85 protein-coding genes, 1 tRNA gene, 6 pseudogenes and 1 riboswitch (1 of these 93 running past the window's edge) are annotated in these 115,343 nt (G+C 59.7%); of the genes and pseudogenes, 65 read left to right on the top strand and 27 right to left on the bottom strand.

Annotated features, from left to right (window positions below; all coding sequences use genetic code 11):
* On the bottom strand, positions 1-1,015 hold the 5' portion of the coding sequence (locus tag AKN83_RS27860; RefSeq protein WP_050404880.1) for an acyl-CoA dehydrogenase family protein. Its footprint begins 152 nt before the window's first position; the window shows 1,015 of its 1,167 coding nt (coding positions 1-1,015); its start codon is at positions 1,013-1,015; the stop codon falls past the left edge of the window.
* A 2,182-nt stretch (positions 1,016-3,197) separates the two neighbouring features.
* Between AKN83_RS27860 and AKN83_RS27855 the strand changes: the two genes are divergently transcribed.
* Positions 3,198-4,349, top strand: a complete 1,152-nt coding sequence (locus tag AKN83_RS27855) for an 8-amino-7-oxononanoate synthase (protein ID WP_050404879.1) — start codon at positions 3,198-3,200, stop codon at positions 4,347-4,349.
* 551 nt (positions 4,350-4,900) lie between these two features.
* Positions 4,901-5,149, top strand: a complete 249-nt coding sequence (locus AKN83_RS27850) for a hypothetical protein (RefSeq protein WP_050404878.1) — start codon at positions 4,901-4,903, stop codon at positions 5,147-5,149.
* 690 nt (positions 5,150-5,839) lie between these two features.
* On the opposite strand, the gene AKN83_RS27845 is transcribed toward AKN83_RS27850, so the two are convergent.
* Both AKN83_RS27845 and AKN83_RS27840 read right to left on the bottom strand, forming a co-directional pair.
* Positions 5,840-6,583, bottom strand: coding sequence for a carbonic anhydrase (locus AKN83_RS27845; RefSeq protein ID WP_050404877.1), 744 nt, complete (start codon positions 6,581-6,583; stop codon positions 5,840-5,842).
* Positions 6,584-6,594: 11 nt separating this feature from the next.
* Positions 6,595-7,320 carry a thermonuclease family protein gene (locus tag AKN83_RS27840; RefSeq protein WP_050404925.1) on the bottom strand — a complete coding sequence of 242 codons (726 nt, stop codon included), beginning with the start codon at positions 7,318-7,320 and terminating at the stop codon, positions 6,595-6,597.
* Here AKN83_RS27840 and AKN83_RS39960 point away from each other — a divergent pair.
* The gene (locus AKN83_RS39960; RefSeq protein ID WP_128089446.1) at positions 7,283-7,702 is read left to right on the top strand and encodes a hypothetical protein; all 420 of its coding nucleotides are present in this window, start codon (positions 7,283-7,285) and stop codon (positions 7,700-7,702) included. The genes AKN83_RS27840 and AKN83_RS39960 overlap by 38 nt on opposite strands.
* Positions 7,703-8,173: 471 nt before the next feature.
* The gene (locus AKN83_RS27830; RefSeq protein ID WP_244485953.1) at positions 8,174-8,350 is read left to right on the top strand and encodes a hypothetical protein; all 177 of its coding nucleotides are present in this window, start codon (positions 8,174-8,176) and stop codon (positions 8,348-8,350) included.
* Between the two features lie 452 nt (positions 8,351-8,802).
* On the opposite strand, the gene AKN83_RS27825 is transcribed toward AKN83_RS27830, so the two are convergent.
* Positions 8,803-9,627, bottom strand: a complete 825-nt coding sequence (locus AKN83_RS27825; RefSeq protein WP_244522124.1) for a nodulate formation efficiency C protein — start codon at positions 9,625-9,627, stop codon at positions 8,803-8,805.
* A 228-nt stretch (positions 9,628-9,855) separates the two neighbouring features.
* Here AKN83_RS27825 and AKN83_RS39955 point away from each other — a divergent pair, with 228 nt between their 5' ends.
* The gene (locus AKN83_RS39955) at positions 9,856-10,011 is read left to right on the top strand and encodes a hypothetical protein (RefSeq protein WP_157113598.1); all 156 of its coding nucleotides are present in this window, start codon (positions 9,856-9,858) and stop codon (positions 10,009-10,011) included.
* 782 nt (positions 10,012-10,793) lie between these two features.
* A riboswitch (cobalamin riboswitch) is annotated at positions 10,794-10,995 on the top strand.
* Positions 10,996-11,093: 98 nt separating this feature from the next.
* Positions 11,094-13,439, top strand: coding sequence for a 5-methyltetrahydropteroyltriglutamate--homocysteine S-methyltransferase (gene metE / locus AKN83_RS27820; protein WP_050404924.1), 2,346 nt, complete (start codon positions 11,094-11,096; stop codon positions 13,437-13,439).
* 713 nt (positions 13,440-14,152) lie between these two features.
* Here metE and hemN read toward each other — a convergent pair.
* From hemN to AKN83_RS27780, 7 genes are all read right to left on the bottom strand, one after another.
* Positions 14,153-15,505: an oxygen-independent coproporphyrinogen III oxidase gene (gene hemN / locus AKN83_RS27815; protein ID WP_050404873.1), complete on the bottom strand. Its 1,353-nt coding sequence runs from the start codon at positions 15,503-15,505 to the stop codon at positions 14,153-14,155.
* A 67-nt stretch (positions 15,506-15,572) separates the two neighbouring features.
* Positions 15,573-15,866, bottom strand: coding sequence for a hypothetical protein (locus AKN83_RS27810; protein ID WP_050404872.1), 294 nt, complete (start codon positions 15,864-15,866; stop codon positions 15,573-15,575).
* Between the two features lie 137 nt (positions 15,867-16,003).
* Positions 16,004-16,633, bottom strand: a complete 630-nt coding sequence (locus AKN83_RS38705) for a hemerythrin domain-containing protein (protein WP_050404871.1) — start codon at positions 16,631-16,633, stop codon at positions 16,004-16,006.
* 146 nt (positions 16,634-16,779) lie between these two features.
* Positions 16,780-17,460 carry a helix-turn-helix domain-containing protein gene (locus AKN83_RS27795; RefSeq protein ID WP_244522123.1) on the bottom strand — a complete coding sequence of 227 codons (681 nt, stop codon included), beginning with the start codon at positions 17,458-17,460 and terminating at the stop codon, positions 16,780-16,782.
* Between the two features lie 627 nt (positions 17,461-18,087).
* The gene (locus AKN83_RS27790) at positions 18,088-18,918 is read right to left on the bottom strand and encodes a universal stress protein (protein ID WP_050404869.1); all 831 of its coding nucleotides are present in this window, start codon (positions 18,916-18,918) and stop codon (positions 18,088-18,090) included.
* A gap of 280 nt (positions 18,919-19,198) precedes the next feature.
* Positions 19,199-19,804 (bottom strand): response regulator FixJ, encoded by a 606-nt coding sequence (gene fixJ / locus AKN83_RS27785; protein ID WP_050404868.1) that lies wholly within the window; start codon positions 19,802-19,804, stop codon positions 19,199-19,201.
* The gene (locus tag AKN83_RS27780; protein WP_050404867.1) at positions 19,801-21,231 is read right to left on the bottom strand and encodes a PAS domain S-box protein; all 1,431 of its coding nucleotides are present in this window, start codon (positions 21,229-21,231) and stop codon (positions 19,801-19,803) included. The genes fixJ and AKN83_RS27780 overlap by 4 nt, the downstream gene beginning before the upstream one ends.
* Positions 21,232-21,360: 129 nt before the next feature.
* Here AKN83_RS27780 and AKN83_RS41915 point away from each other — a divergent pair, with 129 nt between their 5' ends.
* The 12 genes and pseudogenes from AKN83_RS41915 (at position 21,361) to AKN83_RS38690 (ending at position 33,570) form a co-directional block, all read left to right on the top strand.
* Positions 21,361-21,564: a hypothetical protein gene (locus AKN83_RS41915; RefSeq protein WP_050626557.1), complete on the top strand. Its 204-nt coding sequence runs from the start codon at positions 21,361-21,363 to the stop codon at positions 21,562-21,564.
* Positions 21,565-22,558: 994 nt separating this feature from the next.
* The gene (locus tag AKN83_RS27770; protein WP_050404866.1) at positions 22,559-22,777 is read left to right on the top strand and encodes a hypothetical protein; all 219 of its coding nucleotides are present in this window, start codon (positions 22,559-22,561) and stop codon (positions 22,775-22,777) included.
* 465 nt (positions 22,778-23,242) lie between these two features.
* Positions 23,243-23,470 carry an LYR motif-containing protein gene (locus AKN83_RS38700; RefSeq protein ID WP_083992269.1) on the top strand — a complete coding sequence of 76 codons (228 nt, stop codon included), beginning with the start codon at positions 23,243-23,245 and terminating at the stop codon, positions 23,468-23,470.
* A gap of 257 nt (positions 23,471-23,727) precedes the next feature.
* Positions 23,728-24,156 carry a hypothetical protein gene (locus AKN83_RS39950; protein WP_128089444.1) on the top strand — a complete coding sequence of 143 codons (429 nt, stop codon included), beginning with the start codon at positions 23,728-23,730 and terminating at the stop codon, positions 24,154-24,156.
* Positions 24,157-24,254: 98 nt separating this feature from the next.
* A pseudogene (gene ccoN, locus AKN83_RS27760) lies at positions 24,255-25,877 on the top strand (cytochrome-c oxidase, cbb3-type subunit I).
* Positions 25,878-25,885: 8 nt separating this feature from the next.
* Positions 25,886-26,619 (top strand): annotated as a pseudogene (ccoO, locus tag AKN83_RS27755) (cytochrome-c oxidase, cbb3-type subunit II).
* 11 nt (positions 26,620-26,630) lie between these two features.
* Positions 26,631-26,786, top strand: a complete 156-nt coding sequence (locus AKN83_RS27750) for a cbb3-type cytochrome c oxidase subunit 3 (RefSeq protein ID WP_050404864.1) — start codon at positions 26,631-26,633, stop codon at positions 26,784-26,786.
* Positions 26,787-26,792: 6 nt separating this feature from the next.
* A complete protein-coding gene (gene ccoP, locus AKN83_RS27745) occupies positions 26,793-27,662 on the top strand; it encodes a cytochrome-c oxidase, cbb3-type subunit III (RefSeq protein ID WP_050404863.1) in 870 nt (289 codons plus the stop codon).
* A gap of 76 nt (positions 27,663-27,738) precedes the next feature.
* A pseudogene (ccoG, locus tag AKN83_RS27740) lies at positions 27,739-29,203 on the top strand (cytochrome c oxidase accessory protein CcoG); the annotation flags it as partial.
* A gap of 25 nt (positions 29,204-29,228) precedes the next feature.
* A complete protein-coding gene (locus tag AKN83_RS27735) occupies positions 29,229-29,435 on the top strand; it encodes a FixH family protein (RefSeq protein WP_083992268.1) in 207 nt (68 codons plus the stop codon).
* Between the two features lie 216 nt (positions 29,436-29,651).
* The gene (locus AKN83_RS27725; RefSeq protein ID WP_244522122.1) at positions 29,652-32,345 is read left to right on the top strand and encodes a Ulp1 family isopeptidase; all 2,694 of its coding nucleotides are present in this window, start codon (positions 29,652-29,654) and stop codon (positions 32,343-32,345) included.
* Positions 32,346-33,384: 1,039 nt separating this feature from the next.
* Positions 33,385-33,570 (top strand): hypothetical protein, encoded by a 186-nt coding sequence (locus tag AKN83_RS38690; RefSeq protein WP_083992266.1) that lies wholly within the window; start codon positions 33,385-33,387, stop codon positions 33,568-33,570.
* A 666-nt stretch (positions 33,571-34,236) separates the two neighbouring features.
* Here AKN83_RS38690 and AKN83_RS27720 read toward each other — a convergent pair.
* Positions 34,237-34,788 (bottom strand): MarR family winged helix-turn-helix transcriptional regulator, encoded by a 552-nt coding sequence (locus AKN83_RS27720; RefSeq protein ID WP_244522121.1) that lies wholly within the window; start codon positions 34,786-34,788, stop codon positions 34,237-34,239.
* Between the two features lie 681 nt (positions 34,789-35,469).
* On the opposite strand from AKN83_RS27720, the gene noeE reads away from it, so the two are divergent.
* The 11 genes and pseudogenes from noeE (at position 35,470) to AKN83_RS27660 (ending at position 58,093) form a co-directional block, all read left to right on the top strand.
* Positions 35,470-36,729, top strand: a complete 1,260-nt coding sequence (gene noeE / locus AKN83_RS27715; protein ID WP_050404861.1) for a nodulation protein NoeE — start codon at positions 35,470-35,472, stop codon at positions 36,727-36,729.
* Between the two features lie 231 nt (positions 36,730-36,960).
* On the top strand, positions 36,961-37,896 hold the full coding sequence (gene cysD / locus AKN83_RS27710; RefSeq protein WP_283807415.1) for a sulfate adenylyltransferase subunit CysD: 936 nt from the start codon (positions 36,961-36,963) through the stop codon (positions 37,894-37,896).
* Positions 37,896-39,782 carry a sulfate adenylyltransferase subunit CysN gene (gene cysN, locus AKN83_RS27705; RefSeq protein ID WP_050404859.1) on the top strand — a complete coding sequence of 629 codons (1,887 nt, stop codon included), beginning with the start codon at positions 37,896-37,898 and terminating at the stop codon, positions 39,780-39,782. The genes cysD and cysN overlap by 1 nt, the downstream gene beginning before the upstream one ends.
* A gap of 1,100 nt (positions 39,783-40,882) precedes the next feature.
* Positions 40,883-41,938: a HoxN/HupN/NixA family nickel/cobalt transporter gene (locus AKN83_RS27695; RefSeq protein ID WP_050404858.1), complete on the top strand. Its 1,056-nt coding sequence runs from the start codon at positions 40,883-40,885 to the stop codon at positions 41,936-41,938.
* A gap of 1,328 nt (positions 41,939-43,266) precedes the next feature.
* Positions 43,267-44,856 carry an NAD(P)/FAD-dependent oxidoreductase gene (locus tag AKN83_RS27690; protein WP_083992265.1) on the top strand — a complete coding sequence of 530 codons (1,590 nt, stop codon included), beginning with the start codon at positions 43,267-43,269 and terminating at the stop codon, positions 44,854-44,856.
* On the top strand, positions 44,856-45,179 hold the full coding sequence (locus AKN83_RS27685; protein WP_050404857.1) for a hypothetical protein: 324 nt from the start codon (positions 44,856-44,858) through the stop codon (positions 45,177-45,179). The genes AKN83_RS27690 and AKN83_RS27685 overlap by 1 nt, the downstream gene beginning before the upstream one ends.
* Before the next feature lie 153 nt (positions 45,180-45,332).
* Positions 45,333-46,514, top strand: coding sequence for an MFS transporter (locus AKN83_RS27680; RefSeq protein ID WP_050404856.1), 1,182 nt, complete (start codon positions 45,333-45,335; stop codon positions 46,512-46,514).
* Positions 46,501-46,893, top strand: a complete 393-nt coding sequence (gene queD, locus AKN83_RS27675; protein WP_050404855.1) for a 6-carboxytetrahydropterin synthase QueD — start codon at positions 46,501-46,503, stop codon at positions 46,891-46,893. The genes AKN83_RS27680 and queD overlap by 14 nt, the downstream gene beginning before the upstream one ends.
* Before the next feature lie 777 nt (positions 46,894-47,670).
* A pseudogene (locus AKN83_RS27670) lies at positions 47,671-48,738 on the top strand (IS630 family transposase).
* Positions 48,641-49,051 (top strand): hypothetical protein, encoded by a 411-nt coding sequence (locus AKN83_RS27665; protein ID WP_206600819.1) that lies wholly within the window; start codon positions 48,641-48,643, stop codon positions 49,049-49,051. Before AKN83_RS27670 ends, AKN83_RS27665 begins: the two are co-directional and overlap by 98 nt.
* 2,688 nt (positions 49,052-51,739) lie before the next feature.
* On the top strand, positions 51,740-58,093 hold the full coding sequence (locus tag AKN83_RS27660) for a shikimate kinase (RefSeq protein WP_244522120.1): 6,354 nt from the start codon (positions 51,740-51,742) through the stop codon (positions 58,091-58,093).
* A gap of 212 nt (positions 58,094-58,305) precedes the next feature.
* Here the strand turns inward: AKN83_RS27660 and AKN83_RS27655 are convergent.
* Positions 58,306-59,372 (bottom strand): annotated as a pseudogene (locus tag AKN83_RS27655) (IS630 family transposase).
* Positions 59,373-60,561: 1,189 nt separating this feature from the next.
* On the opposite strand from AKN83_RS27655, the gene AKN83_RS41910 reads away from it, so the two are divergent.
* The 6 genes from AKN83_RS41910 to AKN83_RS27625 are packed head-to-tail and all read left to right on the top strand — an operon-like array spanning position 60,562 to position 68,526.
* Positions 60,562-62,973 (top strand): 2-aminoethylphosphonate--pyruvate transaminase, encoded by a 2,412-nt coding sequence (locus AKN83_RS41910; RefSeq protein WP_206600815.1) that lies wholly within the window; start codon positions 60,562-60,564, stop codon positions 62,971-62,973.
* A gap of 31 nt (positions 62,974-63,004) precedes the next feature.
* Positions 63,005-64,063: a dhydrorhizobitoxine desaturase gene (gene rtxC, locus AKN83_RS27645; RefSeq protein WP_050401218.1), complete on the top strand. Its 1,059-nt coding sequence runs from the start codon at positions 63,005-63,007 to the stop codon at positions 64,061-64,063.
* Positions 64,060-64,890 carry a gamma-glutamyl-gamma-aminobutyrate hydrolase family protein gene (locus tag AKN83_RS27640; protein WP_050401219.1) on the top strand — a complete coding sequence of 277 codons (831 nt, stop codon included), beginning with the start codon at positions 64,060-64,062 and terminating at the stop codon, positions 64,888-64,890. The genes rtxC and AKN83_RS27640 overlap by 4 nt, the downstream gene beginning before the upstream one ends.
* Positions 64,887-65,909 (top strand): DMT family transporter, encoded by a 1,023-nt coding sequence (locus AKN83_RS27635; RefSeq protein WP_244486411.1) that lies wholly within the window; start codon positions 64,887-64,889, stop codon positions 65,907-65,909. Before AKN83_RS27640 ends, AKN83_RS27635 begins: the two co-directional genes overlap by 4 nt.
* Complete coding sequence (locus AKN83_RS27630) at positions 65,906-67,195, top strand: ATP-grasp domain-containing protein (RefSeq protein ID WP_050401220.1); 1,290 nt, start codon at positions 65,906-65,908, stop codon at positions 67,193-67,195. Before AKN83_RS27635 ends, AKN83_RS27630 begins: the two co-directional genes overlap by 4 nt.
* Positions 67,192-68,526: a glutamine synthetase family protein gene (locus tag AKN83_RS27625; protein ID WP_050401221.1), complete on the top strand. Its 1,335-nt coding sequence runs from the start codon at positions 67,192-67,194 to the stop codon at positions 68,524-68,526. Before AKN83_RS27630 ends, AKN83_RS27625 begins: the two co-directional genes overlap by 4 nt.
* A gap of 217 nt (positions 68,527-68,743) precedes the next feature.
* On the opposite strand, the gene AKN83_RS27620 is transcribed toward AKN83_RS27625, so the two are convergent.
* Positions 68,744-69,040: a hypothetical protein gene (locus AKN83_RS27620; protein WP_050401222.1), complete on the bottom strand. Its 297-nt coding sequence runs from the start codon at positions 69,038-69,040 to the stop codon at positions 68,744-68,746.
* 384 nt (positions 69,041-69,424) lie between these two features.
* On the opposite strand from AKN83_RS27620, the gene AKN83_RS39945 reads away from it, so the two are divergent.
* From AKN83_RS39945 to AKN83_RS27600, 5 genes are all read left to right on the top strand, one after another.
* Positions 69,425-69,667, top strand: coding sequence for a hypothetical protein (locus AKN83_RS39945; RefSeq protein ID WP_128089675.1), 243 nt, complete (start codon positions 69,425-69,427; stop codon positions 69,665-69,667).
* A gap of 1,186 nt (positions 69,668-70,853) precedes the next feature.
* A complete protein-coding gene (locus AKN83_RS27615; RefSeq protein WP_050401260.1) occupies positions 70,854-72,047 on the top strand; it encodes a hypothetical protein in 1,194 nt (397 codons plus the stop codon).
* Positions 72,048-72,637: 590 nt separating this feature from the next.
* Positions 72,638-73,699, top strand: a complete 1,062-nt coding sequence (locus AKN83_RS27610) for a DUF7146 domain-containing protein (RefSeq protein WP_050401223.1) — start codon at positions 72,638-72,640, stop codon at positions 73,697-73,699.
* A 377-nt stretch (positions 73,700-74,076) separates the two neighbouring features.
* Positions 74,077-75,000, top strand: a complete 924-nt coding sequence (locus AKN83_RS27605; protein WP_050401224.1) for a DUF2493 domain-containing protein — start codon at positions 74,077-74,079, stop codon at positions 74,998-75,000.
* Between the two features lie 945 nt (positions 75,001-75,945).
* Complete coding sequence (locus AKN83_RS27600) at positions 75,946-76,269, top strand: DUF736 domain-containing protein (protein ID WP_050401225.1); 324 nt, start codon at positions 75,946-75,948, stop codon at positions 76,267-76,269.
* Between the two features lie 137 nt (positions 76,270-76,406).
* On the opposite strand, the gene AKN83_RS27595 is transcribed toward AKN83_RS27600, so the two are convergent.
* Together AKN83_RS27595 and AKN83_RS39940 are read right to left on the bottom strand one after the other, a co-directional pair.
* Entirely contained in the window at positions 76,407-77,732 is a 1,326-nt protein-coding gene (locus AKN83_RS27595; protein ID WP_050401226.1) for a DUF3422 family protein, read from the bottom strand.
* Positions 77,733-79,220: 1,488 nt separating this feature from the next.
* Positions 79,221-79,499: a hypothetical protein gene (locus AKN83_RS39940; RefSeq protein ID WP_488226122.1), complete on the bottom strand. Its 279-nt coding sequence runs from the start codon at positions 79,497-79,499 to the stop codon at positions 79,221-79,223.
* Positions 79,500-80,214: 715 nt separating this feature from the next.
* On the opposite strand from AKN83_RS39940, the pseudogene AKN83_RS27580 reads away from it, so the two are divergent.
* Positions 80,215-82,177, top strand: a pseudogene (locus AKN83_RS27580) (putative bifunctional diguanylate cyclase/phosphodiesterase).
* Between the two features lie 321 nt (positions 82,178-82,498).
* Here AKN83_RS27580 and AKN83_RS27570 read toward each other — a convergent pair.
* Together AKN83_RS27570 and AKN83_RS27565 are read right to left on the bottom strand one after the other, a co-directional pair.
* Positions 82,499-83,746 (bottom strand): type II toxin-antitoxin system HipA family toxin, encoded by a 1,248-nt coding sequence (locus tag AKN83_RS27570; protein WP_050401230.1) that lies wholly within the window; start codon positions 83,744-83,746, stop codon positions 82,499-82,501.
* Positions 83,739-84,074 carry a helix-turn-helix domain-containing protein gene (locus AKN83_RS27565; protein ID WP_050401231.1) on the bottom strand — a complete coding sequence of 112 codons (336 nt, stop codon included), beginning with the start codon at positions 84,072-84,074 and terminating at the stop codon, positions 83,739-83,741. The genes AKN83_RS27570 and AKN83_RS27565 overlap by 8 nt, the downstream gene beginning before the upstream one ends.
* An 897-nt stretch (positions 84,075-84,971) precedes the next feature.
* Here AKN83_RS27565 and AKN83_RS38675 point away from each other — a divergent pair.
* A complete protein-coding gene (locus AKN83_RS38675) occupies positions 84,972-85,250 on the top strand; it encodes a helix-turn-helix transcriptional regulator (RefSeq protein ID WP_083992262.1) in 279 nt (92 codons plus the stop codon).
* Positions 85,251-85,325: 75 nt separating this feature from the next.
* Here AKN83_RS38675 and AKN83_RS42110 read toward each other — a convergent pair whose 3' ends face one another.
* Entirely contained in the window at positions 85,326-85,562 is a 237-nt protein-coding gene (locus tag AKN83_RS42110) for a transposase (RefSeq protein ID WP_157348492.1), read from the bottom strand.
* Between the two features lie 278 nt (positions 85,563-85,840).
* Here AKN83_RS42110 and AKN83_RS27560 point away from each other — a divergent pair, with 278 nt between their 5' ends.
* From AKN83_RS27560 to AKN83_RS42105, 3 genes are all read left to right on the top strand, one after another.
* A complete protein-coding gene (locus tag AKN83_RS27560; protein WP_050401232.1) occupies positions 85,841-86,305 on the top strand; it encodes a DUF2840 domain-containing protein in 465 nt (154 codons plus the stop codon).
* Entirely contained in the window at positions 86,302-86,814 is a 513-nt protein-coding gene (locus AKN83_RS27555) for a S26 family signal peptidase (protein WP_083992260.1), read from the top strand. The genes AKN83_RS27560 and AKN83_RS27555 overlap by 4 nt, the downstream gene beginning before the upstream one ends.
* 359 nt (positions 86,815-87,173) lie before the next feature.
* A complete protein-coding gene (locus AKN83_RS42105) occupies positions 87,174-87,701 on the top strand; it encodes a lytic transglycosylase domain-containing protein (RefSeq protein ID WP_244522119.1) in 528 nt (175 codons plus the stop codon).
* A 145-nt stretch (positions 87,702-87,846) separates the two neighbouring features.
* On the opposite strand, the gene AKN83_RS27550 is transcribed toward AKN83_RS42105, so the two are convergent.
* Positions 87,847-88,122 carry a hypothetical protein gene (locus AKN83_RS27550; protein ID WP_050401233.1) on the bottom strand — a complete coding sequence of 92 codons (276 nt, stop codon included), beginning with the start codon at positions 88,120-88,122 and terminating at the stop codon, positions 87,847-87,849.
* A gap of 37 nt (positions 88,123-88,159) precedes the next feature.
* On the opposite strand from AKN83_RS27550, the gene AKN83_RS27545 reads away from it, so the two are divergent.
* The 16 genes from AKN83_RS27545 (at position 88,160) to AKN83_RS38655 (ending at position 104,999) form a co-directional block, all read left to right on the top strand.
* Entirely contained in the window at positions 88,160-89,047 is an 888-nt protein-coding gene (locus tag AKN83_RS27545) for a transposase (RefSeq protein WP_172803630.1), read from the top strand.
* Positions 89,048-89,573: 526 nt separating this feature from the next.
* Complete coding sequence (locus tag AKN83_RS27535; RefSeq protein ID WP_050401235.1) at positions 89,574-91,337, top strand: relaxase/mobilization nuclease domain-containing protein; 1,764 nt, start codon at positions 89,574-89,576, stop codon at positions 91,335-91,337.
* 37 nt (positions 91,338-91,374) lie between these two features.
* Positions 91,375-93,363 (top strand): conjugal transfer protein TraG, encoded by a 1,989-nt coding sequence (locus AKN83_RS27530; RefSeq protein ID WP_050401236.1) that lies wholly within the window; start codon positions 91,375-91,377, stop codon positions 93,361-93,363.
* A 6-nt stretch (positions 93,364-93,369) separates the two neighbouring features.
* Positions 93,370-93,795: a ribbon-helix-helix domain-containing protein gene (locus tag AKN83_RS27525; protein ID WP_050401237.1), complete on the top strand. Its 426-nt coding sequence runs from the start codon at positions 93,370-93,372 to the stop codon at positions 93,793-93,795.
* 132 nt (positions 93,796-93,927) lie between these two features.
* Positions 93,928-95,256, top strand: coding sequence for an MFS transporter (locus tag AKN83_RS27520; RefSeq protein WP_050401238.1), 1,329 nt, complete (start codon positions 93,928-93,930; stop codon positions 95,254-95,256).
* A 215-nt stretch (positions 95,257-95,471) separates the two neighbouring features.
* A complete protein-coding gene (trbB, locus tag AKN83_RS27515; RefSeq protein ID WP_050401239.1) occupies positions 95,472-96,386 on the top strand; it encodes a P-type conjugative transfer ATPase TrbB in 915 nt (304 codons plus the stop codon).
* 55 nt (positions 96,387-96,441) lie between these two features.
* Complete coding sequence (locus tag AKN83_RS27510) at positions 96,442-96,714, top strand: TrbC/VirB2 family type IV secretion system protein (protein ID WP_244486413.1); 273 nt, start codon at positions 96,442-96,444, stop codon at positions 96,712-96,714.
* Entirely contained in the window at positions 96,714-96,977 is a 264-nt protein-coding gene (locus tag AKN83_RS27505; RefSeq protein WP_050401241.1) for a VirB3 family type IV secretion system protein, read from the top strand. Before AKN83_RS27510 ends, AKN83_RS27505 begins: the two co-directional genes overlap by 1 nt.
* Positions 96,978-96,987: 10 nt before the next feature.
* A complete protein-coding gene (trbE, locus tag AKN83_RS27500) occupies positions 96,988-99,429 on the top strand; it encodes a conjugal transfer protein TrbE (protein WP_050401242.1) in 2,442 nt (813 codons plus the stop codon).
* Positions 99,426-100,154 carry a P-type conjugative transfer protein TrbJ gene (gene trbJ / locus AKN83_RS27495; protein WP_050401243.1) on the top strand — a complete coding sequence of 243 codons (729 nt, stop codon included), beginning with the start codon at positions 99,426-99,428 and terminating at the stop codon, positions 100,152-100,154. The genes trbE and trbJ overlap by 4 nt, the downstream gene beginning before the upstream one ends.
* Positions 100,154-100,522, top strand: coding sequence for a putative entry exclusion protein TrbK-alt (trbK-alt, locus tag AKN83_RS38660; RefSeq protein ID WP_083992258.1), 369 nt, complete (start codon positions 100,154-100,156; stop codon positions 100,520-100,522). The genes trbJ and trbK-alt overlap by 1 nt, the downstream gene beginning before the upstream one ends.
* Positions 100,519-101,748, top strand: a complete 1,230-nt coding sequence (trbL, locus tag AKN83_RS27490; RefSeq protein WP_050401244.1) for a P-type conjugative transfer protein TrbL — start codon at positions 100,519-100,521, stop codon at positions 101,746-101,748. Before trbK-alt ends, trbL begins: the two co-directional genes overlap by 4 nt.
* Positions 101,749-101,841: 93 nt before the next feature.
* The gene (gene trbF, locus AKN83_RS27485) at positions 101,842-102,525 is read left to right on the top strand and encodes a conjugal transfer protein TrbF (protein WP_050401245.1); all 684 of its coding nucleotides are present in this window, start codon (positions 101,842-101,844) and stop codon (positions 102,523-102,525) included.
* Positions 102,522-103,556 carry a P-type conjugative transfer protein TrbG gene (trbG, locus tag AKN83_RS27480; RefSeq protein WP_050401246.1) on the top strand — a complete coding sequence of 345 codons (1,035 nt, stop codon included), beginning with the start codon at positions 102,522-102,524 and terminating at the stop codon, positions 103,554-103,556. Before trbF ends, trbG begins: the two co-directional genes overlap by 4 nt.
* Positions 103,553-104,758: a TraB/TrbI/VirB10 family type IV secretion system protein gene (locus AKN83_RS27475; protein WP_050401247.1), complete on the top strand. Its 1,206-nt coding sequence runs from the start codon at positions 103,553-103,555 to the stop codon at positions 104,756-104,758. Before trbG ends, AKN83_RS27475 begins: the two co-directional genes overlap by 4 nt.
* Before the next feature lie 4 nt (positions 104,759-104,762).
* Positions 104,763-104,999, top strand: a complete 237-nt coding sequence (locus AKN83_RS38655) for a DUF2274 domain-containing protein (RefSeq protein WP_083992257.1) — start codon at positions 104,763-104,765, stop codon at positions 104,997-104,999.
* Between the two features lie 195 nt (positions 105,000-105,194).
* Here the strand turns inward: AKN83_RS38655 and AKN83_RS27465 are convergent, their stop codons facing one another.
* The 3 genes from AKN83_RS27465 to AKN83_RS27455 all read right to left on the bottom strand — a co-directional run bounded on the left by AKN83_RS27465 (position 105,195) and on the right by AKN83_RS27455 (position 108,320).
* Entirely contained in the window at positions 105,195-106,103 is a 909-nt protein-coding gene (locus AKN83_RS27465; RefSeq protein ID WP_050401249.1) for a TauD/TfdA dioxygenase family protein, read from the bottom strand.
* 255 nt (positions 106,104-106,358) lie between these two features.
* Positions 106,359-107,030 carry an HAD family hydrolase gene (locus tag AKN83_RS27460; RefSeq protein ID WP_050401250.1) on the bottom strand — a complete coding sequence of 224 codons (672 nt, stop codon included), beginning with the start codon at positions 107,028-107,030 and terminating at the stop codon, positions 106,359-106,361.
* Between the two features lie 660 nt (positions 107,031-107,690).
* Complete coding sequence (locus AKN83_RS27455) at positions 107,691-108,320, bottom strand: FMN-binding negative transcriptional regulator (RefSeq protein ID WP_050401251.1); 630 nt, start codon at positions 108,318-108,320, stop codon at positions 107,691-107,693.
* A gap of 996 nt (positions 108,321-109,316) precedes the next feature.
* Here AKN83_RS27455 and AKN83_RS27445 point away from each other — a divergent pair.
* Entirely contained in the window at positions 109,317-109,589 is a 273-nt protein-coding gene (locus tag AKN83_RS27445) for a hypothetical protein (protein ID WP_143278322.1), read from the top strand.
* A gap of 772 nt (positions 109,590-110,361) precedes the next feature.
* On the opposite strand, the gene AKN83_RS27440 is transcribed toward AKN83_RS27445, so the two are convergent.
* From AKN83_RS27440 to AKN83_RS27430, 3 genes are all read right to left on the bottom strand, one after another.
* Positions 110,362-110,436, bottom strand: a tRNA-Val gene (locus tag AKN83_RS27440).
* Positions 110,437-110,546: 110 nt separating this feature from the next.
* Entirely contained in the window at positions 110,547-111,842 is a 1,296-nt protein-coding gene (locus AKN83_RS27435; protein ID WP_050401254.1) for a coiled-coil domain-containing protein, read from the bottom strand.
* A gap of 145 nt (positions 111,843-111,987) precedes the next feature.
* On the bottom strand, positions 111,988-112,593 hold the full coding sequence (locus AKN83_RS27430; RefSeq protein ID WP_063695545.1) for a DUF1134 domain-containing protein: 606 nt from the start codon (positions 112,591-112,593) through the stop codon (positions 111,988-111,990).
* 153 nt (positions 112,594-112,746) lie between these two features.
* Between AKN83_RS27430 and AKN83_RS27425 the strand changes: the two genes are divergently transcribed.
* Positions 112,747-113,211 carry a YHS domain-containing (seleno)protein gene (locus AKN83_RS27425; RefSeq protein WP_050401255.1) on the top strand — a complete coding sequence of 155 codons (465 nt, stop codon included), beginning with the start codon at positions 112,747-112,749 and terminating at the stop codon, positions 113,209-113,211.
* Here the strand turns inward: AKN83_RS27425 and cysQ are convergent, their stop codons facing one another.
* Positions 113,212-114,042: a 3'(2'),5'-bisphosphate nucleotidase CysQ gene (cysQ, locus tag AKN83_RS27420; protein WP_050401256.1), complete on the bottom strand. Its 831-nt coding sequence runs from the start codon at positions 114,040-114,042 to the stop codon at positions 113,212-113,214.
* Between the two features lie 154 nt (positions 114,043-114,196).
* Here cysQ and chpT point away from each other — a divergent pair, with 154 nt between their 5' ends.
* Positions 114,197-114,844 (top strand): histidine phosphotransferase ChpT, encoded by a 648-nt coding sequence (gene chpT / locus AKN83_RS27415; RefSeq protein ID WP_050401257.1) that lies wholly within the window; start codon positions 114,197-114,199, stop codon positions 114,842-114,844.
* Between the two features lie 202 nt (positions 114,845-115,046).
* Positions 115,047-115,343: Hpt domain-containing protein (locus AKN83_RS27410; protein WP_172803629.1), on the top strand; the 297-nt coding region annotated here is incomplete at its 3' end.

Below are 115,343 nucleotides of genomic sequence, written 5' to 3'. Positions count from 1 at the left end.
CGAGACCGCTCGCGATCTTGCAGACCTCGGCGCTCTGTCGGGCGGCGTTGGTCGCGGCAAGGCGCATCAGGTTCGTCGTATTCGGCAGGACCGCATCCTGCAACGCTTCGTTCCATAGCTCCTCGGTGGCTTCATAGAAGAAGGAGCGTGCGGAGCGCAGCATGGCTTCGGCTCTGGCGGCCTCCAGCTGGACGTAACCGCGCTCTGCCATCACCGGCGCTCCAGTAATTGAAGCGCGGCTCCGGGCCATGCCGATCACCTCGTCTAGCGCGGAGCGCGCAATGCCGATGCCCACAATCGCATGCGCCTGCGCGGCGAAAGTCACGGAAGGATAACGATGGAGGGGCCCGTCGAAAGCCGGTGGACCGCCGCGGATCAGTGTCCATTCCTCTGGTACAATAACATTGTCGACAACGATGTCATGACTGCCGGTGCCTTGCAGGCCGATGACCTCCCAATTGGGACGGATAGTTACCTGGTCGGCTGGCATCACGGCTATACGCGCAAGTCCGCCTGTTGGATCATCGTCTAGAGTGATTCCAACGCCAATTAGCTCCGCGCCGGTTGATCCGCTGGCGAAGGGCCACACGCCGTTCACGACAAACCCGGCAGCACTTCGTTGAGCGGGCTGGAGCGGGAAAACTGCACCCGCGTACACCACGTCGGGTCCGTTGGCATATACGCGGCAAAGCGTGTCTTCGGGGAGAGCAGAGAGGTAGCGAGCCCCGTCGCCGAAGCTGGCGACCCAACCGGCCGATCCGTCCGCTTCGGAAATTCGCTCGATCAGGCGACAAAAATCTGCAGGCGTTCTCTCGTCGCCGCCAAAACGTTTGGCGGCCAAAGCCCGGTAGACGCCAACGCGTTTGAATGCCTGAATAACGTCGTCTGGAACCTGCTGCGCGCGGGCAAACTCGTTACGGCGCGCGCGGATATCGGCCAGCAGCGGCGACAGATCATCACTTGTTGCAGCTGAAACGTCCGTTTCTGCTGCGATCGTTTCTGGCGGAGCGTTCATGTTTGTCCTCGGTGATAAGACGACCAGCGGTGTAGCCGGTCATGGACGGAGATTGCGAGTGCATGGCAGAGCCGGCCGTATTGGGTGAAGCCCGAGAAGATCGCCGATTGCCGCAGTTGATATTGATCGTGACCAGCCCGCAGGCTCCTTCCTCTCCAAACCGCTTGCCGAGCGGATCGGGTCAACAACACGGTGTTGAGGGGCCCGAATGCTGAACAACACATGGCCATCGGCGCTGCCCTTGAATTTGGACCGGTAAGCAAACAACTGCGGCGGCAGCATCCGTCCTCACCCGTTTGACCAGGACTGCGAGAGCTGGCGATAGCGCTGGCTTCCCATCTCTTCTCAAACAGGGAGTTGTGAGGCCTCACGAACCTGTTGATCCGTTTATCGTCTCACCAGCAATCGATGTGCCATCAAACAGGGCCTGCTAGCTGTGTTTCCCTAAAAGTAAATCGCGTGATACGAGCCGGGTCAGCGGGGTGTTAGCGCCAACTCTGTCTGGTTCCAGCCACATCGTGTCATCAAGCGGACAGGGCGCGAGGTGAATGCAGCGATTCGCCAAGCAAATGACCGAGACGGGCGCGTCCTCGGTCGAGATTCATCAACAGGCAAAGGCACCCAAGATACAAACCGAGCCAAGAGACTGCGCGACTGCCCGGTGTCCGACACGGCAGCGTCTGCCGGTCCTTGCTGGTGAGATCAGTGCTATATGACAGCTCAGATAGCGATCGGTGTTGGTGCGTGCGGGTGTCCCTATATGTCGCCGCTGCCCGTTGTAAGGAAGCTCCGTGCAAAGCTAATATTACCGCCCAATGCCAGCACGCGCCCGCATTTGTCGCTGCTTACTCTCGGCGCCAGCCAGAAGAACGACCTAACTCCCGTGCCTCCTCACTGCACGTGCAACGGGCCCTGATTAGAGCTCGCGAGGTGCCCGATGGCAAATGCCAGGCGAGCAGACCTTCAGGCCTCACCATCGGTCAAACCTGTACCGTCGAAAGTCCGAACCCGCGTACCGTACCAACCATTGTACATGCGGCGAGCTCTTCCTTTTCGATTTCCGGAAGCGTTTTGAGTTCGGAAGGAGTGGACGCCTTCCGAATTAATGCGACACATCGGCAGTCAAGTCTGCCAAGTCAGATCATTCGATCTATCCCAGCGAAGCGGTGCGAGTTCCGGTCTGCCGTCGAAACTCGCTTGGATTGAACTCATTCGTGTCGATGAACAAATCACGTCACGAATCCTGAGACATCCGAACTCGCGGCCCAAACCGGTCAGAACGTGACTGTTGCATTGGCTGCACCGCGACGCTGCTCCGGTTGCCGCGATGCTCGCCGCAAGGTTATCAGAGCGGTTGGCGTTAAAATTGGCAGTGGCCTTGGGAACGGTTCGTACGCATCGAACGATTATGATGCAATTGGATCGCACTCACTGTCGTAGTGCGCGGCTGTCCGGTTCGTGCCGAGGTTGCGCGCGAATGGCAAACGATAATCTGCCAACTTGACTATCCAAGAGTAGAAGAGCGCGCAGCGCAAGGCGCGTCCTCTCATTGGGCCTCCTCGGTGAGGCGTTTTTGGGTGCAAGGGATTAAAGGCACAGGTGTCTTCCTGCGATGTCGCGGATTCAGCTGCGGCGGCAGCAGCGCCGGAGCGGGCGAGCGTACGGAGACCTGGTGGAATGCCGGTTCTACTTGACTGTCGGTGGATGTGGCTCACCTTGAGGGCGGTCATTTGGGAACGTCCTTGAGACATTCGAGCGCGCGCTAGTGGTCGTGATGGCCCATATCGAAAGGTGCCTCAGCAACGCTCCTGGTCATCGCGTCGACCGACCCGACGGAAGCTATCGCGGTGCTTTGCCGTTCTGGCCAGAATGCCGTAGAACGTCCCGCAAATGCGTCGCGCTCCAGTGATCGAGCCAGATTGTTGGACAAAGACTTGATCGATAGCGCGGCCGCGTGGCCAGTATAGCCGTTCAGCGGACAAGATGTAACTTATAGGAGCCGAGACGACGGTGGCTATGTACGTGATCGAAGCGCTCCGAAATCGGGACTGGCGGCTTCGATAGACGGGCTGCAGCCATGGGAAGGCGCAAAGGTCGCGCGTACTCTGCTTGAGGGCAGGCAACTGCGTTCTGCGCGGCGTACCCTCGTCTTCCCGTTCGATGGCATAGGCTGGATCAAGCAATGAACTTAACTCACCAGAGCAAGCTTCATCGGTATTCCGCGGCCGTGGAAGCTATGAGAGAAGAGGGCGGGCGGCCCGGCCTCACGGCACGTGCAGGTGTTGATTTTGCTTCGAGCGATTATCTAGCACTGGCTAGCGCGCCACGTATGAAGGAGGCTCTGTTCGCTGCGCTCAAGGCTGGTACTCCTATCGGAGCCGGCGGGTCACGGCTCCTGCGCCGCAATTGCGGGGAACACGAAGCCCTCGAAACGGAAGCGGCGCGGTTCTTTCGCGCGGAGACAGCGCTATTTTTCGGTAGCGGTTACATTGCAAACTTTGCCATTTTGACAACGCTGCCGCAGCGAGGCGATCTGCTGGTTCTCGATTCGCTCGTGCACGCCAGCATGCATGAGGGGGCGCGCGCGGGCCGAGCTGAGTTCCGGATAGCCGCCCATAATGATCCTCAATCTGTTGAAGACACGATTGGCGATTGGCACGCCAAAGGCGGCGTAGGGCGCGTCTGGATTGCGATCGAGAGCCTCTACAGTTTGGACGGTGACTTTGCGCCGCTTGCAGATCTGGTTGAAATCGCTGAACGGTACGAGGCTTTCCTGGTTGTGGATGAGGCCCATGCTACAGGCATTTACGGCGAGCAGGGGCGGGGGCTCACAGCGCCCTACCAGGGATGCGGATATATTCTGGTGGTCCACACCTGCGGGAAGGCTCTCGGGGCGGCCGGGGCTCTTGTCACTGCATCGAGCGTATTGCGCGATTTCATGGTCTATCGGTGTCGTCCATTTATTTCCGCCACCGCGCCATCGCCCCAGATGGCAGTCGCTGCTCGGCAGGCCCTTTTAATTGTACAGGAGGAGCCTGAGCGGCGGCGACGCCTGATCGATCTTATCGATTTTGCACACCGTCAGCTCGCCATCTGCGGCCGCCCGACCCGTTCGAGCTCACAGATCATTCCTTACAGGGTTGGTGACAACGCACGCACAATCCGGCTAGCCGCTGCGCTGCAGGCGCGCGGTTTTGATGTCCGAGCAATACGACCGCCAGCGCCCCCGGGCAGGGCAAGGTTGCGGATTTCGTTAACGCTTAATGTCGAGCAAGATGATGTATCCGAGATGATCGATGCGCTGGTCGAAGAGACCTGGGGTAAGATACGGTGAGGTCCCACAATCATGATGCTTGTCGGCATCCGGATCGGTCAACGATCTTCCGAGGAATGGGCCGGGGCGCTGCGAATCTTCCCGCCGGTCGGTGATCGCGACGTTCCGTGCGCGTTAGTTCCGCTTTATGCGGCGCAAGTATGAACTCGACATAATTTCGACGAGGTTGCTCTTTCCGACACTGGCGGCTTCGTTGGCTGCCGAAGGAGAAAAAGCATGATGTCGACGCGAGTAGCACTGTTCATATCATCGGTTGGCTGGACAGCCATCTTCGTCGCAATTCTTCTGTATGTAATCTTTAGTCCTGCTTGATAGCCAGGATCGGACGGTACGCATCGTACAGGTTCTGAACCTGTTCGATATTGAAGGCGTACTGAAATCAATATACCCGACCGATCGCCGGATCGTACCCATGTCGCGCGGTCAGCAATCACTTTCACGGCCGCCGATGGAGCAGCGTCGCTGGAATGATCCCTGTTAAGCACAAGTCATCATGCTGCGAAGACAGCCAAGCTCGACAGATGGTTATCATCTGACGATGGAGCAACATCGTGACCGACATCGAGTTCGAGGCCAGTCAGTACGGCGCACTGGAGCAGGTAGAAACGGGTGAGGTTTTGGGTCTCAGCTACGGCGATAGCCAGCAGATGAGCCGCTTCCCCATGTTCTACGAGGCCTTCCACAATCAGATGGTAGCCTTCGATTTGTCGTATCGCCTGTGCTGGTCTTACGAGCCAAATCCGCGCGAATACGATTTTCGGTCATCTCTACAGCGCCTGTCACTACTTGAAGAATCGTGACTTGACCGTAGATTCCCTTTCCATGCTGTTCCGCTCGCTGACGCACTGAAACGGCAGTTCCAAAGAAACGGCCCCAGCGAGGGGGCACACGCTGGGGCGGTGGGCGACGCCTTGGAGGTGGCGAGCGTCACCAGATGAAGAGACAGCTCACACTAGCGATCGGCGCGACGAGTGAATCAGCCAATCCGACGAAGCTGTACTCGACACCGTCCATGTGATGATCAAATCTGAGCATGTCGTCAGTTTGCGGTGGAGCAGGTGTTCCCGCATTCACTTAGGCACGGCAGCCTACGTGACCTAAAAGAAAACGGCCCCGTAATCGCACGGATAGGCCACCCCAAATCCCATCGGTTACCAAGGAGTGACCGGCGCAGTTTGTGGGGGACGCTCTATGCCGATCAACCGAGCCAAGCATTGGACGCCTGAGGATGACATTGCGCTGATCGCGCTCACCGGCGTACCGGGGCTTACGCTCCGAGAGATAGCCATTCACATGGGCCGCACCGAAGCGGCCGTTAGCTGCCGGCTGACGATTGTCAGGAAGGCGGCTCCATCAACACCGATCCCCCAAGTGTCCTAGTTTGTTCATCGAGCGTCCTAACTAGGACAGCACCGTATCCGCGAATGTTGTGTCAGTTGATTGAGGGGGCGAGGGCACACCGGCTGGACGATAGCGCGAAGGCATCAGCGTCAGCCCAATACGTCGACCCTGCCGGTTTCGAGCCGATATAGACCGCCGACGATCGCGAGTGTTTTTTGCTCAACAGCTGGGTTCAGGATCGGGCTGGCGGATTTGAGTTTATTGACGTTATCGATCACATTCTGCCGGATCACATCGGCGGAGCTATCACCTGGTTGGTGGCCGGTCCCTCTTACGGCAGGCGCAAGCGCGCTGACGAGGGAGCGGATATGTCCCGGTGCCGGCTTGCCTTCGTCAAGCGAGTTGATGGTGGCCTCTATCGCGCCGCAGTGATCGTGACCGAGTACCAGGATCAACGGCGTGTTCAGTACGGCGACTGCGTACTCCAGGCTCGCTAGCGTGTCATCGTTGACGAAGTTACCGGCGAGGCGGCATATGAACAAATCACCAAGTCCGCTGTCGAAGGCAAGCTCGGGCGCTACCCGCGAATCGGCGCAGCTCAGAACCGCCGCATATGGATTCTGGCCATCGACTAAAAGTCGGCGCTCGCGTTCCAGATCGCGCCCTCGCGACGCGCTCTGCACATAACGATCGTTACCCTCCATCAGCCGCTTCAGTGCAGCATCGGGCGAGAGCTGATTATCCGGCTTCGGCGGCGCTGTTGCTTGCTTCGCGTCGACAATGTTGCCGGCAAACGGCACGACAGATGCCGAAAGAGCGAACAGTAACAGCGAGCGGCGGGATGGAGGGACCTCGGTCGGATACGGAGTGCCCTGTGGATAGTTTGCACGCATGGATAGGACCTCTATCGCGCGGCTCTATGCCAACCCATGGCTTCGGCCTCGTTTTCGCTACAGAACCAGCGTTCAGCCGGCTTCTTCGTCATGTCGATTTGTCCGTAACTGATTTGTCCCGGAGAGTGATACGTGCGCTCGCCGTTACCGTCGACGGTGCCCTTTATCACGCAGTCGGGGGAGGGCGGGTCAGATAGCAGAGCAGATCCGAGCAGGAGTTCCTGGGCTTTGTTCGGCACCGAGCTCGCGCCGACAATGATCGTGCTCTTGTTGCGGCGGCGCCAGTCCCAAGGGGTGATGAATGCCCCCGACCACAGGCCGGCAAAGGCATTGCTCGCCACCACCTCATTGATGAGGTAAACATGCGCGGATGGACCGGATGACAGTGCCCAGCCGGAGCTTACCATCCAGGCGTTCACGTCCTGGCCCTCGACGAAGCAACTGCCGAGAAACCTGCCGTACTTGTCTACTCCTGCGGTCTGACAATCCCATATTCGTCCATTCGAGTAGTTGATAAGGGCATCACGAGCAGCTACCCCGCAGGCCCATTTCTGACCATGAGTATCCAGGCAAATCTGATCAGTCTCGGGGGCCTCGATACCGGAGAGCCGAATTCGCGTTTGCGCGATCTCTATCGTGTTGGCGTCGAGGATTTGGGGAGCACCGCTCAGTTTCGCCGCGCAAACGGGAGACGCGATGATGGCGAGCAATGCTGCCATCATTACGCGGTACTTCATCCTGATATCCTTTCGCTCTTGGTTCATCGGCTCACAACATCGCAGCGAACTGGTGTCGTCACAGCCGACTGCTGAGCGCACAGGTCGTCGTCTGGTCGGCATCTTTCGACAATGCTTTTGGAAGCGCTTTTGTGGAAGCTTGCTTATACTTTCAGCCTACGACCTGACGCTGGGTGAGATTCAAGAGATTTCTTCGGGGGTATTTTCCGATGCGGCTCTGGGATCCGAAGCTCGCTCCCTCTCTCCCGGACATATTCCCGCATGTTTTCAGCGCTGGACTCACGACCCGGGAAGGGCGCTTGGCACGCTATTTCTCCAAGGGCTCGGAAAAAGCGGTCGTGTGCTAGTCTTCACCGCCGAGCGGAAGAAGCCGCACTGCTAAGTCTCTATCGTTCGACAGGACTGCACGCGGTTAATGGTAAGGAAAGTGGAGGCTTGGCAAGGCACGATTAGAGTGATTGCTCAAAAGAGATCGGCCTCTCGATTGGTTCCACGGCACAGAGCAACCATGCTTCACTTACACGGTGGGCCGCATCCGCGACCGTCATTGCCCTGAAACGCTGCGCGCGAAATGACTTCCATAGGCCTGGCCGGCCGTCGATGCTCGTCGAACGGAAGAAAGCACGGTTCGGCGTAGCGTGCGGAATGATGTGGGACGGCTTTTACGGGCCGCGGTGCAAAGGCGTCCTCGCACTCTTGCGAGTTGCGATCTGGTCGCGATTTCAGAGCGATGAATTAATCCACAACACGTGTCTGCAGTCAGGCATTGCGGCATTCGCGCTGGCGGGACTTGGGCGACTCACGCTAGTCATCATGTTCAACCGCCTCGCCGCACAATGGGATTGAAATGGTTATGGCCACCCCCGAATTGCCGGTCTCTTGTTACGCGCTAGAAGTGGACGGCCGGCTCAAGGCCGAATTCGCAACCAGAGACGGCGCCCGGGCTGGTGGAGCAGAACTAAAGAAGCGTTTTCCCACGCTTCAAATCAAGATCTATGACGCGCAGACGAATGCGCGCGAGGAAATTTAGATTAAGCTCAGTTCGATCTTTCATCCTCGCAGCAAGGCTGCGGAGCTCCTCGCCGGGGGCACTCGGGAAAGGGTCCCGCCGCCATTGAGGATGCCGGCGTCGCTATCACTGCCCCGTTCCCGGGGTCCCTCTTAAACCGGTCTCGTCGCTGCACTCGCTCCCGCGGGTGCTTGTTGGTCGCGCGATGCGCTGCGCGCACGCCGGGTCGGGCTTGGCCTCAGCATCGCCTCGCTTGGTCCGTGAAGCATGACACGTCGCGCTGGCGAGAGCGGATGTGTCTTTTTGTGCTGGTTCCGCCGCCTACTCGTCCGAAGAGGCGAGCGCCATCCTGATGCCTGGCTTTCTCGATTGGGGGCTTGCAGGCCGGAGAAAGACTTGCCTGCTGCTGGCATAGCTGGACGCGTCACTATTTCAGCGTATCGGTCTTGCTGTTGGCCCGACCCGCTCGGTGCTCAAGGAGTAGCGCTGCCGTCCTGATTATTTGCCGAGGCCTTTCGCACCCCCTCCAACGCCTCCCGTTCGTTTGGCTCTATGTGACGGAACCAAGAGCCGGGAGGAGAGGTCGCAATCCTCTTGGCAAGGAAAGATTGCGGCTCCCAATCGTGCCCCTCGCGCTTCTCGAAGGTGATGACGCCATTCTCCGTAAAATAACGCGGGCCTGGTATGTTGCAGTTCACCAACAGCAGAACGCGCCAACGGTTCGCTTTCTCGGTCGGCTTATCATTCGCCGCCGTCACGTAATCCACGACAACAGGTTCGATGATATGACAGCGGCCGCGCCGCAGTAGATCTCCGAGCTTGCCCCGCGCGGTCGTCACAAAGTTGAAATTGACCGGATCATGCAGAAAACGAAGGTTTGCGTCTTTTTCTCCGTCGGTGACTTCACTGGCGATGAGTGAAAGCGCGAGGGCACGCCAGCCGAGTTCGATGGGCTTTGCATAGGGAGACGCAACTTCAATCTTTCCGTCGGTCCCCACCTTCCAGGTAATAACGTAATGTTCGTCTGATATGTTATCCTGGCGTCTGGTCCAGGAAAGATAAACATACTCGGTGTGGTCGATGCCTTCGGCGATTCCCCAGTTTCGAGGGACGAAGTGAGCCACTTTCGAGACTTTGGAAACAATGTGCTCGATTGTCTCACCGTCTCGTGCTCGCCAGGTTGACTTGACTCGCTCGACAAGCGCGTTTTCGCCGGCTCGCGCACTGTTGCCCGTCGCAACCAGGCCAGCAAGGAAAATCAGCAATTGACAGAGACAAAGCGTGGCTCTTGCAGACATTCTCTTCATAGCGGCAGGACCATCGGTTTTGCATCCACACGTCAAAGCGGCAGCCTTCAATGCTATCCTCGATTGGAAGAAGTTAGCGGCAACGTGACGCGGGCGCCTGCCGATGTCCCGCGCGAGCAGGCGCAGCCCACTCGACGTCACGCGCCGCTAACTTCAGTGGGCCAGCGACAACCTCAATTTGCTGTGCTGGACCTGCCCAGGGGGAGAAGCCCGGGCATCTTGAGCCTGCATCCTTCGTGCCAGGAAATACCCGGTAAATCGCGCCGGATTCGTGCAGCGTTTGTCGGCTTTCCGACCTCCGCTCGTTTCAATGTTTCCAATCCGCCGATCAGCGCGGGCTTGCTCAGCTTTGTCGCGCCGATCTTCGAGGCGTAAGCGAAGGGCGCTGCCGGTTTACGGATGAGAAATCGGGAAGCATTTTTAAAGATTGTCGGACCGTCCGGTCGGTGTGGTCACCCGAACGCCCGCGATCTCTACCGGCTCGCAAACGATAATAAGCAAAAAACGCTCATCATCGCCGGGCGTTGGAATCGTTCGGAAGCCTACGCACACGGTCAGTCGTCCAGCTGCCTCGATTACGCATTCATGGTTGGATGAGCCGCTGTTTCCAGTCGCGCCGGCCGGGTAAGCGAAAAGCGATCAAGTCGCGCTAGCTTCCTCTCAAGTTGCTCAACATTCTCGAGAGCGTCTGACTGACGGATTGATTCATGAACGCTGTCAGCAGCCTCCTGAACAGGCTGACCGCAAAGACGGTGACAGCAAATACGCCGACGGCGCTCCAAACAGCCATTTTCATTACGGGCCTCCCCAGTGTGCGTTGAGGCGAATCGATATGCGTGCCCGAGTATTATCGGCATCAGAGACCGCAAGTCGCCTATCAGGATTGGTGGGCTCATAAGTCAACATGCGCGCCGGGCATGCTGATGAATGGTTGCGCAGATGTTTTGCCCCCGGCGGCGATTCTCGACTGTCGAGAGACAGGATGCTGGCGCGTTGGAAGCGCCGCGAATTGCGCCTTCGACAATTCTCTCGACACATGTATCGGAGAGAGCTTCCAATCGTGGTCAACTTTCGGCGTTAAATGGCCATTGGAGTCACCGATGGCGGCATTGAAGTGAGAGTGCCATCTGAGAGGTTGACGGAAGCGGTCTGTAGCCGATAATCCAAGTCGTCGAGGTTCTCCGGTCGCGCTTGATCCGGAGCTAAGAGGGAAGCCGGTGAACAGGCCGGCGCTGCCCCCGCAACTGTAAGCGGCGAGCCGCTGTCCAACAAAGTCACTGAAGCCTGTGCGGCTTCGGGAAGGCCGGACAGCAGCGATGACCCGCGAGCCAGGAGACCTGCCTCGACCACATATACGTCCACGGGCGGGGTGTCCCGGTGGTGCGCCAAGCAACCGCCCTCGGGCGATTGTGCTAGCGTCCGCCATGGCCTTTGCCCCCAACTACGGGGTTAGCGCTATGTCTCTTCTCTCCCTTCCGGTTGCCACGCTTGGAACGCCACGGATCGGTCCAAGGCGCGAGCTCAAACGCGCGCTTGAAAGTTACTGGGCCGGCGCAGTCAGCGAACAGCGATTGCTCGAGGACGCAGCTGGCCTGCGCGCTGCCAACTGGGCCCGCCAAAACTCCCTCGGTGTCACTGTCATTCCGTCGAACGATTTCTCGTTGTACGATCAGGTGCTCGACACCTCTGTCATGGTTGGTGCTATCCCGGAAGTCTACGCCTCGGAAACCGAACCGGTTTCGCTCAAGACGTACTTCGAGATGGCCCGCGGTTCACAGTGGGGCCGCCAGACTGCGAGTAGCAGCCACGGATCGGGTGGATATGGCGCACCCGCACAGGAGATGACCAAGTGGTTCGACACCAACTACCACTACATGGTCCCTGAATTTCATCGGGGACAGACGTTCCGCCTGTCCTCGCGAAAGCCTATCGAGGAGTACGAGGAAGCTAAGGCCCTCGGGTTCCAGACCCGCCCTGTGCTGATCGGGCCGGTCACATTCTTGAAGCTTGGCAAGAGCGCGGATCCTGCGTTCCAGCCGCTGTCGCTCCTGGACGAGCTGATACCGGTCTATGTCGAAGTTCTGCAAGAACTGGCCAAACGGGGAGCAAGCTGGGTTCAATGCGACGAGCCCTGCCTGGTCCTTGATCTGGAGGAGGGGACGCGAAGATCATTGCTACACGTCTACGATCGGCTCACCAGGGAAGTTCCTGACGTCAAGATCATGATCGCGAGCTATTTCGGCGATCTCGGCGATAATCTGGACACGGCTTTGAACATGCCCGTTGCCGGACTGCACGTGGATTTGGTCCGCGCGCCGAACCTGTTGGGCCGAATCATTGCTGCCCGCCGAAGTGACCTCGTCATGTCCCTCGGCGTCATCGATGGGCGAAATGTATGGCGGTCAAACCTGTCGACGCTCCGCCAGCAACTGGATCCCGTGATTGCGAAGCTGGGCAGAGGTCATGTCCAGATTGCTCCGTCCTGCTCGCTGCTTCATGTGCCCGTCGATGTTGAACTCGAGACCGGACTTGAACCCGATCTCAAGAGCTGGCTTGCCTTTTCGGTACAGAAGATGCGTGAGCTTGCGATCCTGGCGCGGGCACTCGCGGGCGATCACGATGTCGCTGAAAGTCTTGCTGAATCGCAGTCGGCCGTGACGTTCCGCCGGACTTCACCAAAGATCCGCGATGCCGATCTCGCGGTGCGGATGCGAGCTATCGACCAGGCCATGGGCCGGCGCGCCAGCCCATTTGTCCGTCGAGCCGACATCCAACGCAAGCGCTTTGGACTACCGGCCTTTCCCACCACGACGATTGGATCCTTCCCGCAAACCCCAGAGGTCCGTAATGCGCGCGCAGCACATGCGCAAGGCGCCATAAGCGACGAGCAATACGACAAGTTCCTCAAGGAGGAGACCGCGCGCGCTCTGCGTTGGCAGGAGGACATTGGTCTGGACGTCCTTGTGCACGGCGAGTTCGAGCGTAATGACATGGTGCAGTACTTCGGCGAGCAACTCGCCGGATTCGCATTTACCAGGAATGGTTGGGTACAATCCTATGGCTCGCGCTGTGTCAGGCCACCGATCCTGTTCGGAGATGTTTTGCGGCCAAAACCGATCACGGTCGATTGGTGGCTCTACGCGCAATCATTGACTAGTAAGCCGGTAAAGGCAATGTTAACCGGACCGGTGACGATCTTGAACTGGTCGTTTGTTCGCGATGATATTCCAAGAGGCGAGGTCTGCCGGCAGATCGCTCTGGCGATCCGCGACGAAGTCCGCGATCTCGAGATAGCCGGTGCGAGCATGATCCAGATCGACGAAGCGGCCCTCCGCGAAGGGTTGCCATTGCGCCGATCGGAGTGGGCGGCCTACCTTCAATGGGCCGTCGATAGCTTCCGCATTTGCTCATCAGGCGTTGCAGATCAGACCCAGATTCATACGCATATGTGCTATTCGGAGTTTAATGACATCATCGACGCTATTGCTGCGATGGATGCGGATGTCATCTCGATCGAGACGTCGCGCTCGAAGATGGAGCTGCTCGACGCGTTCAGGAACTACAAATATCCCAATCAAATTGGGCCGGGCGTATATGACATCCATTCTCCCCGCATTCCCGAGGCGAGCGAAATGAAGGAGCTGATAGCATTGGCTCGGCAGCGGCTGCAGGATTCGCAGCTCTGGGTAAATCCGGACTGTGGTCTAAAGACGCGCAAATGGGAGGAGGTTCGCCCGGCGCTGATCAACATGGTCGCCGCCGCCCGGCAACTGCGCGCGGCCTCCGATCGGACAAGTCATTGATCCTACTCTCTCTCTCTCTCCCTCTCTCTTCCCGGACGCTGACCCGCTCATAACGCGTTTGCTCTCTGGATCATCTCGACCGAACTCGGACAAAAGAAGCCCGGCCGCGCTTAGCCGGCCGGGCGAAAGTTAAGTCTGAGGGGAGCGATGCGGACACATCGCCGACTTCCATCGGCGGAGGGAGGACAGCCGATGGTTCGATTGCCGGCGAGGACATCCGCCGTAAATCGCCCCCAAGTTGAAGCACGGATCAGCATAGCTCAATCATGCTGTGGTATGCGACCGATGTCATCGAGTATTGCAACACTAGACTAAGGTTTGCTTGGAGCATCCGGTCATAATGGTTTGTCGAGGCGAGCAAAGACTGCGGCTGGCGACACCCGACCGGCTTAGTACCGACCAAGGCGAATGCAATTGGCGGCGCTTTCTTGCCGCCGGATCAGCGCGACCATGCGAGCAAACGCGACTGCAAGAAGTACTCGAGCAACCGATGCATGATCCTGTCTGGCTGCGCAGGCAATCTGTCCGGTTCCACTGTAACGAAGGTTTGGGAACCTGTTCGGAATGGATGGGCGGATCGATACGCGCGACCATGAAAGTGGTGGACAAATAGGATGATCCACGATCACGAGATCGGCCCGCACCGGGCATAAGCCAGTTCACTGGTGACCGAAGTGCGGATTGCTAGAGTGGCAGGCCCGCCGCTCACACGATTAGACCGCCGCGCTGTGCATAGCCCCGCATCGAGCGAGGTGAGCGTCGAACGCGGAGGCGACGTTCCGGACCAGAAACCGCGCGCCATCGACTACGGAAAGCCGGCCATCTTCGACTACGACGGCGCCATCTGCGATAAGGCTGTCGAGCCCGGGCCGATCGACAACAGCCGAATTCGGATCCCTGCCGTGACGGCGAGACGTCTCGGAGAGATCGATTGTCATGTCGCACATAATTCGTTCGATGATCTCCGCCCGATAGCGATCATCATCAGTCAACAAATAGCCTTTCGCGGCCGCGAGCCGATCCTCGGTGATGCGAGCGAGGTAGTCCCTGGTCGAGACAGCATTCGCGACGAACCCCTGCTGCAGCCGGCCGATGGCGCTAGAACCGAGGCCAATAAGCGCAACTGCGCTATCGTCAGTATATCCCTGGAAATTGCGGCGCAATCTGCCTTGCTTCGCTGCCACAGCGAGATTGTCATGCGGCAGGGCGAAGTGATCGAGGCCTACGCGTACGTATCCAGCGTCAACCAAAGTGTGAGCTACCATCTCGGATTGGAAATAGCGCTCGACACTGTCGGGCAGAGTGGATTCGTCGATCTTGCGTTGATGCTTCTTGAAGGTTGGGACGTGCGCGTAACCAAAAGCCGAAAACCGGTCCGGATATAATTCGAGGCATTTGCCGACGGTATCCAGGCACGAATCGACCGTCTGCCCGGGCAGCCCATACAGCAGGTCGAAATTGATCCGGCAAATGCCGGCGTGGCGTAACCGCTCGACCGAAATTGCGGTCTGTTCGAAGCTCTGCCGGCGGTTGATGGCCTGTTGGACGATTGGGTCGAAGCTCTGCACGCCAAGGCTTGCCCTGTTGACCCCGCTATAGCCCAGGGCTTCCGCCATCGCATTGCTCAACTTGCGGGGATCAATCTCGACGGCGATCTCAGCATTAGGCAGAATGGCGAACGAATAACGCAACGAGCCGACCAAATCGGCGAATGCTTCAGGTGTCAGGATCGTCGGCGTGCCGCCGCCGAAGTGAATATGAGAGATTGCCTGTCGTTGGCCAATGGCATCTGCAACGAGGTAGGCTTCAGTGCGCAATCCAGCTGTATAGATCGCGATCGGATCGTCGCGTTTCGTGACGGATGTATGGCAGCCGCAGTACCAACACATGCTTCGGCAAAATGGCACGTGCACGTAGAGAGAGGCGGACTGCTGGCCATCGAGAGACTTGAGCCAAGCTTGATAGTCGAGCTCCCGAACTGATGCCGAGAAGTGAGGGGCGCTCGGATAGCTGGTGTAGCGCGGTAGTCGGTGCTGCCCGTAGAATTGTGCTAGGTCCGGTCGCATTGCGATGCCTCTCTCGCTCTCTGGGCGCCCGATTATCGGACAGGGGCTTGGTAAGCTTTGCGCTGCCTCAAATATCGCGGTTACTGATGGGCTGGCCGGTGGGGCATGCCAACGGCGCATACATCATATTTTGAATTGTGATGAAGCGGTCCGCGGCAAGGATGAGCTTTCTTGGAAATGCACCTCCCATCATGGTCAGATCGAGCGAGAAAACCGGACGAAACGAAGCAGCAAACGAACCATTAATTGACGTCGGACAGCTCTGCTCAGAAATGTCCGTTCGCGCGATGCCAATGCTCGTGGCCGAGCCTGTTACGGTCACTGCCTTATGCCGAATCAGACCGCCTTTAACGTCGGCCATGCCGCTTGCGCCGCCAGTTAGAGCAAACGATCATCGGGCGGAGAAGCATATCGCCTGTGCTCGATCTGAGAGCCGGCGAGGCGATCTTCATTTGAGCCCCATGAATGATGTCCATTTCCTGCCGAATGCGGCAGCGGTCAGTGTGGCCCCTCCCTCTCCGCATTGTGTCGCGGGTTGCCGGCCAACGCGCTCGAAAACGCAAGTGCGCTCCGTTCGGCCTCAGCTTCTTGTTCTAATTGTAGAATATGCGCTCTCAACGCATCGGAGGCCGCTTCAGCTGTCTCGCTGAATAGCGGATCTCCGTGATCGGTGAGGGCGGAAGCGACTTCGGCCCAATCCTGAGCCGATAAAGCCGCAACGGCGGCGGGGAAGAAGTCCCGTTCTTCCCACATCATGTGGTGCCGCTCGCATACTATAAAGTCGCGTACGATCTTGCCGACGTCTTGCCGAAAGACTTCACGATCTGCCAGGACACCGTCAATTGCGCGAGCGAAGTGGTGCAAGCGGTCGATGACTTCCTGATGCTCATGCGCGAGATCGCCGACCAGTGCGGCCCCATCCGGATCGCACCTCTTGAGCTTGGAAAAGATCAAGTCCTCTTGAGGATGATGGTACACCTCGGGGTAAACCTCAAAATAGCTGATAATCGCGCGAATCACCTCATAGTCCGGACGATGTCCTTCCTCAAAAATCTCCAATTCGCGTTGAAGGGCGACCAAAAGAAGATCGATATTACGATGCTCTCGAAGCAAGCGACCGATGATCATTGCGGTGCTCCATGGAGGAAAATGTAAGCTGGCGGCGATTTGTGCCCGGTTTCCCAAGCCGCAGTTGGATGTCCTTCGCTGTATTGTCCAGCCGGCTCGGAGCACAGAGGCGTGCGCCGCCTAGCCTGGAGCCGGCGCAAATCACGTTAGCCAAAGTTCTGCGCAAAGCGGTTGGACAATGTGTCCTTGCGGAGCTCAACTCGGCGCGTGGTCGGCAGGGCGATCGCGCCATTCTGCTCAAGCTGAGTGAAAGTGCGCGACACCGTCTCGATGGTCAAGCCAAGGTAATCTGCAACATCCTGCCGTGACATGGGTAGATCGATGGCCGCGTTCTCCGTGGTGCGGCGGGATATGTCGAGCAGGAACGCGATGACCCGTTCTTCTGCGCTGCTGATCAGGAGCATCGAATGCGCCTGGAAGCGGCGGAGCTCAAGCGCCATCGCGTCCCAGAGCTGCCTAGCGAGTTCCCTCTGGTGGCTGGCGCGAAAGATGACAGCGGTGCGCTTCACCATGAGCAGGTGCGTCTCGCAGATCGCCTCGGCCGAGGAGATATGGCTTTCTTCGGCCTCAAAGCCGAAGATGTCACCAGGCAAATAAAATGCGCCGATCTGACGACGTCCGTCCTCCAGAATTTTGTAGGTTCGCACAGCCCCCGATACCACCTGATAAAGGTATTCAGCTGATTCATCCTCTCCGTAAATCTCGCTATTGCGTGTGAACCGCATCGGTGTCGCAATCATACCAAGCGGTCCACGATTGGATTTCCCACCCAAGGCGTTGGGTGGATGGCGGCTGGTCTCAGGAAAGCTGGCGGTCCAGGCGTGCATGGCGAACTTTGCTTGCGAACGTCGATGACACGCAGATTGGCCGCTCCTGACAAACTGTGAAATCCAGATGTTTTACCTAAGTAGAAGCCACTAGGTAGTTACGCGTAAGCTCATGATTGAGTTCCTCTTGAACGACGCGCGACGCCGGTCCCCTGCTACTCGAACATGCTCAAATCAATTGGGCCAGCTTTGAATCAGAAGGCTGACCTGGCAGGCCGCCACGAAAACAATCGAAAGCGCACGGCCACACCGGTGGAGAGTTCCAAGAGCTATCCCCACCGTCACTCTCAGCCCGGCGCAGGAAGTCTCCTGCAAATCATGACTCTGATCCTGGTCAGCCTTGAGTGGCCAGCCGGGATCATGAGGATCCATGTATGCTCATCGACGTGGACGACGGCCCGGCCGTCACTTCATGTGGTCCGAGTTGGAAATTGAATCATAGAGCTAGGCTCGCGTGACATGTTGTCCTGGCTCAACAGTCCGCTCTGCCGGCACTCCGCAATCGTAGGAACCGAAGGACAATCGTGATCTAGCCTGATGTCGAGGTCGGGCATCGTCGGATGCGCCGATCGCGACAGCATTTTGATGGCATCTTCGCGGATCCGGCGACGTGCCGCCCGTACCGCCTCACTGTGACATCAGGACCGGGATGTTGATCCCGCGGAGCATATGGCTGGCGGTGCCGAGCAGCCTCTCCTGCAGCTGAGAGCAACCGTAGCCTCCCATCACCAGCAGGTCGAGGCTCTCGTCGGTCGCAAGCGACGGGAGAGCGCGCCGCGCTGCCCGGGATGCCGGAAGTGACACGATCCTCGCAGGAAGTCCTGATTTTGCGAGATACTCTCCCAGATGCGCGGTGGAACTCTCTGCGGGGACTTTGTCCGGGGCGGTGGTCGCGATGATGGTGAGGATATCGGCTTTACACAAAAGTGGCGTTGCGTCGTGCAACGCACGCGCCGCACGGCGGCTGCCGTCCCAACAAATCCCTACTCGTCTGATCGAGAAGGCGCCGTCGAAGGTTGGTGGCAGATACAGAACTGGCCCGCCAGCCCGGGAAAGGATCCCCCTGAGTATCAGATTGTCGCAACTATCGTAGCCGCCCTGAGGCTGGGTAACGATTGTCATGTCGTGGACTCGCGCGCTCGCGCAGATGATCCGGCGCGCGTCGGTTGGAAGCGCGCTCAGCGCGCGACTCGTATAGGAAATGCCGGTATTCCGTGCCTGTAGATCGAAGGCATGAAGTGCTGCTTCGGCCCGCTCCAACGCACGCGACTGCTCAACCTCGAAAACAGAAGTAACCGCCGTTACGCCAATTGCAAGAAGCGGAATAATTGTTCTCTCGTAGCCGATGGCTATAACGTCAAGATGCGCGCCGGTACTCTGTGCGAAGGAAATCGAGCCGGTGATTGCAGCCCGCACCGGGAGCTCTGTTGGAAGGTGGACCAGTATGTTCCCGAGCATTGTTGTTCTCCGAAGTCAAAGACCTGCTGCCTCGGAAGAATCCGAGCCCTCAAATGATCCGCATGTTCTTGAGCACGAACAAACTGGCAAGGAGCGGGCCTCATAATAGTCCACGGCCAGGAATAGTACTCGCCTGTGTTGCACGATTTACGCTCCGCAAAGAATCCGCAGGCGATTTAAAGCTCCACCGCATCAGCAACATGACCTTCTCGGCGCGATCTGCTCAGTTGAAACGGACAGCCGGTCGCTTGAATAGGGCATTCCGTCGCTTGCGATGTTGCTAGAGACCGGCGGCGATAGCTATTCGCATCAACTCGGACATGCTGCGAACATTGGTCTTTGCCATGACGTTCGCCCGGTAAACCTCGACCGTTCTCGGGCTGATACCAAGATCATGGGCGATCACCTTGTTGATCTTGCCGGCCAGTAGTCCCTGCAGGACATCACGCTCGCGCGATGAGAGGTCTGCCAGGCGGGCTTCGGCCTGCAGTTTCGCCGTATCGTCCGCTGGCCTGGTTGGCCGTGCTTCCAAGGCGCTATTGATCGCACGGAATAGCACCTCGTCTTCGAAGGGCTTCTCGATGAAGTCGACCGCACCCGCTTTCATCGCTTCGACCGCCAGCGTTACGTCGCCATGACCAGTTATCAGGATGACGGGACAGTCGACGCGATCGGCCTTCAGCTTGCGGACCAGTTCCAGGCCGCTCATGCCGGGCATGCGGATGTCCGACACAATGCAGTCAACCGGACCGCTCGCGGCGTCACTGAGAAAGCCGCTCGCCGTCTCATAGGTTGCCACGTAGAAGCCTTTAACATCAAGCAGAAACGCGAGTGAGTCCCGCATCGCGGCGTCATCGTCGATCACAAGAACGCGCCGCATGGTCATGCTTCTTCATCAGCCTCCGCAAATGGCAGGGTAAACTGAAAGACCGTGCCGCCGCCCGGATTGGCTTCTACAGCGATGTGGCCGCCATGGGACTCGATGATCGTCCGGCAGATTGATAGTCCGACACCCATGCCATGCTCTTTGGTCGTGACAAAGGGCTGGAACAGGCGGTCGGCGATATCAGGGCTGATGCCAGAACCGGTATCGGCGACGGTAAACCTGGCGAGGCCGTCGATTTTGGCAACTCCGACGGTCAATTCGCGACGCGGGCCGGAAGCCATCGCCTCGATCGCGTTTCGTATCAGGTTCAGCGCGACCTGCTGGATCTGGATCTTGTCCACGATCATCGATGGCAGATCGCGATCGCTGTGGATCGTCACCCGCACGCCTTGATCCTTGGCGCCGAGCAAGGCCAGAGCGACCGCCTCTTCAAGCATAGTGAGCGGATTCTCCATTGTGTGCTCCGTCTCGCCTTTGGCGACGAATTCCCGCAGGCGCTTGATGATTTCGCCGGCGCGCAGCGCTTGCTGGGTGGCATTTTCGATGGCATCAGCAATACGATTGGCGTCCGGCTTGTCTGATGCCAGCAGCGTCTTGGCGCCGCGCATGTAGTTTGTGATTGCGGAGAGCGGTTGGTTGATCTCGTGGGCAATAGACGAGGCCATCTCTCCCATGGCGGTCAACCGCGAGACGTGTACGAGCTCAGATTGTAGTTCCTGCAATCGGCGTTCTTGCGCTCGCCGTTCGGTGAGGTCTCGGATGAAGCCGGTAAAGAATCGTTCGCCGCGCACTTTGCCCTCACCGACGGCAAGCTCCATCGGAAAGGTCGAGCCGTCGCTTCGCTCGCCGACCACGATACGGCCGAGGCCCATAATGCGCCGCTCTCCGGTAGTCAGATAGCGTTCAATGTAGCGGTCATGCTCGGCGCGGTAGGGTTGCGGCATTAACCCGGATACATTCGCTCCGACCACTTCGTCCGGAGACCAACCGAATAAACGCACCGCCGCGGCACTGAACGAGCGGATGATTCCTCTCTCGTCAATCACGATCATGGCTTCCGGCACGGTGTCCAGGATCGACTGCAGATGGGCTTGCCGGTACCGTGCCTGCTCTGATTCTCGCCGCAGCCGATCGCCCATGAAGCCGAGCAGGGGGCCAACTATCGCGAGTCCGGCTATATCGATCATGTTCGCGGAATCGGAGATGAGGTTGTTCCCAAGACATGCCGCGCTGATGATGAGGCAGAGCAGCGTGGCGAAGATGGCCGGTCCGCGGCCACCAGCGAAAGCGGCAAAAACGATGACTGGAAGGTAGATGATCGTGGCCGTGCGGTCCTGAAGATACGGATCCAGCGCCGCACGAAGCACGACCGCCAGCGCGGCGGCCGCCGCGGCTGTGACATAGTGGTACCAAATGTGGTCGGACATGTTTCCGGGCAGACCCTCTCGTTCGATCGAGTGTACGTAGCTTGTCTATGTGAGGAGGCCGGATGCAGCTGCGTTTCGTTGCGCTACCTATTGTGCAGGGCGGCGCCGCTATCTCGGCCAGATGCGCCAGTGCGTCGGCTGTACAGCGACGTGCTCTCCGGTCATAGCCTTGATCCAGCCGCCGAAGATCCGTCGACAAGGAAAGACCAGCCGGTGAATGGCATGACCCTCGATCACCGCGATCTCCAGCTCCCGGTCAAAGGGCGCCGTTTCAATTCGCTCCCAGGTCAGTTTGCCAATAGACCCTGGACGGTGTTCATCGCCGCCGACTGACAAAATCAGGTAACCTTCCGAATACTAGCGCCGAGATCGCTCGGCCGCTGCGCCAACAAGCTCAGCCTGATCTCGCCCAAGCGGCGCATGGTCTCGATCAAGCCAGTTATGGTCCGGATGCTTTGAGACGTAGCAACCGCCGATCGGATCGTGCTGGGACGTGATCCGATCGCCAACCGAGGTATGAGGGTTGCGAAGCAGTTCCCGGAATCCGGTCGAGTCAAACCGGACCCGTTCGAGCCAGCGCCGGTTGTTATTGAATTCTGTTGGACAGCAGCTGGAGTGGACTGCAGTTCCCGCCAGCGTGGCCGCGGCGGGACAATTGTCGCCGTGGTCTGTCATGTCGAACATCCTTTGTCGGTCGGACGTTTCCCCGTCCCACGAAGTCAGCGTGGGGCGTGGACTCTTGATGCCGTCGAACGTGCTCTTGCGAGCCAGGCGGCGTGTCCGTGCGGGAACGGTATGACGCCCGAATTCGCTCGATGGCATTCAGATGGACCAGCTGCGCTCGGCCAGAGCATGGTACCGATCCGCGGGTCGATGAAGTGGCCAGCATCACACGCGGCGCAGGCGACCGGGTGCACTTCGCTCGGGTGCGTCCGGCAGTCCTTGAGCCGACTTGCCAGTATTTGTAGGCGAAAAGATGATAGGGCGCCAAGTCTTTCAATCTGCCACGTGTCTGAGCTTGACTGGTACGTCCTTTCTATCTCAAGCCGGAACCGCTGTATTGATGCAGGTCAAAAAGAAGCTGATGCACGTCCAGAACGGGTCAAGGGCGAGTGGCAACTGTCGGTGCGTTGCCGGTAACACGTAGCAAACCGGGTCATCCGGCGGAGGCGCGCATCGATCACACAATACGCCAGCATGTAGCGGGTTTGACGAAAATCAAAATCTAGGACGCGCAATGTGCAAATGTTCAGGCTGCTCAGCGCACGCGCATTGCATCATGACGAGCGCGTGTCACTGAGCTGCGAGAGTCGAAGGAGATGGTAAGTTGATTGCTCGCCTCACATTGTCGTTGGTCTTGCCCGCGCTGATCGTAGTTATCGGGTATGGCGCGGAAGTCTTTAAGCTTGGGCTTATCGAAACCTTGGCTGCGGCCAGCCTGATCATCGGCTTTGCGGTTGCTGCGATAGGATGGACCATCACGAGCGAGATCAAGCCGCTTCGCCTCATTTGCCCACGCGCGAGCAGTTCTAGCCGCCACCGGTAATCTTCGGCCGCCGGTTCCGGTCGAAAATACCTTTGCCCGCGCTGCCTCGCAATCAGGCGGAGCGGTCGGGAATGCCTTGCGAGACGACCAAGTACCGTGCAAGTTTCGCGGCGGCACAAGCTCCCACATTCTCGGCGATTGAAGTTGGGATCGATCGATCATCGCCATCTGCCCAACCGTCTCATGAGAATATTCTGGATCCGCGCCTCAACTCTGCCGGCCCAACGCACGGGAAGACGAGAGCTGTGGTTCCTGAGCGACCTCAACCAGATGTGATCCGCCAAACCGACGCTTGTTGATTTGGAGCTTCTTCGGACGAAAGAGCACTCATATCACCTGCCCAAGTCTCGACCTTATCTCGATGGAGCGAGAATCTTTTTCGGTGCTGCTTGAGACAAATCACATACTCGCCTGGTGCGGCTGGCAGAATGCAACATGAGGAAACGCACAGGAACAGGGGGTGTCATGCCTTCATTTAACGTTCGGTTCATCAAGACCGTTTGTGACGATACCGGCCACGAGCATCGTGCCTGTCAGGCAGCGTTCCGGGTGGATGCGCCCTCGCTGAGTGCTGCTGCACAGCAGGCAGAAACTGATTTCTGCAAGCAAAAAGGTGTCCGCGATTGGACCATCTTCGCCGATGCGATGGAGCTTCGAACCCCGCTTGCATTGCCCCCGGCATGGGGTGGCTAACCCGAGCTCGGCGAGGGAGGTATACGAATTTTGATCGTATAGACACTCCGCGAATCCGGGCACCAGACTTGCAAAACGTCTTCCCGAGCGGCGATCGAGGCAACAGCATCGCGATGCTGCCGCCAATTGAGCAGCCGGGCCCTCTTGTCCGCGACATCCTCCGCTCCGCCGATTTTCTCCCACAGACGAGCCTTATTTGATGGATGTCAAAAACAAGTCTGCCGCGGGCGGCTATGGTTGCTCTGAGGGGATGACACATGGTTGGCCAATCTGGATATGTCCGTCGCCCTTGGGGGTTCAAGTATCTGCTCACCCGATTCCGAGCGAAGCTGTCCCGGACCGCCGAATTGGCCTATTTGAGCGCGCAGGACATCGACGCGATCGCACGTGAACTTAATCTGTCGACGCCCGACTTTCGAAAGATGGCGCTAAGTGCGGGCTCTCCTGAACTCTTAAGCAAGCGCCTCGCACTTGCAGGCTTCTCCGAGAATGCGCTGGCCGCCCGCTATGGAGACGTGTTGCACGATTTGCAGCGGGTATGCGGCCTGTGTCAGACCAGGATCCGCTGCGCGGCCGACCTCGAACGGTATAAGCCTGTAAATCCCCTCAAAGGTTGTCCCAACGAACATACTCTGCGCGCGCTCGCGCGTGAGATCGGCGGCACTCCGCAGCATTTTGGCGATTGATCGCGCTCGATCAACCCGTCCCCCCGAAATGTGATCTCCTGGCAATCCGTTTTCAAAGAGGCCAAGACATGCCAAGCCCACCCCTCACCGCGAAATCCATGACCATGGGTGAAGCAGGCCTGATGTCGGTATTCGCCGTTTCTGCCTACGTTTGCTATTTCGCAGGGGCGGTGGGGCACGATTCTGCATTTAGCTTCCACGCATTGCTCGCTTCCGCCGCCAGCCTGGCCGCCGCAAGCGTTATCCTCAATCGCTACTATGAACGCCCGGCGCAATTGCCGCCGGCGCAGATCAAGGGCCGGCCGAATTTACAATCTCGCTCCGATCAAAGTTGCCTCAGTGATGGCGATGTTCTGGGGTATCGCAGGCGTTTCAGTCGGCGTTTTTATCGCCTCGCAACTTGCGTGGCCCGCACTGAATTTCGATCTGCCTTGGACGAGCTTCGGCCGACTCCGCCCGCTGCACACGTCGGCCGTGATCTTTGCGTTTGGCGGAAACGTGCTTATCGCGACCTCCTTCTTCGTCGTGCAGAAGACCTGCCGCACGCGCCTCGCCGGCGATCTTGCGCCATGGTTCGTGGTAGTTGGCTATAATTTTTTCATCCTGATCGCAGGCACCGGCTACCTGTTCGGCGCCACCCAGTCAAAGGAATACGCCGAGCCCGCATGGTACGCCGATCTCTGGCTCACCATCGTCTGGGTCACTTATCTCATCGTGTTCCTGGCGACATTGGTGAAAAGGAAAGAGCCGCACATTTTCGTCGCCAACTGGTTCTATCTCGCTTTTATCGTCACCATTGCGGTGCTCCACCTCGGCAACAATCCCGCATTACCGGTCTCCGTGTTCGGTTCGAAATCCTAATCGCCCGGGGCGGTGTGCAGGACGCCATGTTTCAGTGGTGGTACGGTCAAAACGCGGTCGGTTTCTTCCTGACCGCCGGCTTTCTGGCGATCATGTACTACTTCATTCCGAAGAGAGCCGAGCGCCCGGTCTATTCCTACCGCCTCTCGATCATTCACTTCTGGGCGCTGATCTTCCTCTACATCTGGGCGGGCCCTCACCATCTACATTACACCGCGCTGCCCGATTGGACGCAGACTCTGGGCATGACGTTCTCGATCATGCTGTGGATGCCTTCATGGGGTGGCATGATCAACGGCCTGATGACGCTCTCGGGTGCGTGGGACAAGCTGCGCACAGACCCGGTGCTCCGCATGCTCGTGGTCTCCGTTGCCTTTTATGGCATGTCGACGTTTGAGGGACCGACCATGGCAATCAAGGTCGTCAATTCGCTCAGTCATTACACCGACTGGACCGTCGGCCACGTGCATTCCGGCGCGCTGGGTTGGGTAGGCTTTGTGTCGTTCGGTGCGCTCTATTGCCTGATTCCCTGGCTTTGGAATCGCGAGCTGTACAGCCTCAAGCTCGTCAACTGGCACTTCTGGATCGCCTCGATCGGGATCGTGCTCTACATCTCGGCGATGTAGGTGTCTGGTGTCCTGCAAGGCCTGATGTGGCGCGCCTATACCCCGCTAGGTTTCCTCGAATACTCCTTCATTCAGTCGGTCGAGGCTATGCATCCCTTCTACATCATTCGCGCCGCGGGCGGCGCAATGTTCCTGATTGGTGCGCTGATCATGGCCGCCAATCTCTGGATGACCGTGAATGCAAAGCAGACCGATCAAATCAAGGACACTGGAGCGCTCCAAGTCGCGGAATAGGCCATCGCATGTCTCTTTGGAACCGACACAAGATCTTTGAGAAGAACTCGATCATCCTGATCGCAGCATCCTTGCCGTGATCGCGATTGGGGGACTGGTCGAGATCACGCCGCTGTTCTACCTCAAGAGTACGATCGAGGTCGTGGAGGGCGTACGACCATATACCCCGCTTGAGCTTGCAGGCCGCAACATCTACGTGCCGCGAAGGCTGCTATGTTTGTCACTCGCAGATGATCCGGCCATTGCGTGACGAGGTCGAGCGCTACGGACATTACTCGCTGGCCGCCGAGAGCATGTATGATCACCCGTTTCAATGGGGCTCGAAGCGTACCGGCCCGGACCTCGCACGCGTCGGCGCGAAATATTCCGATGAATGGCACGTCACGCATCTGACCAATCCGCGGGCCATCGTCCCGCGGTCGGTCATGCCCGGATACTCGAGGCTGGCGCACACCGAGCTCGACCTGACCGACATGGCCGCACAGCTGCGCACCAACCGGGCGGTCGGTGTGCCCTATACCGAAGATCAGATCAAGAACGCGGTCACTGACTTGAAGACCCAGCTCGATCCTGACAGCGCGGACCGAGCCTCGTTCCAGAAGCGCATCCGAAGGCGGCTGTGCGCAATTTCGACGGAAGCGTTGGCAATCCGACCGAACTCGATGCGCTCATCGCCTACCTGCAGATGCTCGGAACGCTGATCGATTTCAAGCTCTACGACGAAAAAGCCAATCTGCGCTGAAGGATCGTGTGATGAAAGCCGTCGAGAACCTGGCGTCAAGCTTCGTCGTAAGTCTCTGGACGCCGTTGTTTGTCGGCATCTTCATGGCCATTGTTGTTTATGCGCTGTGGCCTGGCAATAAGCGGCGTTTTGACTCTGCGGCGCGCTTGCCGCTGTGCCGGGATTGACAGGCCATGACTGACCGCGACTTCGATCAGATTTCCGGCCGCTCCACGACGGGGCACGAATGGGATGGCATAAAAGAGCTCAACACGCCGCTGCCGCGCTGGTGGATCTCGACCTTCTACGCCACCGTTCTTTGGGCGATCGCCTATTGGGTCGTCTATCCGGCCTGGCCGCTCCTCTCTAGCTACACGACCGGCGTATTTCATTATTCGGCCCGCGCGAGCGTCGCCAATGATCTTGCCGGGCTCGAGAAGCTGCGGGCGGAGAAGATGGCAGTTCTCGGCAAAGTGTCTCTGACAGAGATCGAGACGGACCCGGCCCTGCTGGCACTGGCCCGTGCCCGGGGCAAGACGGTGTTCGCAGACAATTGCGCGCCATGCCATGGCAGCGGCGGCGCAGGTGCCAAGGGTTATCCCAATCTCAACGACGATGACTGGTTGTGGGGCGGATCGCTCGATCAGATCCAGCAGACCATCCAGTTCGGCGCACGGTCCGGCCATGCCCAGGCCCATGGGGGGCAAATGCTGGCCTTCGGCCGCGACGGCATCCTCAGGAAAGATGAGATCGCCACGGTAGCGAATTACGTGCGATCGCTGTCTGGCCTGTCAACAGTCGCCACTTTCGATGCCGCGGCCGGCGCAAGGATCTTTGCCGACAATTGTGCGGCCTGCCATGGCGAGAATGCCAAAGGCAACCAGGAGCTCGGCGCGCCGAATCTGACGGACCACATTTGGTTGTACGGCTCGGACGAGGAGACGCTGATCGAGACGATCAGTTATGGCCGCGCGGGCATCATGCCGGCCTGGAGCGGGCGGTTCGATCCCATCACGATCAAGGCGCTTGCGGTCTATGTGCACTCGCTCGGTGGTGGACAATAGGTGAGATGAGCCGAGAAGCCACCGGCCCATAGACGAGGCTCTAAGTCAGTCACCCGTGCCAGATGTAAGGTCGGCCATGAAGCTAGCCCTGAACAAGACTGGTCCGCGCGATGACCCGCCGATCGGCGAAGATGGGCCTCTCTATACAGCTCATAAGAAAGTCCATCCGCAGAGCGTCTGCGGCAATTTCCGCACCATCAAATGGCGGCTGATGGTGGTGTGTCTCGGCATCTACTATTTGCTGCCGTTCGTGCGTTGGCGTCGTGGCTTGGTCGCCCCCGACCAGGCGGTGTTGCTCGATTGTCCGAACCGGCGGTTCTACTTTTTCTTCATCGAGCTGTGGCCGCAGGAGCTTTATTACGTCACCGGGCTGCTCGTGCTTGCGGCGCTGGCACTATTCTTGATGAACGCTCTGGGCGGACGTATTTGGTGCGGCTATCTCTGTCCGCAAACGGCATGGACCGACCTGTTCTATGCGGTAGAGCGTTGGGTCGAGGGCGACCGTCGCGACCGGCTGAGGGCTGCTGCACGCCCGATGACAGTGGAGCGGGCGGCAAAGCGCGTGCTAAAGCACGTGGTCTGGCTGATGATCGCTTGGTGGACCGGTGGTGCCTGGGCGCTCTACTTTGTCGATGCGCATACATTGGTGCGCGATCTGGCGACGTTCCAGGCGCCCGCGATCGCCTATATCTGGATCGGGATCCTGACCGTTACGACATACTTGTTGGCCGGCTACATGCGCGAACAGGTTTGCGTGTATATGTGCCCTTGGCCGCGCATCCAGGCCGCGCTCACCGATGAGTGGGCACTCAATGTCACATACAAATACGATCGCGGCGAACAGCGCTGCTCATTCAAGAGGTCATTCGATCTGCGCGCGCGGTGGAAAGATCGGAGACTGCATCGACTGCAATCAATGCGCGGCGGTCTGTCCGACCGGCGTCGATATTCGCAACGGCGCCCAGCTCGGCTGCATCCAGTGCGGGCTATGCATCGACGCCTGCGATGCCGTCATGAAGAGGATCGGGCGCGCAGGTCGCCTGATCGGTTGCGACAACGACATCAATATCAGGCGCCGCATGGAAGGCAAGTCGGAGCTCTTCAAGCCGGTGCGCCCGCGGACGATCGTATATGCGTCTTTGATCTCGGTCGTCTGTGCGATGATGCTTTATGGGTTGTTGTCCAGAACACTGCTCGACGTCAACGTGCTGCACGATCGTAATCCGATGGCGGTCAGGCTCAGCGATGGTTCGATTCGCAACGGCTACACGGTACGCTTGCTTAACAAGCGCGGCTTCGACCGCGTCATAGCGATCCACATCGATGGGCCACCTCAAACGTCCGTGCACGTCGTCGGCGTAGATTCTGTGACCGTGGAACGACCGACGATTGTCTTGGCTCGCGATACTACGACAGAACTGCGGCTATTGGTGACCGCGCCGGCCGACGACACGTCGGAACGGTCGATGCCGGTCACATTTCGGGTCACCGACATCGGCCTCGGTGAGGTCGCCTCCGCAACGGACCACTTCGTCGTCCCCCAAGATTACCGACGGGATCTTACCAATGACCGCATCAAATCCAGTCGCGCGGCCCATCACCGGACGCTTTGTCCTGATCACCATGCTCGCTTTCTTTTCGGTCGTGATCTGCGCCAATTTGATCATGATGCGCTTTGCCATCACGACGTTGCCGGGAACCGAGGTTGACAGCGCCTACAGCGCGAGCCTCGCCTATCAGCGTGAGATCCTGGCGGCGAAAGGTAGGTCCTGAAACCCATGAAGGGTGCGACGATCGAGAGCCTTGGGGGCGGTTTCATTTTGCGGATGTGGCGATGCATTGTTCCGCAAGCGACGGCCTCGTCAGCTTCTGGAAAGCCTGTCCAGATAGGATCAGCTCAATTGAGTTCGTGGACGTGAGGCTGGCGTGGACCCGTATAATTCCGATCCATCCAATGTATCCGCTTGGTCCCAGGTGCAGCACCCCGTCTTGGAAGAGCATCAGGGCGGCCATGCCGGGCAAGCGGGCTTTGAGCAGCACTTGGCCGAGGCGCGCCCACCCGATCCGGGTCTTGTCTCTGGTGGCGGCCGCAACCACCATCCTCATCTCTCTGCAGAACATCGGGACATTATCGATAAAGCGATTGCCCAATATGCGGATCAGAAAAAGCCGAACCTGAAGACGGTTAAGCGCTATACTCAGGCGCTTCGCCGACTTGGAAATCATCTTGGCGCTCATCGCCTAACGATTGTTCTGGGGGACCACGAGTCCCTGGTCCGTCAAGTCAAGACTTACTTCCCAAAGGACGAAGACATGAAGAAGGGGGTGAATATCCTTCGTTCGTATCATGATCCGAGCTATGTAGCTTCTGGCGGGCGGCCGCGAACGATCCCCTCAGCGGAAGACGCGCCCCTCTCAGAGCGGCTTAACGCCAGCGGCATGACGTCGGGCAGCGCTGCTCGCCATGATCGTAGTCTTCGCAGATTTTCTAACGCCCTTAAATCTGCGGGCTACTCGATATCCGGATTGGACCACGCTGCGCGCATTGAATTTGCCCAGAAGTTGTTCCCGAAGGACGAGCATCTATTGTTCGCGTTAGGCAAGGTCAGCGATGCCGAGCACGTTTCCGGAGCGCGAGCGTCTCGGAAACCCCGCGGTCATGCTGTCCGGTCGCCCACACTGCATCTTTATCCCGATGACGCCCGCATCATCGATAGCCTGGAAAAGGCAGAGCTGAGCCTGCTCAAACCGGAGGATACGAGCCGGAGAAAAGTTGTTCAAAATCTGGCCGGCAACCAACGCAGATTCGGCGCTTGGCTCCAGGGGAACGGGCGAGGGAGCATAGTAAGCCGGCTCACCGGCACCAGTGAGCAGCAAAAGTCGTTGAACGACGATCACACGGACTTTAAAAAAGCCAGTCGAAACGCTGACATGGGCTTCGATCGTCTTCGGAGCTACCTAAGGCTCGTCGAGGCGAACGCAGCGCTGGGCGTCTCCCCTGAGCAGGCCAGCGGGGAGCCGCGGCGCGAGGAGTCGAGCTTAACGTGGTCGCCGCGCCTGCCGCACGATTTTGAGTGGCCGACGCCGGAAGCGGTACCAGAGGGGTCGTCGGCGATCTACCGAGGCATCGACTCTTTCGTCGACCTGCCGTACACTTTGCCGGAAGTGAGAGACGATGCTCAGTCAGCGCCGGTGGGTGGGGCTGCCGCCAAACCGCCGCTCTTCACCGGACCATCGGGCGGGCCAGCTCAGTCGGCAGACACCTTCCGCGGTCTTCGGTCTTTCGTTGATCTGCCGTACACGCCGCAGCAGATGCTTGACGATGCTCACTCAGCGCAGGCGGGCGCGGCTGCCGCCAAGCCGCCGCTCTTCACCAAACCATCGGACGCGCCAGCTCGGTCGGCAGACACCTTCCGAAGTCTTCGGTCTTTCGTTGATCTGCCGTACACGCCGCAGCAGATGGTTGACGATGCTCAGTCAGCGCCGGCGGGCGGGGCTGCCGCCAGGCCGCCGCTCTTCACCAAACCATCGGACGCGCCAGCTCGGTCGGCAGACACCTTCCGCGGTCTTCGGTCTTTCGTTGATCTGCCGTATACGCCGCAGCAGATGCCTGACGATGCTCAGTCAGCGCCGGCGGGCGGGGCTGCCGCCAGGCCGCCGCTCTTCACCGGACCATCGGACGCGCCAGCTCGGCCGGCAGATACCTTCCGCGGTCTTCAGTCTTTCGTTGATCTGCCGTACACGCCGCAGCAGATGCGCGACGATGCTCAGTCAGCGCCGGTGCTCAGCCCTGCCGGTAAACCCGCGTTCGTCGTCGGGCGGTCGGGCGTACCTCAGGAGCTTGAGGACATCGGATACCGAGTCGACGCGGATTGGCAGGATGGCCGCCAGCCGGTGCCGGATTTCTTACGCAATGTCCTGGATAACATCGGGGTCCTGCCGACCCAGTTCAGCGACCCAACCCAGATCTCCGTCAATGGTAAGGCCCGCTCGATCCCATTGGGGCCGCTAGGACGCCGCGGTGCGCAGGTCATCCATCATCCTCGCCCGTCTCCCGTCCCGGGTGCTCAGATCGGCCCCTCGGCTACCGTTGCCTCTTCCGGCCAGCGCAGCGACGCCGTGCTGGGCCCCACGCAATGGCTGGGTGACGAACATATCCAGCGGGACTATGAGCTCTTGGCGCAGGAATTGTTGCAGAACAATCCGGATCTCGCCGCTCGGACGCGGTTCGTGGATCCCCTGATAGCCCAAATGTTGCGATCCCCCTCCAAGGAGGTCGCCGAACGAGCATTAGGGTGGATTCGCCATGATACCGCCGACTTCCTGTTTCTGCCGGTAAGCGATGCCAGCGATACGGATAGACATCAGCGCGGCAGTCACTGGTCGCTGCTGCTGGTTGACCGCCGCAATTGGGGCCGGCCGATTGCCTATCACTATGATTCCACCCAAGGATACAATGACAGGCTCGCAGCGGAACTCGCAGAACGGCTCGACGCTAACCCGCAACAGGCCCCGATAAGACAGCAGCAGAACGGTTATGACTGCGGCGTCTTCGTCGTCGACGGCACTCGGGAACTTGTAAGACGATTGGCAGCAAGACGGCCGGACCTGGACCTCACCGATCTTGTCATCAGTCGACCGGCACTGCGGGACCGACTAGGTGCTGGTGTCGGCTCCAGCTGAACAGGGCGCGCGCCTGTAAATGCGCTTCTCGCCGATCGACAATCCGCAATCGGTGTGTTCGCAAAGCATCATAGTGTCTCACTTGAAGAACTGAGTACGCAGACGACGAGACCACCTGATCGACGCGTGAACGCGGGCACGGCGAGCTCCATGGATGGCATTGCGTGAAGGTCAGGCGACCTGCTGATCGGCGGGCTTGTCGGCTCGTCCAGGAGCTTCCATTCCCCGGGCAGTAATGCGCCATGATCAGCAACAAATATTCAGCAGCACGTCTGGCTATCGAGACACCGCAAGGTCGTTTGTCCGGCAAGCTTGAGGCCGGCCTCGCGGCGGGGAAAAAGTCGACGTCGGTCAGCTTTGGATGGGTCAGGTTAAGCCATGTATCGCGCCTTGGCCCATAAGGTGGCCGCTTTCTTCGCGACGAAAACTGGAGGAAGATCGCGCCATCAAGGCTGAAGCGGTGGCCGCTCATCCTCATGTCAGCCGAAGCCTCCCTATGAGAGATCATCGCGGGCAGTCAATCGCAGCTATTGCCCTTCTCGCCCCGCGTCAAGCGCGGTGAAAGCTGGCCGTTCAAAGCAACAGACTCGTCCCTCCAACTCTGAGCCGAGACCGGACGACGGGTGCGAAGTGGAGATTCGATCCGGCGTTCTCGCCAGCGCAAGAAGGCTCTGACTGTCTAGACAGCGCAGCGCGCCAAGCTAGTGGGCGACCGTGGTAGGGATTGCTGCGATGTGTCACGGTCATCGAGCGTTAAGCCTCCACGCCTAATACAAATCACGAACATGCCTGATTCGGAGTTTGTTCAAGCTTACCATGCCCTGCTTGCTCGCTTCCTTCCAGCAACATGTTGGTCTGCGGGCATAGCTTCGAATAACCAGGCGAAGCCTCTCGGCACCTGTACTAAGTTTACAATAGTCGAGTGCCTCGTCTTCTGAACACGTATCATGGCGCGAGTTCCTATGATTGCCTCTTTTTTACGGTCGTCGCTCCGAAAAAACTATGTTACAAGCCGATCCTCTCAAAAGGAGCATTCACTGTGAAAAAAGCAACTAAGAAACGCGTTAAGCGGCGCGAGTGGACCAAGGCAGATATCAAAGAGCTCAAAGTCCATTCGAAGGCTCGGACTCCCGTCATAAAAATTGCAAAAATGACCAAACGCAGCGTCGCTGCGTTGCGCCAGAAGGCATTAAATCTCGGAATAGGACTCGGACATCAGCGGTAGCTTACTTGGCAGCGCTGGTAGCCGGCACAAAAGGGTGGCTCGCGGGCCGCCCTTTACGTCCGTTAAAATTGTTTTGCAGGGCCTGCCAATTGCTGTGGAAAGAGCTTTTCACGCGCATGGTTTGTCACTCTCGTGGAACGGGCTCCAGTGCTTCGTCATCTTTGAGGTTAAAGCAGTAAGGCCGCGAAGGCCGCTTTGCTCTTTACGATCGAGAGCGATGAGACAATCTTACGACCGGTCCTGCTTCGAATTGTTCCAGTTTCGATGGTCGCTCGTTCCCGTTAAGGATCGTAGAATGCTGCGGATCGCTTTGAAGGGCTACGATTGTTCTCGGTGACGGCGAGACGGAGTGCTCCAAATAGCAAGCCGCATCCCTGCAAGTCATGACCCGCACGCCGCCGCAGTCGAAGCTCATGCTAGGCTAAAGCTTTGGCGTAGGCGGTGGCCGCGGAGCTTGTTGGTGAACTTGAACTCCCAAGCGATAGGGCGCGCTCAGCAGCAATTGAAAAAGCGCCCTGTTGGCTTGATAGACGGCGGCGGAGCGATTGCGTGCTGAACCCATCATCACCTGCAAGCCTTCGGCAGTGTGAAGGGACCATAACCACCTTCGACCGCGCTGCCTCACGAAATATTCGAAAGCCGGGAGAGTCCGATGATTGGCCAGCTTCATTTCTGACGATTGTTCGTTTTGGTCTTCTGGATTCCAGAGCGGGCCTTCTCCAAGCGATGCCTCACTGCGGCCAGCCCGGCCATGAACTCGCTTGATCCGTCATGGCCGAATTCGTCAAAAGCCTGTACATCCTGCGCTTCCTCTCGAGGCGTCAAACTTGCAAGATGCTTGCGCGTTTTGGCAGTCAGCGACATCTGAACTACTCGCGCATCGGCTGTGGATGGCTTGCGCAGCAAGAATCGCTTTTTCTCCAAGATTTTTGAGTGGGTCGTGACAAAGGAAGGATCGACGTGCATCAAGCGTGACACTAGGTTGACGGACACACCTTTTTCTCTGCCCAGATAGTCCACTGCCATCAGGATCATCCATTGTGGCCCAGTGATGCCAAGCACATCGGCACGAAATTTGGCGAGTTCTTCGAGGCAGGCACTGATCGATCTGATCTCCCACATGAACGGCCGGAATATCTCCTGTCCGTCAGTGGAGATACGATAAGGCGCGGTTGCTGGACTCGGTAAATCCGGCGGCATCGTGGGCCAGGGTTCCATCCTTTACAGACTTCCATTAGCGCGGATTAGAAATCGGGACAACGCCGCAAGAACAAGCAAGTCAGATAGTTGGTACAGTTCGGACCGATGTGGGACTTGCGATGGGCAGGCTGGTAGACGTGCAAAACGCTCATTGTGTTGGCCGAGCAGCGGCAGGCAGTTGCGCCGGGGCCGATATCGCGCGCTGAAAAGATTTGATCCGATCTGCCATTTGAGATGCCCTCGTTCTTTGTTCCGCTCGCCGGCCTGTCCGCTCTATATGTCGAACTTCTCCGGTGTACGCCGAGCACCAGGGAAGTGCATGTTGCATTTACGTCTTCAATGGGCTGGCAAGCAGAATCGCGTCGACTGTACTTGATATCGCCCCATGCCCCGCGGTCGTTGCCCGGCAAACTTCCGTATAGTTCATTCCATCTTTCCCATATGCGCAGCAAATCTTCGTGCAGTTGCGCTGGTCCTTGACTTCGCCTTAACTGTCGAGCAATCGGGGCGATCACAGCTGTCAAACGCTTCTGCGATCCCCGCCCAACCGATTGAACTTAACGGCTCTCAAATCATGAGTGGCAGCCGAAATCCTCGTAGCAGTAACGCTTGGTATACGAGCGGACGCCTCAACTGAGGCTAGGGCCGGCTTTATTTTGCTCAATCGAACGCGGCTCGCTCTTCGAGAGGACCTGAATTATGAGTTGTGCTTCTGGCCGTTCGCCTGCGGTCTGCTTTCTCCTCGGACTTCCGCGAGCCGGGACGACACTCCTGGCGCACCTGCTCCAACGCCATCCAGACGTCCTGGCTCCGCCTGAACCCTGGTTGATGTTGGCACTTGAAGCTTTTGGAAGGGTGGATCAACGCCACCCGGCAGGACCCTCGTTGATTGAGGTCGCAACCTCCGAATTCCTAGGACGCATCGATCGGACGATTGCGATCCGGGCTTTTGCCGATGCAGCATACGGTCAGTACCTGACAGCAGCGGGCAAGCGGATCATCATAGACAAAACGCCACGCTATTGGACGGCGCTCGAATTCCTTGAACGTGTCTATCCAGAAGCGTCACACATCCTCTTGCTGCGCAATCCTTTTGCCATCGCGGCTTCACTGAAATCCACGTGGGGCATCCCGCTTCGGGCCGAGAGCTCCTATTCGGTCAGCGTCTCCAGCCTCGCCGATCTCATGCTCCGGCTGCCCGATGTCATCATATCTTCACTCGCCGATTTGGTTCTGGGCTTTCCCAGGCTGGCAGCGCACCGCACGCGCGCGCAGACACAGCTGGTGCGATATGAACTCGTGGTGGCGCATCCGGACCAAGAGATTCGGCGCCTGCTATTGGGGCTCGGCTGTGATCCGGCGGCCGCCGCATATGCGAGCATGGGACAAGTAGATTATCTTCGATCCAGCAGCTTCGGAGATCGAAAGATCCTGGAACGAAACGCGGTCGATCAAAGCTCTATCAAGACATGGCAATCCCAACTAAGCGTCGAAGAGATGCAAACTGTGACCGATCTGGTCGGCACCAAGCTTTTGACAGAACTCGGCTATGAGGAGGACCTGCTGCTTGCACAGCAAGCCGGAGTTGTCGATAGGGGACCTCATCTAACTGAACTCTATCGACAGATATTCCAAACCTGGTGGGATTTACGAGCTGGCAAGGCGGCAGCATCGTCCGGGCCGTATCAATCCGAGCAAGTCCACACTGCTCGGCAGCTTCCAGAGAACGTTCGTGCCACGTGCGACATGTCCGTGGTGCAGGCACAAGATCTGTCCGCCCCCAGCTTTGCCGAAAATGTGCTGCTGGCCGATCCAATGAAAGCGCAGCTGCAACAGGCACTGTTGGCGTCAGAAGCTGATCGAGCTGCAGGGCTCGATGCTATTCGGACTCGCGACGCGGCTATTGAGATTTTGCGAGGCGAGGTCGCGCGGCTTGAGCAGATCGTCAATATGGCTTAGGGTGATCTGGATGCTTGCGATCAAAACACGCTGGCTGATTTAGCCAGACTTCCTACCACTCAACGCGTTGATCTGCGCCAATAACGTGTGAGGCAGGCGCCGGCGGCACCACGGTGGAATGCGACATGCCCCGAGAGTGTCAGTCAGTCAGCTGCGCAACCGGCATTTGATCGCTTGGATAGCGACGCGCAGCGGCGAGCTCGCACCCGACATTCCTCCTCTGGGCCGGGGCTGCAGAACCGAGATCCTGCATCGAAAAGAACACATATGCTGCCAAAACATCTGCGCCGTCTTGAAGCTGAATCGATCGAAATCATGCGTGAGGTGGCCGCCGAGTTCAAAAGGCCGGTCATGCTTTACTCGATCGGAAAGGACTCGAGCGTTTTGCTGCACATCGCAATCAAGGCGTTCTATCCAGCAAAATTGCCTTTCCCCCTGCTTCACGTCGACACGAACTGGAAGTTCCGCGAGATGATCAGCTTCCGGGACGCGACGGCCAAGCGGCTCGGCGTCGAGCTGATCGTCCATGTGAATGAGGAGGGTATTGCGCGCGGCATCAATCCGATCGACTCCGGCTCGGCGCTTCATACCCAGGTGATGAAGACCGACGCCCTGAAGCAGGCGCTCGAGCTTTACGGATTTGATGCCGCGCTTGGCGGAGCCAGGCGTGACGAGGAAAAGAGCCGCGCCAAGGAACGGATACTGTCCTTCCGTTCGGCCGGACACGTATGGGACCCCCGCAACCAGCGGCCGGAGCTCTGGAGCCTGTTCAACACGCGGATACGGACGGGCGAAAGCATGCGCGTGTTTGCGATGTCAAACTGGACCGAGCTCGACGTATGGGAATATATCATGCTTGAAAAAATCCCGGTCGTCCCGCTCTACTTCGCGAAGCAAAGACCGACGGTGCGCCGAAACGGCGCGACGATCATGGTCGACGACAGGCGATTGCCGCTCAACTGCGATGAGACGCCGCAAATGCGCATGATCCGCTTTCGCACGCTGGGATGTTATCCCTTGAGCGGGGCCATTGAATCCGATGCGACGACGATCGAAGACGTCGTCGCAGAAATGCAGACTGCATCGGTGTCGGAGCGTCAGGGGCGCCTGATTGATACCGATGAAGCCGCTTCTATGGAGAAGAAGAAGCGGGAAGGTTACTTCTGATGACTTCCATAGCAATATCGAAACCTGTCCACCCTCGTGCAAGGGACCAGCTGCGATTCATAACGTGCGGCTCGGTTGACGATGGAAAATCGACCCTGATCGGCCGGTTGCTGCACGACAGCAAGATGATCTACCAAGACCAGCTTGCGGCAGTGAAACGCGACAGCATCAGGCACGGCAGTGCCGACATCGACTTCGCGCTGCTCGTGGATGGGCTCGAGGCCGAACGGGAGCAGGGCATCACGATCGACGTAGCTTACCGCTTCTTCACGACGTCGCGGCGCTCTTTCATGGTGGCTGACACTCCCGGCCACGAGCAGTACACCCGCAACATGGCAACCGGTGCCTCGAATGCGCAGCTCGCAATCATCCTGATCGACGCCCGCAAGGGTGCGTTGGTTCAGACCCGCCGCCACTCCTTTATCTGTTCGCTGCTTGGCATTCGCCATGTTGTGCTGGCAGTGAACAAGATCGACCTTGTCGCATACAGCAAGGTTGCTTTCGATCGGAGCGTCGCCAGCTATCTGGCCTTTGCCGCCGGCCTTGGCTTTAGCTCGATTGTTCCGATCCCGATCTCCGCCCGCCATGGCGACAACGTCGTTGATCGGTCCGCTCATACCAAGTGGTATAATGGTCCATGCCTGATCGAGCATTTGGAGAGCGTCGATATCCAGTCCGACACCGCAAGCCAGGCATTCCGCTTTCCAGTCCAATGGGTGAACCGGCCCGACCCGGACTTTCGCGGCTATGCCGGATCGGTGGCTTCCGGCAGGATCTCGGCAGGCGACGATGTCGTTGTCGCCGCATCCGGACGCACCACCCGTATCAAGCGGATCGTGACCCAGGACGGCGACCTTGTCCATGCCGAAGCCGGCGATGCCGTTACCATTACGCTTGAAGACCAGATCGATATCGGCCGTGGCGATCTTCTGTCGCGGCCAACCGAACGCCCCAGTGTCGCCGACCAATTCGCCGCTTATCTGATCTGGATGGACAGCGACCCGCTCGCTCCCGGACGAAACTACATCCTGCGAATTGGCTCGCAGACGGTTGCCGGCAGCGTTACCGCAATCAGGTATCGGATCGATGTCAACACGTGTGAGCACCTGGCGGCCGAGACGCTTTCTCTCAATGAGATCGCGTTCTGCAATGTTGCGATCGCACTGCCCGCCGCATTCGATCCTTACGACGTCAACCGGAAAACCGGATCATTCATCGTCATTGATCGTTTCACTAATCGTACGGTCGGCGCCGGCATGATTGCGTTTCCGCTGCGGCGGGCCACCAATGTTTCCTGGCGGGCGCCTTCGGTGGGCAGGAGTGAACGCGCCGCGCTCAAGCATCAGAGGCCTTGCGTCGTCTGGTTCACCGGTCTGTCTGGCGCGGGAAAGTCGACAATCGCAAATTTGGTTGATCAGAAGCTGCTCGCGATGTCGCGGCATGCCATGCTGCTGGATGGTGACGACCTCCGGAACGGATTGAACGCGGACCTGGGCTTCTCGAAAGCTGAGCGGGTGGAGAACATTAGGCGCGCCGGACAGGTTGCCAAGTTGATGCTGGATAGCGGCTTGATCGTGATCTGCTCGTTCATCTCCCCCTACAGGTCCGAACGAGACATGGTTCGCAGCCTGATTGGCAAGGACGAGTTCGTCGAAGTCTTTGTCGATACGCCAATCGAGGAATGCGCAAGGCGGGATCCAAAAGGTCTCTACTCGAAGGCGAAAGCCGGTGAGATCAAGAATTTCACAGGCATCGATGCGTCCTACGAAGCGCCGATAAGGCCGGAAATTCATCTCAGGACGACGGAGCAGACGCCAGAGCAAGCAGCGGAAGTCGTCATCGCCGCCGTGATGGCGCGTACGCTCCTCTGCGATGAGCGGCGATAAGCCTGTCGCCTCGTCGTCGTGGATGCCGCTCACCAGGCTACTGGTCTGGCAAGGGCGACTCGGATTAAGTGGGAGCATCGATCGGATTCGTCGATGCTAAGGGATTAAGATGGTTGCATCCAGTCGTCGATTGCCGGCTTCGGGTTATGTGCTCGAAGTCGATGGTCAATTGAAAACCGAGTTTGCGACAAGAGACGGCGCCTGGGCAGGAGCGCAAGAACTTAAGAGGCGCCGTCCCATGCTCCAGGTCAGAGTGTACGACGCCATGACGAAGGACAGAGAGGAAGTCAGCCTTCCAGTCTAAGTGTTTTCAAGCGTCCTTTTTTCTGCGTGGGGCCAGCGCCGCTCTGAGCTGCTGTGCAGGCAGAGCCGCAGTGTCCTGGAGCCTCGATCTCGTCCGCAACTCCGAGACTGAGGGGCTAGGTTACCGCTTTTTCCTCAGCCACGGCGTCTCACGCTGTCCGCCGGCGACTACTTGACGCGCCCTCAGGCCATTTCACTTTATCATCGGTAGTGTTCGAAAGGCTATTGAGGGCGTTGGCTGGGTTCTATCAGGACAATGCCGGAGCTGCCCTGCGTAACTGTAAGCGGCGAGGCGATGACCATTTCATGCAGCCGGTAGTCGCAATCCTGAGACGGGGCGGTAAGAGCGGCGAACCGGAGCCAGGAAACCTGCTGCCAGCTTTGGTCATGCGCAATGCGTCGGACGGGGTGACCTGAGGCACTGGTTGGCCCGTTAAACTTCACCACGGCGCAGATCCAGATTGCAACGTCAACGCGGCGGCGCAATCGCGCGACACGAGCTGACGCCAGGATAGAAGCCGCACGAAGCGGTCAAGCACGTTAGCCCAGCAGAGCGGCATGAAACCTGCACCGCGAGGGGGCACCAACCCTGATAAGTAGGAAATGCCAACCAACTCCACTGCCGTTGCGACCAGCGCAATTGTCCACCTCGTGCTGCGAATGGCCATGATCATCCGATGCTGTATCCGTCGGTTCGTATTCAGTCTGAACGGACCAGCTTTGGCGTGCGCGGCGCTTATGCAACAGGAAACGTTCGTGACCAAACTCATGCCTAGACGCGCTACCGAAGCAAGATCATGTTCACATATCTAAAGCTTGCCTTAGACGACGCATCGGCGGCCTCGCGTAGTCGTATCATCTCGCTCTATGCCTTCTTGTTGGTTATCAATTGCTTGGCCTGGACCTGGGCCATCGTAGCGCTGTCCGACAGGCCGACGCTGCTGGCGACAGCCTTGCTGGCCTATGTGCTCGGCCTTCGGCACGCCGTCGATGCAGATCATATTGCGACCATCGACAATGTCGTTCGCAAGCTGATGCAGGATGGCAGGCACCCTCTCGCGGTCGGACTTTTCTTCGCCCTTGGCCATTCCTTGTCGGTTGCAGTAGCGGTCGCCGCGATCGCTGCTGCGGCGCTCGCCCTGCAAAGCGGTTTCCAGGAGTTCCGGGCGGTCGGCAGCATCATCGGCACCGGTGCATCAGCCTTCTTCTTGCTGACGATTGCTGCCATCAATCTTGTGATCCTACGGGATGTCTGGCGGAGCTTTCAGCGTGCGCGGCGTGGCGAACGAATTGGAGAGCATGAGTTCGATCTGCTTCTGTCCGGTCGTGGCTTGCTGTCCCGGCTCTTGCGCCCTCTGTTTCGCATGGTGACGGCGAGCTGGCAGATGTTCGCGGTCGGTCTGTTGTTCGGCCTCGGATTCGATACCGCGACGGAAATCAGCCTTTTCACCGTCGCAGCCGGTCAAGCTTCGGGAGGGCTGGACTTCAGCACGGTGATGATATTTCCGGCTCTCTTCGCCGCCGGCATGATGCTTCTCGATACGACCGACAGCGTCTTGATGGTCGGGGCGTATGGCTGGGCTTTCCTCAATCCGATCCGCAAGATCTGGTACAATCTGACCATTACGGCAATCTCAGTCGTCGTGGCGTTGCTGATCGGCGGCATCGAAACACTTGGCCTGCTCGCTAATAAATTGGCCCTTGAAGGCACCTTCTGGAGCGCGGTGGACGATCTCAACGCCAGCTTGGCCAATTTCGGCTATCTTGTAGTTGGCATCTTCCTGGTCAGTTGGGTGCTGTCATTTGCGATCTATCGCTGGCAAGGACTCGAAAAGCCGCTCAAGCCGGGGTGAGCTCATACGATCGGATAAACTTCGGCTCCGGAAGCCTCCAAGCTTAAGCGCGACTCGATGCGCGAACGCATCTCGGTCGGGGAGTTCCCGCGCGTTGTGATGCAGCATGGGGATTTCCTGCATGATTGATCCCCCTAGTCTCACACTTGACAGTTTTGTGGAGCTGTTCCGCTATCGTTGATAGCAGACGTCATATCTGGTACCTCGCGCCTGCAGGGACACTGGTGCAAACCGACATCGGGCGGATACGCGTTCTGAAGCACAGCAAGGTAGATAGTTGGATCGTGACGGTTGTCATCAAGAAAAATGCCGACCACAAGCGGCTTCGATCACACAAGCTGCGTGACTAGTGTCGCCGGCGCGACCCAAGCTGTGGGCTGACCAGGAAGGCGGGCATGCTAATGCTGCAATCCTCAGCTGTTCGATCGAGAGGAGCAACTGAGACGGTTCGCGGTCGGCTGAGGCGACTATCGTTGCACTTGATGACAAGATCAATCCAATCACCGCACTTTTCAGCGTCATCCGCTTCGAGGGTCTGACATCGAACAATGTCGGGTTCAATACCACCGGCACACAAGCGATACGAAATAGCCGATCGCAAGCGTTCAGAAGCGTGAATAGTTTTGCCGCTCTATGGCCAAGCGCACGGAGTTCCTGAGTTCCACTGGTTCGCTGCGTCGGTAATAGCCGGCAAAGCGGCTTGGTCGTGCGGCTAGAACAGCCTCCGATATTGAGTTCGAAAGTCACCATGGAATATCGGCAACACCCTATGACGATATTAGTCATCGTCCGGCCTACTTCACATCTGGGTAGTCCGCTTCTCCGCCTTTCGATGTCATGAAATGTTGGCATCGCTCTTGCTGGTGCACAACAGGGTCAGTCGAGTGCTTAAGAAGCCGCCCAAGTTCTTCCTGTCGCGTGATCAACTGCGTCGCTTTCCATCGGACGGCAAGCGACGCCTCCAGGAATGAAACATCTGCGTCTTCGATGCATCGAGCCCTAATCGACCGCTCGCTAATAGCCGCCAGAGGTGACCGGTCGTTGGTTCATCAACTCAAGTGTACTGACCAGCTCCTGCCCCTGAAGCGACCGCGGATCGGGCTAGCGACCTCAGAATGCCGGTTAGATAGCTATGTTTGGTTTATCGACCAGGAACGACGCGGTACAGGACCAATGTGGGAATGACATGATCGAAAATGACATGATCGAAGACGGTCTCGCAGGCGCACCGCGGCAGTGCGACCAGTCTGCACTGCAATGTGCGCGCTTCTTGAAACCGATCGCACGAGCCGTCGTCTTCGTCGGAACGAGCCGAGGGATGATCGCAGGTGCAGAACGAATCGGTGATCAGGCGGCGGGATTTGCTGGCGCTGATCGGGACCATCGCCGGCAGTTCGGCGATGTATCACGCGATGACGAGCCTCGGCTTCGCATCCGAGTCCGCCTATAAGGGGCCGCTCAAGCTCGCGGGCGACGTGAAGGGCGCTTCGGTGCTGATCCTCGGCGCGGGACTTGCCGGCATGACGGCGGCGCTGGAGCTGCGCAAGGCCGGCTACAAGGTCCAGATCCTCGAATTCAACAGCCGTTCAGGCGGCCGCAACTGGTCGATCCGGGGCGGCGACAGCTTTACCGAGCTCGGCGGCTTCAAGCAGACCTGCCAGTTCGAGCAGGGGCTCTATCTCAATCCCGGCCCGTGGCGGATTCCCTATCATCACCGCGCGCTGCTCGACTACTGCCGCCGCCTCAACGTGACGCTGGAACCCTTCATCCAGCTCAACCACAACGCCTATCTGCACGCGACGCGTGCATTCGGCGGCAAGCCGCAACGCTTTCGCAGCATCAAGGCCGATTTCCAGGGCGGGGTGGCGGAGCTGCTGGCGAAGATCAGCCAGCAGGGCAGGCTCGACGAGTTCGTCACCAAGGAAGATCAGGAGATCCTGCTCCAGGCGCTGCGCGACTGGGGTGCGCTGGATCGCGACTACAAGTACAATGCCAACCTCGGCTCCGCCGAGTTCCGCGGTTATGCGCGCAATCCCGGCGGCGGCTTGATGGGCGATCCGCTGCCGAGCGACCCGATCCCGCTCCAGGAGCTCTTGCGGTCGCGGATGTGGCGCTATCTGCAAAGTTTTGCACGCTACGATTTCCAGATGACGATGTTCCAGCCGATCGGCGGCATGGACATGATCGGCAAGGCGTTCGCGCGCGAGGTCGGCGATCTCATCCGCTACAATTCCAAGGTGACGCAGATCCAGCAGAACGGCTCGGGCGTCACCGTGAGCTATGTCGACACCGCCAGTCCATCGGCGGTGCAGCAGGCGACCGCCGACTGGTGCATCTGCACCATCCCGCTGCCGATCCTGAGCCAGCTGCCGGTCGACGTCGGCGCGCCGATGAAGAATGCGATCGATTCCTTGCCCTATGCCGCCTCGGTGAAAGTCGGGCTGCAGTTCAAGCGGCGGTTCTGGGAGGAGGATGAGGCGATCTACGGCGGTATCAGCTACACCGACCTGCCGATCCAGCAGATCGCCTATCCGAACTACGGCTTCAACCGCGGCGGCCGCGGCATCCTGCTCGGTGCCTACATGTATGGCGGCGCCAATTCGTTCGAGTTCACCGCGATGACGCCGGCCGAGCGGGTCGCCAGCGCGGTCGAGTTCGGCGCCGCGATCCATCCGCAATACCGAAGCGAATTCGAGCACGGCGTCGCGGTGGCCTGGCATCGCGTGCCGTTCACGCTCGGCTGCGTCGGCCAGTGGACCGAGGCCGCCCGCGCCCAGCACTACCGCAATCTGTGCCAGATCGACGGCCGCATCGCGCTGGCAGGCGAGCACGCCTCGCAGCTGCCATGGCAGGAAGGAGCGATCCTGTCGGCGATCGACGCCATTACCCGATTGCACGAACGCGTGGTGAAGACGTGATGATGCGGGCAGACACAGCCGTCGCCGCCGCGCTGGCGTTGCTGCCGACAAGCGCGACCCTTGGAGAGGACAACGCCACGGGCAAGTGCACCTTCTCCTCGGACCGTGGATTTCTAACCAGCGATGACGCTGTCGACCTCCCTGAGGAACTGGAGACGCGCTGGGTCGGCGATGGCTGCGACTGGCGTCCGTCAGGGAGCCTTGCTTGTCAATGTGACGTCGACAGTGCCGTCTACTGGGAAGGCAATTGGGCTCAACAAGATGAAGGGCAGGTGCGGTCTGCATTCATCGAGTATGGCCTGATCCGAACCGATAACGGCTAGCCGCTATCAGTTCAAACCGTTCTCTTAAGGCACGTGCGGAATCGATTTCGGGAGGAATAGGCAGATGGGAAATCGTTACGTGCCACTCATTGGGATGGTTGCGTTGGCTAGTCAGCAGTATCTGGCGATCGCGTTCATCTATTCGGCCATCCCGTGATCCTTCGGGGCAACGGTGCCAGCTTGGAACTGGTCGGCCTATATGGCACCGCTTTCTTTGCATTCACCGTTAACTTCCTTTGGGCCCCGGTGGTGGATCGATGGAGCCTCAATCGTCTCGGGCTGAGACGTTCGTGGATCTTGCTGACCCAAGTCGCCAGTACCATTGTGCTGGCAGCGATGGCGTTCTTGAATCCAAAAACCGATTTTGTCTCGCTTTTCCTTGTTTCCCTGGTACTTGCGACCATTGCTGCCACGCAGCGGATCGCATCTTTGGGCTATATAGCCGAAGCTCTCACTTCCAGCGAACGGCCGCTCGGCGCAGCGCTGCTGGGTTGGGGGCGGGCCATCGGCCATGTCATCGGCGGCGCCGTCTGCCTCCAATTGATCGAGATGGTCGGTTGGCGTCCAGCTTTGTTGGGTTTGGCGATACTGCTAGCCGTTTTCGCTGGTTGGGTGTTCGCTATTTCTGAACCGCTCCAACGCAGCGACCGATGGAGCTCGACGCAGCGCCTCTCGATCTCCGCGATCTTTCGCTACCATGGTCTGTGGACGACTCCCGCATTGATCGTGCCGGCAGTTATCGGGATCGCTGTGGCGTTCGCGACGGTTCAGTTACGGCTCGTTGACCTCGGCTTCGCCGCAGCCGACATTGGATGGATCGGAGCGCTTTCGAACGTATTGACGTATACGGTGGTAGCGCCGCTGACCAGCGCCATCATCGGCCAAATGGCACCGCAGCGAGGCTTGATCGGGGGCTGCGCAGTCATGGCGATAAGTTTCGGCGCACTTGCGATGGTTGATCGCTACGTCAGCGTTCGCGTAAGCGCCGTCGTGGGCGTCGGCATCGTTTTCGCGGCACTCGCTGTTCAGCATGTTACATTCACGAACTGGTTTCTCGGGCTCGCCCGGCCGGGCAAGGCAGGGACAGATGTCACGTTTCTGACTTCGGTAATGTCGGCGTCAGCGTTGGTGGGCTTCGCAGCGAGTGGGTTTGCCGTGGCGAGGTTTGGTTATGCTGTCACGCTGATACTCCCGGGCCTCGGCTCTGCTCTCTCCGCCTTGCTCGGCCTGGCATTGCTCCGTCAATCTGATAAAGAAGGGCCGGCGAGGGTTAGTAGGCCCTTGCCTGCGGAGCAAATTGTCGGCGCGAGGGAGTTACGGAATGAACGACGATGATGCAGTGATCACGCTGATTGGCCGCACCTATAGTTTTGAATCAGCTCATCGCCTTCCCCATCTCCCCGATGGCCATAAATGCAAGAACCTACACGGCCACAACTATCGTATGGAAGTGGTGATGCGCGGAGGGGTGGACGCGAGGGGCTTCGTGAGGGACTTCGCTGAGATGGATGCCGAACTGGAGCCGCTGTTGAAGCGCGTCGATCACCGACTGCTCAACGATGTCGATGGATTGGAGAACCCAACCGCCGAGATCATCGCCCGTTGGTTCTTTGATCGCATTTCCAATTGCGCGAGTGTGCGGATTTATGAGACCGCCGATTGTTGGGCGGAGGTTGCGGCTTATGGCGGCAGTCTAAAAGGCACGCCGAGTTAGTCGGGGGTGGTGAAACGCCAAGGATGCCGGGCAATGTGCCGGTGCTCGGCGGCGTCCGCGTGTGCCTAGGTAAGAACTCGGCCGATATTTCAGCAGCCGTGCCATCGATATTCTCACCGGGTCCGTCAACGATCACCCGAAACTGCCTCTCGACAGTTTGTTGCCACGGCCCGAGGGAAACAGTTGGAATCAGGTTTAAGTGAACCCATCAAGCGAGCAACAAAACGTGTCATCGAGAATTTTTCTGAGGTGAGACTCGCTTCTCGAAATCGGCTGAGTAAAGCGCTTCCTGGAGAGCCGAAATGAATCTGAGGCCGCGCCCTACGGCACACCCCCGTGAAGGGATCGTGAGAGGCTGGCGCACGAGCCAGCTCCTAATTCGCCGCAAGTACCAGGCGAGCTTCGATTTGTCCTTTCGCCCCCCCCCCCCCCCCAAAACCGGCATGCATTCTAATGCATCCTACGGACCAGATGTTGATCTTCTCAGCGCGTCTGTTGCCGAAACTCTCCACCATTAGCGCTTCGGAAAGAAGGCGCGGGTGTTTGAAGGAGCCACCCGCGCCAAGTTTGCTTCGCCAGCTTGGCCTGCCTTGGGGGGTGTGAAGATAAACAGCCAAGCCGATAAGATTCGCAGCAATTCATGTGCCAAGTGGGTCACCATGCAAGAGTAGCAAACAGGCAGTACTCGACAGAGCGCAGCGGCTAGTGTTCTGTCCCCTAAGTCCGTAGCATAGTTATTGCATTGGTTTCGGGTATCCTGATCGAAGGAGATACCCGATGCGCACCGGACGGCCGAAGGCGCCGCTGACGATTTCGAGTGACGAACGTACGCAACTCACGGCCATCACGCGGTCGCGCTCGTTCCCTGCGGCGCTGACGCTGCGGGCAAAGATCGTGCTGGCCTGCGAACTTGAACCGAGCAATGTCATCGTGGCGACGCGGCTTGGTGTCAGCCCCCATACGATAGGCAAAGGGCTCAATCGGCTCGTCGCAGATCGGATCGAGGGACTCTACGACGAGATGCGTACAGGCCTCGCACGGTTGAGGATGAGGCTGTGGCCGAGATGATCACCAAGACACTCGCTCGCAAGCCCAAAGCCGCAACCCATTCGAGCGTGCGCCATCGCCTAAGAGACGGGCATTGCCAAGAGCACCGTTCATCGCTTGTTCCAACTCTTCGGGCTGCAGCCTCACCGCACTCGCAGCTTCAAACTCTCGACCGATATCTTCTTTGTCGAGAAGCTGCGCGATGTGGTCGGGCTCTATCTCAATCCGCCTGACAAGGCCGTGGTGCTTGGCGTCGATGAGAAGAGCCAAATTCAGCCCTCGAACGAACCCAGCCCATGCTTCCTATGGGGTTCGGCTACATCGAAGGCGTCACCCACGACTACGAGCGTCATGGCACAACCGCTCTGTTCGCCGCCCTTAACATGCTCGACGGCGCAATCACCGCTCCATCGTCAACAGGAGTTCCTCGCCTTCCTGCGCCACAGCGAAGCTAAGTGCCGCCCCAACTGGACATCCATCTCGTCGTCGATAACTACGCCACCCACAAGCATCCCAAGGTTAGGACCTGGCTCGCCCGACGCCCGCGTGGGCACATTCACTTCACGCCAACCTACGCCTCCTGGCTCAACCAGGTCGAACGCTACTTCGCGCTCATCACCCAACGTGCGATCCGGCGGGGATCGTTCGATTCCACCGCCGACCTCGTCAAAAAAAATCGACCGCTTTATCCGCACCCACAATGCAGATGCTCGTCCCTTCGTCTGGACCGCGACTGCCGACTCCATTCTCCAGAAACTCGCGCGACTTTGTCAGCGAATTTGCGGGACAGAACACTAGAGACCTCGTGCCGCTGGCGGTTCGAGTGATCGATCGGATCGCCAAGGACTCGGAAACGCAGGAGATGATGCAAGAAGGCGGCACGAAAAACTTGCAGAATTGGCAGGCGAACGTGTCGGACCTCCACGCGCGGCTCGTTAAGCAATGGCACGGAAGTCAGCGCGTTTGGATCGGTCACGCCGACCTACAACGCCAACGGCAATCTGACGTTCGATGGCACCTTCACCATGGCGACGACGCCGAATACCGACTGATCTGCGGCAGCTACCATCTTCGATCCGGTACGGGGTCAGAGCTGGCCTCGGTTGTCTGAACAGCAATTCCGCGTCGATAAGTGGAGCTTCTGCCGAGTTAAGCTGCCGCGGAACGGCAGCGAGCTGAAGTAAGCTTGATCCGGGGTGGCCCCGTCAAGGCTCGGGTGGGGACGCCGGCCATTGTAAAAGACGAGATCTCGGATTTCGAAGTAGCACTAAGGACCAACCGCTAGCGAAAAATCACATCCGTCGCCATTGCATTTGATCTTTCGATCAGCGGCTTATGTGCTTACCGCAAACGAAAAGCAGGAACAAGCTTTCGGGGGAAATACGCATAGTGCGATCCGGACGCGGATCGCGTCATCATGTCCGAGCGCGCCAGCGTCGATATGCCCCAATGCAGAATGACCTACGTGATCGATAATTCTTTTCAGTACGCGCAACTCGATAATCTATGATTAAAGGAATGGTCGCAATAGACTCATATAGCAACCGGTCATTGTCTCATTGACGCGATCAGCGCCCGCACAGAGAATTTCGACGATGCTGGTTGTCGCATTGTCCGTCGCGGCCAATCAGATCTCGCAAGCGTCTCGTTTTTCAAACCTTTCGACCTGTGATCCTGCAAACGACGATAGTGCTCCTGAACTTGCTCTGTGGAGTCATCATCCGGCAGTCATCAACGCTCTCCACAACATCTGCCTAAGCCGGCGACCACTCGCGCTAAGACCGGAGAATCACGCATTCGCCGTGGGTTCCCTGGATCCTGCTTGAGTTCGTCAGCTGTTCATAAGCAAACGCATGGAGGATGCGTTAGGTGGGGCAGTCAACAAACGCAAACTTTCGATCGCGATGGGCTCATAGCTGATTTTGACCGAGGTATTGGCCTTTCGTCGATTTCTCGAATTGCGAGCGCCGTTGACCATCCAACAGAGTCGAGCTTGGCTCGGGTGCGCGTCGCCGCAAAGCCTATGACGGAAGAGCGACGAAAGTTCAGGAGTGCCACTCACGCGACATAGAGCGCAGGGCTTGAATCGGACCCTGCGTCAAGTTGTACAGTTCGCGCAGACATGCCCGCGAAAGCACTGACGAATGAAGCAACCATTTTCTTTTGTGCTATGTTCTACTTTCGGTTTGCGGGCCCTAATCGGAGTTGCGCATGCTGTCCGTCGCTCGACTGCACCATACACGATACTGATCGCGAGCCAGCCTCTAGGTGATCGGAATGGGCACATCATTTGCAGTCTTCAATACGCCTGTCGCGTTGCCGATGGGCAATCGAAGGGCGAAGGAATCACGGCGATCGGTCAGCACATGGGCAGCGAAAAAGGGGACGTACTTGGCTCCGCTTGCGTTCACCGCGAGCTCGAAGTCTCTTGTGCCTAAACGGGAGCATGCAATTCAAAGAGCTTCGCGTGTTTGGCAGTTGCTGATTCGACGAAGTCATTCGGTGGCTCATCAGACCACGAGGATAGCGGTCGAGCCGACAAGTGAGTGTCGCAATCGTCAGGCAGGGCATCCAGGTACATTGGATAAAGATAATGAGACGCATTGACGAGGGCGACAAGTCGCCCATTTCGGAATTTGATGCCGCTGAAGGTCGAGGCGCTGACGGTTCTAGCGCCAAACCGGCTTGTGCTCCTGGTGAAGAGGGGCCATCGTTCGGTTCCATTGTGGATCGGATGCGGTCCGAGCTTCAGGATTCAGGTCCTTCGGATTCTCGCAGCATGCAGCGCGACAGCGGTGCAGGCCGATTTGCTGCTCCCTCCTCCGGTGCACATCGGCTCCTCGGGGTCGCGTTGCAGGCCGCAATCGGTGGAAGTCGTCGTCGTTTGCGCTCCTTGCCGGAATCCGGCTCGTCGCGAACGGATGGGGAACTGCCGCGCGATGATCCAGAGACGGAAAGCCCGCTAAGGCGCCCTCTCCCGTCGCGCGAAGCGGATGGACCAGAAGGGGGGCGCGTCCACGATGCGCCTATCCAGAATGTCCAAACCCCGGGCCTGCAAAGACCTTATAGAACGCACAGTGGGAGACCAAGGCGAGATGCAGGCTTCTCGCGTCAAAGTGGCGAGGAGCTATGGCGCGACGCTCGAGAGGCTGAAAGCTCGCACGCGAGCAGACGCCCACTGGATACGCAGTCCGTGTCTGAGGGAAGTGGTAGACCAGGAAGGTGGTGCGTCGGCGATGCGCCTGCGCAACCATTGCAGCCTGGGAGCTCGGAGCGAGCCCATGGACCTGATCGTGGCGCAGCCAATCTGGAAATTACTCCATCGGCTTCGGATGGTGACCGGCAACGCGCCGATCGGACCACTGACCGCCCGCAAACAGGCAGGCTAGCGCCGCATGGCCAATCCATCTCTGACCGAAGCGGCCGAACCGGAAGGTCGCATGTCGACAATGCTGCCCTGCAGACTGTCCAAGTTGGAACACCGGAAAGGCGTTCTAGACGTTCGGATGAACTAAATGCCGCCTTAAGGGAAATCGCCAGCGCTCGCGACATCGGCGTTTTCTCACGCGCAGTTGTACGTTACAGCAAGCAGCTGGGAAGGCAGGATCGTTCAGACTTTCTGCAAACCGCAGCTGCCCGCTTCGATGCTCGATTTGTGCCGCTGTTGGAGGAAAATATCCGGTCCTCGTGGGGATACGCCACGACATGCAATGAGCTGAGCCGGGAAGCTGGAGGTGAGGCCGGCATAAGAGCTTGCCAGGCCTTAGCGGTTCGGTTGTCGCGCCTCGACAAGACGCTTATGAAGCAAATCGATCCCATCGCACTCTCTTTGTTTGCGTTATCGTTCGGCCGACATTCCTCGGTGGCGAGCTGTCGCGAGGCTGCCGTCGCAATCGCCGGTGAGGTGCCGTCCCAGCTCTCGCGTTTTGACCCGCAGGCGCTGGCCAACCTGGTGAACGGTTTCAGCAAATGGCCGAACGCGGCGGACTGTCGTGAGGCTGCCGCCGCAATCGCCGGTGAGGTGCCGTCCCAGCTCTTGCGTTTTGCTCCGCAGGGGCTGGCGAACCTGGTGAACGGTTTCAGCAAATGGCCGGACGCGGCGGGCTGTCGCGAGGCGGCCGTCGCAATCGCCGGTGAGGTGCCGTCAATGCTCTTKCGTTTTGCCCCGCAGGAACTGGCGAACCTAGTGAACGGTTTTAGCAAATGGCCGGACGCGGCGAGCTGTCGCGAGGCCGCCGTCGCAATCGCCGGTGAGGTGCCGTCTAAGCTCTTGCGTTTTGAGCCGCAGCACCTGGCGAATCTGGTGAACGGTTTCAGCAAATGGCCGGACGCGGTGGAGTGTCGCGAGGCTGCCGTCGCAATCGCCGGTCAGGTGCCGGCCAAGCTCTTGCGTTTTGACCTGCAGCACCTTGCGAACCTGGTGAACGGTTTCAGCAAATGGCCGGACGCGGCGGGCTGTCGTGAGGCTGCCGTCGCAATCGCAGGTCAGGTGCCGTCCCAGCTCTTGCGTTTTGATCCGCAGGCGCTGGCGAACCTGGTGAACGGCTTCAGCAAATGGCCGGACGCCGCGGGCTGTCGCAAGGCTGCCGTCGCAATCGCAGGTCAGGTGCCGTCAAAGCTCCTGCGTTTTGCCCCGCAGGAGCTGATGGACCTGGTGAACGGTTTCAGCAAATGGCCGGACGCGGCGGGCTGTCGCGAGGCTGCCGTCGCAATCGCAGGTCAGGTGCCGTCCCAACTCTTGCGTTTTGACCCSCAGGCGCAGGCGAACCTGGTGAACGGTTTCAGCAAATGGCCGGACGCGGTGGAGTGTCGCGAGGCTGCCGTCGCAATCGCAGGTCAGGTGTCGTCCCAGCTCTTGCGTTTTGACCCGCAGGCGCTGGCGAATCTGGTGAACGGTTTCAGCAAATGGCCGGACGTGGTGGGCTGTCGCGAGGCTGCCGTTGCAATCGCAGGTCAGGTGCCGGCCAAGCTCTTGCGTTTTGTCCCGCAGCACCTGGCGAACCTGGTGAACGGTTTCAGCAAATGGCCGGACGCGGTGGGCTGTCGCGAGGCTGCCGTCGCAATCGCAGGTCGGGTGCCATCTCAGCTCTTGCGTTTTGCCCCGCAGCAGCTGGTTCAACTGGTGAACGGTTTCAGCAAATGGCCGGACGCGACGGGCTGTCGCGAGGCTGCCGTCGCAATCGCCGGTGGGGTGCCGTCCCAGCTCTTGCGTTTTGACCCGCAGGAGCTGGCAAAGCTTGTGAACGGCTTTAGCAAATGGCCGGACGCGGTGGACTGTCGCGAGGCTGCCGTCGCAATCGCAGGTCAGGTGCCGTCCCAGCTCTTGCGTTTTGACCCGCAGGCGCTGGCGAACCTGGCGAACGGTTTCAGCAAATGGCCCGAGGAAGCATCTGCGGGCCAAGCGACGATCGCGATCGCTCGTGAGGTCCGCCGCCGTGGCGATCAACTCTCCCATTTTACTCAGCAGGCGCTGGCGAATCTGGTGAACGGATTCAGCAAGTGGTCGGAAGACCCGGGCACTTGCCAAGCCGCGGCCGTAATCGCGGGTGAGGTCGGTCGCCGCCCGCTCTCCGATTTCACGCCGCAGCAGATGGCACATCTGATAAATGGCTTCAGCAAGTGGCCCGACGACGCAGCGTGTCACCGGGCGCTGGTGGATGTCGCACGCGGACTAGGCCGGGCAGGCCAACGCTTCGGTACCTTCACGACGCCTCAGTTCGGCATGATCGCCAATGCCCTGGGGCGAAGTATCGTGAGAGGAGAGGAGGCGGGCGAGATCACAGAGACCGCTCTGCTGAAGGATCGTTTGCATCAGTTGGCCCATCACCTTCACTATGACAATGATCGGCTGGAGCAGAGCGATGTTCGGACCATAGCCAGCATTTTCAAGGCCTTGTCGAAGGCTCGGCTGTTCGAGGATCTGGGCTCACTCGCCCCGACCGGGTTGGATCGGCTCAACGAACTGCATCGTGCCCCTGGTTTTGCCGCTGAGAATAATCTCGAAACCATGGGCAATCTCTGTGCCGCGCTGGTGCCGCTGGCGCGCAGCGCGCACCTGCGCTGGCACCGCAGAGTGGCTCTCCACTTGCTGAACGATCTCCAGCCGGTCGTGGAGCAAAAGATTGCGGCGCACTTCAATGCAAGCGCGGCAGAGCGAACCCGTGGGCCGCTCGCCAGTCGCGGTCCTGCGCTCTCGATCTATCAGATGATGAAAGCTCGTGCGGTCCTGGCGAACATGTTCAAGCGACCGGATATCGAGGGCAAGAAGGCCGATTTGCGCAAGAGGCAGCAAGAGCTCCGGCACGGTACCAAAGAGACCCTGGCCAGGACGCGCGACCTCATCCAGGGTGATCTTTCCAACATGAGCTGGAACCTGATCGCGCAAATCGAGGCAGAGAGCCCGGTCGATGCGCTGGACGCATTCGTCGAGCAGAACGCCGCAACGATCCAAGACAAATATCCTGCGTCCATATTCGATGTTCACGAGGTATTGCGAGCCATGGATCACGAGCCGAGGCCCCCACAGGGCAAGGCTGGTCTGATGCGGTTGCCGGTGGTGGACATGCAGGGACGGCCGCTGGCCACGGATCCCGAGACACGATACTCGATCTTTCATCGGCTGACCTCAGGGGCGATCGAGGTGGTCGCCGTCCAGCTGCCAGCAAAGCCGAGCGCCCTCATGCTGGCGCGCACGTTCACGTATAAGGGGGTGCCCTACCGCATGGACCTGTTCGGCGGCAGCAAGTTGAAGGCACCAAAACCGACCGTGCTCGAAATCGCCGCCCGTGCTCCAGCCAAGCCGGCAATAGCACCTTCGGGAGGAAAGCTGCTCGCCATTCCCTATGCCGAAACAGCTCCGGGCACGTCTTTCGAAAAGCTGATGCGCGCCTGGGCGCCCTTCAAAGAGGCTTATTGGTACACTCAGCGTAGGGGATTTGCGGCGCCCCCCGCAATCAAGGATCTCGGCCCTCACGACTACGCGCTCGAGGGCGCTTTCAAGCTGTTGCTGGCGCCAGACCGCCCGGCCAACGTGGCGCATCCCTTCAGACTGACCGGACCGGAAGGCCCGATTGCTCTGCGACCGCATGACGGCTGTGGCTTCATCAAGGCCTCACTCGCCGAGCGTATGCTCGCCGTTCGCCGTGCCGGCCCGAAGGAAGGTCCCGATCGGATGCCGGCCTATGGCGAAGCAAGCAGATCGTTCGTACCGGCCTCGGCGCTGCAACATTATCCGCGTAGTGAGCGAGTGGCAGGCGAGGCGCGCGAGAAAGCCAAGGCTTGGCTGGAGAGCAGAGGAGGAGAAAGCCTGATAGGCGAGCATCTGTTTCGTATGGTGACAGCAGGCCACATCGACGGTTCCGGCGCGGTTGCCGTCCCGTCCAGTGACGATTATCTCCATGTGTCACAGCGCAAGAGCGAGACGTTGACGGGAACGGGGGGCGTGCTGATCGGGCGGTCTCCCTATGACAATCCCAACCTGCGCCCGCTTGCCCACGAACGCGTCAAGTCAGCCGCTGATGGGGACCCGACTGCGGCATTCCTCGATAGATGCGTGGCCATGCAATACAGTTTCAGCGTCGCTGAGAAGTCGCGGGAGCAACTGGCGGCCGACGATCCGAGCTTCTTTGCCAAAGGCATTCTGATCGTGGTGCCGGACGAGCTGTGGCCGGCCGACTACGCCGATCGTGGCCTGGTGATGTCGGCTGAGGACGTCAAGTGCCATTCGAGCTGGACCGAGGGCAAGGACCGCGTCAAGGCGGACACGCTGGTCGACTGCGTCGGCATCCTGCAGGCGACCGAGGTGTTTGCTCCGGGTTCGTTGGTCGCCGTCCCGACCGGTGAGCAGATAAAGCTCGACGGCGATTTCGACGGAGATACGATTGTGATCGTCGGTGACCGGCCGCAGTTTTATGAGCATGTTCGCCTGTTCGATGACAAGGAGCAAGCCCGCGGGGTTCGCTCGCTCAAGCCACCAAAGTCGCATACGCCGGCAATCGAGGGCAATGATTACAAATTCAGTCGTGCCAGCCAGATCCTCGCGGCGACGCGGGATACTTTGGAGACTTATAGCGGCCTGCAGCGGAGTTTTCTGGCGCAATCCCATCAAGCACGGCGTTGGTTTGCCGAGCGCGCAGTGTTTGGAACTTTCGAGGGGTTTCATCACGAACTTCATCGCGACATCCGTCAATTGCTGACCCAGGAGCAGGTGAGCGCCCAGGATGTCGAGCACATGCTCGATAGAGCGAGGCCCGAGATCAAGCTTGCAGATCATGCAGTCGCCCACGAAATTGCCGAGTTCCTCGTCACCGAGCTTGAGGCATGGGCAGCAAGCATGGATGAGCAGGTGCTGCCCGAAACGGTCGAAAGCGCGCGCGATACCAAGCTGACGGTGAGCCCGGCGCTTACAGAGCTTTTCCCAAACCTGGCGGAGACCTATCCGGCTGCCACTCACCCGCGCGAGCGTATCCAGGCCCTGCTCGACAATTGTCCTCCGCGCATCAGTCCACGGCCGGATGGGTACATTGCCGATGACCTCGTGCAAAGCGCAGGCAACCTCTTGAGCCTCGGCATCAAGGTCGGAACGGACGCCTTTAAATCCGACACCAGCGTCCAGCTGTTTATGAAGAAAAGCCAACGGCTCCAGAGCCTCCTGCAGCAGGCGCCGGGCCTGAAGTCGGTGCCCTATGTCAGGAGCATGGCGGCGACCCTTAATCACGGGATGTTCAATGTCGACACGACTTTGGAGGATCTGAAGGACAATCCCACATTGGCGGCTTCAATCATGGAGGCCTCGATCAATCTTGCTGCGGAGAAAGGGATTCTGCCTCGCCCCTTTGACCGGCAGCCTGCCGAGGATACTGCCGTCAAATTGACGCTAACTCGCGAACTGGCCTCGGAGCGCGCCCAAACCGAGGTGGCGCGCGCCGCAGTCGAAGAGAAAGCGATCACTGCAGCGGCGCTTCAGGTTGCCGAGGATCTCCGACAAACGGGCATCGATGTGAAGATGCCCCATCTCGGCCGTCGATTGAAGACAGAAAGCTCCCTCAGAGACCAGCTTATGGTTGTGAATGATGTCCCCGAAGGCGCCTCACAGCTGATCAGCAACGCCGTGCGCCATGTCTTCGAAGTGTCCGATAAGGATTTTGCAAAGGCCTTCCGGAAAGCCATTCTGTCGTTTGAGAAGCAAGGCTACACCGAAATCAGCACAGCAAACTGGTTCAGGATGAACGCTCCGACCTTTGTCGGCATCAAGACTGTGCTCGCCACGCCGGATGGTTACCACTTCGAGGCGGAGTTTCATACGCCGGCCAGCTACAAAGCCAAAATTGCCAATCACGATACTTATAAGGAGCTCCAGCGACTGCGCAGAAGCGATGCACCGGATGACCGTAAGATAGAGCAGCTCACGCAGCGCGTGCGCGAGGTCTGCAGAGAAGTTGCGATACCCGATGGTGTCAAAAACATTCCCCACTTTTCAATCGAAGAGGCGCGTACAGCTGGCGTCGGCGCTGGCTTTGCGCTGCGATCTAGCCGACAAACAGGGACGTTCGAGCGATCACCGACCGCAAAGGAGGTTGTCGCGGCCCTCGACGGCCGGCCGATCGTGCTCGTCGGCATGCCCAGCTCCGGCAAATCCACTATTGGCCCACATCTTGCGCGACGACTAGGGCTGCCTTTCATCGACTCCGACAAAAAGATTGAGGCGATGACTCGCATGTCGATCACGGACATTTTTTCGACCAAAGGGGAGCAGTACTTCAGAGACCTCGAGGCGAGTTTGATCGCGGGGTGTCTCGAGCGGGGACCCACGGTGCTCGCCACTGGTGGCGGCGCGTTCATGCGTGAGGAGACGCGGCGCCGCGTCGCCGAGAAAGGGGTCTCGATCTGGCTCAATACCGACGCGGGTGAGATCAGGAAGCGCCTTGCTCGTGACACGACCCGCCCGCTGTTGCAGACCGAGGACCGGGAGGACAAGATCACGCAATTGATCCGCGATCGCGAACCGTTCTATCAACTTGCCGATCTCACCATCGTCCCGGGAAAGCGTAATAACAGGAGCGCGGATCAATGCGTGGTCGCGCTGCATGCCCATCTTTGCGGCGAGGCGAGCGCGGACCGGATACCGGCCAAGGTCATGGGAGCGCAACCGTGACCTTGCCGCTTACAAGGTTGATTGTCGATATCGCGCGCACTGATCGGTATGAACAGTCTCTTCGCCTCGAGTGGGCACACCCCTCGAGCCAGGCGAAGCTCGCCCTGCTCAGTGCTGTTGTATCAACCTCGTCCGACAATTCAAACGCGCCGAGCCAGGCGCGGCCATCTCGAAACGGCAGAGGTGCCCCACATGAACGTGGCACGCGCGACCTAGTGTTCTGTCCGGCAAATTCGCTGACAAAGTCGCGCGAGGTCTGGAGAATGGAGTCGGCAGTTGCGGTCCAGACGAAGGGACGAGCATCTGCATTGTGGATGCGGATAAAGCGGTCGATTTTTTTTGACGAGGTCGGCGGTGGAATCGAACGATCCCCGCCGGATCGCACGTTGGGTGATGAGCGCGAAGTAGCGTTCGACCTGGTTCAGCCAGGAGGCGTAGGTTGGCGTGAAGTGAATGTGCCCACGCGGGCGTCGGGCGAGCCAGGTCCTAACCTTGGGATGCTTGTGGGTGGCGTAGTTATCGACGACGAGATGGATGTCCAGTTGGGGCGGCACTTAGCTTCGCTGTGGCGCAGGAAGGCGAGGAACTCCTGTTGACGATGGAGCGGTGATTGCGCCGTCGAGCACGTTAAGGGCGGCGAACAGAGCGGTTGTGCCATGACGCTCGTAGTCGTGGGTGACGCCTTCGATGTAGCCGAACCCCATAGGAAGCATGGGCTGGGTTCGTTCGAGGGCTGAATTTGGCTCTTCTCATCGACGCCAAGCACCACGGCCTTGTCAGGCGGATTGAGATAGAGCCCGACCACATCGCGCAGCTTCTCGACAAAGAAGAGATCGGTCGAGAGTTTGAAGCTGCGAGTGCGGTGAGGCTGCAGCCCGAAGAGTTGGAACAAGCGATGAACGGTGCTCTTGGCAATGCCCGTCTCTTAGGCGATGGCGCACGCTCGAATGGGTTGCGGCTTTGGGCTTGCGAGCGAGTGTCTTGGTGATCATCTCGGCCACAGCCTCATCCTCAACCGTGCGAGGCCTGTACGCATCTCGTCGTAGAGTCCCTCGATCCGATCTGCGACGAACCGATTGAGCCCTTTGCCTATCGTATGGGGGCTGACACCAAGCCGCGTCGCCACGATGACATTGCTCGGTTCAAGTTCGCAGGCCAGCACGATCTTTGCCCGCAGCGTCAGCGCCGCAGGGAACGAGCGCGACCGCGTGATGGCCGTGAGTTGCGTACGTTCGTCACTCGAAATCGTCAGCGGCGCCTTCGGCCGTCCGGTGCGCATCGGGTATCTCCTTCGATCAGGATACCCGAAACCAATGCAATAACTATGCTACGGACTTACGGGACAGAACACTACGCAGACAGGACGGAAATCGAGCGGCCGGTTGCTGACAGACCGCGCATGACTTGCGATCAAAACGTGCGGCTCTCAGGAGGTTTAATCATCTAGCGATTTCCTAAGCAACGCGCGTTCTAGACCATCATCGTTCTGTCAGAAACCTGCCTTCGAGCCCGCGCAAGCTGCTTACTCTTCGCCATCCGGCTATGCGCTCATCGTCTCGCTCCAAAGTCCGCTTTCCGGACGCTCCATCGAACGCAAACAGACGGCGTATCTGTTTGCCGATGTGGCAAAGCGCCGCGCACGCAACAGCGGGCGGAGCAGGCTAGCTCACCTGTCCGTGGCCATCGAGCTCAGGTGATTTCCGACAGCGTCATTGAACTCCAGGCGACTACGGAGCTCGTCCGAGAACCTCCGCACAGGTCGTCTTGTCTCCCGAAGGTGGACGCGTACGTCAGGAAAAATTCACACGAGAAAATGCCGGAGAGGGTTGAAACGCACCTAACGTCAAGTTGTACCATCTGAAAAATAGACGGCGAGGGTCGTCAGCGTACAAAAATCTCCAACGAGCGACAGTGTGAGAATGTCTCAAGTCTTAGGCTCACGCAGGAAGCGGCGATCATCAAATGCGCCGTGCTGATCCGGGCCGGCCGCCACGGTCGGACGCGCACGGCTAATCCGACTTCAATATTGCCGGAGTGGCGCCGCGTAAGCCGTCCGGTTGAACTGTCGACGCGCGGCGACAAGCCGACACTCGCGCTCAAATCTGCGGGATGCGTATGGCGGGATCGGAGTGGCGCGTCGCGCCAAATGGGGTTTGAGGGGCGGTCATAATGCGAACAGTTGGGAGATCTGAATGACATCGCTCAAGAGCCTCGCGAGACGTCACATCGCATCCGCGACTGGATGTGCAGGTTGTCCCTGGGCAGCTTCTTCGACTGCCGATCCGGAGCGCACCGGGGCTCTATCGCGCAGGGCGCAAAGCTCTTGAACGGCGCTCGCCGTCTCGATTGCTGGGGCGGTTTTGTTCCAGATGCATCGTTGAATACAACTGAGGGGGAATAGTGTGACAAGACAGCGTTCTTTGCTGACGCCTGGTCCATTGTCGTTATCGCTGGATGTCAGGAGCCAAATGCAGCTTGACCTTGCATCGCGCGATTGCGAGTTCAAGGAAGTGACCGCCCGCATGCGGCGGCTGATCCTCGATTTGCTGGCAAATGCCGACGACTATTCGGTGGTCCCGATTCAGGGAGGCGGCTCTTTTGCGATGGAAGCCGCTCTGTCAACATTCGTGTCTTCAGCCCACAAACCACTCGTTTGCATAAACGGCATCTATGGCGAGCGCATATACAAGATGCTGCGGCTATGGGGTGTCGAAGCGCAGACGCTTGCCAAGCGGGCGACCGACCCTTTGGATCCTCAGGAGATCGGCGAGCATCTGAACCGAAATCCTGGCGTTACGCACCTGTGTTTCGTTCATTGCGAGACCACGACCGGCATCGTCAATCCGCTGGATGCGATCGTGGAGGAGGCGAGGCGGCTTGGCGTGAAGACGATCGTCGACGGGATGAGTTCTTTTGGCGGCATCGATATTGACCTGAGCAAGGGGGGCCCTGACGTCCTGGTCACGTCGAGCAACAAGTGCATAGAGGGGCCTCCGGGCGTAGCGTTTGTCATCGCCTCTCGCGAACTGTTGGAGAAAGCGGTTCAAGAGCCGAGGTCATTTGTGCTCGACGTGAGAGACCAATGGCTCTCGCTGGAGCGCACAGGTGAATGGCGTTCGACACCTCCCACCCACATCGTTCAGGCAACGACCAGGGCACTGGAGATCCTGGAGGAAGAGAGCATTCCTGCCCGTCGACGCAGGTATGAGAAGGTCAGGGACGATCTGCTCAACGAACTCGAAGGAGTGGTCTCCCCGCTGCTGGCCGCCAACGTGCAGTCGCCGGTCTGCGTTGCGTTCGTTGCGCCGTCGGGGATGGCGGATCAGGCAGCATTCGATGGGCTGTATCGCCACCTGGCGAGCCACAACCTCTACATCTACTCCAAGCTGCACATTGCGACGCGGAGTTTCCGGATCGGCTGCATCGGGGAAATTCAATCCGGTTGGATTCAGCAGTTGGGTTGCGCCTTCCGGACATACTTCCGCCCTGGTCAGGGTGCGGCAGCGCGACCAATATCCGCCCATGAGACGTCCCAGGCCCTCGTCAAGGTGCCGCCTCGCGTGGCAGCAAGCGCGCAGGTGCCATGGTCCCCCGAGACTGCCGTTCTGCACGCGGGTTACCGTCGCGACCCGGTGACGAAGGCTGTGGCCGTGCCGATATATCAGAACACGGCTTATGAACTCGATGGCGATCTGAACCACATTGCCGACGTCTACAACGTAAAGGCTGATGGGTTCACCTATACAAGGATCATCAATCCGACGACCCGCGCGCTGGAAAGAAGGTATGCGGCGGTCGATACGGGAAGGGATTCGCTCGCCGTCGCATCAGGGCAAGCGGCAACCTTCCTTGCCATCGTCAACCTGGCAAGCGGGCAGGTCGGGGATAATGTCGTCGCCTCGCCCTATCTGTATGGCAATACCTGGAACCTGCTCCATAACACGCTGAAGCGTCTTGGCATCAGCGTCAGGACGGCGGATCCTCGAAGGCCCGAGACGTTCGAACGTGCCATCGATGATCGCACGATATGCCTGTTCGGAGAGGTGATTTCGAACCCCTGTCTGATTCCGCTTCCGGTCAAGCAACTGGCGGAGATCGGTCGGAAGTACGGCGTTCCCCTGGTGGTGGATAATACCACGACGCCACTGGTATGCCGGCCGTCAGATCTCGGTGCTGCGATCACGACGTACTCCGCGACGAAATACATATGCGGTCACGGCACCACGTTGGGCGGGCTGATTGTCGACAATGGAAAGTTCAGCTACCGCGGAGCCTCCCGCTTTCCGTTGTTCAACGGTCCTGACGAGGCGCATGGCGGGATTATCTGGCGCAGCGCGCTGCAGGATGTCGACGATCTTGGAAAAAGCGAGTTTCTGCTGAAGGCTCGCATGACTTGGCTGCGCGATACCGGGGCTGCGATCGCTCCGTTTGCGAGCTTCCAACTGATCCAGGGGCTTGAGACGCTGCCGCTTCGCATGAAGCAGCACTGCGCCAACGCCAGGGTCGTCGCAGACGCTCTCAAGAAGCATCCAAAGGTGCGCCGTGTTTTCTATCCGGGGCTCTTCGAAGGCGCCGATCGGGAAACCGTCGACCAGACGCTCAACCCGGCATATGGGCACGGCGCAATGGTCATGTTTGAGGTGGAGGACGAGCTGGCCGGACGCAAGTTCATCCAGAACGTCGACTTGATGTATCACGTTTCGAATGTTGGGGATGCGCGCACACTGGTGACGCATCCCGTCTCCACGACACACACAACCGTTCCACGAGAAAAGCGCGAGGCCGCGGGCATATTTGGCGGTTCGATCCGGCTTTGCGTCGGCATCGAGGACGTCGACGACATTGTCCGCGATCTGCACAAGGCGCTTGCCGCAATCTGACAACCTAGAAAGTGATCAGGAAGGGATTCTCATGAATCAGCCAGAAGCTTGGAAACTGAGGTCGTCACGCTATAAGGCCGTTCCATTCAGTCGCGAAATCAATAGGCAGCTCTCCGAGCTGAGGCCCGATAACATAACGGGTGCTGCCTATATCGCGAAAGACTACGTCGTGATCGCGGCGTGCACGCTCGCGACCGTGTCGGTCTCATGGTGGTTGTATCCGCTCGCGGTCCTTCTGATCGGCGCCTACCAGCGTGGATTGACGACGATCGCCCATGATGCGGCTCACCGCACGCTCGCGAAGAACACCACCTGGAACTACGTCCTTGGGATTCTGTTCGCTGCCTATCCGTTGTTCCAGCGCCACTGGGCCTACCGGATCTCACACGTCTATTTGCATCATCCATATCTCGGCGACCCGGACAAGGATCCTGACCTGAAGTTCTTCCTGGCCAACGGTGTTTACGACGTGCAGCCGCCTGAGCGATACGCGTTCAACCTGATCTGGAAGCCGATATTTGGCGGTGCGACGGTGGCGTACCTGAAGTATCTCTGGACCAACCGGTTTTCGATCAGGGATGCCGAGGACGAGAGCCGCTCAGGCATACTTATCGACAAATATGGCTTCTATCTCTTCTGGATCTGCATCCTGGGCGGATCATATGCCCTTGGGCTGCTCCACATCGTGATCCTGTTCTGGATCGTGCCCTATCTCACCACGTTCCAGGTGCTTGGCTGGTTTGTTGAACTCGCCGAGCATTCACCGATGTGCGAGACCGAGACGCAGAACGTCTATCTGACAAGGAATCGCAAAGGAAATTTCCTGGAGCGGGCTATCCTTGGGCAAAACCTGGATGAATATCACCTCGAGCATCACCTCTCGCCTGGCATCCCGTTCTGGCTGTTGCACAAAGCCCAGAAAATCAGGATGCAGGATCCGGCTTACGCAAAGGTTGCCGCAAGCTGGGGAGGGCTCTTCGTCAAGGGGCCGCAAGGTCAGCCGAGCGTCATCACTCAGTTGAAGGAGCGAAACCGACGACTGTATGAGCAGTCCGTGCGCGGTGCCAGCACGAGCGGACAACCCGCGTGACGTTGCAACGGCCAGACAAAGCCCGCGCCGTGGTCGGCATCACCTCGAACCGTCTGTTGGTCGATGGAGTGCATCGCGATTGGTTGCGGCGCAAGTACGTCAAGGCTCTGCTTCATCATGCGGGCGTGGCCTGCGTCATATTGCCGACGATCGACGCTGAAGATGCGTCCGTTGAGACCGCACGGGCGATCATGCGGACTCTCGACGGGCTCGTGTTGACAGGAGACGAATCCAACGTCGATCCTGCCATTCTGAGGGCGCCTGCGTCCTGTCCAGGGCCTGATCAGCAAGACATCGAGATTGGAATCCGTGATCGTCCCCGGGACAGGCTCTCCGGGGTAGCGATCAGAAACGCCATTGCGCAGGGAATGCCGATCCTGGGCATCTGCCGCGGTCTGCAGGAGCTCAACGTCTATTTCGGCGGCACGCTTCGCTCATCCCTTAGCGCGTGGAGTCTAGGAAGTGGCCAGATGCATGCCGAGAAGACAGACCGCCCGAGAGATCGCCAGTACGATGTCGCGCACAGTATCAGGGTATGTCCCGACGGTGCGCTCTTTCCGATCGCGCGCACCGTCGAAGCACAGGTCAACTCCCTTCACAATCAAGGCATAGAGGTGCTCGCCAGCGCCCTAAGACGGGAGGCGTGGGCGCCTGACGGCCTGGTCGAAGCGGTTTCGGTCGTGGGCGCGCCGACGCTGCAGATCGCCGTGCAATGGCACCCCGAATGGCACGCCTCGACCGATCTGCTGAGCAAGCGACTATTCACGGCGTTCGGAGAGGCGTGTGTTGCGTACGCCGAACAAAGAAGCACGAGAGGTGGACAGTGACATTTCAAACCAAACGCGGTCCGCCTAGATCGAAAAAGGAGTTCGTCGAAACCGACGCGCCGGCATGGTTCGGGCTGCGTGCTGCGCCACAGCAACCTCGAACGAACGGCGGACGATCGACAAGCCGCTTCGCTCTGGGAGTTCTCTTCGTGGCGCTTTACGTCGTCCTGAGCGCGGCAGGAGAGGTGTATGCGGCATCGTATTTTCAGCAGGCAGACCTGTTCGTCGCTCTGTTGGTGTCCTTTGCTGCGGTATGTCTGTCGTTCAATCTGCTCGCTGGTCACGGGACGGGCAAGGCACGAGTGACGAAGCCAGCGCTCGTCGCTTTTGTGTCGCTCAATCTCGTGACCGCGGTCAGCTGGATCGGATTATTTGTCGGCCTGAAATACGCCGAGCCTGCGATCGTCGTCGCGTTCATGGTGGCGATAGGACCCGCCGCAACGGTGTGGTTGAATGCGCTGATCAGGCGGAAGGGTATCCCGCCAGCAACCGACATCGTCGTGAGCGTTACGATTGCGATGATTGGCGGCTATATGATCTGGATCTCGGTCAGCGGCAATGCGGGTGTGCAGTGGGGACCGCAATCGTCCTTCGGCATCGTCCTCGCAATCGTGGCGGGCCTATCGCTGGCGCTCACAAATATACTGGTCAAACTACTATTCGATTGCGGGTTTTCCGGCCGACAAGTGTTGGCGCATCGGTTCTATGGAACGATTTTCCTATTGCTGGGACTGGTCGACTATTCCTCCATCGTGCTTGAGATCTCGCAGCATTGGCCTGCGATCGCAGCGATTGGGCTTTCCACGATCATTGTTCCGTTGCTTTTGATCCAGGAGGGCATCCGCCGCGTCGAGCCCTTCACCGTCAACATGGTGCTGTCCACCGCCCCTGTCATCACGTTCCTGTTCCAGTACTTCGATTCTCGTATCGTGCCTTCGCTCCACACGTTCATTGGAAATGTTCTCATCACGATTGTCGCTGTCGGCAACGTCTACTCGCAATATCGGAGGACCGCATGAACGAACGCAAATGTGTAATCGTCGATGCATATTCGACTGGCCGATTTCTACCTGAAGAGTTCAGGCGGTACGGAATTGGAACGGTGCACGTGATGTCGGCTGCACAGATCCCGGCCATCTTCCAGTCGCATTTCGACGCGGACCTGTACGATGAAGTCATTCGTCCCCACGAATGCATGGCCCACGACGAGATCGTCGAATTTCATCTTCAGGCCCTCCGCGGCAGGGAGCTGGAGTTCGTTATAGCGGGGTCTGAGACCGGAGTTGAGCTCGCCGATTCCATCTCGGAACGGCTGGGGTTGCCTTCGAATGGGACGGCTCTGTCAGCCGCCCGGCGTGATAAATCGCGGATGTCCGAAGCGTTGGCCGCAGCAGGCGTGCGATCGATCAGGCAGGTCGTGTCTGACAATGCCGTTGAAATCGCTAGCTGGAAACGTCAAGAGAACTTCGATGAGATCGTGATCAAGCCACTAAATAGCACAGGCACGGAGGACGTGTTCTTCTGCTCGGCTGATGCGGATGTCGAGCGCGCTCTGGCTGCCATCGTCGGAAAGACGAACCGGGTCGGAGCGTTCAATGAACTGGCGCTTGCACAGGAGAAAATAAACGGTCAGCAATATACCGTAAATGCCGTCTCGATCGATGGAGAAGCGTTCATCACCGAGGCCTGGACTTATGAGACCGTTCCCGTCGAGGGCGCATCGTCGGTCTGCTCACGCGAGTGGTTGCTCGGATCCAGGGAGCCAATCGTTCTGGAGTTGTCCGATTATCTTGTGCGTGCGTTGCAGGCACTTCAGATCGTCAACGGACCAGCGCATGCGGAGATCATCGTCGATGATCGCGGACCAGTTTTGGTTGATTTCGGAGCGAGACTGCAAGGAACCATGTCGGCAAAGGCCAGGACCATGGCGTTGGGTGACAATCATATGTCGCTGACGGCCTGGCGGTACGCAAATCCCAAGGAATTTGGTGAGTGTATGAGGTTGCGTGGGGCCTACAAGCGACAGGCTCATGCACTGTGCGTCTCGTTGATCTCCGATATGAGCGGTGTCGTTGCCGGTTACTCCGGATTGGATGCAATCCGTCACCTCTCGAGCTTTGCGGATGCCATCGCATTCGTTCCCATAGGCCAAAAGCTGGTCCCGACGATCGACCTGGTGTCCACACCAGGCATCGTGTACCTCGTCAATAACGACCTGGCACAGCTTGAGGATGACTATCGCCAATTGCGTGCGCTGCGGATGAACCAGGTGTTCGATCTGATGGCGCAGGAAGGCGGCGAATGACCGCCATCCGTGTGGCGCGCACGAACTCAGCTCGTGCGGCGATGATTGGCGTGAGCGACTTTGACGGTATCCTTCGAGGTAAGCACGTCCTGGGTGAAGATCTCTCGAATGGAGACAAGATCGTCAAGTTCTCTGAAGCGGTGCTGGCGTGGGATTGTGCGGACCGCCTCATTCCCGAAGGATTCACGCAAAAGCCACTCTCAGCATTCGGAGATGCCGATCTGCGTGTTCTGTCTGGCACCGGCCGTTTGGTGTCTTATCTCGGCGATCAGGATCTCTACCTTGCCGAGTTTATGGGCGCACATGAGGACATCTGCCCGCGAGGTATCCTGCGCAAAGTCCTGAAAAGGGCAGCTGATCACGGATACGGCTGCACGGCCGGGTTCGAGTTCGAGTTCATGCTGTTCAATGAGAACGCCGACACGATTGAGGACAAACCGTTCGGCCAATGGGCTCCGTTCACGCGAGGGCCTTTCGGTTACTCGATTGCGCGCTCTGTCGCGCACCAGGAGCTGTTCGGCGAGATCTTGGCGCTTTGTGAGAAGGCCAGAATACCTCTCAGCGGCTTGCACTTCGAGACAGGGCCGGGCGTGATTGAAGCATCACTTCATCATTGTGATGCCCTGGAAGCTGCGGATCGAGCGATCATCTTCAAGGCAATGATAAAAGCCTGGGCGCAGACGAAAGGCATGATGGCAACATTCATGGCCAAGGTTCGTGAGGATTGGCCCGGCCAGTCGGGCCATATTCACATCTCGGTGTTCTCGGACGGCCAGAATGCGTTTTACGATAGTAACGCGTTTGGCAACGTCTCAAAGATCATGAGGCATTTTGTCGGCGGACAACTGAATTACATGAATGAGTTCTGTGTCCTCGCCGCGCCGAACTTCAATAGCTACAAGAGATTGGTCCCCGGCTACTGGGCGCCGGTCTGCCCAAGCTGGGGAATTGACAACCGCTCCTGCGCGGTGCGGGCCATTCCGGGAGAGCCGTTTTCACATCGCCTCGAGTACAGGCTGGCTGGTGCAGACATGAACCCATATCTCGCTCTCTCATGTGCTATCGGTTCGGGTGTGCTGGGCGTCGAGACCGATGCGGACTTGCCGGCTTCGATCGTCGGTGACGCAAGCATGGAAATGTGTCCGCGCTTCGGAAGGCTGCCTCAAAGCCTGTCGGAGGCAACATATCGGTTTGCACAGTCGCCGGCGGCCAATGATGTGTTCGGAGAAAGGTTTGTCGAGGCCTTTTCCTGCTCCCGGCGCTGGGAGTGGGAGGCCGTTCAACATCGGGTGACTGACTTTGAACGTCGGCGGTACTTCGAGATCATCTAGCTGTTCGCGCTATTGAGGATTGCCGCCGTTGCGCCGCGGTTGGTCAGGGCCTGGGCGTCCGTCCGGGACAGCCGCGGAAGTTCACGCCTGGACCCTTCCTTCCTTCGCCGTGTTCTTGGAAGCTGGCAACCATCCCAATCCTGCTATCCATCTTGTTGCGCTTCAACTGAACCTCCGGCCGCAGGGCGACCGGAGGTTGACCCAACAGGTCTTCGCGTCAGTGCCGCTTGCTGCCTATCGGCGTGCTGTTGGACGCAGGGTCGTCAACTGCTTCATTGTCGGACGCGTTGCCGTCGTCTGCATTCTTTGCGCCCTTGGTCGACTTCCTGCCCGCTTTTGCGCCAGCGGCCCTGAGCTTAGGCGACGGGTCGTCATCATCGCTTATCCCGCTCTGTACGCTTGATGCTTCGCCTTTGCGAGCCTTGGCATCTGCGGCAAGGCTTTGCGCAATGACTGGGTAAACAAGGAAAGCCGCAAGGCCGCATGCGAATACGGAGGTCTTCACCAATTTCATTCACGTCTCCTGGATCGATTTGCTTGACGGAGCGATTTTGGCTCGACGCCACGCCGCCCGCCTGCGCCGCTTGCGTCGCGTTAAGCGAACGTTCAGCGCGGCTTCATCTAATCTCTCTTGTGTGGTCATCGTTTAGGAGATTTGGGGTAAATTCGCGAAGTTGTTGTCTTACCTGTGGCGATACAGGATCTGCGCTGCTGAAGTCGCCGAAGTCCCCGGCCGGGGAGATGGACGCGCGCGACGGGCGGCTTTAAGTTCGCACGTCTGGAGTCGTCTCAAGGCAGGCACCGCCTTTGTCGTGGAGCTTGTCAGCATCCTGTAAGCTAAGCTCGGCAGTCTACCGCTATCGAAAGCCGGCTTTGGCGGTTCTCCGGGAGACTAGGTATGGCTTCTATCGAACGAGCTTTGTCTACGCACGCTATGCCAACAATCATCGAGGATGAAGAAATCCAGCACCCGAGAACGGAAGCCTCTCCATCAGCCGATCCAACGGAGTTTCGCCAGCAACCAGTCGCGCTGAGAAGAGTCGGATCATCCAACGCGGGCGACAATTCCCTGGGCAGTATGTCGCAGGAGTTTCGCGCGGTGCTGGCCGGGATAGGGGAACGTCGCCCGAGTTTCGCTTGAATCCTCCCTATCGTGAGTCTGCGTTGCGCGACGGTCCTCGTCTTGTGCGAAATCCGTCGCAGGGTCGTCCTACCGACCGCCTTACCGGGATTGTCGACCGCAACGGCATTTTGGATAGCTCGGGCGGTATTGCCTCCGAACGAATATAGGCAGTGGTGCCTTGAGCGGTGGGCCGCCAATAGGCAGGGAGCTTCGGCGGAGCGGTTGCTGCTTGCGTTGCCCGACGATCCTCGCTTTGTGCGGCATGATATCGCCCGTGAACCGACCACTCGGGTCAGCAAGCCGCATCGTCATTTCCCGTCGAGCCTGTGCGTCCTCAAGGGGCCCAGGACCTGCGGCGTCGGCACGACACCGTCAACAGTTTCGATAACTCCATCGAGAGCCGAGATGATACCAGCGACAGTGTGGGTTTCACTGCTTCAGAGGAGGACCTGCGTCGCCAGCGCGCCATCCTCGAGTTGACTCGACCGGTGCCGCCCCGAGACAGAGTACGCAGCGACGACTCAACGGTACGCGAAGTCGCCCACGTATTCGCAATGCAGCGCGGCCATCAAGCCGAGCCGTCTGTCGTGGATCCGTTGCGCGGACTCGGCTTTCAGAATCAAGAAGCCGCCGGACCTTCGTCTTCCGCCGAGCCTTCACGCCATCACCAGCGACTGGATCGCGCAATAACAGGGCCGATGAATGGCTCCGGGCATCTGGACTTCGGCCCTGTCGTCGGGCCGAACTGGGTCCATCGCGATCAACCGTCCCCTGCTTCCCTGATTCTTCAGTTACGTCAGACGGCTTACTGCCGAACCAGCGACAGACGACCATCGAGATCAATAGTGTGGCCTGTACAGTCGTGCGGGGGCCGGGAGGCGCACGGGACATTCGTCTTTTCCGTAATCGGTATGTTCCGCCGCCGCAATCTGGCATCGTCACGCCGTGAGCATCCATGGACCGTAGGTCTCGGGTTCATTGCCGTCTCCCTGCGGGAGCGGGCTGTCGGCTCACGCTGAAACCCCGGCTTGCGCCGGGTTTTCACCCTTCGGGCTTCCATCCCTGACGGTAGCTGCGGCGGCGCCGGAATGTCTTGGGCCTCGGGGTGGCCGTAAAAAGGGAGAGGCAGAGTGGGGTGGCCTTGGCCATGACGGGTTGAGGGTCGGAGGAGAGTCTTCCGGCGCCCGTCATGGAGATTGCTGCCATGAATACGCAAATTGTTGATGCCGGCCGAATTGCGAGCGGCGGATACAAAGTGGATGTGAGGCGCGGCGAGCGCGTCGGTCGGGTGTCCTCGGAGTGGTTTTCCCGCCCAGCAGATCAGCGTTACCTGTCGCTCGATGAGCTGGCCCGCACGGTGCACGATCGGGCGAACCGCAGCCGGACGCGCGTGGTCGAAAGCGCGCTGATCCATGTCAACGCAAGCCGTGCCGACCCTGAGCGGCTGGCCTTGATGTTGCCCGGCTCCGACACTCCGGTTGCACCGACGCATTGGAGCTTCGGTCAGCTTGCAAGCCAGGTTGGCGCTCCGGCCGCTTACCTGCGGCAGCTCCCTGCGTCACTCGCAGCCATCAACCTGCAATATGGCTTGAACGCCAATCGTCTGGAGCAGATCAAAACGCTCGAGACCGAGGGGAGCCGTGTCGAGCTTCGCGCCGTCACCGGCCCCGACTATGGCCGGATCTACGACCACGAGTTGGTCGAGGCCGTACAGCGCATCGCCGGCAATGGCACAGGCGATACACGATGGAAGGTGCCCGGTGTACTCGACTGGTCGAGCGGCATCTACAATCCCCGTGTCGACATTTCCAAGGCCACGACGACCCTGTATGCATCAGACAGGGACGTTTTCATCTTTCTGGTCGATGATCTGAATCCGATCGAAGCCGGTCGTCTTCGCGACGGCTCGCCCGACCTCTATTTCCGAGGCTTCTATTGTTGGAACTCGGAAGTCGGCGCGAAGACCCTCGGCATGGCGAGCTTCTATCTTCGTGCGGTTTGCCAGAATCGCAATCTGTGGGGCGTGGAAGATTTCGAGGAGATCACAATCCGCCATTCCAAATACGCAGCCTCGCGATTTGCTCACGAGGCAGCCCCGGCATTGTCGAGCTTCGCCGACTCTTCACCCATGCCGTTCGTCAACGGCATCAAGGCCGCTCGCGCGCGGATCGTGGCACGCAGTGACGAGGATCGCACCGAGTTCTTGCGCCGCCGCGGCTTCTCCAAGGCCGAGACAGGCAAGGTGATAGATGCGGTGCTGGCGGAGGAGGGCCGCCCGCCTGAAAGCATCTTCGACTTCGTGCAGGGCATCACCGCCGTCGCGCGTGACAAGCCGCATCAAGATGTCCGCCTGGACATGGAGACCAAGGCCAAGAAGTTGCTCGACCGCGCGGCGTAATGTCAGCCAAGCCGGAGATCCTGGTCTCCGGCCTGGTACGCCTACCCTTACGTTCAGGGGTGATGGGCGCTGCTCTCTCGCCGTCATGTCCATCGCGGACTGCCAGGTCCGGGCAGTTTCGAATTCTTGCGGGATCGAGACCCGCGCAGGGATTGCGACGACGACATCGGAATCTCTGGCTTCTCGCGTCGACACGATCGGCTGATTCATACAATCGCTGCCACGAACCCATTTCCGTGCGTTCAGCTTCGTGTTCGCCCCAACGTCTTGGCTCAGGGGCAGTCAACATAATCGCCTCTGCCACCGCCGGCGGCCATTTGAGCTTCATCCGATCCGCCATGTGACGGCGCGACCTGGTTTTTTCCGATAGCGCGGCACACGCCAACGAACGCCATTTGCCGCCGAAAGCGAGAGCGAGAGCTGGACAGGCTTGTCCGCGAACGGGTTGGAGGCCGAGAGAGGCTCCCGGCCGCCCGGTTCGGAGAAGCTGACATGGCAAGCGCCGTTTGGAAGATCAAGCTGTCGCCGTCGCGCGACATCCTCTTAAGCAAACTCAACTTGATCCCTTTCGTTGAGCGGGAGGACGCGTGATGGTCTTTGATGTCTCAGAATTGGTACGCCGCCTCGCACGCGAGGCCGAGGGCGTATGCCGACACTATCTGTCCAATGGCAAGCGGGTGGGGCGGTACTGGGTGGTTGGCGACGTTCGCAATACGCCAGGACGCTCGTTGTTCGTACGGCTCCAGGAATCGACAAAGGGGCCCGCCGGAAAGTGGACCGATGCCGCCACCGGAGAACATGGGGACCTGCTCGATATCATCCGCGAAAGTATGGCTTTACGCGATTTTCGCAAGGTTGCCGAGGAGGCGCGACGCTTTCTAACGCTACCTCGTTGCGAGCAGCAAGCCGCCCCGAAAGCCGACGCTCCAGCGGCGCGAGCCGGTTCGCCGCAAGCCGCCCGTCGCCTGTTTGCAATGTCCAGCTCCATCGACGGTACGGTGGTCGAAGCTTATTTGCGGCGTCGCGGAATAGTCAGTATCCACCATAGCGGCAGCTTGCGCTTCCATCCACGTTGCTACTATCGACCCGACGAGCATTTGCCGATGGAAACATGGCCAGCGATGATAGCCAGCGTCACGAATCTTGATGGGCGGATATGCGGCGTGCATCGCACCTGGCTCGATCCGGACGGCTTTGATCGCATCCGGCTCGGCAAGGCTCCCATCGACACCCCACGGCGCGCCATGGGCGACTTGCTCGGTAACGCTGTTCGTTTCGGCCTGGTGGATGATGTGCTCGCTGCCGGCGAGGGCATCGAGACCATGCTGTCGCTGCGCTGCGTCCTGCCGACCTTGCCGATGGCTGCTGCGCTTTCGGCCAATCATCTCTCAGCCATGTTGCTGCCGGCTGGCTTGCGTCGGCTCTATATCGCCCGTGACGCCGATGCCGCCGGAGACGCCGTACAAGCCATCCTTACCCGGCGCGCGGAGGACGCCGGCGTTGAAGCGATCTCGCTATCGCCTTGGCTCGGCGACTTCAATGAAGATCTGCATGTCTTCGGCCTTGAGGTTCTCCGGGCAGCATTGCGGCTTCAACTTGTTCCTGACGATGCCGCCCGCTTCCTGCGCTCGTCCACGATCGAGGCCGGGTAGTCGCGGTAATTCGACCGATGGCGAAAGATCGGTCATAGCCGAACCCAATTGGCGGAGAGGACGCGACCTTCGGCCCTTCTAGCGGGCGATCGGACGGCAAGCGGCCCGGGCCGGCAATGGCTGCGTCCGGCCATTTTCCGCCGCGCGCAGGCAATGAGAAGACACGATCGCGATTTGGCGAGCGCGCTTTGCATCGCGAAGCAAAATAGCCGGTCTTCGCCATCCTCCGCTGCCGCTTCGGCCCTTCGCTTCCGCCCACGCCCTGCGGGCCTGGGCGGACAAGCCGCTCCGGGTTCTGGCCCGTTCCGCCCGCCGTCTGAGTGATCGCCACGAAGGCCGCGATGGGCGCGGCCGCTCCGCCAAAAGGATCTCTTGCGATGACCGACCACGACGACATCGAACCGACGCATGACCCGTCTCCGAGCGAACACGTCCTCACCGAATTGCAGCTCTTCGGCTATCGCCCCTTCGACGACCAGCCAGATCCAAGACCTCTTCCCGAGGGCCGGATGATCGCCGGTACCATCGTCGATATGTTCGACGTGCTGGTCGCCACGATGAGCAATACGCGGCTTGAACCCGATCTCAGCGAACTCCTCTGGTCAACAGTCAACCTGTTCCACCGGGCCGTCGATCGTATCGAACGACAGCTCGACGACAATGAACAAGCGCAGCACAAAAGCCAGCGGGAGCAGAATGGGTCAGAGGTGCGATCGGTCGAGCTCGAGCGCCTGACGGCGGAGGGCATCACCCTGATCGAGCGCCGAAATTGCCTGGAACTCTTCCGCGACCAGGCGATGGAGCAGTTTGAGGTTCACACCGGCTCGTCCTGGCGTCCTCGGTCGGGCTCGCTGGTGAGCCACCGCACGCTCACGGCAGCGATGATCGACTCCCGCGACTTCATCGCCGCCAAGCGCCGCTCCCAAACCGAGGTCATGTTGCCGGCAGGACCGAAGATCGCACTCACCGGCGGGCTCGACTTCAACGACCACCGCCTCATCTGGGATCGCCTCGACAAGGTTCACGCCAAACATCCCGACATGGTCCTGCTCCATGGCGGCTCACCCAAGGGGGCCGAACTGATCGCTTCCAAATGGGCGACGAGCCGCAAGGTGACCCAGATCGCATTCAAGCCCGACTGGACGAAGCACGCCAAGGCAGCCCCCTTCAAGCGCAATGATGCCATGCTCGAGCTCTTGCCGATCGGCGTCATGCATTTTCCGGGTACGGGAATCCAGGACAACCTCGCCGACAAGGCGAGGCGTTTCGGCATCCCCGTCTGGAAATTCGGTGGCGCGTGAGCGCCGTCTTTTCCAAACTATCGAGCGGAGCTGGACGCCTGTCACTCCGGCGCGTCCAGCTTTGGCTCCAAAGTCGCGGCTTGCGACGGTGGTGGAAGACGCCTTCCTAATCCATCCGAATGAAGCCGCCACCATGCTCGCGCCTGGTCTTGTTCTGACCACACCACGCATTGGCTCGTTATGCCGCGCCGCCTTAGTGCGGTCAGTGGCGGCCTGGCCTTTTCCGTCGCACCTGGTGCTCACGCTTGCGGGGATCGGGCTGCTGACGCGTTTTGCGTTGGCGGCGCGACATGGACGCAGTGACTGTTCTTGCTTGCGAAGACCCGCCTGTTGGAGCCGGCTGAACTGGTGGGGCAACAGTCTCAACCTTTCTCATGGCCGCAACGCGCGAATGATGATCCATCGTCACCTTCCTCATCGAACAGGTTGCGCAGGATCGGTAATTGAACGGTGGCAAGTGGCTGGAGTGAGAGCTATCGCGAGCCCCTTCGCAGCGCTTCGACCAGGCTGCGCGGATCTCGGCCGGACCCATCCCTTCGCTTGGCACGGTGAGTCGTTCTCGATTGTTCTCTCATCACGACATCGCCCTTTGCGGCAGGTTGTTTCTCTTTGTTCGCCGATTCGTTCCAACCTCTTGTGCAGCCCAACCGAGATTTGCCAAGTCTTCTCCCGAGCTTGCGATCCAGCCCGCGGACGCACGTGGCCTCTTAGATGGCTTGATCTGGCCGAAGACCGGCTCCGCCTCGATCGTCTGAGCCGCAACGCCGTTGATGCGACTTTCTTCCCCTGGGCTTCGCCCATTCCTCGCGAGCCAAGAAAGTCGCCACAACGGCGTCCTCCGCTGCGCTCCGGCCCGCAAGGGGTGCGTCGCCGATCGTCCTCGGCCTTTAGATCGCCATCGAGGCCGCGGTGGTCGCGGGCTCGAAACACAACAGGAGAAGTGACATGGCTAACATCGGTACTTTCAAGAAGGTGGGCAACGATTTCCAGGGCGAGATTGTCACCCTGAGCCTGCAAGCCAAGGGCGTCCGTATCGTCGCCGAGACCAACCGCTCCAACGACAACGCTCCGAGCCACCGCATCTACGTCGGCCGGGCCGAGATCGGGGCCGGCTGGTCCAAGCGCTCCAACGAGGGTCGCGACTATCTGAGCCTCAAGCTCGACGATCCGAGCTTCACCGCTCCGATCTTCGCCAATCTCTTCGCCGACGAGGAAGGCGAGGGCTTCAGCCTGATCTGGTCCCGCCCCAGCCGTCGCAACGGCGACTGACTCGATCCACGATGCCTCGCCCGGCTGGTCCGGGCGGGGCATTACCCTGCGCGGGAGATGGCCGCGATCTTGCGGCAGCGTCGCACCACGACCATGCGAGCTTCCCCGGACGGACGCACCGATTCCCTCGAGGAGATCTAGTCGTAAGTAACCGAGGGCGCGTCGTCGTGCTTGAAGTGTCGCTTTCGGACATTGTAACTCACCAGCCAGATGACGCCGACCGCGATCGGCACGAAGGTTGCGGTCAGGAATGAGGGCTCTACTCGCAGTCCGACATGATGCGCGCCCTTGGCAAGATAGCTAAACAGGCTGACCACATAATATCCTATCGCCGCGACCGACAATCCCTCGACCGTGCACTGCAGCCGAAGTTGCTGTCTCGCGCGCTCGTTGATGGCCTGCAACAGGTCACGATTCTGTCGTTCGATTTCGACGTCGACCCGAGTTCGCAACAGATCGGCGGTACGCGCGAGCTTGACCGAGAGAGTCGCCTGACGATCCTCCACGGTCGCGCAGGTTCGCATCGCCGGCGCCATGCGGCGCGCCAGAAACGACGACCAGGTTGGATAGCCCGAGACATCGTTGCCCTCAATGATGGACAGTCGCGATTGGACCAGCTCGTTATAGGCCCTGCTGGCGCCGAAGCGAAACAGGCTGCCGGTCGCGCCTCTTTCGAAAGATGCGGCCAGCGCCGTCAGCTCGGCAAGCAGATGGTTGTTGAACTGCAGCCCTTCACCGCTTTGCATTTTCTCGAGTGCCTCAACAAGACGCCGGTCGATGCGATCGACGGATGGTGCAAGCTCAAGGGCCGTCGACAAGCCAAGAAGCGCCAACGGACGGTAGGTCTCGATTTCCAGGAGCCGTTGCACCAACGCTCCGAGATCGTGCGACGTCAACCCGAGGTCGCAGACGAGGATTTTCGTGAAGCCTTTTTCGTCTACGCGGAAGTCTGAGGCCGCTACGCCTGCACCGCTCTTTGTGGCAACCATGGCCAGGCTGTTCTTGTCAAAAATCTGTTCGGCCCGCCTGGTCGGCGAGGCGTCCTGCTCCACTTCTAGCCTGATCGCGACCAGCAACTGTCCAGTCTGACGCAACGCGCGGATCAGCGATCGGACGGTACCATCAACTTTGTCAAATTGGTCTGCGGCAGAACGATTTGCGTTAGTCCAGATCCAGGTGAATGTTGTGAATTCCGAATGCTGCTCCCAGCGTAGCGTAGCTGGACCAATGACAATCTGATGAAGTTTCGCCGATTGCTCAGGCGGCGTAAGATTGCGCTCGAGGCAAAAATCGATAAAGCGGCAGCGATCGCTCGTGGCCGCTTCGCCCTGTGCAAGAAAAGCGAAGTGGATCACGCTGAAGGGCGAAACCAGGCGCGTGAAAGGGCGCGCGTGCACTTCGCCGAGCACAGCGTCGCGTTGCGGATGTCGCGTGAAGGTTCGCAGATCCAGTTCATCAATCATGTATTGACGCCTTGCTTCAGGGCGAGCAGGCAACCGTCAGCCTTGACGCGGAAGGCAATGGCGGTGCTGGGGGTTCCGCGGCCAGGTTGCTGATCGAGCCATGTCGACGATCATTACCGAGGCCGCATTGATCGCGGGAAAGGGGTCTCGCGGGAGGAGGGTTAGGCCAGGCAGATTGACATGGAGCAGCCTCATCCAGCTTTCGAATGAAGCCATCAAACGGCATCTGCCGGGTACGGCCCGGTGTCGATGACGAAATGCCGGCGTCGCGGCTCACTAAGTGTAGCGGTGCGCCGGCAAGCCCTTTCGCGACCTTGACGGTGGCCCACCGCACCATCCGACGAATGCTTGGATCTACACGGACATGGTTGTCTGTCTCCGAATCCCACCGAGATCGCCCACCACCGAAGGCGTGCCGCGTGAAAGTGAACATGCGCCGGCCCTCTTCTGAGCGCAATTGTCCGGTCACATGACCGATGCCGCGCGAGGTCGTGGCAAGCAGGAACGTCTTGCGTTCTCCCAGCGTGGTGCAGACAAACGACCTCGGGCGCGGCAACCGCATTGTCGATTGACGGATCAAGGCCCAAACGCGAATCCCATCTTGTTGCCATCGTTAAGCTTCCTGGCGCAGATAGCCGGTGCAGGATTTGGGCCAGCATTATTCAAGGGGCGCTCCCGCGTCGTTTTTACGCAATGTGGCTTTCGAAGACAGTCGGAGGCGGGTTTCAGACATGAAGCGCGCTTGTCCGACAGAATGCGCACGTGGCACAGGCCGCAGGCAATTGCGTGTTTTCGGCCAGGTGATCGCCCGGCCGCTGCCATTGTTTGAGTGGCCACGCTCTGGCCGGATTTGTCGATGCGGAGCTCTGCGAGTGACCGCGCCCGGACCCGCGGGACAAGGGTTCGGCGATGGGCTGATAACGTCACGTCGAGTGAGGTTGACTGGATCACGCAGCTGGAGCTCTCGCCGTCCTCGTCTTTGTTGCGTCACTCAGAGCAGCGCAAGCATCTTCGTTGGGCCGGCTTCTCAGCGGAACTCGGCGTCGCCGCGTTGTCCTTGATGTCAGCTCTGTCTGGATCGAGCGCACGAAACGACCTCTTCGATCGATGGATCTGCCCGAAGGACGGCTGTGCCTCGACCGACCGATGCGAAGTCATCGGCCTACAACCGGTGCTGGAGGTTAGCCGGCTAAGCGTCCGACCGAGAACGTTTCGTAATCAAGAACGACTGGCTGGCCCGGCGGCGGCAACTCAGACTGCGAGCTGAAACGTTCGTAACTTGCCGGACTATGCGTTCGGCAAAAAAGTCGTTTCCGAAGGAGGAGTCCCTACGAAGTCTGATACACGTTGGGTTCTCTACAGCCGCGCCCACAATTTGGGTCGGCGCTCGTCAAAGTTCGCAAAGAAGCCAATTACCTTCAGCAATGGGTCTATGGCCGCCACCTCTGGAAGCAGAATGGCTGCTGCCGGGAGCATTGGACAAACCGCCTATTGTTCAGCGAGGAGCTCGTCGAGCGCTTCAGTGAGTTTGTCTACATCAACGTTATTGTCGCACGAATCGGTCGAGATGCTTGTTACACTCTCGGCATCGTTGTCCTTGGTGTCCCGAGCTTTAGAGAGATACAGTGCAGGTTTATCCGCGCGCTGCCATTCACCGTCACCATTCTTAGTCCACTTTTCGGGATGCTGGGCAGGGTCAAGAACCATGTTCGCTTGATCCAGCTCAACAAAACCCATCGCCGCGAGACGGGATTGCGCTCGATACACGCCGAAACATGATCATTGTCGAGGGATTGAGGTATTTCGTCTGGTCGATTCCGAATTGGCTGCCCTGTTGCGAGCGGTTCTGGACGAAGTGTGCGAAGATGTATCGCGTCACGAGAATGGCGCTCGAACTCATGTCGCCTGCAGACTCCTGGAAGCCGCCAGCCGCGGAGGATTGGCATGCCAGTCGTGAGGCCCGCCAAACACCGGCGCGGCAATCAGCGCAGATTGCGGTTCGCCTGCTGGTTGCGCTCCAGGGTAAGAGAGCTGCAGTGCGATTTTGACACGCTGAAAATCGTTGGCCCCTTTGCCGAAAGATCGCCCCTTTTAGTGGCTGGCGTGCCGTGCAGCAGGACAGCGATCCGCGAGGCACGCAAAGAGAAAGTCGTCGGAGCACGCGCCCCAACCGCGGAATGCGCGCGGCCGCCATCCCTTCGTCAGGCCCGATCGATCTCGCACCCAGCCGTTCTATTCGGCGGTACTGATGCTTTCCGCATGCGAGTAAGCTCTGATTTGCGATCCGATAAAACGATGGTTCTGTACGAAACGAACGGAGTTCGTCTTCAATTTTAACCGGTCCAAGCTTCAGCAATGAATCCGGTGCGTCGGGAGGTGTCGCGAGGCGTTGGTACAATCAAGAGTTTATCTTTTGTCAAAGATTTGCCGCGACCTTCCAGAGCTGGCGCCAACGTTACAACCAGTCCTGCAGGGTCCCGGAATGAGAGCATATCTGAACTCCTGGCTTTCGAAGCTCCTAGCCGGAGATTTGGCGGCATTTGGCGGGCCGGTCACTGATGAAGCGGTTGCAGGATACATTCGTGCCGAGCAGATCTCCCTCGTGCTTGGCTATTCGCTGGGCATCATGCTGGCCAACGCCTGCAATGCGACCGTGCTCGCAATTGCCCTTTGGCATTCGCCCGACAGAAACTTTGCCCTGATCTGGGCGGCGACTGTCGTCTGCGGCGCGCTATCGATAGGCCTGAAAGCGCGTTCATCACGACTGATGACGAAGCCTCAGTTCGTGTCGCGCCAGGCCATGCACCGGCTGGTACGGAATGCGCTGGTTCTCGGGACCGCCTGGGCAATTGTGCCGGTGGCTTTCTTCGCGAACGCATCCAATGGCGGGCAGCTCGTCATTACATGTCTCTGCTCTGGAATGCTTGCAGGTGGCGCATTCGCCTTCGCCACGATTCCGGCGGCGGCAGTTGCGTTCACGGCTCCGATCTTTGTGGGTACGGCAATTTGCCTCGGCAAGAACGACGATTTCGCCTATCTGCTCGTCGCTATCCTGGTCGTGGCCTATGGCTTCGTGCTCCTGCGCGGCGTTTTCGCCCATTCCTTCGAATTTACCAGACGCGCTATTGCTCAACTGGAGGCCGAAAGGAGGGGCCGACGGGATACCCTGACCCAACTTCCGAACCGTTTTGCCTTCAATGAGAGCTTAGAAGGTGCCCTCAATAGGCTCGCCCGCACGGGCGAGGAATTTGCGGGTTCTTCTTCTCGGCCTCGATCGCTTCAAGGACGTGAACGACAAATTCGGCCACCTCGCTGGCGATGAATTTCTCGTGCAGGCGGCGGTGAGACTACAGCGATGCGTACGGCAGACCGATACCGTTGCGCGCATCGGCGGTGATGAATTTGCGCTTGTTATGACCAATCTGACCAAGGTGGAGGACGCCTTGGAAGTCGCCGAGCGGTTTGTCGGCGCCTTCGCCGAACCATTCGCGATCGAAAGATGCGAGATCGCGGGCGCGACCAGCATCGGAATCGCAGTGGCCCCGCGCGACGGCGACGTACCTCATGTGCTCCTGAGGAATGCCGACATTGCGCTCTATCGTGCCAAGCAGGCGGGGCCGGGAACGATCTGCTTCTTTGAGATCAACGACGACAAATCAGCGCACGAGCGCAGGGCGCTGCAGCGGGATCTGGAGTTCGCGATCGACAGAGACGAACTGTTCCTCCTCTACCAACCGTTCTTTGATATTCACGCGAACCGAATCACCGGCTTTGAGGCGTTGCTTCGCTGGCGGCATCCTGTCCGTGGAATAATTTCCCCGACCGAGTTCATCCCAATCGCCGAAGAAACCGGACTGATCCACGGAATCGGTGAGTGGGTGCTCCGACGCGCCTGCGCGACGCTATCGAACTGGCCGTCGGACCTCAGGGTCGCCGTGAATTTTTCGGCGGCTCAATTTCATAACACCGGCATCCTGCAGACAATCGTGCAGGCCCTCTCCCAAGCCAGAGTTGCTCCTCATCGTCTCGAAATCGAAATAACCGAGTCGATGCTGATCTCGAAGTACGCGCCGGCGTCATCGATCCTGACGTCACTCCTGCAATTGGGAGTGACGGTGGCACTTGACGATTTCGGAACGGGATATTCGTCGCTGACTTATTTGCTGAAACTGCCTTACACTCGCATCAAGATCGATCAGTCTTTCATACGGGACATGCTGAGGCGACCGGATAATGCGGCGATCGTAAAATCGATCATCGCACTGACGCGGGACCTGCGGATCGGCGTGGTCGCCGAAGGCGTCGAAACAACCGAGCAACTCGACTATTTGCGTCAAACCTATTGTGATGAAGTGCAGGGATATCTCATCGGTCGACCGGTCGCGGAGGATCACATTTTCGCTCTGCTCCATCAAGACAAGCAATGGTCGACGCCCGCCGCTTGAATGACGCGGTCGCTGCGTTATGCCGATAGTGGTGAACATCCGCATCCCGAGGTGGAGTATACGAGCAGCGGCGACTGCATTTGTCGAGAGGCGCTCACCCGGCGCCAGCACGTGGACACGAGACAGGCTGCGAAGGGCGCCGAGGCGAGGGATGGCGTGGCCGGCTTCCGGGTCCCTGACATGGCTCGCCTCTAACGAGGCGGTCGCCGCATCGCCCTTGCAGGTCGCGACGAGCGCTTGGTGTCGGCTGCCTCGAGCTTTGTCTGCCGCCGGTGATGGGGCTCGCTGTCGCTGGCTCGAAGCTGTGAAGGAACGTTCTCGTCATTGCGCCAGCGCCCGTTTTAGATCCTCGTGCTCGAAGGCGCTAGCCATGCGGTTGATTTCGGCCGTGCGGGCGCCGACCGTTTTGGCGGTTTCGCGCCAGGTTGCCGTCACGACGGCGACGTCTTTGATAATCGCGCGGGCCTGCGGCAGCGTGAGCGCGAAAAACTCCGATGCGGCCTCCAGCAGATCGAGCGAGCAGGTGCCCTCGTCGAGATCGATGTTCGTCGATAACACCCGGGCCTTGAGATCAGTTGGAACGGGATTGAGGTCGTATGCCGGCGAGAGAGACCATCCTGCCTTTCCCAGCCACAGGAAACCGTGGTTGCGGAGGTGATCGTCGACATTGGAGATCAGCACGTTGAAGACGACACGCCGATAAAGGGCATGGGCATCCGTTTTCCCTTGTGCGCCGTGTTGAGCAAGGGCATCGACGATCTCCGGATAGCTGCCGCGCTCACCGTCCTTGGCGCCCATCATCGCCATCGCCGACAGGAACGGGATGCGGATCGCACCGTCGCGATCGAAGCGCCGCGACAGCATGACCGGCTTGCCGGCGACGTCGATCAGTTCGTGTTGCGGAGTGGCGATACCTGCCTGGCCAGCCAGCCGCAGTGCGATCTCTTCCCAGGTCTCCATGCTATAGTCGTCAGTCTCCTTCGGGAATTTTGCGATGGAGAGGCGACCATGTTGGTCAATGACTGAGGCCTTCGGGCGCCCGCCGCCGAGGGAAGAGCCGGGGGCAAAGATGAGTTGGAGATCCTCATCTGTTTCTTCATCCCGGAGAATCCGCTCGGTGATTTGGAGCAACCGGCCGAGTTCGATCAGGGCAGGAACGCCGGCCCGGGCCGGTGCCTGGAAAACGTCGTCGTCGATCCAGCGGAAACGGAGCGCGCCTAGCCGGCTCTCGTCGGCGACGCCCAGCAGATAGTCGCTTTCCGCAAGGGTGCGAACGGCACGGCCCTCGTGTTCGGCGAGGCGGCGCTCGGCGCGCTGCATGAGGCGGCGGCCCCAGGTGTCCGGCGCCGAGTCGCCAATGGAGCCAAAGATGGCTAATCGGGCGGGAGGAGCGAATGCGCCGCGTGTCAGTGCAAGTGCGGGCTCGAGCGAGAAGCGATCCGGATTCTCAAGCCATGCAGCGTCGTACTCGAAGAGGATGGTCTCCACGCCTCTGACGCGATTGCTCCTCGCCAACCCTATCGGGCGCGTGCGACCGTCCAGATCGATGTGCACCTCGAAGTCAGCCATCGTGGGATGGTCCGGTTCGCCGCTTGAGGTGGACGTGCTTGGGAAGCTGCGCGCTGGCAAGGGCCTGGCCGACGCTGTCGTTGCTGATGTCGGCGACCTGACCCAGCCCCTCGAGCAGGCCGAGCGCCTGCAGCACGCCGGCGTAGATGCCGATGCTGACGCTGGCGTCACCGGCTTCGACCCTTTGCAGGGTCGATCGGGACGTGAAGGCGCGCTCGGCCACGACCGCCATCGGCAGCCGTCGGCGTCGACGGGCATCATGGATGTCCGCCCCAAGCTTGCGTAGCGCGCGTCGTACCGCAGCGGGAGGATTGTGTGGCGTAGGCATATTTGACGTCTTCGCACTTCATATTTGGTCAATATGTAGCAGGAAGATTACAATTTGCCTAGCTGGCAAACCGGGAAGCAGAATAACATAAGGTACTATTTTACCCCGCTCGCGGCTGCCGGCCATGAGTTTCCGACTTCGGCGGCCCCTCGCCCCGGCTTTCACACGGCGGACTGGCTGCAATTTCTGTCAGTCCGACTGAGCCATCTGCTTCCGTCAGGATTCGATCGATTGGCAAGCCATGCCAGGGCACAGCCTCGATCCGAGCGGATCATTTCAATTTTGAGCAAGAGATACCAGCCGAGCGTGGCCGCACGTCGAGCCTCGCTCTTGCTTGAGCATGACCGTGCCACGGACCCGCGGAAGATATTGCTCGATCATCTCAGGCACCGCCGGAGCGCTCCTCAAGCTCTGGACCGTGAGTATTTCGCTCCAAGTTCATCGCATCAAAGGTGCTGCGGAACGTGAGCTTTCGGATATCCATCGATTTTGGAAGCGCACGTCGAGGTCCACTTCGCCGAATAACGGTCAGACGGTAGACGCTCCCATAGCGGCAGCTCGCCCTCCGCAACGGGTCGCGGATGTCCGAGCGCCCGCCGCGCATTGCTGAGGGATGGCGTCCATCGAATCATCGCCGGAGCGCTGCTCGGCAAAAAAACGCATTCCGACCGCGCTCAGAAGACATGGTTCCTCGCAATCGAACGATCCGAGGGGGCGGAGCCTCGCTCTGACAGATCGGCGGCCATTGAAAGGCTTCTGCGGCGAGTGCCTTCGATGGGGGTATCGAAAATCACCGCATCATCTTCGGCATCCCCCTAAGCACCTCTACTCCGCGATCGTGGCAGTCGACGCGCGGCGAACCTCGTACGCGCTCCAAAGGAGCACGGAGCTTTTCAAATGTCCGATCCGAACACGGATAAGCCGCCGCGTTACTTACGCACGTCCGAAGCCGCGCGCTTCTTGAGCTTGTCCGGCCGCACCTTGGAGAAACACCGAACCTACGGAACCGGTCCCGAGTATCACAAGATTGGCGGACGCGTGGTCTATTCAGTAGCTGACCTGACAGCATGGGCCAAACTCGGCAAGAAGAAGTCAACCTCGGATCCTGGTGTCGGCACCGTACTGCCCGCAAAACGGCGTGCGCCAATTCCCTATGCGGGCAAAGAGCGGCGCTAGGCCATGTCCGTTAGCAAATCCTCAGCGCACCGCCGCCGGTGTCGCGGCGCACTTCAGATCCTTGTTCCCGGCGAGCTACGGGCTCCCGAGACCCGGCTTGAAATTGTCGGGAATGCTCGTCAGGATCGTGATGGCCGCCTTGTGCTGCATAGCCCGCGTCAGTTCGTCGCCGCATTTGGTGATGCTCCCGATGCGACCGGTTTGTCCGGATTGATGGCGCCGTGGCGCCAATCCGAAATCGGCCCGGACGTTGGTCGATTTCCTAGATCGTCTCGGATCCAGCGACACGTCGTACCCTGCGTGCAAGTCCATCCTTCGACTTCGTCGCCGACGGCTGGAATGCGCGGCGCACTCCAGCCGCGAATCGTTGCGCGGTATCGTCGCCGTAGCGTGGCATGCAAGGGGGCACAACTCAGTACTGCTGCTAGCCATATATACTTGGGCTTCTTTCTGGCGAACCAAGCCTCAACTTTCATGGGAACTGACTGGCAACGTCAGGCCGCCAGGCCTGCTCACCTTCAGAAGAGGCACACGCGTTTCGCTAAGCCCAAGGCATACCGTTCCCGATTCGAGCGTCAGGGAGCGGCGGCATGAACGATCTCACGGAAGTGGAAGTTTTGTGGCTCGAGAAGCGTATCGAAAACCGCATTCGGTTCGGTCATGTTGTCAAGGAACGAAAGGTTGATCGTCACCGCCGTGTCCTGTCATTTGCACCGGGCAGCATCTTTGCCTTCGTCCGTTGGACATCCAACGACTTTGGCACGATCATCTCGCGGATTGACATCTTGCGCGCGGTCGCACCGGGACAGCGCTGCTCGACCGTACCGTATGTGAGGCCCGGCGGAGAGATCGTGCTGCGGCTCTCTGGCTGGCCGAAGGTCGAGCGCGTGTTGCAGACGATCGATGCCGTCGAGGCGCTTGGAATCGATCCGGCTGACGTCGCTCCCGATCATTGGCATCACGTTCATAACCGTCTGTCCGTCAACGAAAACCCGCGTCCATACACGAGAACGCGCCACCAGGCCTGGCTCCATCGTCGCAGAGTGATGCGATGACGAGCCGCCTGATGACGCTGACCACGACGCTTGCGGCCGCTGCCGCACTCATCGCGACGATCGTCCTGGAGCCACTTCCACTCTACATTTGGAATGCATCGGCAAGCGTGCCAATCGGTCTCTACAGCCTACGACCGACGAAGCGCTTCCATGTCACCGAGCTGGTCGCCGTTCAACCGCCGGAGCCGCTCGCGACCTTCCTCGATTTGAACGGCTATCTACCGGTCGGGGTCCCCATGCTAAAGCGGGTCTTGGCACTCCCCGGGCAGACGGTCTGCAGAAGCGGGCTCACGATTTCGGTGGATGATGTTGCGGTGGGCGAGGCGAAGGACCGCGACGGACGCGGCCGGCCGCTGCCCAAATGGCAGGGCTGCCGCGCCGTCGGCGAAGGCGAGCTCTTTCTCATGAATTGGCAGTCGGACGACTCCATGGACGGCCGATATTTTGGCTTTCTTCCGGCGTCGGCGGTGATTGGCTGTGCGCTCCCGGTCTGGACCTGGGAGGAGTGACCGTGCGTGTTCTACGTGTTTATCCCGCCATTCCTCGGTTGGATCGGTTGCGGGACCATTCCTCCGTCCCAGCCGACGTTCGCAAGCCTGGCGGGCGCAGCGGTGGTCCAAATGATCAGCGCGAAGCTGCTTTACGCCGCACGGGCGCGAGCACGATAGCAGACTTGGCTCGGTCAGGTGTGCCTGTTTGGGTGGTCGCGTCGCTGCTGCTTGCTCTGACCGCATCGGACACTACCGCTCTGGCCAAAAACGGGTCCGCCGCGCTCCCAGCGATCTGTCGAACCAACCACACGCTTCCGGCCTTCATCGAAGAAGCCTCACGACGCTTTGCGATCCCAGCGCGGTGGATATGCTCGGTATTGAGCATCGAAACTGCTGGAGACATGCATGCTAGGTCGCCCAAGGGCGCAATGGGACTGATGCAGATCATGCCGGCGACTTGGGCGGAACTACGCCAACGCTATGACCTAGGAAGCGATCCGTACGATCCGCGTGACAACATTCTGGCCGGCACGGCGTATCTCCGTGAACTGCTCGACCGCTACGGTTCGCGCGGCGCTTTTGCTGCGTACAACGCGGGACCAACTCGCTACGAAGAACATCTCGCGGGAGCACCTTTGCCAGACGAGACGCGAGCATACGTGGCAAAGCTAGCAAATTTGCTTGGCATTCAACTGCCGCCGACGTGTACCGCGAGCTGGAGGTCATCAGCAGCCGCGACGCTGTTCGTTGAACGAGCTGAGCGGATGGAAATCCGCGGTAGGCCGACATCGTTCGCGCTCTCGCGCTGCGCAACGATTGCAATCTCGTCGCCCGATGTCTCGCAGATGGCCCCCAGGCGTACTGGCGTTTTTGTAGCTCGATCGGACTCGAGGGCATTACGATGACCAGTAATGGCTTGCTTCAGCAATCAATCGGCGGAGGAGCGAGAGCAGTGGGCAGGCAGGACATGTGCGTCCGGGGGCTACACAGGACGTCACGTCTTGACGAGACTAGCGGCCTCGGCCGGCAATGCGTCGACTCGGCGAGCTCCTACTCTGTGCGGGGCCCTGCCATGGCAGATGCCGCTTTCGCGATCACTGCTTCGGCGCACTCGATCGCGGCGCGGAAGTCCTCGCTCTTCCAGGTATCAACCGAATGGCCGTCATCGTACGACTCGTCTGCGGCGTCTCGCGCGCGTGAGACCAACTCGCGAAGCACCGCAATGGCTTCGGCGACCAGCTTGGCATTCAACTCATCGCGGGAAGACCGCGTCGTCACCTCTTTAGATTCACCGCATCGCAATTGTGAACCTTCAGGCAACGTCATCGCAATAAATGACTATTGCGATTGCCTACGGAACTTGATGGCAGAGCGGCCCTTCAAATCGGGCTTCGAGAAACCGGTGCACAGGAATAGCCGCCGTGTGGGCGAATCCGACAGCCCGGTGCAACGACTTAGCTGGTCGTTGCCACATAGGAGAGCTCCGATGCGGCTTTTCGTTGGGTCGGGCATCGGTCTTGTGGAGACCAGTCTTTGCATCGTCGATGGCGAGGGTCTCGCCGTTCGCGAGGTCAAGGTTAGGCTGCTCAAGCGCAAACTGATCGACTTCGAAAACAACATTCGTGCGCTGCGGGCCTATGGTTTGCTCGTTGGAGCGGTCGCCCGTGGCGCCTTGGAGGCCCGCGTCCGCGAGCTGATCGAGCGCAGCGATCCGATCTTCGTAATGACCATTAGAGCCATGTCGGATGTGCTCCGCGCCATCCTTGAGCGTTATGATCGGCTGCATCGTGTGCTGCTGCAGGTGGTCCAGCATGATGCAGGTTGCCGGCGCCTGATGACGGTTCTGGGCGTCGGCCCCGTTGCGACCCTGTCGTTTAATGTCGGCTTCGATGATTCCCGGCGCTTTGCCCGATCGCGATCGGTAGGCGCACATTTTGGCTTGGCGCCGAGACAGCACCAGTCCGGCATGTCGATCGATCATGAAGTGCGCATCAGCAAACAGGGCGACGTCGCAGTGCGCGAGTCGCTTTGCGAGGCGGCCGCAAGCCTGCTGCTGCGGGTCAGGAAACGGTCGGCACTGCCGGCGTGGGGCCTGTGGATCGCCAAACGGTCGAGCATGCTGTGCGCTATCACCGCGGTCGCGCGCAAGCTTGCGAGCATTCTGCCTCGGATGTGGGTCAGTGAGACCGACTTCCACGTCCGGTTCGGCGCCAAGATCACGCAACGGCTGCGGTTGAAGCCTGCACGGTAGCCGCGGTGCAGACTACGACGGATTAGCGCTGGGTTTGCGCCCGGCATGTGGAGGAGGAACGAAACTAGAGATCCGCGCGGTGAGCGTCCCCTGGCGGGGCCGCGAAACGGGGAATGTCCGCTATCTCTTGCCTGCTCGCGCCCTTCGGGACGGGAGCCGGACTGCTTATGAACCTGATGAAGAGCATGCGACGGCCGAAGTGCTGAACGCGAAGGAACGCATGGACCCCGCCTGGTGACTGCAACCACAAGCGCGGCGTGGTGACGTTTGTGCGTTGTCGATGGAGAGAGTCTGTCATGGCTGAAGTGCGAAGAGTCGAAGAAAAGCGTAGGAATGAGTTGACTTTGAACGCCCGATTAGGAAGGCGAGATAAAAGGGGCTCGCCGGTCGAACCACAAGCCATTGACATGGCTTGGGTTCCGGCGTGCCGGTCGGTCGGGGCGCGTGCCGCGCCTAAGACTTTCCCCAGAACATTCAAACATGCTTTCGGCACTGTAGGTGTCGCTGCGTTCTTCGAGGCCCGGTCATGACCGCAGGCGACAGCGACCTGCGAATTCGGCCTGGGCGCATTCGCAGTACACGCGCGCCAAAGCCCAAGAGCTTCATCAACCAGGTGCTGCGGGCGGCGAAGAAAGCGGGACACACCTCGGGTCAGACGGTAGCCGGCAGGCGTTCGGCGGCCCATGGACGCTCGACGTTTGGCCGTGGTCGCCTCGCCTTTAGCCGCGCCAGATTGTTCAGCTCGACGCGGCGCGTTGTGGTGAAAGCGCGCGTGGTCCGGCACAAAGGGCGAGCCTTCCGTTCAGCACCACTGACCGCCCACCTCTCGTATCTGAAGCGCGACGGCGTGACCCGGAGTGGTGAGCGGGCCGAGATGTTTGATGCTGGCAGCGACCGTGCTGATGGCCTGGCTTTCGCAGAACGGTGCACGGACGACCGGCATCATTTCCGCTTCATCGTCTCGCCAGAGGATGCCGGTGACATGACCGACCTGAAGGCCTTTGTTCGCGATCTCGTCAGGCAGATGGAGACCGATGTCGGCACGCGGCTCGATTGGGTTGCTATCGATCATTGGAACACCGACAACCCTCACGTCCACCTTCTCGTTCGGGGAGTAGATGTGGAGGGGGCGGATCTCGTGATCTCCCGCGACTACATCAGCCAAGGCCTGCGCTCCCGCGCCGAGGAACTGGTCGCCTGCGAATTGGGTCCAAAACCGGAGCACGAGATCCGCAATTCGCTAGAGAGGGAAGTCACAGCGGAACGATGGACGCGGCTCGATCGGGAGATCCGGCTGGCGGCCGATGAGACCGGCACTATCGATCTTCGCCCGGAGAATTCCGGCAAGTCCGATCCCGAGATCCGGCGCCTGATGGTCGGCCGCCTTCAACACCTGGAGAAGATGGGTCTTGCTGCACCCGCCTCGCCGGGGGAGTGGATGGTCGGGCTCCAGGCCGAGCGCAATCTTCGCGACCTCGGCATGCGTGGTGATATCATCAAGACCATGCACCGCGTCTTTACCAACCGCGGGGAAGCGCGCGGCGTTGCCGACTACGTCATCGAAGGCGAACAGCCGACGTCCCAGCTTGTCGGACGCCTGGTCGACCGTGGACTGCATGACGAACTGACCGGCGAGGCCTATGCCCTGATCGATGGAATAGACGGACGCGCGCATCACGTGCGCTTCCGAGGGCTCGAAGCTTTCGACCACGCCCCCCCGATCGGCGGAATCGTCGAAGTCCGACGCTTCGGTCAAGCCGACGACCCGCGTCCCATCCTGGTGCTCGCGACCCGTTCAGATCTCGATCTTGGTGAGCAGGTCACCGCGAAGGGGGCAACCTGGCTCGACTACCGGCTGGTCGAGCGCGACCCCATGCCGCTCGCCATGGGAGGATTTGGGCGGGAGACCCGCGACGCCATGGAAGCCCGTACCGAGCATCTGATCCAGGAGGGCCTAGCGCGGCGGCAGGGTCAACGCATTATCTTGCAGCGCGACCTCCTGAACACGTTGCGCCGGCGCGAACTGGACGAGGCTGGCGCAAAAGTCTCGGCCGACATCCGCCTACCACAAGTAAAGGCTGACTCCGGGGAGCATGTGGCGGGCACGTATCGCCAGCGGCTGACGCTAGCCTCGGGACGCTTCGCCATGATCGATAATGGGTTGGGCTTTCAGCTGGTGCCCTGGTCGCGTGAACTCGAAAAGAAGCTTGGCCAACACGTCACCGGCGTCGTGAAGGACGGTGGGGGCATCGAATGGGGCTTTGGTCGGAAGCGTGACCTCGGTCTCTAGCAATCTCTCCAATCAAGTTGCGGAAGGGACGTTCGGAATGTCCGGAACCAAAATCCTCTGGGGACAGGTGATCGTTGTCGGCCTGATCGTTCTGCTGGCTATCTGGGGAGCAACAGAGTGGACGGCTTGGCGGCTCGCCTATCAACCGGAGCTTGGCCGGCCCTGGTTCGAACTGTTGGGCCTCAAGATCTATTACCCACCGATCTTCTTTTGGTGGTGGTTCGTCTACGATGCTTATGCGCCTCAGGTCTTTGTCGAGGGAGCCTTCATCGCCGCGTCCGGGACCTTCGTTTCGATCGCGGCGGCGATCGGCATGTCCGTGTGGCGTGCGCGTGAAGCCAAGAACGTCGAGACCTATGGCTCGGCGCGCTGGGCTGATGCGGAAGAGGTTCGAGCGGCGGGACTTCTTGGTCCGGACGGTGTGGTACTCGGCGAACTCGACCGCGACTACCTCCGTCATGACGGACCGGAGCACGTGCTATGTTTCGCGCCCACCCGGTCCGGCAAAGGCGTCGGTCTCGTCGTTCCCTCTCTTCTTGCATGGCCGGGTTCGGCCATCGTGCACGACATCAAGGGCGAGAACTGGCAACTGACCGCCGGATTCCGCTCGCGGCATGGCCGCGTCCTGTTGTTCGACCCCACCAACCCAAAGTCATCAGCTTACAATCCGCTCCTCGAAGTCCGACGCGGGGAATGGGAGGTTCGAGACGTCCAGAACGTGGCCGACGTCCTGGTCGACCCCGAAGGCTCGCTCGACAAGCGGAACCACTGGGAGAAGACCAGTCATTCGCTCCTAGTCGGCGCCATACTCCATGTTCTCTATGCTGAGGCAGACAAGACCTTGGCCGGCGTCGCAGCTTTCCTATCTGATCCGAAGCGGCCGATCGAGGCCACGCTAAAGGCGATGATGACCAGCCGGCACCTTGGCGAGCATGGTGCCCATCCCGTGGTCGCTTCAACCGCGCGCGAACTCCTCAACAAATCCGAGAACGAACGTTCAGGCGTCCTGTCCACCGCGATGTCGTTCCTCGGCCTTTACCGCGATCCCGTCGTGGCCCAGGTGACCTGTCGCTGCGACTGGCGGATTGCCGATCTGATCGCAAATAGCCGACCGGCGACGCTTTACCTTGTGGTGCCACCTTCCGATATCTCGCGAACCAAACCATTGATTCGTCTGGTGCTGAATCAGATCGGCCGGCGCCTAACTGAGGACTTACACGCCCGCGATCGCCGGCATCGCGTTCTGATGATGCTCGACGAGTTCCCGGCACTCGGACGGCTTGATTTCTTCGAGTCCGCGCTGGCCTTCATGGCGGGATACGGCATCAAGAGTTTCTTGATCGCGCAATCGCTCAATCAGATCGAGAAGGCCTACGGCCCCAACAACGCCATTCTCGACAATTGTCACGTCCGCGTCAGCTTCGCGACCAACGACGAGCGGACGGCCAAAAGGGTGTCCGACGCGCTGGGTACGGCGACCGAGATGCGAGCGATGAAGAACTACGCCGGGCACAGGTTGAACCCATGGCTGGGGCACCTCATGGTGTCGCGCCAGGAGACGGCGAGGCCGCTATTGACCCCCGGCGAAGTCATGCAGCTTCCACCGATGGACGAGATCGTCATGGTGGCGGGCACGCCGCCAATCCGGGCGAAGAAGGTCCGCTACTACGAGGATCAGCGATTTACCGAGCGTGTCTTGCCACCGCCCGATCCGGCGGCATCAGGTCAGTCATCGCGAATGGACGGATGGTCAACACTTGGAACTCTGAAGCCGACGCGAGGTCCAACTGACAAAGCCGCGGAGGCCGAGGAAGATGCGGCGAACAGCGGGCTCCGTCGTGAGCCCGAACTCCCCGATCATGTCGCGATCGCTAAGGAGACGACCGAACCGACGCCGGCAGAGGAATTTGCGGCCGTTCTTGACGACGACGAGGATGCCATCCGTCAGTCCCGGTTCATACGCCAGCAGATGCGCGGTGTCGCCCGTCAAGTCGCCATGGACCCGAATGACGGTATGGAGCTCTGAGGTAATATGCGCGACCGGATGAACGTCTACTTCCCACCGGAGATTCTGAAACAGATCTCGGAGCTCGCCGATCGCAAGAAGCTTTCCCGGTCTGCGATCGTAGAGGCGGCGGTTGCCTCGTTTCTATCGCCGGACGGCGCGGACAGGCGGGAGGCAGCGTTTACCCGGCGCCTAGATCGGCTTTCCCGTCAGATGCAGAGACTGGAACGCGACGTCGGTTTGACCGCCGAGAGCTTGGCCCTGTTCATCCGTTTCTGGCTGACGATCACGCCACCGCTACCCAACGACGCGCAGGTGGCCGCACAGGCAAAGGGCCGGGAGCGCTTTGAAGGATTTGTCGAGGCGCTCGGTCGGCGTTTGCAAAAGGGGCAAAGCTTTTTGCGCGAAATTCCAGAAGATATACGCCGTCAGGAACCGGCTGAAGAAATCTGATTGAACCATGTAGAAAGAGCATTTCGCCGGTCTTTCTTTTTCTACCCCAGCCTACGACCGCAGCGATTTAGCCGAACTGACAAAAGCTGGACGCGCTATCGGCTCGAGCGAGCTGAGAGCAAAGGGGCCAGCATGCAAATTTTAACAGCATGGCGTCGAATCGCGCGCGTCTTTCTGCCTTTTGCAGCGGGGTCCTATTTCTCTTATCTGTTTCGAACGATCAACGCTCTGATCGCCAGCCATCTCAGCTCGGATATCGGCGTTGGTGCTGCTGATCTCGGGTTGCTTACGTCAGTCTATTTTTTTGTTTTCGCAGCGGTTCAGATCCCCATCGGTATTCTATTGGACCGCTTTGGTCCGCGTCGCGTACAGAGCGTTTTGCTGTTGCTCGCAGCACTCGGCGCCGGACTATTCGCGGTATCGAACGGCTTCCTACTCCTCTTGGTCGCGCGCGCAATGATCGGGCTTGGTGTCGCGGCGTCGCTCACGGCAGGACTGAAGTCCATCATCCTTTGGTTCCCCAGGGAGCGAGTTGCGTTGCTCAATGGCTACATGATCATGTTGGGATCGCTTGGAGCGGTGACCGCCACGGCTCCCGTCGAATACCTGCTCGCCTGGATGGGCTGGCGGCAGCTCTTTGACATCATGGCCCTCGCGACCGGTGCGACAGCTATTCTCATCTACGTCGTAGTGCCTGAACGAGGAGTGGCCCCATCAACAGCGGCCGCTTCCCTGAGCTCCGTCTTCAGCGATCGGCGCTTTTGGCGAATGGCACCGTTGTCGGCGACTTGCGTTGGATCGTCCTGGTCCCTGCAGGGATTGTGGGCATCGCCGTGGCTGACAGACGTCGAGGGGTTTGACCGTTCAAGTCTTGTCAGGCAACTGTTCATAATGTCGATCATGCTTGGCGGCGGTGCCTGGTTGTTCGGCATGACGGTCCATCACATCAAACGAAGGGGAATCGGGGCGGAGACGGTATTAGCGATCGTTGCAGTCTTGCTTATCGCAGCCGAGCTGGCCTTGATCCTGCGAGCGCCTCTGCCGTCCATTTTCCCTTGGTCCGTTGTCGCAATTGCCGGAACGGCGACCGTGGTCAGTTTTGCGGTAATTGCGGATTACTTTCCGCCTGAGCTTGCTGGTCGTGCCAATGGCACTTTGAACGTCTTGCACTTTGGCTGGGCCTTTCTGGCACAATCTGCAACAGGCCTGATCCTAGAGCAATGGGTGAGGAACGATGGCCATAGGCCCGTCCAAGCCTATCAAGTCGCTTTTGGTCTCAACGTAGTACTGCAGATCGCGACGCTGGTCTGGTTCGCGCTGCCCTGGCGCCGATCCATCGCTTCGTGGATAAGTTCAATCCTCTTCTTCAGGCCGGCTGACACTCGCTGCGCTGTCGAGTCAGTTGGGTTGTATGAGGACTCGGTCATCCTCTTGCCCGCGAATGACGATGTGGAGTGGTAAGCAAGCCACTCCCAGCGAACCGTCACCTCGAGTATCAATTCTCAGACTTTCTTTTTCTACGCTAGTCCACGATCGTTGAAGCGGCTTGTTGCGCCACGTCCATCGATGCCTTTTCTAATCATCCCATCTTAGGCGCCCCGTAGGCGCCTCGTTTAGTGGGGGCGGCGGTGGCAATTCATTCCATTCAATCGGAAGCGAATTCGCGCGGCGCGCGAATGCTGCGCAGCGCGCTTGGCTCTGCGATTGCCGGCTACCTCGAAGACGAGGCGATCATCGAGGTGATGCTCAATCCGGATGGACGGTTGTGGGTCGACCGGTTGTCGAATGGCCTGATCGACACAGGCGAAACTTTGTCGGCCGCAGACGGCGAGCGCATTGTTCGCCTGGTAGCGCACCACGTAGGTGCGGAGGTGCATGCCGGCTCGCCGCGGGTCTCGGCCGAATTGCCTGGGACAGGCGAGCGCTTCGAAGGGCTATTGCCTCCGGTCGTTGCGGCACCGGCCTTTGCTATCCGCAAGCCGGCCGTGGCGGTGTTCACGCTCGACGACTACGTCGCCAGGGGGATCATGACCTCGGAGCAGGCACGGAATCTGAGGGACGCGGTCGCGGCACGGAAGAACATCCTCGTCGCCGGCGGGACATCGACCGGCAAGACAACCTTGACGAACGCGCTGCTGGCCGAGGTCGCGAAGAGCTCCGATCGGGTCGTTCTGATCGAAGATACGCGCGAACTCCAATGTAAGGCGCCTAATCTCGTAGCCTTGCGGACCAAAGATGGGGTGGCCACGCTTTCCGACCTGGTTCGCTCGTCGCTGCGATTGCGCCCGGATCGCATTCCGGTTGGCGAGGTTCGCGGTGCCGAAGCGCTCGACCTGCTCAAGGCCTGGGGCACCGGTCACCCCGGTGGCATCGGGACTATCCATGCGGGCAGCGCGCTCGGCGCGCTGCGGCGACTCGAGCAACTCATCCAGGAAGCCGTCGTCACGGTTCCGCGCGCCCTGATCGCGGAGACCATCAACCTCGTTGCCGTGCTTGCGGGGCGCGGCGGTGACCGTCGCCTCGCTGAACTCGCCATCGTCACTGGGCTCGGCGCCGCCGGTGACTACAACCTTTCATCAGCAGGAGACTGACATGCGCCCGCAATTTCGTTTTCTTCGAGATGTCGCTTCACTGACCGCGTCCGGGATGGTTCTTTTGGCGTCAGCACCGGCGTGGGCTGCCGGCTCGAATATGCCGTGGGAGCAGCCACTCAATCAGATATTGCAGTCGGTGGAGGGGCCTGTCGCCAAGATCATCGCCGTCATCATCATCGTCGTGACCGGGCTCACGCTCGCGTTCGGCGACTCGTCGGGTGGTTTCCGCAGGCTGATCCAGATCGTGTTCGGCCTGTCGATCGCATTTGCCGCCTCGAGCTTCTTCCTGTCGTTCTTCTCCTTCGGCGGCGGCGTGGTGATCTGATGGATGAACCTGTCACAGGCTTTGTCGTGCCCGTTCACCGCGCGCTCACCGAGCCGATCCTGATGGGCGGCGCGCCGCGGTCGGTTGCGATTGTCAACGGCACGCTTGCGGCAGCTCTTGGATTGGGATTGCGGCTCTGGATCGCGGGTCTTGCTCTCTGGTTCATCGGCCACATGGCCGCCGTCTGGGCCGCCAAACGCGATCCCGCCTTTGTCGATGTGGTGCGCCGACATCTGCGCATTCCAGGCCATCTCAACACCTGAGTTCTCGGTCATGATGAACTTTGCCGAATATCGTCATTCAAACGCGCGTCTCGCCGACTTCCTGCCCTGGGCAGCCCTCGTCGACGAGGGAATCATCCTGAACAAAGACGGCTCGTTCCAACGGACAGCAAAGTTCCGGGGGCCTGACCTCGACAGCGCGGTGCCGGCCGAACTTGTCGGCGTCGCGGGTCGCCTGAATAGCGCCCTGCGCCGTCTGGGATCTGGTTGGGCGGTCTTCGTTGAAGCGCAACGCCATTTTGCGGGTGCTTACCCGCCGAACACCTTTCCGGACGTTGCGTCTGCGTTGGTCGACGCCGAGCGCAGAGCTCAGTTCGAAGAGGCGGGCGCCCACTATGAGTCCAGCTATTTCCTGACCGTCCTCTACCTGCCCCCGGAAGAGGGCGCTGCCCGGGCAGAGCGACTCCTCTATGAGGGCCGGAATCGGACCGTCGGAGCAGACGCGCGCGAGGTGCTCCGCAGGTTTGTCGATCAAACCAACCGCGTGCTGCAGCTATTTGAAGGATTTATGCCGGAATGCGCCTGGCTCGATGATCAGGACACGTTAACCTACCTGCACTCGACGATCTCGACCAAGCGTCACCGCGTTCGCGTGCCCGAAATTCCGATATACATCGATGCGCTGTTGGCCGACCAGCCGCTGACCGGTGGGCTAGAGCCGATGTTGGGCTCAGCCAACATTCGGGTCCTCACGATTGTCGGCTTTCCGGGCGCCACGACCCCGGGAATCCTGGACGACCTGAATCGCCTGCCCTTCTCGTATCGTTGGTCGACCCGCGCGATCATGCTCGACAAGACCGACGCCACCAGCCTGCTGACCAAGATTCGGCGGCAGTGGTTCGCCAAGCGAAAGTCCATCGGCGCCATCCTCAAGGAGGTCATGACCAACGAGGCGTCGACGCTGCTCGATACCGACGCGCACAACAAGGCGCTTGATGCCGACGCGGCGTTGCAGGAACTGGGGTCGGATCAGATCGGACAAGCCTTTGTCACGGCAACCATCACCGTGTGGGACCGCGATCCGAATGCGGCCAACGAGAAGTTACGGCTGGTTGAGAAGGTCATTCAGGGGCGGGATTTCACCTGCATGGTCGAGACGGTGAACGCCGTCGAAGCCTGGCTCGGCAGTCTGCCGGGACACGTCTACGCCAATGTGCGGCAGCCACCGATTTCGACTCTCAACCTCGCCCATATGATTCCGATGTCGGCCGTGTGGGCTGGTGAGGCGAGGGATCTGCACTTTAAGGGTCCGCCTCTGTTGTTCGGCAAGACGGAGGGATCAACGCCGTTCCGCTACTCCCTCCACGTCGGCGACGTCGGTCATACCCTCGTGGTGGGCCCGACCGGTGCCGGCAAATCCGTGTTGCTAGCTCTGATGGCGTTGCAATTCCGCCGATATCCGAATTCTCAGGTCTTTGCGTTCGATTTCGGCGGCTCAATTCGGGCGGCCGCGCTCGCCATGGGCGGTGACTGGCATGATTTGGGCGGCGCCTTGTCTGACGGAGACGAAAACCCCGTCGCGCTGCAACCGTTGGCCTGGATAGATGATCCTTCCGAGCGCGGATGGGCCACCGAATGGATCGGCGCGATCCTGGTACGGGAGAAGGTCGAGGTCACCCCGGAGGTCAAGGATCATCTGTGGTCGGCGCTGACGTCTCTCGCCTCGGCACCGAGGGAAGAGCGCACCCTCACGGGTCTGTCAGTCCTGCTGCAATCGAACTCCCTAAAGCGCGCCTTACAACGTTATTGCCTCGGCGGCCCGTCCGGACGCTTGCTCGATGCCGAATTCGAGCGTCTTGGCGAGGCGTCCGTCCAGGCGTTTGAGACCGAAGGTTTGATCGGAACGAGTGCTGCGCCCGCCGTGCTGGCGTATCTCTTCCATCGTATTGGTGATCATCTCGATGGCCGGCCGACGCTCTTGATTGTCGATGAGGGTTGGCTCGCCCTAGACGATGAGGATTTCGCGGGGCAGCTCCGGGAATGGCTGAAGACGCTTCGGAAGAAGAACGCGTCCGTCATCTTCGCCACACAGTCGCTTTCGGACATTGATGGCTCCGCGATTGCGCCGGCTATCATCGAAAGCTGCCCAACGCGATTGTTGCTGCCGAACGAACGGGCGATCGAACCGCAGATCACTGCCATCTACCGTCGCTTCGGCCTCAATGACCGCCAGATCGAGCTTCTGAGCCGGGCAACGCCAAAGCGCGACTACTATTGCCAGTCTCGTCGCGGTAACCGGATGTTCGAACTTGGCCTTGGTGAGGTTGCGCTCGCATTCACCGCAGCCTCTTCCAGGACAGACCAGGCTGCCATCTCGCAACTCACCGCCGAACATGGACCCGACGGCTTCGTGCCTGCCTGGCTCCAGCACCGCGGTGTCGCCTGGGCGACAGATCTGATCCCCAATCTCGTCAATCTGGAGAAATCGCTATGAGACCTCTTGGCCTATTGGGGACCACGGCCGCCTTCGCGTTGCTGCTTGGCGTTACGCTGCCCGCACGGGCGCTGATCGTCTTTGATCCAACCAACTACGTCCAGAATGTTCTGACGGCCGCGCGGGAGCTCCAGCAGATAAATAATCAGATCACCTCGTTGCAGAACGAGGCGCAGATGCTGATCAATCAGGCAAGGAATCTGGCAAACTTGCCGTATTCGTCGCTGCAGCAATTGCAATCATCGATCCAGCGCACCCAGCAATTACTGGCCCAAGCCCAGCGCATCGCCTACGACGTGCAGCAGATCGATCATGCCTTCTCGACAAGCTACGCGCCAGCGACCAGCAGCCAGTCGAACCAGTTGCTGATCTCCAACGCTCAATCGCGATGGCAGAATTCCTATGCTGCGACGCAAGACGCGCTTCGCGTCCAGGCCGGCATTGTTGGCAACCTCGACACCAATCGAATCCAGACGTCAGCGCTCGTAACGTCAAGCCAGAGCGCCAGTGGCGCCCTGCAGGCGACTCAGGCCGGCAACCAGATCCTCGCGCTACAAGCCCAACAACTTGCCGATCTCACGGCTGCGGCGGCGGCGCAGGGCAGGGCGCAGAGCCTCGAAGCGGCTCAGCGCGCCTCAGCCCAAGATCAAGGACGAGAACAGCTTCGGCGGTTCCTGACACCGGGGCAGGGCTATCAATCCTCCAACGTGCAGATGTTTCACTGATGACCGACGTAAAGGCATTCAAGGCGTTGTCTCTGCTTACGACAATCGGTCTGGTGGCCGTCGCGGCCTGCACGATTCAGCTGCGTGGCGGGGACGATTCTCCGCCGGCACCGAAGGCGGAGCAGACGACCGATGCAACCGCCTCCGATCTCGCACGCTGCCGCGGTGTCACTCCGGAGGAAACAGCGGGCTATCGGCATTGTAAGCGCGTCTGGGACGAAAATCGGCGTCGTTTCTTTGGCAAGAAGGACAGCGCTGCAGCTTCCGGCCACGATGGCTCAACCAGTTCGATAGCTGTCTCAAAGGATCAAAGCCGGATCCCTCAGGGATATTCGAACTTGGCGACACCTGAGGCGAACAAGCCATGACTGGTACGGGGATCATTGACCAGTTCCTGGAAACGTTCACGCGCTATATCGACAACGGTTTTGGGCTGCTCGGCAGCGATGTCGGATATCTCGCAACAACCCTTGCTGCGATCGACATCACGCTCGCTGCGTTGTTCTGGAGTTGGGGACCGGACGAAGACATCATCGCGCGCCTCGTCAAGAAGACGCTCTTCGTGGGGGTCTTCGCCTACCTCATCGGAAACTGGAACAGCTTGGCGCGCATCGTCTTCGAGAGCTTTGCCGGTCTTGGACTGAAAGCATCGGGCGCAAGCCTGTCTGCATCGGATTTCCTGCGGCCGGGAAAGATCGCCCAAGTTGGACTCGACGCCGGGCGGCCGCTACTGGATTCGATCTCCAGCTTGATGGGCTACATCAGCTTTTTCGAGAATTTCGTTCAGATCGTCGTTCTCCTGTTCGCCTGGGTCGTGGTGTTGCTCGCCTTCTTCATCCTGGCGATCCAGCTCTTCGTCACCCTGATCGAGTTCAAGCTCACCACGCTAGCCGGCTTTGTGCTCATTCCATTTGGCCTGTTCGGCAAGACCGCCTTTGCCGCGGAACGGGTTTTGGGCAACGTCATATCATCAGGGATCAAGGTCCTGGTCCTGGCTGTCATCGTCGGCATTGGATCGACCCTGTTCTCGCAGTTCACCGCTGGCTTTGGTGGCAATCAGCCAACTATCGAAGACGCGATGACACTGGTGCTCGCGGCGCTCTCCTTGCTGGGGCTTGGTATCTTCGGTCCGGGTATCGCAAACGGCCTGGTGTCGGGCGGACCTCAGCTCGGCGCGGGCGCCGCGATTGGAACAGGCCTTGCTGCCGGCGGCATTGTTGCGGCAGGCGCAGGTGTTGTTGCCGGTGGCGCTGGCCTCGCTGGTGGGGCGATTGCAGGCGCCGCGCGCGGTGGCGGCGCTGTCATAAGCGGAGTATCAGCCGCCTATCGCAGCGGCGGCCTTGCCGGCGTAGCGGAGGCTGGCACTTCGGCTGCCATGAGTCCGTTACGTCGTGCGGCGGCTGCGCTCGGCGGAAGTGGGGAAGCCGGCGCACAGGCCGCGAGCACCTCGGCCGAAGGTCAGCCCGATTGGGCGCGGCGCATGAAGCGTGCCGAGACTATTCGGCACGGCGCATCGGCAGCCGGCCACGCGGTTCGCTCAGGCGATCACGGCGGCAGCGGCTCCTCCGTCGATTTGTCTGAAGGAGAGCGCTGAGACGCACCACTGCACCCCCAACGCAGAGCAGCGCCTCAAATTCTTCCCTCGCACGACTTGAAACCGATCACTTGATCGCAGGGGCAAACATCGATGTTCAAACGACCATCAGTTCACTACGGGCGCATGCCCGAACCGATCACGCCTTATCAAAAGGCAGCCCAAGTTTGGGACGAACGCATTGGATCTGCCCGCGTGCAGGCCAAGAACTGGCGCTTGATGGCGTTCGGCTGCTTGACGTTATCAGCCGGTCTCGCAGGTAGCCTTGTTTGGCAATCGGGCCAAGGCTCGATCACGCCCTGGGTGGTCGAAGTCGATCAACTCGGCCAGACACAAAGGGTTGCGCCGGCCAACATCGACTATCAACCCAACGACGCTCAGATCGCTTACCATCTGGCGCGCTTTATCGAAGATGTTAGAGGTCTGCCCGCCGACGGCATCGTTCTGCGCCAAAACTGGCTCCGGGCCTATGATTTTACGACGGATCGTGGCGCCGCTGCGCTGAACGACTATGCGCGCAACAATGACCCCTTTGCCAAGCTGGGTAAGGCGCAAATTTCTGTCGACGTCTCGAGCGTCATTCGTGCGTCGTCGGAAAGCTTCCGGGTCGCATGGACTCAGCGCACCTACGACAACGGATCGTTGAGCTCGACGGAGCGTTGGACCGCGATTCTTACGATCGTGATCGAAACGCCGCGCGATGCCGAACGCCTGCGCAAGAATCCCCTTGGCGTCTACGTCCGCGCCATCAACTGGTCAAAGGAGTTGAGTCAGTGACCAAGACGCCGTCTGACGTTCATTCGAAGCGTTTCCTCCCGCACAGCAAGCTCAATGTGCCTCGGCCCGAGTTTGTGACCTCAAAGCGAGCGCTCCTGTCGGCGCTCTTGCTTTGTTTGTCGGCGCTCGGCGGGTGCGCGACCTACGTGCCGCCAAAGATCAGCTATGACGCGGAGGTCCCGCCGCTGCCGGTTGCTCCAGTGGCACTGGACGACAGCTCGCGGCCGCTTCACGTTCCACCGCTCTGGAAGCCAACTCTCGGCGGCAAATCGGCCGAGAAGGAAAAGCCCGAACCCGTGAGCCGGGTTGAGACGGCAAACAGCGCAGCGAGGGTCGAACCGCGCAAACGTGGGTATTTCAACGCGGCGCAAATCTACGCTTACAGTCCTGGCGCACTCTATCAGGTTTACGCCGCGCCCGGGCAGATCACGGATATCGCGCTAGAGGAAGGAGAACAGTTGACGGGAGCAGGGCCGATCGCGGCCGGAGATACCGTACGCTGGGTCGTGGGCGATACCGAGAGCGGGAGCGGCGACACACGGCGCGTCCATATCCTGGTCAAGCCGACTCGAGCTTCGATTGAGACCAACCTAGTGGTCAATACTGACCGGCGCACTTACCTGATCGAACTCCGCTCCCGCGAGCGACCATACATGCCGTCTGTTGCCTGGTACTATCCAGAGGCGGTACGCGAACGGTCGCGTTCAGCTGCGCTGAAGCCCGTTCTTCCGGGGCCGGCGCAGCGCATCTCCCGCTATGCTATCGAGGGGGACAGTCCTCCCTGGCGGCCGCTCGCCGTATATGACGATGGCCGCAAAGTCTATGTCGAATTCCCGCAAGGCATCGTGCAAGGCGAGATGCCTCCGCTCTTTGTCATCGGTCCAGATGGCAAGACCGAACTCGTCAACTATCGCGCTTACGGCAACGTATTGATTGTCGATCGACTCTTTGCAGCCGCCGAGCTGCGGCTCGGCGGCGAGCACCAGCAGAAGGTCCGTATTGTCAGGACCGACGGGAGGCCGTCGTCATGAACAATGGAAACGATCACGAGCAAGCAGTTCCGCCGGCGACACAAGGCGAACCGTCCCAAAGCTTCCGCTTGAGAGCTGAGCATCCGCGCGTCACGCGGTTGTCGCGGAAGGTCTTGGCCGGCGGAAGCGCCGTTGCATTGCTCGTCATCGGCGGAACTGTGTTGTGGTCGCTACAGAGCAATCGCTCCCGTAATCAAACGGCCGATGAGCTTTACAGTACCGACCACCACAATGTTGCGGACGGCATTACGACGCTGCCGAAGGACTATGCTGGCGTTCCGCGCCAACCCGTCCCACAGCTTGGTCCGCCGCTCCCCGGGGATCTCGGTCGACCGATCCTTGCCGCCCAAGGTCCGTTGCCGACGAGCGGGGCCGATCCGGACCAGCAGCGCCGAGATCAAGAGACCGAGGCAGCCCGCATCAGCCATTTGTTCGCCGCGACCAATGGACGAGACGTGCGTCCAGCCGCCGCCCCGGCTGTTGGAAGCGACCGCGCCGTGCCACCGAACTCAACGAGCAGCGGCGATGACGGATCTGCGCAGAACGGCCAGGACCGCAAGCTTGCCTTCGTGAACGCCTCTGCGGACCGTCGTACGGTCAGCCCTGACCGCATCACCAAGCCAGCTTCACCGTATATCGTGCAGGCTGGGACGGTCATTCCGGGAGCCCTAATCACCGGGATTCGATCAGACCTTCCAGGCCAAGTAACCGCGCAGGTCACCGAAAACTTATACGACACGCCCACCGGTCGGTTCTTGTTAGTGCCTCAGGGAGCGCGTCTGATCGGTATATACGATAGCCAAGTCACCTTCGGCCAGTCCCGCGTTCTGCTGGTCTGGACGCGGCTGATCATGCCAAATGGACGTTCCGTCGTTCTCGAGCGGCAGCCTGGCGCTGACACAGCAGGGTATGCAGGCCTCGAAGACGAGGTCGACAATCACTGGGGTGAGTTGTTCAAGGCTGCGGCGCTTTCGACGTTTCTGGCGGTGGGGACTGAACTGGGCGCCGGTTCGGACACCAACAGCAACGACAGCGCAATTATCCAGGCATTGCGACACGGCGGCTCGGACTCACTGAACCAGACCGGACAGCAGGTGGTTCGACGCAGTCTCAACATCCAGCCTACTTTGACCGTACGACCTGGTTTCCCGGTTCGTGTTCTTGTCAATCGTGACCTCATACTTACGCCGTATAGAGGGTGACAACATGCCAAAGCTCAAAATAGGAGAGCTTCCAGATGACAAGCCGGTCAAAGTGAGCGCGGAGCTGCCGGCGGCCGTGCATCGCGATCTCATTGCATATGCAGAAGCCCTTACGCGTGAAGGTGGTCAAGTGGTCGAACCGACTAAGCTCATCGCTCCCATGTTGGCGCGCTTTATGGCCACGGATCGAGGATTTTCTAAATTGAAACGTGGCGGCCGCGTACCGGTCGCCGGCGAATGACAGTGATGCTCGAGGCTTCTCGAAGCTGCCGGTCAAAGCTAACAGTACGATGCATCAACCGAGACGCTGCCGGGTTTGGCCCGTGAGCTAAGATATCGCGTCGGAAAGCGTGTTCCCGCGTCTGCCCCGAAATAACTCTGATTGCCCGGGCTTTCTCCGTCTTCAGACGCAAGAGCGCCTGGCGTCGATGGGCATTTATTCGGTCACCCTCAAGCGCGGTACACTGCTCCGGCCGTCGACGCTGATAGGCACGTCGCCCTCGATTGTAGCCCGACGTACGACGCGATGCCCGTCCCCGTAATCGTTGACGGCGTAATGCTGCGTTGCGCGGTTATCCCATATCGCGATATCGCCCACTAACCAGTTCCAGCGCACAGTGTTTTCGGGCGCGGTGATATGAGACTGGAACAGATCGAAGAGCTTTTGTCCGTCGTATTTGGAGATCCCAACAAAGTGCTTCACCAAAGCGCCGAGCACTAGCGTCCGCTCGCCTGTTTCGGGGTGGACGCGCACGACGGGATGCTCGGTCTCAAAAACCGTTCTGGTGAATACCTCGTCGAAGTGTTTCTTGTCCACCTCGCGCACACGCGCGATCCCGGCGTAATCGAAAACGTTGCTGTGAACGGCCCATAGCTCCTCGGCAAGCCGTTGTAGCGGCGGCGGCAGATCGAGATACGCGGAAGCTGTGTTCGACCACACGGTGTCGCCTCCGAAAGCTGGCATTGCTACGGCCCGCAGGACTAAAATCTTGGGATAGGCATCGGCGAAGGTCCCATCCGCATGCCAAACATCGGCGCGACCGCCGCCGCGAGTGGAGTCCAGCTCAAGGAGCGAGGCCGTCCCCTTGGCGGCGCCGAGCATCGGATGCGGCGTTAGCTTTCCAAGACGAGCAGCAAAGCGCTCCTGTTCAACGTCATTGAGATGTCGTTGGTTGCGGAAGAAGATCACCTTGTGCTCGAGAAGCAAGCTGTTGATCGCAGCGATCGTGCGGTCCGGTAGATCGCCCGATAGCTCGATATTTTTGACTTCGGCACCGATGCGCGCTGCACGTTTCAGAACATCGGCGCCCGGAATGACGTCACCGATCAAAGCCGTTGTGCTCATGTTGTTTTTCCAAGCCCTTGAAGTTTCTGCTTTTCGAGGCGGATGATCTTCAGCAAGCAACGTGCCAGGCGAAAGAAGAACATGTAGTCCCCATGGCAACGAATTGCGCTATTTGGCGCGAGTTATCGGACCAACCGATGATTCGACCGAGCGACAAAGAAGCTCGATCGTCGACCTCACCCACCGAATATGGTGCAAAGAGAGCGGCAGCCGACGGAAGACATTCAGTTATGTTATTTCGATCACTCAACTGCCCTAAAAAAGGCAATGCTTCCGTAAGATTGGTAATAATTCATGATGATCATAAATCATGTAGTCGGGCCCTGCCGCGCGTAAGCGCCCTTCGGAAACATATCCACCCACGATTGATACGTTGATAAGGCCAAGATTGCGGGCAATCTCGGTCTCAACTGGCATATCGCCCACGATGACAGTTCTTTCTGCGGATAGATCATTAGCCTGCATATACAAGCGCAGCCGTTCTTGCTTGCTCATGCTCCTAAACTGAGTTGCGCGGCTATCAAATGCCAAGATGTCGGTGACGTGAGTCTTGATCCCAAGTCTTCGCAATTGTGTGCGAATTGGTCCAACAATGTGGTTGCTGACAATGACGGTTTGGATGGCTCGCTGATCAGCGGCGAGCAAAACATTTCGAGCCCCTTTACGTAAGGCCGCGTTGCGCGCCAGGAACTCATAAGTGTTGTGAAAAATGGCGTTGTCGTTGCTCTGTACGACTTCGATTTCATCTTTCGACATGTCCAGGTTGCGGAAAAGAACCGAAGGAGGAAGTTCGAACTTCTCTCGAAGCTTGTGCATATCCACAGCTGCGCGACCGAAGCGGCTTAAAATTGCATTGATGGTTTGCAGCACCGCGTTGGCATCATCGAGCAGCGTGCCATTCCAGTCGAAAATAATCGCGGATTTCATGCATAAACCGAAGGCAAATGTGGTCGTGCGATAGAATGTGTTCGAGACTTAGATATTTACTGGTCTACATGTCTGGAGCGATCGTCGCGGTTCGAACAGAGTCGTCACGGATGCAACGCGCACCAGGGAGCTGAACGGGCGGACTGTTCTTCCGAGGCGAGAGGGCGGGTGGAGAGCGTGAGCATTGTTGCTTCTTTAGCTCTGTTTCTGGATCGATTTAGTTGAAGCAATGGCCGTGCCAGCCAGCGTTGGCATGCAATAAGGCCGGAAGGGCTTTGGAAGGTCTCAACGCTTACTATGCGCGCCGACCTGACACGACATTGCGTCTCTGTCAGAATACGGACAAGACTCTACACGGTGCGTAAGTTCAAGCTGACCGTTCCGTAAGTGAATTCTGCGAGTCAATCGATGGGCCAGGTTGATCTCTCCGAGACCGGTTCATTCTGGTGAGGCAAATTGGGTTCTCAGTACGCGGAATACTAAGTCGAAGCTCCGGGTTGTTGAACAACTTTCGACTGAGAGGACGCCGCTGCCGCCAATCCGCAATGCCTCGACCGGCGTTACGGCAAGACTAATGCCGGTGGAGCCCGTGAGAGCTGCAGATGTAGGCTTGCTCTTTGTCGACCGGCCCTGTTGGCGCCAGTCATGCACATTATAGCCTCAGCCCTGAATCAGGATAAGGGCTGCAACTTCCTGATCCCGTGGCAGTATGCTCACCGCCAAGCCGGTGGCGACACCAAGGCGGTCAGGAGCGGGGCGGTTTTGACTCATCTTGCGCTTGCCTTCGACCTTGGTGATGGGGATGCGCACGCCGACGATCTCACGCAACTGGGCGGCGATGAAATCCGCGGGAGCATCGCTGACGGCCCAAGGCGTCGCACGTGACGTCTCATGGATATTCGTCAGACGCGTCACGATTTCAAGCAGGCGATCGGGATCCTCGAAGAACTCGGTCGGCCCATGGGCGTGGACCGCGATGTAATTCCATGTCGGCACCACATGTTCAGATTGTCGTTTGCTGGGATACCAGGATGGCGTCACATAAGCCTCTGCGCCAGCAAAGATCGCGAGAGCTTCTCCGATCGGGGGCGTGCGCCATTGCGGATTGCCCTTCGCTAGGTGGCCGTACAGCGCGCCGTGTTCGCCTTCGCTCTCATCGAGAAAGAGCGGAAGAGGCGTCGCAAGGGGCCCGTCTGACGTGGCCGTGATCAGGTTGGCCAATCGGGCGCAGCGGATTGTCGCTCGAATGTTCTCCAGGTCGTCATCTCGAAAGTGGGGGGGTATGTACATGGAGGTTCTCCGTTGGAGGTCGTCGAGATAAACCCAGGTCAGTATGCTAGAAAACTGCCAGTTTCAGTCGCCCCGTAGAGGTTCCACGTTGGATCGAGCCGCCTTGCTCGTCGCCCGGCCGGCTGATGATCGCACCCCCTCACGCACTTCTGGGGCCGCGAAGACGCTGAGCAAGGCAATTGTGATGGACCAAGCGGCAAGTCCGGGTGTACCGGTACGGTGCCTCACGGGCATGATTGCGAGCCGGGGCGACGCGAGCGCGCACTGAGAGGGGCCGCTGGACACAAGAGCCGTTGGCTCGACCGCCGCTGGAGGATCTCGTCGCTTGGCAACAGCTTCGTCAATACCGATGAACACAACATCACCATCTTCCAGAACGGGGATGGTTCATGGGGCGGCAGGCTCACCGAAAAAGCCGCAGGACGTTTCGTTACGGCGAGACGGCGATATGAATCCGAAGCGAAGCCCAAACTGGCCGCGTTAGACGGGATGATCTTCCTGAAAGATAGACGTGGCTGGGATGGATAGGGCGCCGCCTGTCGGTCTGTTACGTTTCGTCCGGTGGGTTTGTCGAATCGCTTTCCCCGCAATTCACCGATCCGATCCAAGAGTCGCTGGCCCGTCCCAACAAATATCTTTCTACCAATATCCGCATGGACATAGCTGGTTCGCGAGAGCCACCGGGGCTTAGGACTCCACACGATTCGAACTGTCTGTCCACAGGCGAACGACTATGGCAACCAACCCGGAATGGCGGGCTGCGGCGCGCCAATTGCGCGGCATGTGGGAACACAAGGCTTGGCCCGACGGGCCGCTCGGCCCGGGTTGGGCCAATGCATTCTCCGATTGGATCGAGAAATTCGGTTTCTGGCGCGTCTCGGACGCGGTTCAGATGGCGTCGGCTCCCCGTCTGAGGACGGCGAGCGGTTGCCTCCGGACATTCGGGACATTCCAAGATACGCCGTGGTAGAGCGCGGCGAGGATCGGGAGCCCGGGATGAAGGGCTGTTATCCCGTCCGCGGCAGGATGCGCTTGAAATTTTACTGCTCGGAAGGCGATGACGAAGTCCTCAAGCTGCTAAGGCACGCAATGCGCGCGGGAGTTTCAGAGTCCGCAATGCACCATGCCGTCGATGATAACACTACGCTTGAGCACTGCTTTGCGGCGATAGGTGTAGACCGCACGACATTCCGCATTGCCATGGGGCATCCGATGTTCGACGTGTGTCCCAAAGGACAGCAGGTCTTCGTCCGGCAAGATCCAGAGTGACGAGTTTGGGAGGCCTATCTGCGGAGGACGAGTGGCCGGGGCGCGCCGATCAGCAGGCTGGGTGGCTGGTATTTTCCGAGTCGTTTTCCACCGGTTGATCCCCGCCCAAGAAGGCGAGGCGGTGAGACCGCCCCAGCGAACGATCAACTCGCGACACGTGCTATTCAATCCTCGTGGTCAGCGTCCTTTCCGCTAGATTTCTCGGCCTGCTTCGACGATCGCCTGCGTTCCTCACGATCTCCTTGCGAAGACGCTGTTTGGCGCACATGCGACGATTCCTGACCGGCGCGCCGGGCGTCGGCGGGCGGCCGGAATCTTTGGTTCGGCGTCGGCGCGAAGCCATCCTCGGAACCCGCATTCCAAGGATTAGAAATCGGAGCGGATCCGGAACCGGACCGCCGGCGGGAACCGCTCGCACCCGGTTTCCGGCTTACTGTCGTCGGTGGAATCGAATCCTTCGAACGCCGGGCGGGCTCTCCCGTCGCCCGGCGTCAGTTCGCCTGTCGCGCGAAATCCCAGTTCGTCGCGCGTGGCACCTGAGCAACAGCAGCGAAGACGCTGCTGGCAGGCTCGTAGGTGCAGCCGAGGGGTCCGCCTACGATGGTATTCGGATCAGCCAAGCGCTTTGATCAGCCTCGAAATCGCAGCGGCCGGACAGGAAGCGATTCTTGGCTAGCCGTGCCGCAAGCGATGTGCCCCCGTTGTGCCCCGACTCCTCTGGGGCACACGCTAAGGGAATCAATCTATTAAATCGTTGAAATCTGGAGCTAAATGGTGGACGCACAAGGGATCGAACCTTGGACCTCTCCCGTGTGAAGGGAACGCTCTCCCGCTGAGCTATGCGTCCGGGATCTGACGTACCAAGGGCCGTTGCCGGCCGGTCGAAAATGGGCGCTTCGTCAGAGCGTGCGATTTACGAAGTGCCGGGCAGGGGTGTCAAGCCAAACCCTGCAAGAATTAAGCGCCTTGCTGGCGGGCGCGGGAGGCGTGTGACTGCAGCGCCCGGATGCGCTCGGCGAGCGTGCCGCCGCCTTCGGGCATCCCGCTGCCCGGCGGGACGCCATTTGCGGCGCCGTTGGCGGGCTTGGCGGCCGCCTTGGCCGGCACGGTCGGCTCCGCCGCCAGCATCGCCTCGATCGCCGAATTGGGGCCTTCGAGCTGGATCGCGAGCTTGGCCACCTCGGCGGCGATGTCGTTGATGCGTTCGCGCAGCAGCGCGTTCTCCATCCGCTCGGTCGCCCAGGAACTCTCGGCCTGCTGCTGGATCGCGTTGATGTCGCGCTGCAGCTTGCCGCGATCGTCGCGGGCGACACGCAGCTGCTCCTCGACCGCCGCCTTCTCCTGGCGCAGCTTCTCGAGCACGGACGATTTGCCGCCGCTTGCCGCAGCGATCTCCTCGCGCAGCTCCTGCATCGTCCGCTCGGCGGCGGCGTTGGCCTGCTTGAGCTGGCTGTTCTCGAATTCGCGTTCTGCAAGCAGCTTGCCCTGGGTCGCAAGCCGGGTCTCGAGATCGACGACGCGGTTGCCGAGCATCTCAGCTTCCTTGACCTGAACGATCAGCTGGCGGTCGAGATCGGTCACCCGCTGGCTCAGATTCTCGACCCGGCCGCGCGCGTCGGTGAGATCGCGCGTTGCGGTCTCCGACTGGTTGCGCTCCTGGGCGAGGCGGGCCTCGGTCGCCGCGAACTCCCTGGCGGCATCGCTGACGCGGTTCTTCAATTCCTCGACCTGGGTCCGCACCGCGACCAGCTCGACCTGACGGCTGTCCGCCGTCATCGAGCGGTCGCTGAGCTCGGCGTTGATCTTGCCGAGCTCGCTTTGCTTGTCGGTCAGCGCCTGCTCGGCGTTGCGCAACAGCTCGGTCTTGGCGGAAAACTCTTCCTCGGTGGCGCGAAGCTGCTCCTTCATCGCCTTCTCGCGCGCCTCCAGAGCGAAGATCGCGGCGTTCTTCTCGCCGAGCTCGATCTTCATGCGGTTGATCGCATCGGTCTTCTTGCCGAGCTCGGCGAGCTGGCTCGTGGTCTTGCTCTTGAGCTGGTCGACGCTCATCTCGAGCCGGCGGGCCGACATGGCGAATTCGGCGCGGAGCTGGTCCTTGTCGGCCTGGATCTCGGCCATCGACAGCGGGGTGGCCGCCTCCATGCGGCGCGTGGTCAGCCGCACCGCCCGGTTATGCACCAGCGGAACGATCATCAGGCCACAGAGCATCGAGATCAGGAAACCGATCGCCGCGTACATGATCGGCTCGATCATGAAGGGTCACTCCAAAGCAAAGAAGGAATTTGTTAATCACAATGCCACGGCGGGCCGGCCAAAGGCCAGCCCGATTGCCGCGTTAAGGTGAATCGCTAACCGCGCCGAAGCGCCCCCGGCACAGTCGCCCGATCGGCGCAGCGACCTAGAACGGGTTCCAGGTCGCGCGCGGGGTGTATTTGAGATAGCCGACGCTGGCACCGAGCCGCAGGCCGATGCCGGAGCGAATCGGGACCAGCACGATGTTGTTGGCGGTCAGTGCCGTCATGCCGAAGCCGCCGACGATATAGGCCGAGCCGTCGATGCCGACGAAGCGCTGATAGATCGCCTGCGTCGAGGGCAGGTTGTAGACCAGCGTCATGGTGCGGGCGCCGTCGCCGCCCCAGTCGAAGCCGACCGAGGGCCCTTGCCAGTAGACCCTGAGATCGCCGGCGTTCTTGGTGTAGAGCGTGCCTTCGCCATAGCGCAGCCCGGCCACGAACGCGCCGGAGCCTTCCTCGCCGAGCACGTAACCGTTGGGCAGTCCCCATTGGCTGACCGCGCGCTCGATCACCGAGGCGAGCCCGCGCGAGACGTTGCCGAAGAACTTGTGGCCGGCGCCGACCAACTCGTCGGGCCCGTAAGTATACGGTGTCTGCTCACGCTGCGGCGGTGGATATTGCGGTGGTGGGGGCTGCTGCGCGGACGCCCCTGCGCTCCAGCACATCAGCGCGGCAAACGCGACCGCGGCAAGGCGTGATGCGAAAGTCATTAAGAACCCCTGCTATCGAAATCCGGGCGTTGCCCTTTAACCTGATGCCAACAGGCACGGCTCTAGGTTGCGCCCAGTGTCCCCTCGACTCGGATGTTATCGGTATCAACTATGACGGCACAACGGCAGGAAAGATATGGATCGTGCCGCGGCATGGCCTTTTTCGGCCTGTTGGCGGGCATTTTGACGGCTGTTTGGCTCCCTTTGCCTGTCGACGCCACCACGACCGAGCGTGTGGTGACCAACCGCTACTCCGGATTGGCGATCGAGGGATTCGATCCCGTCGCCTACTTCACCGATGCCGCCGCCACCCAGGGGCGGCCGGAATACGAGGCCGCCGAGAGCGGCGTGGTCTGGCGTTTCCGCAACGAAGGCAACCGCGCCTCGTTCGTGGCGCATCCCGAAATCTATGGTCCGCAGTTCGGCGGCTACGATCCGACCGACCTGGTGCGGGGCGTGACCTGCGCCGGCAATCCGAGATTCTGGGCTGTCGTCGGGAACAGGCTTTATCTGTTCAATCGTGAACACAGCCGCGACGCCTTCGCCGCCGATCCCGCGCGCTTCCTGAAGGAAGCCGCGGCGCGCTGGCTGGAGCTGGAAGAAAGTCTCGCGCAGTAATCACGCCGCTGCGGACGGGTCGCCCCACGCAATGAATTCGGGCACCAGAAAGTCCTCGCGGCCGAGCCCAAAATGCAATGGGCGCCCGCTCGAATCGGTCACCTTGCCGCCGGCGGCAACGACGACCGCGTGACCGGCCGCCACATCCCATTCGGACGTCGGCGATAGGCGCGGATAGATATCGACCTCGCCCTCGGCGACGCGGCCGAACTTGACGGCCGAGCCCAGCACGGCGCGCACCGCGCCGCCGCGTGCGTCGATGAAGGCTTCGGTGCGCGCATCGCCATGCGAGCGGCTGACCGCAACGGTCCAGGGCGCGCCGCGTGGCGGGCATGGACGGCTCTTGATCGGCATCGCCCGCGAAACGGTGCCGTCGTCCCGCAATGTCAATCGCTCGGCGCCCTTGCCGACGATGCCGCGCCAGATCAGCCCCAGCGCGGGCGCACCGACGATGCCGAGCAGCGGCACGCCGTGCGTGACCAGCGCCACATTGACGGTGAACTCGTTGCGGCCGGCGACGAACTCCTTGGTGCCGTCGAGCGGATCGATCAGGAAGAAGCTGTCCTTGTAGGGCGGCGTCGCCAGATGGACGCGCTCCTCCGAGAGCAGCGATATCCGCGGCGCAAGCCTTGCCAGCCCTTCGACGATAATCTGGTCGGCGGCCAGATCGGCCTCCGTGACCGGCGACCCGTCGCCCTTGCCGGCAACATGCATCGTGGAACGATTGACCGCAAGGATCGCCTGGCCGGCCTCGATCACCAGCTTGGTCAGTGATTCGAGCAGCGTCGCGGCGGCCTCGCAGCCAAGGGCGGGCGATCTTGCCTCATTCATGAGCGGGTCTCATATCAGCGGTCGCATATCCTGTTTGTGTTCCCTTATCAGCCCCGCCGCAAGCTGGCAGCATCCGTCTGCGCGGTGTATCAAGCCCACAGGCATGCGTGATTCGCACTCCTCCCGCGGCGTGCGGCTTTCCAGGAAACAATTGATGTCTGGCACTTCGTCTCCCGGTCCCGCTCCCGATGCACTCGAACTCGCGGCGCTGCTGTGCTCGCGGGTCTGTCACGATCTCATCAGTCCGGTCGGCGCGATCGTCAATGGGCTTGAGGTCCTTGACGACAATCCCAAGCCCGAAGACCGCGACTTCGCGCTCGACCTGATCCGCAAGAGCGCCAAGACCGCGTCGGCGCGGCTGCAGTTCTGCCGGCTGGCGTTCGGTGCCGCGGGTTCCTCCGGCGCGCAGATCGACCTCGGCGACGCCCAGAACATGGCGAAGGGGCATATCGAGGACGGCAAGGTGACGCTGAGCTGGAATTTGCCGCGGCTGCTGATGCCCAAGAATCGCGTCAAGCTGCTGCTGAACATGCTGGTCATCGCGCAGCAGACCATTCCGCGCGGCGGCACGCTCACCATCGATCCGGTCGGTGAGGGTGAGACGATGAGCTTCCGCATCCTGGCCGCGGGCCTCAATGCGCGGGTGCCGCAGAACATCGTCGACCTGCTCAATGCAAGCTCGCCGAACACGGTCGATGCGCATGCGGTGCAGCCGCATTACACCCGCCTGTTGGCTGATGCCTGCGGGTTGAAAGTGACGCTCGCGCTCGACGGCGACAAGGTCATCATCGCGGCGTCCTGAACGGGGCCGCGGCAACATCCTTAAGCAAAGGTTACGACCGGCCGCGCGATCCGATCGTGCGGCCTTATCTCTTTGTTGATCCCGTTCTTTTCCAATTACTCAACCAAACTTAAACGCTTTGCGGAGAAGCTGACCTGAGTTCCGGCCGGCGCGTCGATGTCGCGCGCCGCAGCGTTTTCGGCGTTTTTCGAAGGTTGGTTTCATGGACGATCTGTTGCGCGAGTTCCTGACGGAGAGCAGCGAGAGCCTGGATACGGTCGACAACCAGCTGGTGCAATTCGAGCAGGATCCGAACAACGCGAAGATCCTGGACAACATTTTCCGGCTCGTGCACACGATCAAGGGGACCTGCGGCTTCCTCGGACTGCCGCGGCTGGAAGCGCTGGCGCATGCCGGCGAGACGTTGATGGGCAAATTCCGCGACGGCATGCCGGTGAAGGCGGAAGCCGTGACGCTGATCCTGTCCTCGATCGACCGCATCAAGGAGATCCTCGGCGGG

It is taken from the genome of Bradyrhizobium embrapense (genome assembly GCF_001189235.2).
GTDB classification, from domain to species: domain Bacteria; phylum Pseudomonadota; class Alphaproteobacteria; order Rhizobiales; family Xanthobacteraceae; genus Bradyrhizobium; species Bradyrhizobium embrapense.
This window is presented reverse-complemented; position numbering and strand designations above follow the sequence as displayed.

Bases quoted from the DNA above. Each gene is read 5' to 3' on its own strand.
- AKN83_RS27855 (WP_050404879.1), top strand. From the start codon at position 3,198: ATGAACTTAACTCACCAGAGCAAGCTTCATCGGTATTCCGCGGCCGTG.
- AKN83_RS27845 (WP_050404877.1), bottom strand. From the start codon at position 6,583: ATGCGTGCAAACTATCCACAGGGCACTCCGTATCCGACCGAGGTCCCT.
- AKN83_RS39960 (WP_128089446.1), top strand. From the start codon at position 7,283: ATGGCGAGCAATGCTGCCATCATTACGCGGTACTTCATCCTGATATCC.
- AKN83_RS27840 (WP_050404925.1), bottom strand. From the start codon at position 7,320: ATGAAGTACCGCGTAATGATGGCAGCATTGCTCGCCATCATCGCGTCT.
- AKN83_RS27830 (WP_244485953.1), top strand. From the start codon at position 8,174: ATGGCCACCCCCGAATTGCCGGTCTCTTGTTACGCGCTAGAAGTGGAC.
- AKN83_RS27825 (WP_244522124.1), bottom strand. From the start codon at position 9,627: ATGTCTGCAAGAGCCACGCTTTGTCTCTGTCAATTGCTGATTTTCCTT.
- metE (WP_050404924.1), top strand. From the start codon at position 11,094: ATGTCTCTTCTCTCCCTTCCGGTTGCCACGCTTGGAACGCCACGGATC.
- hemN (WP_050404873.1), bottom strand. From the start codon at position 15,505: ATGCGACCGGACCTAGCACAATTCTACGGGCAGCACCGACTACCGCGC.
- AKN83_RS27810 (WP_050404872.1), bottom strand. From the start codon at position 15,866: ATGGCCGACGTTAAAGGCGGTCTGATTCGGCATAAGGCAGTGACCGTA.
- AKN83_RS38705 (WP_050404871.1), bottom strand. From the start codon at position 16,633: ATGATCATCGGTCGCTTGCTTCGAGAGCATCGTAATATCGATCTTCTT.
- AKN83_RS27795 (WP_244522123.1), bottom strand. From the start codon at position 17,460: ATGCACGCCTGGACCGCCAGCTTTCCTGAGACCAGCCGCCATCCACCC.
- AKN83_RS27790 (WP_050404869.1), bottom strand. From the start codon at position 18,918: ATGCTCGGGAACATACTGGTCCACCTTCCAACAGAGCTCCCGGTGCGG.
- fixJ (WP_050404868.1), bottom strand. From the start codon at position 19,804: ATGACCATGCGGCGCGTTCTTGTGATCGACGATGACGCCGCGATGCGG.
- AKN83_RS27780 (WP_050404867.1), bottom strand. From the start codon at position 21,231: ATGTCCGACCACATTTGGTACCACTATGTCACAGCCGCGGCGGCCGCC.
- AKN83_RS38700 (WP_083992269.1), top strand. From the start codon at position 23,243: ATGCCTTCATTTAACGTTCGGTTCATCAAGACCGTTTGTGACGATACC.
- AKN83_RS39950 (WP_128089444.1), top strand. From the start codon at position 23,728: ATGGTTGGCCAATCTGGATATGTCCGTCGCCCTTGGGGGTTCAAGTAT.
- AKN83_RS27750 (WP_050404864.1), top strand. From the start codon at position 26,631: ATGAAAGCCGTCGAGAACCTGGCGTCAAGCTTCGTCGTAAGTCTCTGG.
- ccoP (WP_050404863.1), top strand. From the start codon at position 26,793: ATGACTGACCGCGACTTCGATCAGATTTCCGGCCGCTCCACGACGGGG.
- AKN83_RS27735 (WP_083992268.1), top strand. From the start codon at position 29,229: ATGACCGCATCAAATCCAGTCGCGCGGCCCATCACCGGACGCTTTGTC.
- AKN83_RS27720 (WP_244522121.1), bottom strand. From the start codon at position 34,788: ATGGAACCCTGGCCCACGATGCCGCCGGATTTACCGAGTCCAGCAACC.
- noeE (WP_050404861.1), top strand. From the start codon at position 35,470: ATGAGTTGTGCTTCTGGCCGTTCGCCTGCGGTCTGCTTTCTCCTCGGA.
- cysN (WP_050404859.1), top strand. From the start codon at position 37,896: ATGACTTCCATAGCAATATCGAAACCTGTCCACCCTCGTGCAAGGGAC.
- AKN83_RS27695 (WP_050404858.1), top strand. From the start codon at position 40,883: ATGTTCACATATCTAAAGCTTGCCTTAGACGACGCATCGGCGGCCTCG.
- AKN83_RS27685 (WP_050404857.1), top strand. From the start codon at position 44,856: ATGATGCGGGCAGACACAGCCGTCGCCGCCGCGCTGGCGTTGCTGCCG.
- queD (WP_050404855.1), top strand. From the start codon at position 46,501: ATGAACGACGATGATGCAGTGATCACGCTGATTGGCCGCACCTATAGT.
- AKN83_RS27665 (WP_206600819.1), top strand. From the start codon at position 48,641: ATGCAGATGCTCGTCCCTTCGTCTGGACCGCGACTGCCGACTCCATTC.
- AKN83_RS41910 (WP_206600815.1), top strand. From the start codon at position 60,562: ATGCAGCTTGACCTTGCATCGCGCGATTGCGAGTTCAAGGAAGTGACC.
- rtxC (WP_050401218.1), top strand. From the start codon at position 63,005: ATGAATCAGCCAGAAGCTTGGAAACTGAGGTCGTCACGCTATAAGGCC.
- AKN83_RS27630 (WP_050401220.1), top strand. From the start codon at position 65,906: ATGAACGAACGCAAATGTGTAATCGTCGATGCATATTCGACTGGCCGA.
- AKN83_RS27625 (WP_050401221.1), top strand. From the start codon at position 67,192: ATGACCGCCATCCGTGTGGCGCGCACGAACTCAGCTCGTGCGGCGATG.
- AKN83_RS27620 (WP_050401222.1), bottom strand. From the start codon at position 69,040: ATGAAATTGGTGAAGACCTCCGTATTCGCATGCGGCCTTGCGGCTTTC.
- AKN83_RS39945 (WP_128089675.1), top strand. From the start codon at position 69,425: ATGGCTTCTATCGAACGAGCTTTGTCTACGCACGCTATGCCAACAATC.
- AKN83_RS27615 (WP_050401260.1), top strand. From the start codon at position 70,854: ATGAATACGCAAATTGTTGATGCCGGCCGAATTGCGAGCGGCGGATAC.
- AKN83_RS27610 (WP_050401223.1), top strand. From the start codon at position 72,638: ATGGTCTTTGATGTCTCAGAATTGGTACGCCGCCTCGCACGCGAGGCC.
- AKN83_RS27605 (WP_050401224.1), top strand. From the start codon at position 74,077: ATGACCGACCACGACGACATCGAACCGACGCATGACCCGTCTCCGAGC.
- AKN83_RS27600 (WP_050401225.1), top strand. From the start codon at position 75,946: ATGGCTAACATCGGTACTTTCAAGAAGGTGGGCAACGATTTCCAGGGC.
- AKN83_RS27595 (WP_050401226.1), bottom strand. From the start codon at position 77,732: ATGATTGATGAACTGGATCTGCGAACCTTCACGCGACATCCGCAACGC.
- AKN83_RS27570 (WP_050401230.1), bottom strand. From the start codon at position 83,746: ATGGCTGACTTCGAGGTGCACATCGATCTGGACGGTCGCACGCGCCCG.
- AKN83_RS27565 (WP_050401231.1), bottom strand. From the start codon at position 84,074: ATGCCTACGCCACACAATCCTCCCGCTGCGGTACGACGCGCGCTACGC.
- AKN83_RS38675 (WP_083992262.1), top strand. From the start codon at position 84,972: ATGTCCGATCCGAACACGGATAAGCCGCCGCGTTACTTACGCACGTCC.
- AKN83_RS42110 (WP_157348492.1), bottom strand. From the start codon at position 85,562: ATGGACTTGCACGCAGGGTACGACGTGTCGCTGGATCCGAGACGATCT.
- AKN83_RS27560 (WP_050401232.1), top strand. From the start codon at position 85,841: ATGAACGATCTCACGGAAGTGGAAGTTTTGTGGCTCGAGAAGCGTATC.
- AKN83_RS27555 (WP_083992260.1), top strand. From the start codon at position 86,302: ATGACGAGCCGCCTGATGACGCTGACCACGACGCTTGCGGCCGCTGCC.
- AKN83_RS27550 (WP_050401233.1), bottom strand. From the start codon at position 88,122: ATGACGTTGCCTGAAGGTTCACAATTGCGATGCGGTGAATCTAAAGAG.
- AKN83_RS27545 (WP_172803630.1), top strand. From the start codon at position 88,160: ATGGCAGAGCGGCCCTTCAAATCGGGCTTCGAGAAACCGGTGCACAGG.
- AKN83_RS27535 (WP_050401235.1), top strand. From the start codon at position 89,574: ATGACCGCAGGCGACAGCGACCTGCGAATTCGGCCTGGGCGCATTCGC.
- AKN83_RS27530 (WP_050401236.1), top strand. From the start codon at position 91,375: ATGTCCGGAACCAAAATCCTCTGGGGACAGGTGATCGTTGTCGGCCTG.
- AKN83_RS27525 (WP_050401237.1), top strand. From the start codon at position 93,370: ATGCGCGACCGGATGAACGTCTACTTCCCACCGGAGATTCTGAAACAG.
- AKN83_RS27520 (WP_050401238.1), top strand. From the start codon at position 93,928: ATGCAAATTTTAACAGCATGGCGTCGAATCGCGCGCGTCTTTCTGCCT.
- trbB (WP_050401239.1), top strand. From the start codon at position 95,472: ATGCTGCGCAGCGCGCTTGGCTCTGCGATTGCCGGCTACCTCGAAGAC.
- AKN83_RS27510 (WP_244486413.1), top strand. From the start codon at position 96,442: ATGGTTCTTTTGGCGTCAGCACCGGCGTGGGCTGCCGGCTCGAATATG.
- AKN83_RS27505 (WP_050401241.1), top strand. From the start codon at position 96,714: ATGGATGAACCTGTCACAGGCTTTGTCGTGCCCGTTCACCGCGCGCTC.
- trbE (WP_050401242.1), top strand. From the start codon at position 96,988: ATGATGAACTTTGCCGAATATCGTCATTCAAACGCGCGTCTCGCCGAC.
- trbJ (WP_050401243.1), top strand. From the start codon at position 99,426: ATGAGACCTCTTGGCCTATTGGGGACCACGGCCGCCTTCGCGTTGCTG.
- trbK-alt (WP_083992258.1), top strand. From the start codon at position 100,154: ATGACCGACGTAAAGGCATTCAAGGCGTTGTCTCTGCTTACGACAATC.
- trbL (WP_050401244.1), top strand. From the start codon at position 100,519: ATGACTGGTACGGGGATCATTGACCAGTTCCTGGAAACGTTCACGCGC.
- trbF (WP_050401245.1), top strand. From the start codon at position 101,842: ATGTTCAAACGACCATCAGTTCACTACGGGCGCATGCCCGAACCGATC.
- AKN83_RS27475 (WP_050401247.1), top strand. From the start codon at position 103,553: ATGAACAATGGAAACGATCACGAGCAAGCAGTTCCGCCGGCGACACAA.
- AKN83_RS38655 (WP_083992257.1), top strand. From the start codon at position 104,763: ATGCCAAAGCTCAAAATAGGAGAGCTTCCAGATGACAAGCCGGTCAAA.
- AKN83_RS27465 (WP_050401249.1), bottom strand. From the start codon at position 106,103: ATGAGCACAACGGCTTTGATCGGTGACGTCATTCCGGGCGCCGATGTT.
- AKN83_RS27460 (WP_050401250.1), bottom strand. From the start codon at position 107,030: ATGAAATCCGCGATTATTTTCGACTGGAATGGCACGCTGCTCGATGAT.
- AKN83_RS27455 (WP_050401251.1), bottom strand. From the start codon at position 108,320: ATGTACATACCCCCCCACTTTCGAGATGACGACCTGGAGAACATTCGA.
- AKN83_RS27445 (WP_143278322.1), top strand. From the start codon at position 109,317: ATGAAGGGCTGTTATCCCGTCCGCGGCAGGATGCGCTTGAAATTTTAC.
- AKN83_RS27435 (WP_050401254.1), bottom strand. From the start codon at position 111,842: ATGATCGAGCCGATCATGTACGCGGCGATCGGTTTCCTGATCTCGATG.
- AKN83_RS27430 (WP_063695545.1), bottom strand. From the start codon at position 112,593: ATGACTTTCGCATCACGCCTTGCCGCGGTCGCGTTTGCCGCGCTGATG.
- AKN83_RS27425 (WP_050401255.1), top strand. From the start codon at position 112,747: ATGGCCTTTTTCGGCCTGTTGGCGGGCATTTTGACGGCTGTTTGGCTC.
- cysQ (WP_050401256.1), bottom strand. From the start codon at position 114,042: ATGAATGAGGCAAGATCGCCCGCCCTTGGCTGCGAGGCCGCCGCGACG.
- chpT (WP_050401257.1), top strand. From the start codon at position 114,197: ATGTCTGGCACTTCGTCTCCCGGTCCCGCTCCCGATGCACTCGAACTC.